Source organism: Citrobacter sp. RHBSTW-01044 (assembly GCF_013781945.1).
GTDB lineage: Bacteria > Pseudomonadota > Gammaproteobacteria > Enterobacterales > Enterobacteriaceae > Citrobacter > Citrobacter braakii.
In genome coordinates, this window is record NZ_CP056180.1 from 3,154,332 (window position 1) to 3,268,708 (window position 114,377).

Here is a 114,377-nt window from a genome sequence, read left to right on the forward strand (position 1 = left end):
TCCTGACCGTAGCCCATCTCTTTCATCAGCTTAGTCGGCGCATTGCGCAGGTGAACCGGCACGTCGTAATCCGGACGTTCGCGGGCATCAGACAACGCGGCTTTAAAGGCGGTGTAAACCGCATTACTCTTCGGCGCACAGGCCAGATAAACAATCGCCTGAGCAATCGCGCGTTCGCCTTCCGCGGGTCCCACGCGGGTAAAACAGTCCCATGCGGAAATCGCCACCTGCATGGCGCGGGGATCGGCATTGCCGACATCTTCTGAGGCAATCGCCAGACAGCGACGGGCAACATACAGCGGATCGCCACCAGCGGTAATAATTCGCGCATACCAATAAAGCGCCGCATCTGGGGCGCTTCCACGTACCGACTTGTGTAATGCGGAGATGAGATCGTAAAAACGATCGCCTTTATTATCGAAACGCGCACTACGTTCACCGGCAATTTCGGTGAGCAATTCTGGTTTCAATACGCGCTTGCCGGAATCATCAACTTCGGCCATATCGGCCATCATTTCCAGCGTATTCAGCGCCCGCCGCGCGTCACCATTAACCAGTTCGGCAATAGCCCGACGCGTTTCTGGCGGCAGAACAATATCCTGGCCGCCATAACCACGCGCTTTGTCTGACATCGCCTGGTCCAGCACCTGTTCAATGTCGTCGGAAGTTAACGATTTCAGTAGATAAACGCGCGCACGCGACAACAGCGCCGAGTTGAGCTCAAACGAGGGGTTTTCAGTGGTGGCGCCAATAAACGTAATGGTACCGTCTTCGATATGCGGTAAAAACGCATCCTGTTGGCTTTTATTAAAACGGTGAACTTCGTCCACGAACAGGATCGTGCGTCGACCCGCGTTACGGTTCTGACGCGCACGCTCAATCGCTTCACGAATTTCTTTCACGCCAGACGTAACTGCCGAAATTCGTTCGACATCGGCGTTGGCGTAACGGGCAATAACTTCGGCAAGCGTCGTTTTCCCGGTCCCCGGCGGTCCCCATAAAATCATGGAGTGCAGATGCCCGGCCTCAATGGCGCGCGGCAAGGGTTTGCCCGCAGCCAGCAGATGCTGCTGGCCGATATACTGCGCTAAATTTTCTGGCCGCATACGCGCGGCCAGCGGCTGAAAAGTATTATCAGAAAAGTCGAGCGACAGATTGCTCACTCACACGCCTCTACTTACGTTGATCGTCAACCGTTACACCTTGCGGCGGGGTAAAGGTGAATTTAGAGGGTTCAATCGCACCATTCTGCTGAGATTTCAGCTGATAACTGCTGCGCTGATCGTCTTGTTCAACGGCGCTGAACTGGTGGATCGTCCCGTCACGCCCAACATTGATAGTAAACTGTTTAAGGTTACCGCTGCTGGTTTTTGGCGTCAGCACGAAATCATCGCCATTTTGCTTAATATTGTACTGCTGCCAGTCGCTGGCCTGGTTACGCGCAATCAGCATGAACGGCGTGTTGCCCGTGGCGTCTTTCAGCCATGTCGCAGTCGCCTGCTCAACAAACGGGTTAAAGAACCACAGCGTTTTACCATCGGAAACCAGGATGCTCTCGTCAGGCTGCGTCATATGCCAGTTAAACAGATTGGGACGTTTAACCCATAAGTCACCCTGACCTTCCTGCACCGCCGCACCGCTACCGTCCGTGACCTTCTGAGTAAAGCTGGCATGGAAGCTACTGACTTTATCCAGGCGGCTTTTCAGGTCGCTGGCAGCATCTGCCCAGACGCTGCTCACCACAAAGCTCGACAATAATGCACAGGTGATTGCGATTCTTTTCATCGTTATTCCTCAAAATACGTCACTCCCAACGGGGAGATCCCTCTGCTATCCATTTCAGGCCAAAAATCAGCATGAGGAAAGTAGAAAATACTGAATTACTTAACTTTGCAATCATTCGAAGGGCGGCGGAGCCAGCACTTCACGATTACCATTATGCCCTTGCTCGCTGACAATTCCCTGCGCTTCCATCTGTTCGATGATACGCGCCGCTCGGTTGTAACCGATACGGAACTGACGCTGGACGCCGGAGATTGAGGCTTTGCGTTTCTGGGTGACAAAGTTTACCGCCTGATCGAACAGCGGATCCAACTCTTCGCCACCATCAAAGCCGCCACCGCCGCCTTCGCTTTCGCTGTCAGACGTTATGCCGTCAACGTATTGTGGACGACCACGCGCTTTCCAGTCCTGAACCACAGCGTGAACTTCTTCATCACGTACAAAGGCGCCGTGTACACGCACAGGGATCGTTGAGTTTGGTGCGGAATACAGCATGTCACCCATACCCAACAGCGATTCCGCTCCGCCCTGGTCAAGGATGGTACGCGAGTCAATTTTACTGGACACGGTAAAGGCGATACGCGTTGGGATGTTCGCTTTAATCAGACCAGTAATAACGTCAACCGACGGTCGCTGGGTCGCCAGCACCAGGTGAATCCCCGCCGCACGCGCTTTTTGCGCCAGACGAGCAATCAGTTCTTCCACCTTTTTACCCACGGTCATCATCAGGTCGGCGAATTCATCCACCAGTACAACGATATACGGCAGTTTTTCCAGCACCGGATGCTGAACATCCATACTGTCGCCCGGCTTCCAGTACGGGTCCGGAATCGGACGCCCCATACGGGCGGCTTCAGCAATTTTTTCGTTATAACCGGCAAGGTTACGCACGCCAAGCGCCGACATCAGCTTGTAGCGACGTTCCATTTCATTGACGCTCCAGCGCAGGGCGTTGGCGGCATCTTTCATGTCGGTCACAACTTCAGTCAGCAAATGCGGAATGCCTTCATAAACCGACAGTTCCAGCATTTTCGGGTCAATCATGATAAAGCGAACGTCTTCCGGCTGCGCCTTGTATAACATGCTGAGGATCATGGCGTTCACCCCAACCGACTTACCGGAACCGGTTGTCCCTGCCACCAGCAAGTGCGGCATTTTCGCCAGATCGGCAACCACGGGTTCGCCCGCAATATCTTTACCCAGTACCACGGTCAGTGGAGATGAGTTATCACGGAATTTGGCGTTATCCAACACTTCGCGCAGATAAACGGTTTGACGTTTTTTGTTGGGTAACTCCAGCCCGACATACGGTTTGCCCGGAATGACCTCGACCACGCGTACCGCTGCGGTCGACAATGAACGCGCCAGATCTCGCGACAGGTTGGAAATACGCGCCGCTTTAACCCCTGGAGCAAGATTAAGCTCAAAGCGAGTAATAACCGGACCAGGTGAGTAGTTCACTACATCAGCTTTAATGCGGAAGTCCGCCAGACGAGCCTCCACCAGACGAGCCATTTGCTCCAGAGCGAAAGTATCTATCGGCTCAACCTCACTCGGCGGCGGCGTGAGCAGATCCAACGATGGCAGCGGCGTACTTGGACGGTGCGCCGGACGACTGTCGCCATTACGCATCAGGAGCGGATGGATCAGACTATCCTGCGGCGGCGGTGTAACAGGCTGCGCCGGCTGCTGATAATGCTGCTGCGGTGCGACTGGCTGCGCTGGCTGCTGATAATGCTGCTGTGGTGCGACAGGCTGCGCCGGTTGCTGGTAATGCTGTTGTGGTGCGACAGGCTGCGCTGGCTGCTGGTAATGCTGCTGCGGTGCGACTGGCTGCGCTGGCTGCTGGTAATGCTGCTGCGGTGCGACAGGCTGCTGGTACTGCGGCGCAGGCTCCGGCATTACGCCTGGAGTAAATAGCGGCTCATGTGGACCATCATCCACCAGCGTTTTCATTGGCGAAAATTCAAAGTCATCAAGCGAGAACGGATTCGCTCCGGCAGGCTGTTCACCGGAATAGCGCTGCTGCTGGGAAGAGGCAAACTGGCGTGCCAGTTCTGCTTCTGCGGCTGAATCATCATCAGTCTGACTGGCATCATCCTGATACTCGTCGCCATAGCGGTGCTGCTGCGACTGGGCGAACTGACGCGCCAGCTCATCTTGCTGCATTGCGTCAATTTCTTCGTCACTGTACGCATCTGTATCAAGATGCTCTTCGCGCGCTTTCTCTTCAGCCATACGTTGTGACGGCAGTTTTATGCCATACGACGCCAGCTCCCGACGAGTAGGCACGCGCACACGATTCGGACGCGGTAACTGCGGACCAATCCCCTCTTTCACCTGTGGACGCGGCGCACCGCTACCCGCAAGACTAAAGACAGGTGCTGCGGCAGCCGCACCCGCCCCTAAAGCGGCGTTTTTCACCCCGGCGGCCAGCGGCGCAACGGCAGCAACTGACTCAACGGGCGGTATGGATGCTGCCGTCGGCATAGACGGCTTAACACGTTCAGGCTCCTGAGCAGGCTCTGGAATCGGCTGATACCAGGCAGCCAGTTGCTCGCGCTCACGTGCACGTTTCTCTTCAACTTCTTCAAAATAGTAGAGTGGGGGACGAGTCGGTTTAGCCTCTTCAACCACCGGCTCAGGTTCCACTACAGGCGGTTGTTCAACCGCAGGCTGCTGGAACGCGGCGTTTTGTTGAAAGGTTGATTCCGGCTGATAAACAGGTTCCGGCTGCCAGTTGTGCTCCGCGGTAAATTCCTGCGGCTGCGGACTTTCCTCCACAACCGGCTGCTGCCATGGTTCATACTGCTGCTGCACCGGTGGCTGTGCGTAGTGGGCTGGCTGAGGATACCCCTCAGGTGCTGGCGCAATCACCGCATCACCGGTTTGCGGACCAGGCACGGCTTGCCAGGCTACGGCTGGGGCCGGTTGTTCCATAACAGTATTGGTCACTGGCGATGTTTGCAGCAGCGGATCAACCGGTGCGCTCCAGGCCTGAGCTGCCGTTGTCGCTGCCGCTGCGGCGGCAACTGGCTCTGTCACCGAATGGCCATTCAGCAGTGGGTCAAGTTCGTCATATTCAGGCAGCGTCGCACGATTACCGGAGAACAGCACATCGTTAGGATCGGCAACAACGCCACGAGCGCTGTATTCAATTTCGTCTTCATCATCCATGCGTTTGCCGGAAAACAGCGCAGCATCAGTATGACGGCCAAGCGGGTTGGTAAATTTCTCCGCCAGACGCTTACGGCGCGCTAACGCACCGCGCAGAATACGCGCCCGACGCGATTCATGAGGTTTGCCATCAGCGGCGTCGAAAGACTCATCTTCATCTTCATATTCTTCGTCATCGACCCAGGTATCGTCGCGGCGGGTACGGTTGCTGGCAAACGTCAGGATATTGAGTAACCAGCCACCCAGTTTTTCCGCAATGCTCACCCATGACCAGCCGGTAAACAGCGTTAATCCCGCAGCCCAAATGCACAATAGCGTCAGCGTACCGCCGCTACTGTGCAGTAATGGTTGCAACGTGGTGCTGAGCAGGCTGCCGATCACGCCGCCAGAGGCGAAATACCAAATGTCATCGGCATTGATTGCGGCAAGCCCGCAGGAGGTAAGGATCAGCGCCAGAACGCCAATAATACGCAGCGAAACGGCAAAATAATCGACGTATTCGTCGCTGGCCTGGTGTCGCCATGCAAACCAGCAGCCGCCGACAATGATGACGGGAATGGTGTAGGCCATGACGCCAAAAATAAAGAACAGTGTGTCTGCCAGCCATGCTCCGGGTATTCCCCCCAGATTATGGATAGGTTCGTGCCACGCGGTTTGCGACCAACTGGGATCCGAAGGGTTAAAGCTGAGTAAGGCAGCCATCAACCAGACGGCAAAAAGGGCAATAAGGATCAGTAGCGCTTCCAGGAGTCGGCGCCCGCTGCTTAACTTCGTCAATGTGACGTCTTTGTCTTCAGTGTATTCCTGGCTCAAAAACGGCTCTCCAGGTTTCAGGCTTTTCCTGCCCGATGCTAAAACGGACAACAGCACCGGGTTGCCCCGGCACTGTTGCTGTATGGATTAACAGGAGTGTAATCAAACTGCGTCGATTTTGCACCTGTTCCGTGTTAGCGCGTCTTAATTACCAGACGATTGCTCTGTTTGACTTCTTCCATTACGACATAAGTACGTGTGTCATTCACGCCAGGCAGACGCAGCAGGGTTTCCCCCAACAGCTTACGGTACGCCGACATATCCGGTACGCGTGTTTTCAACAAATAGTCGAAATCACCGGAAACCAAATGACACTCTTGAATTTCTTCAAGTTTTTGTACTGCAGAGTTAAATTGCTCAAACACATCCGGGGCGCCACGATTCAGAGTAATCTCAACAAAAACCAGAAGTGATGCATCCAGATAATGCGGGTTTAACAGCGCTGTATAGCCCTGAATAAAACCCTGTCTTTCCAACCGACGCACACGCTCAAGGCAGGGCGTTGGTGAAAGTCCCACACGTTTAGAAAGCTCGACGTTAGAAATACGCCCATCCTTTTGCAGCTCATTAAGAATGTTACGATCGATACGGTCGAGATCTTTGCCAGGGCGCTTCTTACTATCTACCATTATTATTGTCTCTCTGTATTCCTTCCCTACTCCTGCCTGACTCTACCAACATCACTGTTCAGAGTCGCTACCCATCAAAATAAACCGCAACCCAGAGGGATTTTCGGTTTGTAATGCCTGGGCTTATGGTGAGAAGACCGTTGCCTGTCGGCGGCTATCGACATCACGAATGGCATCTGTCCACACCATGCGTAGATTTCGCTAACACGGTAAACATGGTATCTACATGCATGATTATGCAGCACATACATGACACATTTTTTTTCTTCCTTGACTGTTTTCGCAAAACAGCAGGTGATTGTCAAAGTAAAACATCGATTTTTAGTACAACATGCCAGTTATTCATTCGCAGTGATGGAAAATCGTCATTTTATCACCTTATAACTGACCGATTTTTAGTAGAAATCGTTATAGTATTACGACTTATTCCCCCGCTCATCGGTTTCTGCTATTACACATATTGTTAACAAAATCGCCATACTCTTTTTTTACGCCTGTAAATTCCCTACAATCCTGCTCATTGCCTGCCAACAACTATGGGGATCTCATGGGCGCAACCAAACACAGTAAACTTCTTATTCTGGGCTCAGGCCCTGCGGGATATACCGCTGCGGTCTACGCTGCACGCGCTAACCTGCAACCAGTACTGATTACCGGTATGGAAAAAGGTGGTCAACTGACCACAACAACAGAAGTGGAAAACTGGCCTGGCGATCCGCACGATCTCACTGGCCCGCTGCTGATGGAGCGTATGCACGAACATGCGACCAAATTTGATACAGAAATCATTTTTGATCACATCAGCAAAGTTGATCTGCAAAACCGCCCTTTCCGTCTGACCGGCGATAGCGGAGAGTACACCTGTGACGCACTGATCATCGCTACCGGCGCTTCAGCACGTTACCTGGGCCTGCCTTCAGAAGAAGCGTTCAAAGGCCGCGGCGTTTCCGCCTGCGCGACCTGCGACGGTTTCTTCTACCGTAATCAAAAAGTTGCGGTGATTGGCGGTGGCAACACTGCGGTTGAAGAAGCACTGTATCTGGCGAATATCGCATCTGAAGTGCATTTGATTCACCGTCGCGACAGTTTCCGCGCTGAGAAAATCCTCATCAAGCGTTTAATGGATAAAGTTGAAAACGGCAACATCGTGCTGCACACCCACCGCACGCTGGAGGAAGTAACCGGTGATCAAATGGGCGTAACCGGGCTGCGCCTGCGCGATACGCAAAACACTGACAATGTGGAGTCACTTGACGTTGCCGGATTGTTTGTCGCTATCGGTCACAGCCCGAATACCGCCATTTTCGACGGTCAGCTTGAACTTGAAAACGGCTACATCAAAGTTCAGTCCGGTATTCACGGTAATGCCACACAAACCAGCATTCCGGGGGTCTTCGCAGCCGGTGACGTGATGGATCATATTTATCGCCAGGCGATCACCTCTGCGGGCACAGGCTGTATGGCCGCGCTTGATGCAGAACGTTATCTCGACGGTCTGGCGGACGCTTGCAAATAAGTTTTACAAATCAGTAACAAAAGTAAAAAAGGCGACTATAAGTCGCCTTTATTTTTGCCTCGTTGTAACATTGCCCTGCCCAAATATTCCAATAACTCACCTGCTAAGCGTGCAATGAATAAAACCCGTCAAAAAGAGCTGACCCGCTGGTTAAAACAGCAAAGTGTAATTTCCCAACGATGGCTGAACATTTCACGCCTGTTGGGGTTCGTGAGTGGTCTGTTAATCGTCGCTCAGGCCTGGCTCATGGCCCGCATTCTGGACCATATGATCATGGCCAATATTCCCCGAGAGGCGCTGCTGCTTCCGTTCATCGTGCTGGTATTGATTTTCATCCTGCGGGCATGGGTCGTCTGGTTACGCGAACGGGTCGGGTTTCACGCAGGGCAACATATTCGTTTTGAAATTCGCCGCCAGGTGCTTGACCGTCTGCAACAGGCTGGTCCGGCCTGGATACAGGGCAAACCGGCCGGGAGCTGGGCCACGCTGATCCTGGAACAGATTGACGATATGCATGATTACTATGCACGTTATCTGCCGCAAATGGCGCTGGCCGTATGCGTCCCATTATTGATTGTGGCGGCGGTATTCCCGTCAAACTGGGTAGCCGCTCTTATTCTGCTCGGAACAGCCCCGCTGATCCCGTTATTTATGGCAATGGTCGGAATGGGCGCTGCCGATGCTAACCGCCGCAATTTTCAGGCTCTTGCCCGCCTCAGCGGTCATTTCCTCGATCGTCTGCGGGGTATGGAAACGCTAAGAATATTTGGTCGCGGTGAAGCCGAAACGGAAAGCATCCGCGCTGCGTCGCAAGATTTCCGCCAGCGCACCATGGAAGTCCTGCGCCTGGCCTTCCTGTCATCTGGTGTCCTTGAGTTCTTTACCTCTCTGTCTATTGCGCTGGTGGCGGTTTACTTCGGTTTTTCCTACCTCGGAGAACTCGATTTCGGCCACTACGGGACGGGCGTCACGCTGGCGGCAGGCTTCCTCGCGCTCATTCTGGCACCGGAGTTTTTCCAGCCCCTGCGCGATCTGGGCACGTTTTATCACGCCAAAGCGCAAGCCGTTGGTGCAGCTGATAGTCTGAAAACCTTCATGGAAACCCCGCTGGCTCATCCAGAGCGTGGCGACATTGAGCTGGCGACGAAAGACGCCGTTTCACTTGAGGCACACGATCTGATTATCACTTCGCCGGAAGGTAAAGTGCTGGCCGGCCCGCTCAACTTTACCCTGGCAGCCGGTCAACGCGCGGTGCTGGTTGGACGCAGCGGTTCCGGTAAAAGTTCGCTGCTTAATGTCCTGTCCGGTTTCCTCTCTTATCGGGGATCGCTGCGAATTAACGGCTTTGAACTTCGCGACCTGTCACCTGATTCCTGGCGTAAACAGCTGTCATGGGTCGGGCAAAATCCGCAGCTTCCTGCCGCCACGTTACGCGAAAACGTTCTGCTGGCTCGCCCCGATGCCAGCGAAGAACAGCTACAAGCCGCACTCGACAGCGCCTGGGTCAGCGAGTTTTTACCGCTGCTGCCGCAGGGCGTGGATACGCCAGTAGGCGATCAGGCGGCCCGACTTTCCGTCGGGCAAGCGCAGCGCGTTGCCGTTGCTCGCGCCTTACTCAATCCTTGTCAGTTACTGCTGCTGGACGAACCCGCCGCCAGCCTTGATGCGCACAGCGAACAACGCGTGATGCAGGCGTTGAACGCGGCATCTCGCCGCCAGACCACGCTGATGGTGACGCACCAGTTGGAAGATCTTGCCGACTGGGACGCTATCTGGGTGATGCAGGATGGACAGATCGTTGAACAAGGCACCTGGACCGAACTTAGCTCAGCCAACGGGGCTTTTGCGACATTACTGGCTCATCGTCAGGAGGACATCTAAATGCGCGCTTTGCTACCTTATCTGACGCTGTATAAACGTCACAAATGGATGTTAACGCTGGGGATCGTTCTGGCGATCGTCACGCTGCTGGCAAGTATTGGTTTGCTGACGCTTTCAGGGTGGTTCCTGTCGGCTTCTGCAATGGTTGGCGTCACCGGGATTTACAGCTTTAACTATATGCTCCCTGCCGCAGGCGTACGCGGCGCGGCGATCACCCGCACCGCGGGGCGTTATTTCGAACGACTGGTCAGCCATGACGCAACATTCCGTGTGCTGCAGCATTTGCGTATTTATACCTTCAGCAAACTGCTGCCGCTCTCCCCTGCGGGCCTGTCCCGTTATGGACAGGGTGAATTACTTAACCGCGTGGTGGCTGATGTCGACACGCTCGATCATCTGTACTTGCGCGTGATCTCCCCGCTGGTAGGGGCTTTTGTCGTCATCATGGTGGTCACGCTGGGGCTAAGCGTTCTCGATTTCACGCTGGCTATCACCCTCGGCGGTATTATGCTGCTGACCTTATTTATTCTGCCCCCACTCTTTTATCAGGCAGGCAAAAGCACCGGACAAAGTCTGACGCATCTGCGTGGGCAATATCGTCAGCAGTTAACCTCCTGGCTACAGGGCCAGGCTGAATTGACCATTTTTGGCGCCAGTGAACGCTACCGCGCTCAAATGGAAGCCACCGAGCTGCAATGGCACGAAGCCCAGAGACGCCAGTCTGAATTAACGGCGTTGTCGCAGGCGGTCATGCTGTTAGTCGGCGCGCTGGCAGTGATTATGATGCTATGGATGGCCTCAGGCGGCGTGGGCGGTAACACCCAGCCAGGCGCACTGATCGCGCTGTTTGTCTTCTGTGCACTAGCCGCGTTCGAAGCGTTAGCGCCTGTCACCGGCGCATTTCAGCATCTCGGCCAGGTTATTGCCTCTGCGCTGCGCATCACCGAACTGACCGAACAGCAGCCAGAAGTGACCTTCCCGGATGCGGGTTCCTCGGTTTCAGAGCAGGTAACCCTTACGCTACGCGATGTGTCATTCAGCTATCCAGGACAGGCGCAAAAGGCGCTCGATACACTTTCCCTGCAAGCCAACCCCGGTGAACACATTGCGATTCTCGGTCGCACCGGCTGTGGTAAGTCAACGTTATTGCAATTGCTAACCCGCGCATGGGATCCGCAGAGTGGCGAGATCCTGATTAACGAACAGCCGATTGCGACCCTTAGTGAAGCCACGCTGCGCCAGAGTATCAGCGTCGTGCCACAGCGCGTGCATCTGTTCAGCGCTACGCTTCGCGATAACCTGTTGCTGGCGGCACCGCACGCCGGCGATGACGCATTAGCCGCGATGTTGTGCCGCGTCGGTCTGGACAAACTGCTTGAGGATGATGGACTCAACGCCTGGCTGGGCGAAGGCGGTCGTCAGCTTTCTGGCGGCGAGCTCCGTCGTCTGGCTATCGCCCGCGCCTTATTGCACGATGCTCCGCTGATGCTGCTGGATGAACCCACCGAAGGGTTGGATGCTACAACGGAAAGTCAAATGCTTGAATTAATTAGCAATGTCATGCGCAACAAAACCGTATTAATGGTTACACATCGTCTGCGTGGGCTGTCACGTTTTGATCAAATAATAGTAATGGACAACGGACAAATTATTGAGCAAGGTAATCACGCAGATCTGTTAGCCAGGCAGGGGCGTTATTACCAGTTTAAGCAACGTCTGTAAGCTATTATTGAACGATCAAACTCGCGTAGTGGAGTTTCGCTGTCATGCGCCTGGTGCAACTGTCCCGCCATTCCATAGCCTTCCCGTCACCGGAAGGCGCTTTACGCGAGCCTAACGGTTTATTGGCGCTTGGCGGCGATCTCAGCCCTGCCCGCCTGCTGATGGCTTATCAGCGCGGTATTTTCCCATGGTTTTCACCTGGCGACCCCATCCTTTGGTGGTCGCCCGATCCGCGCGCCATTCTTTGGCCCGAGAAATTTCACCTCAGCCGCAGCATGAAACGCTTTCATAAAAATTCGCCTTATCGCGTGACGCTCAATTACGCGTTTGGTCAGGTGATTGAAGGCTGCGCGAATGACCGGGAAGAAGGCACCTGGATAACGCATGATGTAGTGGATGCTTACCATCGGCTGCACGAACTGGGGCATGCCCACTCAATTGAGGTGTGGCGACAAAATGAATTAGTGGGCGGTATGTATGGCGTGGCGCAAGGTACGCTGTTTTGTGGCGAATCGATGTTCAGCCGTCAGGAAAATGCGTCCAAAACCGCACTGCTTGTTTTTTGCGCTGAATTTATCCGTCAGGGCGGAAAATTAATCGACTGCCAGGTATTAAATAGCCACACAGCCTCGCTGGGCGCCGTCGAAACACCGCGTCGGGAGTACCTTGAGCACCTGAGCAGACTGCGCCAGCAGCGGCTACCGAGCCATTTCTGGATTCCCAGGACGTTATTTTCACCTCAGGAGTGAATGTTTTCGGCACATTTTTTGTCGGGGTGTTATAATTGTCGCGCAGAGTTGGTTTAGCCCATTACCCCGCCGCCGTTAAGGAACAGTTCGCGTCAGGCAACGCCTATCGTTTATCTCCTCGTTCCCTTACACGTTGCGCTTTAAGTGCGGCTTTGCCGTGTGTGGATAGAGTAATGCGCCAAACCCGATTTGCTGTGTTTTAAACGCACAAATCTTTACTTATTAAAAGAACTTCGGCATTATCTTGCCGGTTCAAATTACGGTAGTGATACCCCAGAGGATTAGATGGCCAAAGAAGACAATATTGAAATGCAGGGTACCGTTCTCGATACGTTACCTAATACCATGTTCCGCGTAGAGTTAGAAAACGGTCACGTGGTTACTGCACACATCTCCGGTAAAATGCGTAAAAACTATATCCGCATCCTGACGGGCGACAAAGTGACTGTTGAGCTGACCCCGTACGACCTGAGCAAAGGCCGCATTGTCTTCCGTAGTCGCTGATTGTTTTTAACGCCCGAATGGCGTCCAGATAATAAAAGGTCGGTTTAACCGGCCTTTTTTGTGGGCTAAAGCCTGGTATTTAATCCTCAATCATCCGCGCATATTCTTCCGTTAAGAAATCCACTAATGCGCGCACTGACGGTAATAATCCCCTGCGTGATGGAAAGACTGCGTGGATAATTTCTCGCTTAGGTTCCCAACCGTCGAGCAACGCCACCAACCCACCCGCAGCTAATTGATCTTTTACCATCAACTGTGGAAGTTGAACAACACCTACGCCGGCGACTGCGGCTTCGCGTAACGCCAGCATATCGGTGGTGATCATACGCGGCGTGAAATGCACCTCCGCCCGCGCGCCCTGCGGGCCGAATAACTCCCAACGATGCACATGTTTACCAGAGGCCAGACTCAAACCTGGCCAACGGGTCAGCTCTGCCGGAGAGTGTAGCGCCCCCATCTGCTCAATTAACTGCGGGCTGGCATACAAGCGATGTCCTCTGTCCGCCAGGACGCGCATCACCAGGTCGCTATCCTCAAATGGCCGAGGTCTGACGCGAATCGCCACATCCAGACCTTCTCCAACGACGTCAACACGACGGTTAGTGGCCTCCAGTTGTACTGATACGTCAGGATAACGTGCCATAAAACGGGCAAGCATTGGCCCGATATGCACATGCAGCAATGTGACAGGACAAGTCAGCTTCACAACGCCACGCGGTTCAACCTGTAACGCGGCAATGGCATCCTGCGCCGCCTGCGCCTCCACCAGCATCGCCTTACAGTGTTCGTAAAAGGTTTGCCCGACTTCAGTCACGTTAAATTGCCGGGTGGTTCGCTGAATCAGTCGTACCCCCAGCCTCTCTTCAAGTTGCGCTATCCGTCGGCTCAGTTTTGATTTTGGTTCATCAAGCGCCCGACCCGCCGCCGCGAATCCCCCTTCCTCTACAACATGCACAAACCATGCAAAATCATTGAGATCCGGCCTTGTCATTTCATTGTCCTATTTTTGAGACAGTGAGAGCTATTTTAGCGACTACTCAGCTCGCTGTCATGAATATAAGCTTATTCACATCAAAACAACGCCACTGAGGAGACACATATGAAACAAGTAACAGGCGTCTACACCGCACCTCGCCCACACTGGGTTGGCGATGGATTTCCGGTTCGCTCGATGTTCTCTTACCAGTCTCATGCTGAGCAATTAAGCCCGTTCCTGCTGCTTGATTACGCGGGTCCGCATACGTTCACGCCGGGTAACGAAAAACGCGGCGTAGGTGAACACCCTCACCGCGGTTTTGAGACGGTGACTATCGTTTACAGCGGCGAAGTTGAACACCGTGATTCAACAGGTCGCGGCGGCATTATCGGCCCTGGCGATGTGCAGTGGATGACCGCTGGTGCAGGAATATTACACGAAGAGTTCCACTCCCCGGAATTTACCCGTCAGGGCGGTGAACTGGAAATGGTGCAACTGTGGGTCAATCTGCCGGCAAAAGACAAAATGGCCGTACCGGGTTATCAGGGCATCAGCAGCGATGTTATTCCCACCGTCGCCTTGCCCGATGATGCAGGCAGCGTTCGCGTGATCGCGGGCAGCTATCAGGATACGAAAGGCCCGGCACACACCTTTTCACCGCTGAACGTCTGGGATATGCGCCTGCAACGTAATCACCAGCTGACGTTGTCCCAGTCTGAAGGGTGGAGCACCGCTCTGGTGGTATTAAAAGGGAATATCACCGTAAACGGCACCACGCCTGCCGGCGAAGCACAACTGGTAGTCCTAAGTCAGCAGGGGAAAACGCTACACATTGAAGCCACCAGCGACGCCTGCGTGCTGCTGCTGTCTGGCGAACCGTTGAACGAGCCGATTGTAGGTTACGGTCCGTTTGTGATGAATACGAAACAAGAAATCGCTGAAGCCGTCCGCGATTTTAACTCCGGCCGCTTTGGCCAAATCTGAATCGAAGGAGAAGAATATGTCCAGTCCTGCAAACTTTAATGGTTCACGTCCGGTCATCGATGTGAATGATTCCGTCATGCTGCTTATCGATCATCAGAGTGGGCTGTTCCAGACTGTCGGCGATATGCCCATGCCGGAACTGCGTGCGCGTGCCGCCGCGCTGGCTAAAATCGCAACCCTGGCGAAGATGCCGGTAATTACCACGGCATCGGTACCGCAGGGGCCTAACGGCCCGTTGATCCCAGAGATCCATGCCAATGCGCCACATGCCCAATACGTAGCACGTAAAGGCGAAATCAACGCCTGGGATAACGAAGACTTCGTGAAAGCGGTCAAAGCAACGGGTCGTAAGACGCTGATTATTGCCGGTACGATCACCAGCGTGTGCATGGCTTTCCCGGCCATCAGCGCGGTTGCGGAGGGCTACAAGGTCTTCGCAGTGATCGACGCTTCCGGTACTTACAGCAAAATGGCGCAGGAAATCACCCTGGCACGTGTTGTTCAGGCTGGTGTGATACCGATGGATACCGCCGCCGTCGCTTCTGAAATTCAGGGGACATGGAACCGTGAAGACGCCGCTGAATGGGCGGAAGTGTATACCAAAATCTTCCCGGCTTATCAGTTGCTGATTGAGAGCTATAGCAAGGCCCAGGAAGTCGTGACCAACGGCGAAAAACTGGACTCGCAGCGCTAATCATATTCTCCGCGCCTGTCCGGGCGGAGGAATATGTACATTGCGTAACCAAACGAGAGTTAACACGTAAATTCTGCTTGACCGTTTTAGCGCAACTCCCTATAGTAGCGCCCCGTTGCCCCCCAAGCGGTCAGGCAGCAATACAATATGGTGAGGTGTCCGAGTGGCTGAAGGAGCACGCCTGGAAAGTGTGTATACGGCAACGTATCGGGGGTTCGAATCCCCCCCTCACCGCCATATTCGAGAAAGAGCTCGTACGCAAGTACGGGCTTTTTTTTCGCATGTTGCATTTGCCTGATAAGCGTAGCGCCATCAGGCATGTCGGTTATTGTCGGCTGAGCAGAGTTAACACTTCGTAATGCGCGGTATGTGGGAACATATCAAAAAGTTGGACGCGTTCAATGCGATATCCAGGCAACTCGCGGATATCCTTTGCCATGGTTTGTGCATTACAGCTGGAGTAAACGATAAAACGCGGCGCCATGCGGGAAAGAAAATCGCACAGCGGCTTCCCAATCCCCCGACGAGGCGGATTCACCAGTACCAGGTCCGGCACTTCTCCCTGCGCGGTAGCAAACTGGGTTGAATCCAGCGCCTGAAAATGCAGATTCTGCAACCCAAGCTCCTGCGCCGACTGTTTCGCGCAGGTAATGGCCTCTGGCGCAATTTCAATACCCGTCAGTTTCATCTGCGGCGTGGCGCAGTGCAAACCAAAACCCCCGACGCCGCAAAACAGATCCCACATGTGATTAACCGGAAGCTGACGAACCCAGTCGCGCGCCGTGGCATATAAATGCCCAGCCACCACAGGGTTGGTCTGGAAGAAGCTCTGTGGGCGTATCCACAATGGCACATCGTTAAAGCGTTCAGCCAGCGCCTGTTGTTCCGTCAGGAAGATTTCGCTCTCCCCTTCCATAATCGCCATATGCACAGGTTGAATATTGGCGGTGATCACTTTTAACTGCGGAAGCTGCGCCTGTAACCATGGCAGCGCCGTACGCAGTTGTGCCAGTTTCGCATCGGAGCGCAGAACAAAACGCAGCATCATACCGCCATCAAACCGGCTTTCCGTTAACAGCAGATATTTCAGCTCCCCGCGTTTGCGCGCCACGTTATAGGGCGTCAACCCCGCACGGGCGATAAACGGTTTTAGTGCGGCAAACACCGGCGCAAAAGACTCAGGATAGAGCGGACACTCGCACAAATCCTCCGGCGTACCGTCACGATGCAGCATCCCCAGCAGCGGTTTTTCCACGCTGCCGCTGACCACCATTTTGGCTTTATTACGAAAAGCGCTCTCCGGGCCGCTGACCGGCGCGCACCATTCTCCGACCGGATAATCGGCCAGCAGATTCTGCAGATCGGCTGTTTTGGCGAAGAGTTGATCGGCGACAGGCTGCGTTATCCACTGACAAGAGCGGCAGCGTTCGGCCTCATAAAGTGCGCACTGCATACAAAAACCTACAAATTAACAGGGGGCGAAGATTATACACGTTATTGCAAGCGGAAGAACCGCCTGCTGGACGCAGGAACAAACAGCAGTAGCAACACCAGCATATCCGGCAATTTTTGCATCACCAGCGTATGCAGGATTTCACGTCTGGACTCTCCCGCAATACTGAACAGTTCCGGATATCCATAGCCCAATGAGGCCGCCCACAGATAGACGCTGGCGATAATCTGGGTCAGTAGATAGACCCAGCGTGCCCAGTTCCGACCTTTAACCAGCGAAAATGCGCAGTAAATTTCGATAAACAGCAGCACCAGGCTACCCAGAAACACCAGCGTCAAATTCCAGGTCTGGACGCTGCGATGAATAAACTCGCTGGTTCCGCGAAACCCGAGCGTATTAAAAATCATCAACAGATCGAGACAGCGGATCATGATAATAGCCAGCGCCGCCACCTGCACTAAAGTAGGGACGTTTAAACGGGCATGTGATGTGGATGATTTCTTAAAAAATCCCAACGCGTCGTCTTCCATGAAAACGGCGCAGCCACTGCAGCTGCGCCGTATAGACAGGTTGGCAGATTTTAGTTTTTTCAGCCGCGTCTTGCACGTTGGATATCGCGAATCCGTTGTTTTTCTGTTCGCGCCATCAGATACCACGCGATAAATCCGATAATTCCTACCACGCCAAGTATCAACGTCGCCAGCGCGTTGATCTCCGGATTGACCCCCATACGTACGCTGGAGAACACCAGCATGGGTAACGTTGTGGCGCCAGGACCAGAGACAAAACTGGCAATGACCAGGTCATCGAGCGACAGCGTAAAGGCCAGTAACCACCCTGAGATCACCGCCGGCATAATCATCGGCAGCGTGATGACGAAAAAAACCTTCAGCGGCGTGGCACCAAGATCCATCGCCGCTTCCTCAATGGAGTGATCCAGTTCGCGTAAACGCGAGGAAATCACTACCGCCACGTACGCTGTACAGAATGTGACGTGCGCCAGCCAGATGGTCAACATACCGCGATCCGCTGGCCAGCCGATGGCGTGCGCCAAAGCCACAAACAGCAGCAGCAGCGACAAACCGGTAATGACATCCGGCATCACCAGCGGTGCGGTGATCATAAAGGCGAAACCATTTGATCCACGAAAACGACCAAAGCGCACCATCACCACGGCGGCGATGGTACCGAGAATTGCCGCCATCGTCGCAGCGCAGGCGGCAATCGTTAAGCTCATGCCGACGGCGCTTATCATCGCGCTATCGTGGAAAAGCTCACCATACCAACGCGTTGACCACCCCGCCCAGACCGTCACCAGCTTGGAGCTGTTAAACGAGTAGATAACCAACATCAGCATCGGCGCGTACAGGAAGGTAAAACCCAGTACCAGGATAAAAATACGCCACGGCGAGCGAACGACCGGTAAGTTATTCATCCGTGTTCCCCCACGCTTTTTTGCTGATATTTATGAAACCACATGATCGGCACAATCAGTAACAGCAGCATAATAATGGCGACGGCAGAAGCCACCGGCCAGTCACGGTTATTGAAAAACTCCTGCCAAAGCACACGCCCAATCATGATGCTGTCCGGGCCGCCCAGCAGTTCCGGGATCACAAACTCCCCAACCGCCGGGATAAACACCAGCATTGACCCGGCAATAATCCCGCCCTTGGTCAACGGCACGATCACGCTAAAGAAGGTTTTCAACGGTCGGGCGCCTAAATCCAGTGCCGCTTCCACCAGCGAGTAATCAATACGCGTCAGCGCGGTATAAATCGGCAGCACCATAAAGGGCAAATAGGCGTAAACAATACCGATATAGACCGCCAGATTGGTGTGCAGAATCGTCAACGGTTGGTCGATAACGCCCAGCCACATCAGAACGTTGTTCAGGACACCGTTATTTTTCAGGATCCCCATCCAGGCGTATACGCGAATCAAAAATGACGTCCAGGACGGCAGGATCACCAGCAGCAACAGAATATTGCGTGTCGAGGGTTTGCTGTGCGCGACCGCCCATGCCAGCGGATATCCCAATAGCAGGCAACAGACAGTCGAAACCCCCGCTACCTGCAAAGATTGCAGGTACGCATCAAAATAGAGCGGATCGTCCGTCAGTTGCAGGAAATTGCCTAAATTGAGGGTGATGGATAACTGATCGTCAGCCCATGAAATGAGGTCAGTATACGGCGGAATAGCCCGCGCCATTTCAGCCAAACTGATTTTGAAGACGATCAGAAATGGCAGCAGAAACAGGAGCATCAGCCACACATACGGCAGCGCGATGACCAGCTTGCGCCCGTGCTTCATTTGCAGCCGCGACATAAACAGCGTGAAACGCCCCACGTTATCCACGCGCGCCGGAGGTTCAAGTGTACTCATCTTTGCTCCTTAAACCGTCAACACCACACAGCTGTCCGCATCCCAACATAAACGGACTTCGTCACCCCAGGTTGGTAATCCCTTGCGATAACGATGTTCATTTTGTAACTGAGCGCTCAGCATCTGGCCACTTTTCAAGCGTACGTGGTACACCGACAAATCACCCAGATAGGCAATGTGCACCACTTCGCCTACCGCGAAGTTATATCCCTCTGGCGGAGGGGCTTCGCAGAGCATGATTTTTTCCGGGCGCAGCGCAACATACACCGGGACGTTATCGACAACGGAAGCGTCTGCGTCCACTTTCAGCGGATGTACCAGTCCTGGAGACTCAATAACCAGACCATCTTCCTGACGTTCTTTCAGCAGCCCCTCAAAGACGTTAACCGAACCGATAAATTCTGCACTGTAACGCGTAGTCGGATGCTCGTAGATCTCTTCAGGCTCGCCGATCTGGACAAATTTTCCACGGTTCATGATCGCAATGCGGCCCGCCATCGTCATGGCTTCTTCCTGATCGTGCGTCACCATCACGCAGGTCACGCCGACACGTTCAAGGATATCCACCACTTCCAGTTGCATGCGGTCACGGAGCTTTTTATCCAGCGCCCCCATCGGCTCATCCAGCAGCAGCAGCTTCGGGCGTTTCGCCAGGCTACGCGCCAACGCCACGCGCTGACGCTGACCGCCAGAAAGCTGATGCGGCTTACGTTTGGCGAACTCCTGCATATGCACGAGTCCCAGCATCTCACTCACCCGGCTGGCGATTTCAGTCTTTGGCAGCTTGTCCTGCTTGAGGCCAAAGGCAATGTTCTGCTCTACCGTCATGTGCGGAAACAGTGCATAGGACTGAAACATCATATTAATCGGACGCAGATAAGGCGGGACATGCGCTAAATCGACGCCATCAAGCATAATTTGCCCGGTTGTTGGCTGTTCAAATCCCGCCAGCATCCGCAACAGGGTCGATTTACCGCAGCCGGACGCCCCGAGCAGAGCAAATATTTCGCCTTTATAGATAGTAAGATTGACGTCATCAACGGCGTGCTGACCGTCAAAGGACTTGGTCAGGTTGCGAATTTCAAGCAGCGGGGTCAGCGCCTTGCGGATTTTCGCTTGTGGGCGTGGGGTTGCATCATTCAATTAGGCGCTCTCCGGCATAAAACAAAGAAACGGTGCAAATAACGCACCACGGTGGTGCGTATTGCCGGGTTATGTGTGTCCGGGATCAACACTGCCCGGCAGGCGTAAATCCTGCCGGGTCATGTCCCGTACATCGGGTTATTTCCCGCTTTTTACCTTCGTCCAGGCGCGAGTACGTACACGGTCGATCTTCGGATCCTGTACTTTCAGCGTGAACAGCTTGGCGCGGACATCGGCAGGCGGATAAATGCCCGGGTTGTCGCGAACGTCCTGGCTGACCAGTGCTGTCGCTTCTTTGTTGGCATTGGCATAGAACACGTGGTCAGAAATATGCGCAATTACATCAGGGCGCAGCAGGTAGTTGAGGAACTGGTAGGCTTCGTCTTTGTTTTTCGCATCGGCTGGCATCGCGAACACATCAAAGAAGGCCATCGCACCTTCCTTAGGAATTGAGAAGGAAATATTGACGCCATTTTTCGCTTCTTTCGCCCGGTTTGCCGCCTGCCATACATCCCCGGCCCAACCAATCGCCACGCAGGTATCACCGTTTGCCAGGTCGTTAATGTACTGCGAGGAGTGGAAGTAGCGAATATTTGGGCGCAGTTTTAACAGCAGATCGGTTGCCGGTCCGGTGTAATCATCCGCTTTGGTACTGTTTGGATCTTTACCCAAATAATTCAGCACGGTGGCAAACACTTCTTCGGGCGCGTCGAGGAAAGAGACGCCGCAGCTTTTGAGTTTTTCCAGATTTTCTGGCTTGAGGATCAGATCCCAGCTATTAACCGGCGCATCCGGCCCCAGTACCGCTTTCACTTTATCCACGTTATAGCCAATACCGGTTGTTGCCCACATATACGGCATCGCAAACTTGTTGTCCGGATCGTGTTTACCCACCAGCTTCAGCAATTCAGGATCGAGGTTTTTCCAGCCAGGCAATTTGCTCTTATCCAGCGGCTGGAAGACGCCCGCGGTCAGTTGACGCTCAAGGAAACTGGCGGATGGAACGACAAGGTCAAAGCCGGTACTGCCAGCCATGAGCTTACCTTCCAGCACTTCATTGGAATCAAATACGTCATAGATAACTTTAATTCCGGTCTCTTTTTCAAAATTAGCCACCGTATCCGGGGCAATATAATCAGACCAGTTATAAATATGCAGCGTTTTTTGTTCAGCAGCGAGCGTGCCAGCAGAGATGGCCATCAGAGCACCCGCAACCAGGCCTGGTAACCATCGTTTATTTAAGGCGGTCATAATCTCTTTCCTTCTGAAAGTTCGTTAACAAACGAACAAAAATGTCACACTCTAATGATATGCAAGAAACGTGCATATTCTTTCAAGCGGCACCCATGAAAAGAGAGGCCTCTCCTCACGCCGCTATTGCGCGCTGTTATCCGCCCATGCATTCAATATGCATTGTGGCCACAGGTCAGGCCACAAGGGGCTGTTTGAATGATGACGTTGATCAGCTTCGCAAGAATAACTTTAGCCAGGATTTGTGGATATAGCCCAGATTAAAAAACGTCTTTTATCAATTTTTTATGCATGAATTGTCTATGACATACAGTGGAAGGCGCTGAATGGAGGTGAATAATTCTTTAATGAACGGTTAAGTACAGAATAAAAACAGGCAATACGCAACCGCTTTGGCAGCGGCTGCGCAATATATGTCCAGATTCAGGAAGAATTAATGGAGGAAATGAACTTCGGCGTTGCTGTTTTGCGCATCTTCTTCAGCGTTAAATAACAGCTGATGCGCACCGGCCTCGAGGATCACCATCGATATTTGCTCTTCACTCTGGCGAACAAAATATTCGAACTGCTCAAACGTCACGCCCGGGATAACGGATAAAGACTGGCAGACCACCAGCTTTGGCAGATTATCATCCTGCATATCCAGAAAGGCTTTCACCGTCAGTGAACTGGCGTTAATCGCAGACAGATCGGCGGCCAGCGGCAGTAGTGCAGAAGGTCTGACTTCTGCCATCGCGGAAAACAGAATGACGTTATCGACCAAATCAACTTTTGCATCAAAGATGCCGTCAAAATTCTGCATGTGCGGCAAATGCAGCGCCTGACAGGTATCGCATTCAAAAAAACTCATGCCCAGGTCGTCGAGCCATTGACGCAACGTATCCAGAGTGGGAACGACCAGTGATGTCATAATAATGTGCGACCTCTATTGATGAAAAAAATACCGGCACAGCTTACGCAAAAAGAGCGTGTCATACTACGATCGCAATCGATATTGTGCTTAGCCGCCGATTTTAAGGCAAAATTCAGGCGTAGCGTGACGCTCAATCCACTGGATCATCTTGCCGGCAATGTCTATTCCGGTAGTTTTCTCCACCCCTTCCAGGCCAGGAGAAGCGTTGACCTCCATGACCAGCGGCCCACGTTCAGCACGCAGAATATCAACGCCAGCAACGTCCAGACCCATTGTCTGAGCGGCTTTGAGCGCAATTTCCCTTTCGCGCGGCGTGATATTCGCAATAGTGGCAACCCCACCGCGATGGAGATTAGAACGAAAATCACCTTCTTTGGCCCGGCGCTCAATGGCGGCCACCACCTCGTCACCCACCACGAAACAGCGAATATCTCGCCCTTTCGCTTCTTTGATATATTCCTGAACCAGAATATGGGCATTCAACCCACGAAAGGCATCCACCACGCTTTCTGCGGCCTGGCGCGTTTCCGCCAGTACCACGCCGATCCCCTGCGTACCTTCAACCAGTTTCACCACCAGCGGCGCGCCGCCAACCATGTCAATCATGTCGCTGGTATCGTCCGGAGAGTGAGCAATCCCGGTGATGGGTAAATCGATTCCCTGACGCGCCAGCAGCTGCAGCGAACGCAGCTTATCGCGCGCACGCGTAATCGCTACCGACTCATTCAGCGGATAGCTACCCAGCATCTCAAACTGGCGCAACGCCGCGGTACCGTAAAAGGTAATCGCTGAACCAATCCTTGGGATCACTGCATCGAAATGAGGAAGCTGGCGGCCCTTGTAATGAATAGAGGACGCCGCCGGGCTGATGTTCATATAGCAAGAAAGGGGATCGATAATTTCAACCAGGTGACCACGCTGCATCGCCGCTTCACGCAGGCGCTTACAAGAATAGAGCGTTCCGTCCCGGGACAAAATGGCAATTTTCACCCTGCACCTCTCTGAATGACCTGGTAAAAGCTGGCGTATCATACACTGCGTTAAAATCTTTAGCGCGTAGCCCATCCCTGTTTATGCAAATATTCCAGGATAAAGGGACGACTTTCTTTAATGATGGTGCGGCGAATATGGTCGCTCCAGGTGTCACGACGCGTATTGCTCCCGCGGGTCAGATAGTACTGCGCGAGCTGCTCATCATATTGCGACAAAACGTCTTTGTTGAGTGGCTGATACTGATTTTCGTGCACCACAAGCGACGCTGGCAGTCGCGGCTTGATATCCGGGTTATCAGCAGGCCAGCCGAGGCATAGCCCAAACAACGGCAGAACATGTTGCGGAAGCTTCAGCAGTTCAGTGACCGGCTCAATGTTATTTCGCAGACCGCCAATAAACACGCCGCCAAGCCCCAAAGACTCTGCCGCCGTCAGCGCATTTTGCGCCATCATCGCGGTATCAACAACGCCCAGTAGCAGTTGTTCCGCCAGCCCGAGTTGCGCGTCAGGGCAAATCTGCAAATGGCGATTAAAGTCAGCGCAAAACACCCAGAACTCGGCGGCCTGCGCCACATGTTTTTGTCCGCCGGATAAAGTAGCCAGTGATTCACGCAGGGCGTTATCCGTTATGCGAACGATGGTTGTGCATTGTAAAAAACTGGAGCTTGAGGTCCCCTGAGCGGCGGCAATAATCGCCTCCCGCTGCGCATCCGAAATGGCATCATCGGTGAAATGGCGAATGGAACGGTGGCTACGAAGTAAATCAATGGTTGGCGTCATCTCTTTTTTCTCTGTCTGAAAGTGAAGAATCACCGGGGGTTCGTGACATCAGCTGCGGCGCAACCAGTTGAGCAATACGCCACGTTAATACCACCGCGGCGGGAAGCATCAGCAGCACACCCAGAAATATCATCACCACGCAGGCTAACGGACTGCCAAGCGGTGCGGGTAAAGTGAGGTAATCGTTAAGCGATAGCAGCGCCAGCGATAACAAAACCATCCCGATTATTTCCAGCATCAATACGCTTTTGGGTAATGCACCAATTGCGCGCATAAGCGGCCTCCCGGCGAAATGGCTTTCATTATAAAACGTTCCGGCTTGTCGTGTTTAACAGTTATAGCTTGAGGATATCAAAGCAACAGGCTGAACCTGCTTTTCATCTGTCACAAATCGCGGCATCATAACAAGTATTGCCATCCGGCCTGATAAGTTCGAGGAGAGAGAGATGTTTGCCGTTATTTTTGGTCGTCCAGGGTGCCCGTATTGCGTGCGCGCAAAAGAATTAGCAGAAAAATTAAGCAATGAGCATGACGATTTTAACTTCCGCTACATTGATATCCATGCCGAAGGTATTACGAAAGCCGATCTGGAAAAGACGGTAGGTAAGCCAGTTGAAACCGTTCCGCAGATTTTTGTTGATCAAAAACACATCGGCGGCTGCACGGATTTTGAAGCGTGGGCAAAAGAGAACATGAATCTGTTCGCCTGATCGCCGTTTCTACGCCCTCCGCTGGAGGGCGTCTTCAGTTCTTTTTCCGTCGATGATGCTGATTGAACAAGTTGCTGATAAACAAAAAACACAATGCGCCAAGCGCGCACCAAAACACCGCACTAAACAACCACGCCAGCTCTTGCCACAACGAACGCGTCGGCATAAAAACGAACCGCATCAGTAACAGACAGCACGGCGCCGCCAACATGGCACCAAGAAGGGGTTTGAGCACCTCCCGACGATGGGAGAAAAAGCTTGCTGCAGCACCAGGCAGGATAAAAAACAACAATCCGACCTCAGGATGCCCTGCCGCTCTGAATGCCCCTTTCACGTTCAGCGTTAATGAAAGACACACCACAATAAAGAGCACAAAGCAGCAGACCGCACCCGCCCAACTTTGCTTATGTTTCAATTGTTCCTCCTGACACATTCTCTATCGAACACTCTTTTCGCCCGCAGGCGTCCAGTCAGATAAAGTAACCAGGCATTCCATGCCAAAAACACACTCACACGATTCTTATAGCCGTTGATACGTAATGAGATTAAACTAACCGCATATATTGTTATGCTGCATTATTTGGGGCTGTGTACGAAGCTGTCGCCCCTTAATTTCTGGCAAAAACATTAGCGTAAATTGCCATTTCTTTCAATAGCTTACTAGTAAACAAGAAGTTAGTCTCCGTGAATATAAACGTCGCAGATTTGTTAAATGGGAATTACATCCTGTTATTATTTGTGGTCCTGGCACTGGGCCTGTGTCTGGGTAAATTACGTCTGGGTTCAGTCCAACTCGGTAATTCCATTGGCGTTTTAGTGGTGTCCCTATTATTAGGTCAACAGCACTTTAGTATTAACACCGATGCATTAAATCTCGGCTTTATGCTGTTTATTTTTTGTGTCGGCGTCGAAGCCGGTCCCAACTTTTTTTCGATTTTTTTTCGCGATGGGAAAAATTATCTAATGCTTGCTCTGGTGATGGTCGGCAGCGCCATGCTGATCGCCCTGGGGCTGGGTAAGCTATTTGGCTGGGACATCGGCCTGACGGCAGGTATGCTGGCCGGCTCGATGACCTCAACGCCGGTGCTGGTCGGCGCGGGTGACACCTTGCGCCATTCCGGAATGTCGGGGACATCGCTTTCAACCGCCCTCGATAACCTGAGCCTCGGTTATGCGCTCACCTATTTGATTGGTTTGGTCAGTCTGATTGTTGGCGCGCGCTACCTGCCGAAACTTCAGCATCAGGATCTGCAAACCAGCGCCCAACAAATCGCACGTGAACGAGGTCTGGACACTGATGCCAACCGTAAGGTTTATCTGCCGGTAATTCGTGCCTATCGCGTTGGCCCGGAACTGGTGGCATGGGCCGATGGCAAAAATCTGCGCGAGCTGGGTATCTATCGCCAGACCGGTTGTTACATTGAACGCATCCGTCGCAACGGCATCCTGGCCAACCCGGATGGCGACGCGGTACTGCAAATGGGTGATGAGATAGCCCTGGTAGGTTATCCGGATGCGCATGCCCGCCTCGATCCCAGCTTCCGTAATGGTAAAGAGGTGTTCGATCGCGATCTGCTCGATATGCGCATCGTCACTGAAGAGATTGTGGTGAAAAACCACAATGCCGTTGGCCGCCGTCTGGCCCAGTTGAAGCTGACCGATCACGGCTGTTTTCTCAACCGCGTGATCCGTAGCCAGATTGAAATGCCTATCGATGATAACGTCGTGCTTAATAAAGGCGACGTGCTGCAGGTCAGTGGGGATGCTCGCCGCGTCAAAACCATTGCCGATCGTATCGGCTTCATTTCCATTCACAGTCAGGTGACCGATCTGCTGGCTTTCTGCGCCTTCTTTATCATCGGTCTGATGATCGGGATGATCACCTTCCAGTTCAGTAATTTCAGCTTCGGCATCGGGAATGCGGCTGGACTGCTGTTCGCTGGGATCATGCTGGGCTTCCTGCGTGCCAACCATCCAACGTTTGGCTATATCCCACAGGGGGCGCTGAACATGGTCAAAGAGTTTGGCCTGATGGTATTTATGGCAGGCGTCGGTTTAAGCGCGGGCAGCGGCATTGGCAATGGCCTTGGCGCCGTGGGTGGTCAAATGCTGATTGCCGGCCTGGTTGTCAGCCTGGTGCCGGTTGTCATCTGTTTCTTATTCGGTGCTTACGTATTGCGCATGAACCGCGCCCTGCTTTTTGGCGCCATGATGGGCGCGCGTACCTGCGCTCCGGCAATGGAAATCATCAGCGATACGGCACGCAGCAACATCCCCGCATTAGGCTATGCCGGGACCTACGCAATTGCCAACGTACTGCTGACATTAGCGGGGACACTCATCGTCATTGTCTGGCCTGGGCTTGGTTAGCGCTGAAATTTACTCTTAAACGAAAATTTTTTGCAGGTAAGCAGAACTTTTCTTCAAGACGTCAGTCATAACTATTGCCACTGCTTTTCTTTGATGTCCCCAATTTGTGGAGCCCATCAACCCCGCCGTTTTGGTTCAAGGTTGATGGGTTTTTTGTTGCATGGAATTTAAAACCTTTAAAATCAGGTTGTTATGGCGATATCTTTGTGTGATTGGCGACAAAATGGCGACATCGAAAACAACAACCAGTGAGCTGCCTTCCCGACCTACGAACATTAAACTGACCTAATCAGCCGATATCCTTCAAGGCAATGGAGTTCAGTTCAGCCAGTTTTTCAGCTGCTAATATTTTTAGACGTTCAGAATGATGAAAGATGATGTCTCGGATACCTTCAGCATCTTCCCCCTCAAATTCTCTATAGTCGAATGTAGAGACAGACTTAGCGTCATTGATGAAAGCCTTTAGCTTTAATAACATTTCTTCACTAAAATACATTGAACATGAGTAAGTCACTGCTATAAGTTCGCGCATGGTGTCACGAAATATCACATCATCAGCGAAGTGTCCGACGTCTTCCTTGTATTCAATTACTCGATTCTTACTGTTTGCCAGCCCCCAAAAACCAATGTTTTCGACTGAACTTAGTGCTGTGGAGTAAGCCTTCAGTTTTGCATCCCAGAACTTCTCTTTCTGATACTTTTTATAACCCCAACGACTACCAAACCAGGCACCCGCAAATCCGACAACAGCAGGAAACATTTTTTCAATAATCCAAGGTAAATCCATAAAACCTCGCGATAGCTCTGTTATGCACACAATATACCCTGGCTCTGCTCGCTTAAAATTCATGATTTACTTACCAACTCAAATTTTCAGTTTCTCTTCTTGATGTAACAACTCCCCAGCCCGCATCAGCTCTGGCTTTCAACCACTTTCAGTATTTTCATGCAGTAACACAAACGATCCTCCCGACTGAAATAAAATTAATTTTCCCCTTATTTTTCTGTTGGTTATATTTTTTCTAGATCCTTCACTGATCCATGAAACTGAAAAACACTGAAATTCCTTTCATTCTTTTCAGTTCTGGTTTTCTGCGAAGCTGCCAGAACTGGCGCTGTCTGGCTGTCTGGTTTGTAGAAAAATAAAACTGAAAAATTTTATCGATCAATAAACCGCAGGCGGGTGCGGTGTAGTGCCGTTTTTGTCTGCGAAAGATTTATTTTGTCAGCGTATAGCGCCGTCAGCGTCACGTGATAGCACAGATCCTTTTGTGGTGTTACGCTGTCGCGGTCAGATAAAAGAAGCGCTTAGAATGCGTCTGGTGAGGTCTGGGAATGGGTACAAAAAAGCCCGCATTACGCGCGGGCTGATGGGATGATCAGGCGATTATTTTCTGGTACTTACTCCGGGTCTGTCCTGCCCTCTCTGCCGTCTGGGTAAATGCTCCGGCATTGGTTGGCGTACCAACGCTGGGGTGTGAATGGCTCGCACATTGCTGCGCCAGCTCTGCCAGTAAATCAATGGTGTCCAGCATCATGGTCAGCGTGTTGACGCTCTCACTGCCAATATGGACGGTTGGCCCCATAATCTGCTGACCGCCCGCCGCCACCGATTTACGCAATGCGGCAATCTTTTCAGTCAGGGTTCCCCCCACATCAACATCCACGGCTCCGGCCACCTTAGTGGACTGTTTCCCGGCTATGTCAGTTTCGTCATTCCCTTCAATGCTGACCAGCCTGTTGCCTTTCACGGCCTGGCTATAATCCCCTGCACTGACCTGCTGAATGGCTCCGGCCATCAGGGTGGCGGTACCCAGCACCATGGTTTTGTCAGTGGCTTTAACCGTCGTTTCACGGCTGACCAGATCACGCTGTTCTGTATCGGCTTTAACCATCCGCGCCATCGATGTTTCACTGATAGTCTGATCGGTCTTTCTCACCCAGTCGCCAGCCTGAGTGACACGCTGCGACACTTCCGCCCGCTGCTGTTGCAGCTGCTCGCCGGGTTTAACATCCGGCAAACTGGTACCATCCGGCAGCGTCTGCCTGATAAAAGGCTTATCCGGGCGACCTCCGGTAAACGCAACTTCAACCAGCGTCCCTTCTGGCGGGAACTGGAACATGCCGGAGTCATTACCGGCCATAGGTACCGGCAGCGGCACCGCAGAATAAACCGGCGTCTGGTTATCCGGGTTGCCGTCTGCATCAAGCAGTTGCACATCAACGGCATAGCGCGGCCGGAACGGATCGGCAAAATTACCATTTTTCACGGCCTCACTGGGTGCCACCACTCTGGCCAGCTTTGGCAGATGCAGCCCGGAGGCCAGTTCCGGGTAATGGCTTTCAATCTGACGCTGTGCTGGTGTTTTCTGTAATGGCTGACCTGTTGCGCGGTTTCTGGGTGTCCAGGTGACAGCCATTGTGTCATTGGTCAGATGAACTTTGGTCACGCGCTCCCCGTTCAGCTCGACACCCGGTCGCAGACTTTGGATCACCGGCAGCGTCATGGAGTTACCGCCCTCCGCACCCTGGCTGAACTCTGCCGGGATATCGACCGGACGACCGGCAAACATCGCTTTTTCCGCACCGCCCACATACAGGGAACCATCTGGCATCTGGTACCAGATATAATCCGGGATACTGAACGCCCTGCCCAGATTATTCAGCAGCTGATAACCCGTGCCGTTATGGGTGAAATGCGGGATCGGTTTATCGCTGTAATGGGCATCCGGCACACTGACAACAATTCCGCTGTTTTCCTCCAGCCAACTGGCTACCTTGCGCAAAGTGGGATGCTGAAATGAACATGGCCACATTCTTTCAAATACGCCAACCAGCTCGCGCACAAACAGACGCTGAAAGCCGTTTTCGGCGGGTTGTGAGCGTTCCACATAACCAGTAAACCAGCGCAAAAGCAGATCGGAATACCCCACATCCAGCCGCACCAGTTTCCCGGTGTAATCTGTCACTGTCTGTGCAGTGATAAATCCCCGGCCGCAGCTGTTCAGCTCCAGCACCAGACTGGCATCCGCCAGGTGAACTTCATCCGTTGAAAGGTACAGGCGTTTAACTGGTTTCATCATTAACCCAAAGCATCATTGACGGGTTTCAGCACCCGTTTTTCAAACCACGTCAGTTTTTCTTCATCTTCCCCGGCACTCTGGCCACCAGGTTGTCCCGCATTACCGGCAGTCTGTTTTTTGGCAGACGTCTTACCTGTTGCCCTGGCTTCCCGCTTTTCCTGCACGCTGATATGTTCTGCCAGCGTGAACGTGACCAGCCAGGCCATTTTCCCGTCCTGCTGCGGGGCATCAAGCATCCCGCTGAATGTCGCCTCACGAAAATTCACGGCTCTGGCCACTTCATGCGCCACGCGGTATTTCTGGCGATTGCCTCCGGCATCCGTGGCGCTGGCCAGCTCAAAAATACGCTTCAGGATCTCCGGGCTTTTAAAAGGAATTTCGCCACTGATACGCAGCTCTTTCCCTTTTGCCCCCTGTTCTGATTTAGTTGTGGCGCTTGTCTGGCCGGACTGGTCTTTATCCTGAAACTGCTGCGATACTGTCACGCGCATGTTTTTCAGCTGGATAGCCTCGCCATTAAGCGCCAATGTTGGGATCGAAGTCATGAATCATTCCCTTTATTCCATCCAGATTGTCACCGACCAGCATCACCGCCGCGGTATAGACGGCAGACGGTTGCGGGATATCCTTTACCAGTTCCAGCAGCGTGGTGGCCGTATCGCCGGTGCTGGTAAACACCCATGCCCTGGCACTTTTTCCCTGCAAATCATTCAGCCCGCTGGCCACATCACTGATCAGGCTGTCACGCAGCTGCGTGAACTCGCCCAGTTGTTGCTTTAATCCGTCCAGGCTGAACCCCGCGCTGGCCGCTTTTTGTGCCTGGCTGACAGCTGCCGCAGACAATGCCGCCCTGCTGGTTGGCACAGACAGCGGAATAGCCACCGGCAACCCCGCCCCGGCTTTAGCGGGGATCTGCATTTTTTCGATGGCCAGCGCCGCAGCGGATTGTGCCAGGCGCTTGACCTGCGTGAATGCCGGTGCCGGGAAAACATCCACCAGACCATTGAGGCGGGTCATAAAATTCTCATGCGTCTGGCCTGTCACCATCATGAACATCACATCAGCATTCCCACCCGTTCCGGCCAGCCTTTCAGCAAGATAGCGGACGGCATTCACCGGGCTGAGATATGTCCCGTTATCCGTCTGCTGCCCCAGGCCATTAATCCACGGATGCGCCGGAACAACGGAACAATTCAGCGCGGCCAGTGAGTCAGTAAACGCCAGACGCGCTTCACGCCACATCTTCCGGTACCTCTGGCCATGTAATGGCTGGCGCATCTTCCGGCTGAATACGGTTGAGCAAAACGCGGTACTTTTTCCAGGCAGTAAGGCTTTTTTGTTCGTCCTCAGTGGCCATATCTAAATCAACAGCATCCTGCAACATAGCGATGACGTCAGCGGCCTGTTTCATCAGACCAGATTTCGTGGTTTGCGCTTCACTGACAAGCGCCTTATGTTCAGCCTCTGCATCAGCAACCCATTTAGTACCATCCCATTTTTGCCAGGCTGAATCTGGTGCAATCGTTGTTGTCCCCGCAGGATATGCGCCGGGTTCAGTGATAAATCGTGTCTTGCCCGTGCCAATGTCATAAACCACCTCACCACGATGATCCTCAACGAGACGCCAGCGCTGTTTTTCACAATCAAAAACAGGGATAAAGCCTGCTTTTGAGGCAGGCGGTTTTATCGTCGTACAGTTTGCCGGTAGCCCTGTAAATGGCGGTATCATCGCATCCCCCTTACCAATAAACTCATGCGTATCTGCTCGCAGGTTATAGACGGTAATTGTTCTGTTTTCTCCGGTCATTTCAAAAGTCATCAGGCAAGCCTCACAATGTAGTTAAACGCAATATTTTTAACGGTATTCTCTGCATTCCCGGTGGCGTGAACGGTCGCTGTATGTCCGTGATACCCCATAACCACATAATGGTTATGCGCACCGATGCCCACCCAGTGATCATGAGGACCAATCCATGTCACATGAGCATGATTACCGCTTCCCTCAATACGATCTCCCGCCGCCCATGAGATATTTGACGAATGCATTCCCAACCCCTGACCCGGGGTATCGCGGTATGCAGACGTTGAGCAATAACGAAAGTTATGGACGTGCCATCCCCCCTCAGTGGAGGACTTATTTCCGTAGTCAAAACTGGTTGTTGGTTTTGAGCCATAATCAAAAGAGCTGGTATATTTCGTTCCCAGGTCTGTATCGGAAATACTGGCTGCGTGGGCGTGCGATTTTATGCCGTCCTGTTCATACGAGAGTGCCGCGCGACCGTCCGGCTTACCCTTAATCGTCTGACCTCGCATATCCGGGATAACGCCAGCAGGGTAAGCCAGTGCCAGAAGCGGGTACGCCGCTTTATCAAATGACTGCCCCTGCATTATCGCCCAGCCATCAGGTGGATTATCTGTTGGCCACGGTAACGGAACACCAACCGGAAGGACGTCACCTCTGCTCAATATTGCCAGTTCACCCAGACCAAGGTTTTTTCGGGATTCAGCTTTATTCTTTACATCGGCTAAATTCGCATCCTTTCGCAAGAAATCACTGCTGGCCTGTTGTTCGTTCAGACTCCCCTTTGGCCGCAAATCGGTGATGTTTCCATTTACATCAATGCTGGCCACTGCAAACACGTAATGCTGTTCGCCGTTCTGCACATAGTCAGCCAGGTTTTCCGCTACGGTAATTTTGCGCTGCACATTCCAGACACTGGTCAGTGTTCCCGTCCAGCACACATCCAGCCAGACCTTTACCGGCTTAGCCGTCACAGTAATATTCTGGTTTGCGGCCAGCGATGTACGCAGCCCCGCCACATAGCCGGTGCCTTTGGTGACAAAAAACTGATTGCCGGTTTTTCCGACCAGATAACCGTCCCCAAAGAATGCCGCCGCGCCGTAAATATCCACATTCTCCAGGCGCTGGCGTTCATCCATCCCGGCCATACGCGCCGTGAAATCAATCTGCCAGGTTTCTGCCGGTGTATTAATTCCGGTTTCAGCCTGTGCACCGTTGTACTCCATCAGAAACGAACGGGTCAGAACGTTACCCTGCTGCCCTTCAGCTGTTTTCAATTTTTGCTGTACAGGCGCATGAACTATCATCGCCAGCGTACCGCTGTCCTTGTTCCGCAGACCGATCCAGTTAAAGCTGAAATCGCCCACGTCAGCGCCCAGAACGGCGGAATACACCACACCATTTTCATTCACCACGCCAGTGCGGGTAACAGGTTGCCGGTGAACAATCTGCTCCACAGGCGGCAGTGCTTCATTCCGGTCAATGGGTGTATCAGGGTTCAGCCCCGGTACATTCGCGAACACAAATTCATCCAGCACCACCACCTCTCCAGTGGCACCCTGCTGCGCTTTCCAGTGTTCAAATGCCAGCGTGATAGCTGTCTGTGACATATAAAACTCCTTACAAACCCGCGCTGAATGTCGCGCTATGGGTTTCCATACCGCTTAACGTTGCCGGATAAACCACGTATTCCCCCTGATCCCATCCAGCCCGGATGGCCAGCTTTTCCGATGTGATCACCTCAAACTGATAACGGCGGCATGTTCGCCCGTACTGCCGGATTATCTGGATAAGCAGCTGCGTGTTGTCCGCTATCTGGCTGTCTGTCACACGCACCAGGATCACATCCCAGTCAATACCTGGCTGGCGCTCCCGCAGCTCCACATACCCAATGCCCAGCCGTTCAAAGATATTGATAAATCCCTCTACGGAACCGGCATCACGGGCATTCACAAAGGCAAATGCCACCCGTTTGCGGAACAGGCTCAATGGCTCACCATCAAAGCGGGTTATGTCCCGGTCATACGCCAGCAGGTTCAGTAATGCCGGTGTGCAGGTCAGTGGATCAAACTGGTTCAGTGGCCAGGTTATCCAGCCGTAAACGTCCGCCCAGAATCGCCGGGCTGTTTTCAGCAGCTTGTTCGGCTCTCCCCGATTCATCCAGGAAGGAAGCACCATCCCGGTCAGCTTTTTCATGAACTCATTCATTTTCAAGACTCACTACCAGTGATTTCAGGCGCGGCACATTCAGCTCACTGGTAATGTCACCCAGTGAAAAAGCCAGCGAATCCGCCAGTGAAAAGGTTTTGTGGATCTCCCGTCCCAGCTGAGAAAACGAGAACCGCGAATATGGCCACGTCTTTCTGACGTCAAAATCAGCGTTTTCACGGAAAGCACAGCGGATCAGGTTTTCAATCCCGGCCTTCAGGTCGTTTTGTTCGTCGTCTGTCAGGTTGGCCAGATTTCTGACGTATACGGTCACGGCCAGATCGTGCAGGGTTTCCGGCATGGCATAACACTGCATATCGTCGCCATGGCCGTGGTGTCCATGCGTGTTGATGTAATCATTCACCGCATTCACAAACGGTGCGGAAGCCACCCCGCTGTCCAGCAATAAATAGGCGTTTGCTGTACCCGGTCCCCTCGGCGCTTCATGCTCAAAGAAAATCCGGTCGATACTCAGCCCGGCAACACCGGCAATCATTGAACGGTAAACCGCATCCGTGTGGTAATTGCCCACCAGGTTGAACTGGTTGCGACAGCGTTCACGCAGTTCATCATCACTTTCTTCATCGGCACCCGGCACTGTCAGCCAGTTTTCCTCACTGGCCACATGGCTGATACCATCCACGGCCACCGGCAGAATGCGGTAATACCCTGGCGCAAGGTTATAGGCTCCCCCGGTTCCGGTGGCTTTCACCGGTAGCAAGGCGCTGGCCGTGCCGGAAGGGATCACCACATCGGCCGTGGTCGCCAGTTCGTACACCCTGCCGTTAATGCGTTCAGTCTGGATAACCGTCCCGGCCTTAACCGTCACAACGGCTCTGGCATCTTCCTTAACGAAGCGGATCACACCCTGCGCAGCGCTGGCGGGTTTCGCCGTCACGTTCACCGCCCAGGCCAGCAGACGCAACATGCTCCCGCTGGCCGTGGCCACAAACATATTGGCCAGCACCGTGGACACCAGAACCTCTCTCAGCCACATCACCGGCGCAGTCACAATGGCCGTAATTAACCGCCAGAACGGTGACATGCGGGATGTGTTAGTGATCATGCCTTCCTCAGCCGCAATCGCATTAAAGCGATCCCGTACTTCAGATTCCGTCACCGGCATCCCGCTGGCCTTCACGACTTCCTCAAAATCAACCTGCGGTTTTTCTGTCATAAATCCACCTGTGCAGAAATACCGCCAAAGTCATAGGTGCTGGCAGTTACCCATAAACGTTTCTGGCTTTCCTCACTGATTTCCACTGTTCCCGGAATAATCCGTTCATCATCTTCAATTAATAATTCCATACGGGTAAAAATATCCGCCCGCATTGTTGGGCTGCGTTCAGCAATCAGTTCCGTTGCCAGTCCGCTTTCAATAAGGGCGTGAATAATGTCCTGCCCGATACTTTTACGGTTATTACACAGTTCAGGTTCATATCCGGTATTCAGAACAAAATCACCCTTCAGGATCAGCAAATCTATATAAAGTGGCTCACTCACGCATTTAGCTCCTGCCATTCCATTAACTGACCAGGGGACATCGCTTCTTTGGTATGGAAATGAACCTCCCCTATTTTTTTGCTGTTATCAGTGACTGATTTAGAATTGCTACTGATTGTTTTATTTATCCCGCCCTTATCAATTCCTTTTAGCTCCCCGCCAGTTGATAACGTATTTCCAGTTAATGGGGATGAAGTTGTACTGGCCATTGATATATCCACACCGGGGATTTTATTCAGCTTCTCAACAATCCAGTTCCACGACTTCAGAAAACCGTTTTTAACGGACAGCAAGACATTATCAAACAACGAGACAATACCCGTGGCCAGACCGCTTAATGCCTGAGAAGGAGAAAACCCGGTCAGCATGGAAATAAAACTGTTCCATCCTTCACTGATAAACTGCCAGGCTGAAGCAAACACCCCGGCAAGCCATGCCACTACCCTGGCGCATGCCTGAAATGCAGCGGTATCCATGACCGCGTTCTTTACCGTTTCCCAGTGTTTAATCAGCAGCCAGCAACCGGCAGCAAGTAAGGCAACGGCACCAATCACAAGCAGGATCGGCCAGCTCATCAGATTGATACCTATCCCTGCCATCATTGCCGCCATACGAACTGCCAGCAACGTACCGCGCAGAAATTTCAGCGTGGCGTTCCAGGCAATAACGGCAATGTTCACCAGCCAGACAGCTGCGGTGTAAACTTTCGTGATGGCCGTCAACGCTGTCCAGATCCCGCGCAACCCCATCATGATGAATTTAGAGACACCCATCACGATATTAGCGACTGCCCCCACAGCAGCAAAGCTGAGTAAGGCCATCGCCGCATACCCGACAACACGCGCAATGTTGGGAAACAGCTGCATCCAGCGGGCAAAGGTCTGCCCCATATCGGCCAGGCGGTTCAGGACCGGATAGAGCACTGGAATCAGCGTCAGGCCAATGACGGTCTGGATAGCCTTCAGGATTGCGACAAAGCGATCCCACGGCTTCACCATTTTCTGGGCCATTTCCTGGGTACGCTTCAGGCCATCCGCACCGCCCAGCTCGGTGATATTGCGCTGAAGCAATGCCACATTACCGTACAGGTGTTTAACCACCGCCGAACTGTCTCCAAATGCCGCATCCAGTTCAGCCTGGGCCTTCAGATTCCCTTCCAGACTTTTGCCATACTTGCCCTGTAACTTGATCAGCATTTCAGGCATGGACAGCATTTTGCCGGTGGAATCCGTGAAGGACAGCCCCAGCTTTTTACCGCCCTCAATGGCTCCTGTCATAAATCCTTCATAAGCGCTGCTGGCTTCCGTGCCCAGTGTCCGCTGAAGCTGTCCCAGCACGGCCAGCTGTTCATCCAGCCCCACGCCGTAGTTGGTACCTACGCCACGCGCCCCTTCCATCAAATCCTTGATAGCGGCCATTTCCGTGCCAAAGGTTTTGCGCATGTACACCATTTTTCCGGCCAGCTGTTCAGCAAACTCAACTTTGCCCAGCCGGTTGGCATCGGCGGAAAAGTTACCGAACATCTGCCCCATAAACTCAGCGGTTTCCGCTGCGGTGGATTTGAGCGCAAACGCCAGGGTATTGGCGACTTTCGTCACTTTCGGCAACTCATTCCCTGTCAGCCCGGCAATGGAGGCGTTTATACTTTCCGTGGACTGGACGAACTCCACCGCACTGGCGCCGTAGGTTGTACTGAAGCGCAGCGCATCACGCTGAACGGCTTTAAGCGCTGAATCATCAATCCCTTTTGCGGCCGCATCATTCAGCGCGTCATACATTTCAATGGCAGGCATCAGCGCACCTTTAATGGCCATCCCTGTACCCGCCAGCCCCAGAACTCCGCCGCCAATTTGCATAAAGGCTTCTTTTGATTTTTCAGCAAAGCCCGTTACGTTGCCCTGCGCCTGTTTTAACGGGCGGGACAATTTATCAATCAGGCTTAATGTAAAATCTAACTGTTTCATTCAGTGCCTTTAAATGCTTTAGCCACACCATTAGCCACGGCTATTCCCGTATATTCCCAGTGACGATTATCCAGCCATATAGCGGCAGCAATATCGTCAACAGAATCCTGACCATGAGGTAAATAATGACGACGGAGAATTAAATACTGTTCGAGTCCATTTCGTTCAATATCATGGACTCGCTTTGTCAGTTTTTTACTTCAATCTCCAGTTCTGGCGCATAAATATCATTTACCTTACTGACCAGTTGCAACGCTGCCCCCGGACGTTTTAATACGTCAATCAGTGCTTCTTTCGTTTCAGGGGTAACAATACGCATCAGATAATTATTTGCAGGTGCAACTTTATTATCCATTGCCATTTCATTAATCAGTTTATTGTAAGCAGTCTGATTAGGTTCAAAAACAATATCTGCACCACAAACACTCAGTTTAATTTGCTCCATAAATAACACGCTCTCTTAAATTAATTTCATCGACTAACTGATTATGACGCGCCGCACACTGGCCATATATTTCAAGGTAAACAGTCAGCAGTTCCGCTGCATCTTTACCTGTCGCCCCGTTCAGGCGCGGCAGCTGCGTGGCGCATCGTGTTTTCAGGTTTTCCTGATAACGCACGTTCGGTACCGGCGACGGCGCTGTTGTACATGCTGACAAACTCATCAGACAGGCACCTGTTAGTAAAAACCGGCTTAAGCACTTCCGTGCGGATCTCTCGCGGTTGCGCATTTCTTAGCGCCTCCAGTTTATCTTCCAGCGCCCTGGCGGAATCACTGGCAATGCCCTGCATAACCTTTCGCGATTCATTACCAGCCACCTGCGCCGCCGTATTGATTGCCAGCTCCAGACTGTCGCGCCGCCAGTCAGCTGTCAGCCAGCCCCAGACAAACGCCAGCGCCACCACAACCAGCCACTGCGCGTGACTCATCAGCGCACCCCGTTATGTTCCAGGCTGAAATGATTACCATCCGGTCTGAATTTGAAGCGCCCGCCCCAGCTTCCGCCCAGTGATTCCCAGTATTCACCCAGTGGCAGATAGTCCTCTGTACGGGTCTGGTACTGGCCATTCACAAACAGATTAAAATCCACGGCCAGACGCTGGGTGTGCAGACTGTTAGAAATGCCGCTGCCCTTCTTCGCGTTCAGCGCCGCCTGTTCCGGGGTGCGGTACGCTTCACCAAACGTCAGCCGGTAGCCGCGTTCTTCCGCCCAGTGGATCAGATTGGCCACCATAACAGTAAACAGCTGCTGCTTTTCACTTAACGTCACTTGCTGCCCCCTTTACCTAAAAAATCGATCCCCTTTCGGCGCAGCCAGGCTTCAACGCCATTCAGACCGAGAATACCCAGCGCGGAACCAATCCCGGCCAGCGCCAGTGGATGAATATCCGGGACAAAGTACAGTGCCACCCCAGCCGCAACCGACAGGGCGCTACCGACAATGACGCGCCCCGCAACCAGCCGCAGAGTTATCGGCTCCCCACTGCTCAACATTTTGCCCAGCGCAATCAGCGCCCCCATCACCGCCAGGGCAATAAACCCTTTCTCATAGTCCTGCATCCCTGCCCCCTATCCGATCAGGTTTTCCGTGGCTTCCGCTTCCAGATACGGCACACCGTTGATGTTCACGAACTTGGGACTGGTCACAAAATATTTGATTTTGTGCGTCGCCACACCGCCGCCCTTGGGATCGATATCCAGCAGATTACTTAGCTGGAGTTTGTTGCCGAACGATTCCACTTTCATTTCTTCGCTGCCCGCTTTGGCATAGAAAAGGAAATCCAGTGGAGGAATACCGCGCCACGAACCTGCGGCGCGGGCTTTGGCTGTCAGTACGCCCAGCACTTTGGAACTGACTTCAATTTCTCCCTCTGCGGCCACATCGCCATCAACATGGCCATCCGGCACACCACGGGTCTGGGCGGCGGCGCTGTTATCCGTGATATCGAGCGTGATTTTCTCGATGTGGATCAGATCGCCGTCAAGATAGGTATCAAACGACATACCCGAAATACGTTTACTCATGCAGCGGCCTCCAGACTGGCATCCAGTAACAGACTGATGGTGATTTGCAGCGGGACTTCCCAGGTGCGTACCACCAGATAAATATCCACCGTCTTTTTGTTCTTCCAGACAATGGTCACATCACCATCCTGCGGCGGCTTCACTTCCCCCGGAAATGACACGCCATTGATACTGGCCGCTGTGGACATTTCACGCAGTGGACGTGCAAACAGCGTCTGGTGTGCAGCAATGCTGCCTGGTGTGCTGTTCAGTGAACGATCCGCAATTTTGCTGATAGCCAGCAGACGTACACGACGCGCCGCTTTATCGGCAACACGCAGGGTTTCAATCGACTGGTAATCGCCGCCTTCCACATCCAGCGTTCGCCCGTCAGCCCAGTAAAAACCGTCATAATCCGGGTACCACATCGGTACACTAAAGCGCTGCGCTTCCAGTGCCTGAAGCGTGGCCAGTTCCAGTACCGCCCCGGTACCATCAACCGGCATTTCATCACTGCCCAGATTCAGCAGCGCCCCGGTTTTCACACGAGCGGGACTGTCTGCGATAGTCACGGCACGACTGCACAGACGGCCAGCCAGCACACCAGGCTCATTTCCCCACAGACGCGGGACCAGCTGCACCGCCTTCTCTGCAATACCGTCCTGAATGGCAGACACACGGGTCAGGTAATCCGCCTGGGCTTCTTCTTCCTGCATTCCCTGTACAGCCAGGATGAACCACACCCAGCGCCCATATTTGGAAATCAGCGTGGATCTTAACGTCGCCGCCTGATTCACCTGGGCTTTTGCCGTCACATCACTGGACAGCACCACCCCTTCCACCGAACACACCACCTGCGCGGCCAGAACCGCTTTCACCCAGGCATCGGCCTCAGCATCTGCGGGCAGCACATGCATAAATGCCCACCAGTTCTGACCGGCGTTTGCCAGTGCCGCCAGAACATCGTTTTTCAGCGGGCTTTCCCCTTCTCCCAGCAGTGCATCAAAATCACTCTGGGCATTCACCGCCAGCGTTTTCCCCACATTTTTGGTACCCGTACCGATAAACAGCAGCGTGCGTTCCACTTCATTGGTTTCACCCAGCAGCTGGTTTACCTGGTTCACGGTCACGTTTGGCCAGGTCATGCTTTCCCCTTAATATCCTGCGCCTTAACATCCCAGCCAAAGCCAATGGCCTGAAGCTGACGCGCCAGCGCGTTATCAAATTCATCGTCACTCATGCCCAGAAAAACACGGGCAGGAAGATCAACTGTCCAGCTGGTTTTCACCGCTTTACCGCTGAGTTTTCGAATCAGTAGCCCCGCCCGGCTGTATGGCATCGTTTGGGTTAACTCGCCCAGCGTGGGCTTTTTCCAGCGTTTACCGGTGCGTACCCGGTACCCCAGCGCCCGCAGTTTTTTGGCCTGGGCTGGCGTGGCCATTTTTCCGGCCTCCACCTTCCGTGGCTGGCTGCGACGGCTGACACTGACGCGCATCCCGTTTTGTTGCGCATATCCGACTGTCCCGGCCGGTACCGGCGTTTCTCCGTTCCGGTAGCCACCACCCTGCAAATAAATCCGCACCGCCTGAATCTCTGGCATTTCACGGATATGCAGCAGTTTTGGCAGGTTCCGCAGCATCTTCCCTTTGCGCTTCGTTTTACGCCCTGGCCACTTCTGGCCATCCGGTGCTTCCTGATTGCGAACGTGCCGTTTTGCGGCAGCAATCACGCCATATTTGGCCAGCCTCCAGATAAGACGCTGGCGCTTTTTGGGTGGCAGCTCCATGCGGGCCAGTGATTTACGCAACTCTGCCAGCTGTTTTTTATTCAGCTCACCACCGGCAATCATTCGGTACCGCCTACCGGCGCACCGGTTTCATCCACGCCGTAAATATTGGCGGTGATCGCTATCCAGACTTCAGGGTTAACCAGCGACCAGCGTTTCCCCTGCCACGGGATCGCCCCGTGTTCGTCCTCCCTGATCACCAGTTCTTCCGCCATTGGTACCGTCAGCACAATGGTGGCGGTTTCCTCATCCTCCACTGACACATCCCAGTCAGGGTCAGCTTCAGTCAGGCCGACTTCATCCAGTAATTCCCTGTCAGCCTCATCCAGCCACGCGGCCAGCAGCGACATGAGCAACTGCGGCGGACACAGGCGATACGGGAAACGCTGCCAGCTGATTACCGCGTCATAGCGAATCACCGCCTGGCGGTACTGCCCCAGCCCGTAATCCTTCGCGGCAGGGATGAACCTCATTTCATCCAGCACACTGTCAAATGACTGCATGGCGCGCGGCGGCACGTTTTGCTGAAAAAATGCGGTCAGGCTCTCAAGCTGCGTCTGGCTCATACTTTTTTCACCGTTGCCCGTTTAAGCCCCTTCATGCGACGGATCACCACTGAAGCCTCAGCCAGTAACCCGGCGCGGGTTTCCATGCTCTCCTGCCCCGGATGGGTTTCGCGCCGCCCGACAGTGGCGAACTCCCCCAGTAAATCCGCTTTTGCCCTGGCAAATACCGCTTTCATGTACTGGGCGCACAGGCTGTTAAGCCCGCCCATTTTTACGCCCGGAACATCTGCCGCCAGCGTGTGGCCTTTTGCTTTCCAGCTGGCCTCCACGTTTTCCAGCTCGGCATTCACCTCAGCGACAGCGGCCAGCAGCGCCTGACTGATGGTGTCCGCGTCAATATCGGCTGGCAGTGACCGCTGCGCCTGAAAGTCCTTCAGATTCAGATCAGGCCAGAACCCGTTATTCGTCAGCGGTTCATCCTGATAATCCAGCGGTTTTCCGCTAAACATAATTCCCCCGAAAAAGGCGGACTGGCCGGTATCCACGGCACAGCGACACACTGAGTGTTCTGCCCTCCACCGCGTCCGCCTGGCTTGCGGTAGTCTTTACCCCTGCGTCAGTTTTCGGATACGGGCGGCAATCGTCTGCCGCGCCGTTCTGACGCCGATTTTTAGATAGTATTTTTCTGCAGTGGCCAGCAACCGATCAGCCTTCTCCAGCGTTTCGATATCATCCACACTCGCAGCCGTTGTCTGGCCATCTTCGCCGCGCAGCAGCTCCAGCCCGGCAAACTTGAACCACTTGGCCGTGACCTGTTCATGCAGCCGCCAGGTACTGGCGACACGATCAAAGGTGCGGGAGAAATACGGTTCAACACTTTCCCCGCGCCCCGATGTTTCCTGCGCCCAGGCCAGCATCGTATCGGCCACGAACGTGGGAAAATTACTGCGCAACCGATCCGGGGTGGCCTGCTGCTGGCTGATTGCAATGTCAGCCCAGTCCAGCGCCTTATCCAGATCGCCCACGTCAAACAACCAGATAACACACCAGGCAAATACCGGATTGGCGTACACCTGCCCGCTTTCCAGATAGGCTTCCACAGTCGGTGTCCAGCGCGGCAGCAACACATCCCGCTTAAACTCAACGCGATCCGCGATTGTCGGCAGGTTGCGGGCATGCTCCACATCCGTTTCCAGCGCCTTAATCAGCAGATGCATGCTTTCCGTGGTTTCCAGTGCCTGGCTGCGTTTCAGCTTTTGTTCCATCGCAATGCGCTGGCTGTGACGCTGCGCGGGAGAAAGTGCCATTTATCAGCCCTCTGCTGGTTCGGAAACCTTGCCGATGGTCACGGCGGATTCATCAATGGCCGCATACAACTCCGGCACTTCAACCGCATAGCCTTCATTACGCAGGTATTTGTTTTCGAACTGCTTACGGTCTTCAACAAATTCCGCCTTACGCATGCGGGTGTTGCGCTGGGTGTAGATATGCAAATTAGAAAGCGGCGTGACGACCATACGTTTACCCGGCATAAACGGCGGGATAACAGCAGGACGGCCAGCAATAGTGCTGCCCAGCATCTGCGCCGCAATTTTCTCAGTCGGGCGGTCTGCGGCCTGATACAGTCGGTATTGTTCAGCAGCAACCAGATCAGCACCGACCAGAACCACCAGGCGCGGGTCATTGCGGAACTGAGCAGGAATCTTGGCGTTAATCAGGTCTGAAGCCATTGCATCCAGTGACTTGTAATCCCCGGCCTCATCCAGCACGACCGGATCGGTCATAATCTGATTACCACCCAGCAGCGTTTTCATACGCTCATGCCAGCCGATGTTGACATCTTCGCCGTTCGGGTTATCCGTTGGATTCGTCGTTTTGGCACGGCTCTTACCGTTAAAACCAATACGCAGCATATCCAGCGCAAACGCCTGTGTGGTAAACGCCTGGACCAGGTTGTAAAACTCGTTTTCGTCCTTACCGGCATTGGCCCAGACCGAAAGCAGATCCCAGCGCAGTGCGGCGCAGCTGTCCGTTTCAACCAGTGAATAGTCATTGCCGTCCACGCCAACCTGACGAACAAAGCGGCCATTTTCACTGCGGCCGGTATGCAGCACGGAGGAACCGACAGAAATCACCTGGCCACTCAGCTGGTCAACATCCAGACAGGTGATCATGTTCAGGAACTCCACGGACTCCAGCAGCGCCAGACGCAGCGCGTTTTCCTGCGGGTCATTCAGGGAGAAATAACGACTGGTATCACGTGCACCAAACTGCTGCGCCATACCACTCGAATATTTATCCAGTAAATCCCGTGCACGATTATTAAGGTGCATAAAACTCCCTCGCGATTAAGCGATAATAAAAATTTTTTGTACTAATTAACGTCAGAACGTATTACAGGAAATTAAATTTACCCGCATTTTCTGAAATCTTACGCCCTGGTGTACGGGTGGATTTATTACCCAGATCGTTAAAACGTTTAACGATATCTTTTGCATTATCACGAATAGCCGCAAATTCTTCGGTATCGACCACTTCCGCAATGGTATCCACATCACCCTGAACATCATTGAGCTGATTTTCAATTTTGGCTACACGGCCTTCCAGTTCGTTTACCGCGTTGGCCAGCGCCTGTAACTTATCATCACCCTGCGCGGTATCATCAGGCGGCGTTTCATCTTCAAACTTCGGTTTAATACCAAACAATTTTTGCCAGTTCTTCATTCGTATGTCCTGTTTAATTTTTCCATCACGGGAAATCACACAACTGTAATATCCCTGCTTAGATAATTTTTTGCGCCGACTACTAAAGCGCAGCCGTGTGGTGCCAACACTGGCTGGAGTATCTGTTACCGCCAGCCCCTTGAGGTATGTACGCCCACTACCGCGCCAGTTCTCATCCGGTTCAATCGAGAAGAACAGGAGCTGATCTTCATGGTTGGCGAATATTAATCGCATATTCGGGCAAAGGCTGACGTAAAGCCGCGCCAGTCCGTCATCACCATCATGCCAGGTGGCTTCCAGCACCTCCCCAAAATTACCGCAATCATCCTCGTGTTCAGGCCAGATCAAAGCGACATAGTGGTTATAGTCGTAGGTTTCCCCCATATCGATAATCCACTGGCGTTTAATCTCTCTGCCGTCAACGGTATCCCCTTCGGTAGCAACACACAGCCAGTCAGTTTTTAAATGCGACATATCCCCCCTGATTTATTCACCGACGCTGCAAATCAATTATTGCCAAATAAAACCACCACCGCATCACGCTTTATTCTGAACAATTCGGTTATCACGGATTACCGAACAGATGCGAATTAACACCGCCGTTTTTTCATAACAGCCACGGCATAATTATCTGCATGGCTAAATACTCAGAAGAACTAAAAGGCGTTGTCCGCGCACTTTATTTGCGCCGCTATACGCCAAAAGAAATTGCATCAGAATTAAATCTGCCGAATGCGCGGATCGTTTACTACTGGGCTGAGAAATACAGCTGGGCGGATTTACTCAGCTTTGAAAGTACAGAGGAGGCAATTGAACGCCGCTACCAGCTGCTGGCCAGCCGCGATAATAAAACCGATCTCGACCTGAAAGAAATGGACATGCTGATTGCCCACGCCACAAAGCTGCGTGCTCAAAGCAATAAGCATAAAGAAAAGATGGCCAGCGGCCAGAGTAACGGTCAGGCAGCTGCACGGGACAGCAACAGCGATGAACCGCGCCCCAAACGCAAAAACAGGAAAAACGATATTTCTTCTCTGACCCAGGCGGATTTTGACACCTGGGCGGAAGAACATCTTTTTGAATACCAGAAACACCTGCGCCGGAATATTGGCCAGCAGGTCAGGAACATCCTTAAAAGCCGCCAGATCGGTGCCACCTGGTACTTTGCATTTGAAGCCTTTGAAAACGCGGTCATGACAGGCGATCCGCAAATCTTCCTGTCTGCCTCCAAAGTCCAGGCGGAATACTTCCGGTCTTACATCGTCAACATTGCAGAACAGTATTTTGGCATCACGCTGACCGGCAACCCGATCCGCCTCAGCAACGGCGCTGAACTGCGTTTTCTCTCAACCAACAAAAACACGGCGCAGTCCTACAGTGGCCACCTGTACTGTGACGAATACTTCTGGGTGCCTAACTTCGCCAGGCTTAACGAAGTGGCCAGCGCAATGGCCACCCATGACAAATGGCGCACCACCTACTTTTCAACGCCATCGGCCAAAACGCACCAGGCTTACCCGTTCTGGACGGGTGAGGAATGGAAACAGGGCAGCAAAAAACGCGCGGCCGCTCAGTTCCCGTCTTTTGATGAAATGCGCAACGGCGGACGGCTTTGCCCGGATGGTCAGTGGCGCTATGTCATCACGATGGAGGATGCCATTGCGGGCGGCTTCAACCTGGCCAACATCGAGAAGCTGCGCAACCGCTACAACACCGCCACCTTCAACATGCTCTATATGTGCGTGTTCGTGGACAGCAAGGATTCCGTATTCAGCTTTTCAGACCTGGAAGCTTGCGGCGTGGAGGTGGACACCTGGCAGGATCACAACCCGGGCGCTGCGCGGCCATTTGGTGACAGGCCAGTATGGGGAGGCTTTGACCCGGCACGTAGCGGCGATTTGTCGTGTTTTGTGATTATTGCCCCGCCGATGTATGCCGCAGAGAAATTCCGCGTTCTGAAGGTTATTAACTGGAAGGGCATGAACTTCCGCTATCAGGCCAGGCAGATCGAACTCCTGTTTAAAAAATACAACTTCACCTATCTGGGAGTGGACGTTACCGGTATTGGCCAGGGTGTTTTTGACAACATCCAGCATTTTGCCATGCGCGTGGCCGTCGCCATTCGTTACGACATGAACACGAAAAATCAGCTGGTACTGAAAGCGGCGGACGTGGTGGAAAGTCAGCGTATTGAATGGGACAAGAACCTGAAAGAGATCCCGGCCAGCTTTATGGCTGTACGCCGCACCACCACGCAAAGCGGTAACGCCATGACATTTGTCGCTGACCGCAGCCAGGACACTGGCCACGCGGAGGCGTTCTGGGCAATTACCCACGCCCTGCATAACGAACCACTCAACTACGAAAACAAACCGAAATCCCGCTGGGGTGTAAGGAAAGAGGCTGCATGAGTAAAAAAAACCGCTTCGTTAAGCGCAACCCGCGCGGCGATAAGTCCAAAAAAATGAGCATCATTACATTCGGCAAACCGGAACCCGTGCTGACTACCGGCACGGATTACCGCGACATCTGGTACGACAATGCCGCCGATCACTTTACCCAGCCGATTGACCGGCTGGCACTGGCACAGCTCATCAATCTGAACGGTCAGCATGGCGGCATCATCCACGCCCGGAAAAATATGATTGTGTCTGATTATCTGGGCGGTGGCCTGACTTACGACCAGCTGGAAGCCGCGGCGTTCGACTATACAACCTTCGGTGATATCGCAATTGGTAAAATCCGCAACGGATGGGGGGATGTGATTGCCCTGGAACCTTTACCCGGCCTGTATATTCGCCGCCGTAAAGTCAGAGACAACGCCACAGACCAGCCCGGCGATTATGTGGTATTGCAGGACGGTGAACCGCAGGTATGGCCGCAGGAAGATATCATCTTTATCAAGATGTACGACCCGCAGCAGCATATTTACGGGCTGCCCGACTATATCGGCGGCGTACACTCGGCCTTGCTTAACAGTGAAGCCGTCATTTTCCGCCGCCGCTATTACCACAACGGCGCCCATACTGGCGGCATTCTCTACACGCGCGATCCCAGTATGACGGATGAAATGGAAGAAGAAATTGAACAGCAGCTGCGTGACAGCAAAGGTATCGGTAACTTCTCGACCATTCTGGTGAACATTCCAGGCGGGGATGGGGATGCGATCAAGTTTATTGAAATGGGGGATATCTCTGCAAAAGATGAATTTGCCAACATCAAAAACATCAGTGCGCAGGACATTCTCAACGCACACCGCTTTCCCGCTGGGCTGGCCGGAATTGTCCCGCAGAACACCGCTGGCCTGGGGGATGTTGAAAAGGCGGAAAGGATTTACAAGAAAAGCGAGATAGCGCCTATTCAGCGCCGGTTTATGACTGCGGTGAACAACGATCCCGAAATACCGGAAAGGCTGCACCTTAACTTTGATTTAAGTTACACAGAATCAACGGATAAGGATGCGGCATGAGGCGAAAAAGGCTAAAATCCAGGCATCATTTAACAGCTGGAGCATGGAATATGCGAGTTCTGAAAATCGAATGCCCGGAATGCGGCTCAAAGGCTGTTATTCGTAAAACAAACCGGAAGCACCGGCAGATTGCGGATATTTACTGCGCCTGTTCAGATGTGGAGTGTGGCCATACGTTTGTGATGAATCTGACGTTCTCCCACACTCTCAGCCCCAGCGCGAAAACGGGTGATGCAATGGTGCAGAAAATATTGAATGCACTGTCACCCGATCAGCGTCAAATGGCATTAGACCTACTGAAAGCGACTCCCGCCGCCTGATAAGCCCCCTTCCCGGGGGTTTTTACTTTCATATTCATCAAGTTTACTTTCCAGATCTGAAGTCAGCTCGCTTAGCCAGGCAAGTGCAATGTCCTTTTCACAGCCAGTGCAATTACTTTTGGCGATCAACCTGGTAAACAACGCAATCCGCTGCAATGCGATAGTTTCCATAAACAAATCCTGCACAAGCATCCTCCTAAAAACAGAATAACTGTATATTCATACAGTATACATTTAAGCACAAAATGTGAAAGTGATTTTTGCTGCTATTCGTTGACAAACAGTGATGTATCACAGACTTACGAGGCTACAACCACCCCGGCCACAGCTCGTGCATTGGCTCGTTTCGTGTCTCCTGTAACCTGCCATTACGGTAAATCAACGCCGCCTGGCCAAATCTCAAACCACTGCCCCGCATGAGAATGGCTATTTCATCGTCAGAACCTTCAAAACCCCGGCTTCGCAATTCCAGTTTTAACCGTCTGCGGGTTCCACCCTCCGTACAGTTATTGACAGAACTCCAAGGGGCGGCGTTGCCGCCAGAAAAACCCGCCTCCGCTGGCGCTTCGGCCAACTTCGCGACCTTCTGCCACTTCACCAGGCGCGTACATACCGCTGAATCTGGAACCAATGGAGAATAGATACCCTGAACGCGCTGCACGTCCTCTGCATATTCATTGCCCTGCTCTGTAATTTCATAAGCCAGACGAACAACCAGATCACGGCGGGCAACCAGTGCGCCACCCTGTGCCTGGGTGTATGCAGCCCAGTCCCCAACATCCGCAGCAGCCAGAACCGCATCCATTCTGCGGTCAGTCAGTACCTGATCACGCAACCGGCGCAGCTCACGCCAGACAGTCACCGGCGCACCGCCAATCTGCTGAAACTGGCGAATGCGCCAGCGTGAAGCCCATGCAGAAACGGATTTGGCCATATCCCGCAGGTTCTCCCCTGTTTCGTCGTCCTGCTCGCCATCCAGCGCAAACCCATCAATGTTTTTAGATATGTATTTGGCGATATAACCCGTAGCCGAACCTTTAGCGGGATCGATGGCTTCAACATGGAAACGTGCCTTTAGCGCGGTTGGCGTTTGCAGTTCTTCGGAGTCGGTAATTCTGGCGTGATAGCAAAGAATATCGCGCACGGCATCCACGTCACCAGGACGCATAAAAAGCAGCATGTGCCAGTGCGGAGTCCCATCGTGATGAGGCTCCACCACACGGAAACCAAAAACATGGATACCTGCCCGGGAAATAGCGGCGCGGGCTTTCGCCCATACACCACATAAGTAGCGCTGGGTGTCCTGCGGGGTGCAGCCATCCCACTGTGAAACAAAGCCCCCCTTGCTGTGTACCGCATGGAATCGCGATGGCGCAGTGATAGTGTAAAACTCACCGGCCAGCCCTTCTTCATTGGCCATATCTTCAAATCCTCTCATTCTTACCATTAGCTCACAGCGACGGATCGCCGGATTAGCAACGCTGCGGTGCACCATGCTGTCCAGTGCAATACGCAGCCCTTCATCATTCAGCAGGTCAAACTTTTTAAAGAACTCAAGGTTCCGCTTTTTCTGGTCTATCCATTCGCCCAGGGTTTTACGGGACACATAAGCGCTGGCCGCTTTCTGTACCTGCCCCACGGCAATGGCCATATGCTCACGCTGCATATCCCGCGCCCGCTTAAGACGCAGATACCACCATTCTGGTGCCATCATGCGGAGGATCCCAGATTCAGCCTTACGCGTTTCCAGTTGCCCACCATTAGCTTCATGTTCAGCCCAGTACGGCGGCTGATTGTTCAGCATCAGGGAACACGTGCATAAATGGCGGTAAGACTCCAGCGTACGGCGGCGCAGCTCTGCGGCATCGTCAGTACTGCCCACAAACTGATCGGTAAAGTCATACAGTGACTGGGAGATCCAGCCAGATATCTGGCCAGACAGTTTTTTGAGTTCCGGGCGGTCAAGTGACGGCAGTCGCTCCAGCGACTTACCGAAAGGAAGATCAAGTGCATCAGCGGCCAGTTTGTAACGTGCAGCCACTTTGCGCAGACGTGGCAATACATTCCCGCCGATAGTTTTGCGCAGGAATGTATTGGCACGGCGACGCCCGTCACGGCCAGCCAGCAGCTTTTCGTAACGGTTGCCAAAATACCCGGCTAACCAGTCGGGTATTTCATGCAGGTACTGGGAACGCCATTCATAATCCTGTGGGTTTAAAGCCCACAAACGGCGTTCTGTGATCGTTGCATCTGAAGGAGTGCCAGGCGCAAAGGTTTCACGCCGCCAGGCATTGACGGCATGGTGTTGGCCAGGCTCCAGCATATCAACCACGGTTAACCCACTTGCGCCAGAAATCTATCAGGAAGGCCACAAGTACGGCCGCTACCAGCGGTAGCCAGAAAACCGCACTCAGAGTGATTAACCCTAAGTCCTCAGCATCGTGATCAAATTCATCCTGGCATTCGTCCCATAAGAGAAAAACGAAAGTGATACAGGCAAACAAGGCATAAATACCGGTGATTATTTCCGCCATCATGCCACCACCGCCTTAACGTCGATCGCCGGGTTTGCAGGTGACTTAAGAATCAGCTCTGCGGCAACTTTCTGGCTTGCAGCTGCTGCACCCACACTGCGTGGCGCATTTACCCGCACAGCGTCAAATCCTGCATACAGGTAATGCACCATTTCCAGATCGCTGTTTGACGCGACAACCCTAATCCCACGCTCAGCCAGGCGACGCAGCTTACGCGCCAGCCGTCCCTGATCCATGTGCGAAAAACCGCGCTCATGGTAAGCGGTGAAATTGTCGGTATCAGTCAGGTAAGGCGGATCACAATAAACAACGTCATGCCCGTCCCTTACCAAATCAAGCGTTTCTGAATAGTGGGCAGTAATGAACGTTGCACGTTTCGCTTTTTCAGCAAAAGCGCGGATTTCATCAGCAGGAAAGTAGGTTTTTTTGTACTTACCAAACGGAACATTGAACTGGCCACGGCGATTGTATCGGCACAGGCCATTGAAGCAGTGACGGTTCAGATAAAGAAAACGCGCCGCAGCTTCCACAGATTCAGAACCAAAGGATTTGCCGGACTGGTTAAAGGCATCACGTACCGCGTAATAGAAAATTGCTCGATTTTCTTCATCACCTACTGAACCGGCAGAAAATAAAGCCTCCAGCTCAATAAGCAACGCATCGGTGTGATAAGCCATCGTCTTATACAGGTTTACCAGATCAGGATTCACATCAGCGATCAGGTACTCGTCATAATCCGTATTCATCATGACAGCACAGGAACCGGCAAAAGGTTCTATCAGGCGCTTACCCTCCGGCAGATGGGGAAGCAACTGCGGCATAAGGCGGGCTTTGCTGCCCACCCACTTAAGCGGAGTTTTTACTGCCATGCTGCACCGCCTTTACTGCAAATCGCTGCGGCTTCTTCGCGGATTAACTCAATGATTTCCGTTGCGCTTAAACCTTCATTGGCTGCATGGGTGGCCAGCTTATCCAGACGGGTGGAACACAGATCAGCAGCAGCGGCTTTACCTTCCTGCGTGGCTTGGGTGAGCATAGCCAGCAGGTCAGTGCCTGATTTTGTTGCGGGTAAATCCTGACGTGTCATGTGCATTTTGGTTTCCTTAAGGCAAAAGAATCCCCGGCCACCTAAGCTGTGGCCAAAAAAAATCATGTTGTTAATTAGTGAAAAGCGGGTTGTACAGTGACGGCGGAATGGTTCGGTGCAGGAATAAGGTGCAGCTCGTACGTTGTCCGCCACCACTCCTGGATCAGTGCTTTAATTTCGCCAACACCCAACGCACCGGCCGTGTAGAAAATTGCGCGGATCCCAGCCAGCGCTTCAATCTGTGCTTCTTTGCTTTCGGCCTCGCGGTACACGCAGCACCAGAAAGCGGCATTGATTGCCAGCCAGTGACGCGGATTAGTCATGTGCTCAGTGTCATTAAAGAAGAACGGATGCAGCGCAATGCGACCGTTTTTGCTGGTGCTTTTCTCTGCAAACGCCACGGCATAATTATGTGGAACGCCCCACACGGCCAGCTCAGCCCCTAACGATTTACCTTCAACGGAAATAATGGCCATCAGAGATTCCCCTGTTGTTGTAACTTATGGACGATATGAGGCGCGATAATCATCTGCGGACCCCGATTGTTATTGATTGGATAAACCCGCTTTATTGGACGGTTCGCGGTACTTTTAGAAAAATCACTGTCACGCAATGACCCGAATCCATTCATCGTCAGACGCGCACGGGAAATGCCGCAGCGCAGCTGAATCATTGCCCGGTAATCCAGACGCTCAAACAGTTCCCGCCAGCAGCATTTGCTTAAGTGGGCTTTGAATACACTCAAGCCAGAATTAACAGCGGCGGCATGGAGAACTACCCCGCGCCATTCCGGTGTTAATTTGTCCCACCAGTCAGCAGCCTCACTGCTGGTATTGAAGTATTTGCGGCGAATCTTTTTAATCTGATCCAGTCCGCGCTGTTGCTGTTCCTGACTAATTGCCATAGCGCCCCCCTATCCCCCCAACCAGGCGACGGACTTTTGTAGGCAAGAAACGTAAAACCACCCCGCCTTTCATTCGAACAGACTCATGCGCATTGAATTTATACGTGTGGCCAGGATTCCAGCGCTGACCGTTCGGTAGTTCTATCCAGCCCGTTGAACCGCTTGGCCGTTGCATGGCTGGTGATTCTTTTTTGAGGTAAGTAACAAACGCTTTCATGGTGCTCCCTCACATCAAGCCGGTGGCGTTAGCCGTCACCAGATCCACCGCTGCGGCCAGAGCAGGCGCAGACTGGATACGGCTTTCAACGGTATACGCCAGCACGGATAAGCTACGGATTGCATCGCGAGCGCGATCCAGAATTTGTGTACGGCGGGCGGCGGTCATATGACCAGTTGATACGGCTTCCCCAGCAATTGCGCCCACACAGGCTGTGGCACTCAGTGCGCACAACTGCATGTTGCCTTCTGTGGCATTGTTCACTGGTACGGATGGAAGGCAGTTAATCTGCCCCAGCATTCCATCCAGTAAACGCGCATCTTCGGTGTAATCCGTAATAGCTAAAAGCTCGTCACAGGTTAAACGGTGTGGCTGTGCTGGATTCAATTTGTTGCGCAGGATCTGCGGCCTCATGCCAACAGCAGCGGCCACATCTTCCAGATTGTGCTCAATCGCAAATGCTCGGCAAGCCGCATCAAAGTGCGCATGTTTGGAGGTTTGATAATCAAACATAGTCATTGCCCTCAGTCGGTCTCAAAATCGAACTAATTGATGGACACGTTGCAATCTGAGAGCGCATCGACAGTCATAGCCGCAATGTTGATCATAACTTTTTCGCGCTTTTTATCTTTGCGTAAGCGGTGCCGTATCAAGCGACCATCCGCTAGCATGTCATTGATTGTGTCAATTGATAGCCCAGTAAGTTCGCTATATTTTTCAATTGATACGGAAGGAACAGTCAACGTGATTGAAATGTGAGGAGTCATGATGCAAGATTCCTTTTTAAGTAAGTAAACCGTGTCTAGCGGTGTTCAATAGTGAAGACTCCAAATGAGCTTCAGTAGCAATATTACGTCTCATTTGGAGTTTGTCAACATGTAAGGTTCCAAAGGAGCATTAATGGATTTTAACAATGGTGGCCGTGAGGCTATTCTTCGTATGCTTGAGGCCTACGGAGTAAGTACTCGTAAGGCTCTTTGTGAGCGGCTTGGGATTTCAACAAGCACGATGAGCACCAGATGGATGAGAGACGTGTTCCCTGCTGACTGGATAATAAAGTGCTCAATTGAGACCGGCGTCCCAGTTGAGTGGCTTTCATTTGGAACTGGGAGTCCTAAGCCACCTCAAAAATCTTTAGGTATCCAATCAGCAAATGAAAATGTTCTTGCTGATTTGTTTTCCGTACCTCGAAAAAAAATCAAAGATGGGAAATTATTAGATTCAAATTTTTACCTACTCGACAAAGCGTTGGTGCCAGATTCTTTGCGAAAACCTATCGTAATCATGGATTCAGATCAGCTCTATTTAGCTGATCAACATTTTCACGAAGTGACCGATGGTAAGTGGGTGGTAGAGATAGAAGGGAAAGTGAGTATTAGAGAACTTACGAGAATACCTGTAGGAAGAGTCAAGGTTGGAGCACCCAATCCATGCCATTCATTTGAATGCTTTATCAGTGAACTAAACCCAATTGCACGATGCCATTTTTACTTACTGGTCAATTTGAATTAAAACCGTTACTGACAAAGGAAATCGATATGTCACGAAGTTTTGCGGTCTGGGGGTGTAGGGATTATCATAGTAGTTCAGGCTCGACCTACAACTCTGAACATAAGAATTTCATTGAAGAGTTGCATATTAATTTTTGGAACATAAGCGCTCATAAATTTGGCTATTTAGATTTTGGCATCACATTCAAAAAGCCTGAAGATGAAACTATTGCTAAGCATGGGGCAATATGTATATTCCTACCATTCGAAAAAGAAAATAATTTTTTTTCTGATCTTAGTGAAAACCTTGAATCAAGCAGAGATCTCGTAACTGCAGTTTTCAATGAATACCTTATTGACACTAAAACAGTAGATGGTAGACATTTAAAATTAGTGCTCGCCAATAAAGGAGACTTAGTTGTTAATACTAAGTTATCATTTAGCGGCGGCGAGCTTGATCATAGAGTCAAGATAACAAAAATCCACAATGGCACCTTACTAGCCTTTAAACTCAAGGATTGTCTCTCTTCCGAAGATGCTTGCAATCACTATTTAAGATTCCGTGTCCAAATTAATAAAGAAGATATCGGTCTTTTAGTGAAAACATTTTACCCCAAAGATCTCTTCCTTAAGAGTAGTATTGAGCGGTCTGATATCATCGATTTTAGGGTTAATGAGCAAAGAAACCTGCCCTCCGAAATAGCCACAACTCTTGCTAGCGCCGCTTGTACCCCTTTGAAATGCCATATTTTTATAATCCGCGATATGGTTGATGACTGTTCCGCATCCGGTTCAAATTATAAAGGTTCAAGAATTTTAGAGTCTGAGACATGGACAAAATATTTTAGCAAAGGAGTATCTTTCGGGTCTCATGATCCAATGATATATCATTGGAAAATATCAAATGATATAAATTCGAGACTTAATGATTTTTCTGTCGTCGTAAAATTTAAAAACACGAAATCTAAACTAAGCAAAATATTTGCATACATTTTCTACGGCGCAGCAATAACATTTGTTATGAAATTTGTACCAACAGAAAGCTTAGATAAAAACCTATTTATTTACGGTTCACTATCGTTAATAGCATTATATATAATCGCACATTTCATTAAATTTAGAAAATGACTTTTCAATGAGACATGGAGATTAAAATGGAAAATTTAAAGCACATTAGTTTTAATGAAGTAAACTTTGACGATGCTTTTTTTGACTCATTGAAAGCTGACTATAAAGCTGGTTTTGTAGAATGGTTTCACAAAAAAGCAAAAGATCTAAGAGAAAAAGCATACGTGCTCTACAATGAGGATGATTCAATTGATGGATTCATGTATCTAAAAATTGAAGATGGCGAGGTTACTGATGTTAACCCTTCATTGGCTGATTTAAAACATCTCAAAATAGGGACCTTTAAGTTTAATACGAAAGGTACATTACGAGGTCAACGTTTTTTGAAAAAGATATTTGACCACGCATTAAGTGAAAAAGTGAACGATATATATGTAACAGTTTTTGATAAGCATGATTACCTGATTAAACTTTTTTTAAATTATGGGTTTATAAAATACGGAAAAAAAGAATCTGAAAATGGTATTGAAAATGTTTTAGTAAGAGAAATGAGCACCGATGATCTCACTGGAGACCTTCTTGCCGACTATCCCTTCATCAACAACAGACATAAAGAAAACAAATACTTACTATCTATTTATCCAGATTTTCATACTCGTCTATTCCCAGACTCAAAACTTATAACTGAATCTCCAGATATTATTACTGACGTGTCTCACGCTAACAGTATAAGAAAAATTTACATCTGCGCCATGCAAGATGTAGCAAATATAAAAATGCATGACATTCTCGTAATTTATCGAACTTCAGATAAAAAAGGTCCAGCTCATTATCGTTCTGTTGCTACATCTCTATGTGTCGTAGAAGATGTTAGAGATATTTTTTCATTCCCAACAGAGCAAGATTTTATTAAATATTGTGCTCGGTATAGTGTATTTACCGAAACAGAATTGAGAAGTTTTTATAAAACAAAGAAATACCCCTATATTATAAGTTTTACATATAATCTTGCTTTACCGAAAAGAATCACTCGTGCTAAACTAATAGAAGACGTTGGTTTAAATCCACAAGCATATTGGGGTGTATTAAAATTAACCGACAGAGAATTTGACAACATTATTAAACTTGGTGCTGTAGATGAAAGTATTATTGTCAATTAAACCTGAATTTGTTGAAAAGATTCTTGATGGAACAAAAAAGTTTGAGTTCAGAAAAGGAATCTTCAAAAATCCAGATGTTAAATCTGTGGTTATTTATTCAACAATGCCTGTAGGGATGATTGTTGCTGAGTTCGATATTGCTGATGTTATTGAAGATAAACCCAGCAATGTCTGGAAAAAAACCAGCCGTTATGCGGGTATCAGTAAACAATTTTTTGATTCTTACTTTCAAAGCAGGGATAAAGCCTTTGCGATTAAGATCGGTGATTTGAAAGTCTATGAACAACCACGTTTGCTAAGTTCATTAGGTGACAACATAACAGCACCGCAGTCATACCGATACCTATGATGTATAAGGTTCTTAACATCATACATTGACACTGTTTATACATACAGTAAAAATGCTCTCCAAAAGGAGGGCATTTTTTATGTCAGTACGAAAACTCACCACCGGAAAATGGATTTGTGAATGCTATCCCGCAGGTCGTAGCGGACGCCGCGTGCGTAGGCAGTTCGCTAGTAAAGGTGAAGCGTTAGCGTTTGAACGGCACATGATGGATGAGACTGAGGCGAAACCCTGGCTGGGCGAATCGGTAGACCGCCGGACGCTAAAAGATATCGTCGAACTCTGGTACAAGCTGCACGGAAAATCTCTGACCGCAGGCGAGCATGTTCACGACAAGCTGATCCTGATGGTCGATGCTCTCGGAAATCCCCTCGCCACTGATTTAACATCCAAAATGTTCGCGCACTATCGCGATAAACGCCTGACGGGTGAAATCTACTTTAGCGAAAAATGGAAGAAAGGAGCCAGCCCGGTAACTATCAATCTTGAGCAAAGCTATATGAGCGGAGTGTTTAGCGAGCTGGCACGACTTGGAGAATGGACTGCGCCAAACCCATTGGAGAACATGCGCAAATTCACCATCGCAGAAAAAGAGATGGCCTGGCTGACACATGAACAAATCACTGAGCTATTGTGCGACTGCAAACGCCAAAGCCCCCTACTCGCCCTAGTTGTCAAAATCTGTCTGAGTACCGGTGCCCGCTGGCGCGAAGCTGTAAACCTGACTCGTTCTCAGGTTACAAAATACCGGATCACATTTGTCAGGACTAAGGGCAAAAAGAACCGCAGCATTCCAATCAGCAAAGAGTTGTATGAGGAAATCATTGCCTTGGACGGTTTCAAGTTCTTTACTGACTGCTACTTCCAGTTTTTATCTGTGATGGAGAAAACTTCTATCGTGCTGCCGCGCGGTCAGCTTACCCACGTTCTGCGCCATACGTTTGCAGCACACTTTATGATGTCAGGCGGTAACATCCTTGCTCTTCAGAAAATCCTTGGTCACCACGACATAAAAATGACCATGCGCTATGCTCACTTGGCCCCTGATCACCTTGAAACAGCGCTGCGCTTTAACCCATTGGCTACCCTACCAAATGGCGACAAAGTGGCGGCAGCGGTTGGCATTGCCCCGTAATCGCCACTCCTTATCACTAACCTAACTTATTGATTATCTTGTAACTCATTGTTTTCACTAACCCGTTTACATAAATGGGTTTTTTGTTGCCTGAATTTTGCGATCGCTGACTCCCTCCCCCGAAACTCTCTCTCACATTTGCAGCATGCTGGTTATGACACATACTTTTAGTCAGAGCTAAATGGTAATAGGTGGTTGCTATGTTACTCGCAGGCAAAGTCGCGGTAATTTTCGGTGGCAGCGGCGCTATAGGCAGTGCAGTTGCGCATGCCATGGCGCGTGAAGGCGCCCATGTGTATCTGGGCGCGCGCAGTCAGGAAAAGCTGGATTGGGCGGCCAGTAGTATTCGAACCGCGGGCGGTGCCGTCGAAACCTTTGTCGCCGATGTCCTCGACGAATACGGCACCTCAAAACAAGTTACTCACCTTGCGCAGCAAACCGGTGGAATAGATGTGGCGGTTAACGCAACCGGCTTTATGCATGAACAGGGCAAACGCATCGAGGCGTTATCCCTTTCTGAGTTTATGAGCGGTATCACCCCTTTCCTCTCGGCGCAGTTCAATATCGCAAAAGCCGTAACGCCACACATGGGCGGCAATCGTGCGGGCGTCATTCTCACCGTTGTTGCGCCTGCGGCCCCGATGGCGATACCTGGACATCTGGGACACATCGTTGGCTGTGCGGGAACAGAGGCCTTTCTTAAAGCGCTCGCCAGCGAACTGGGGCCGGCGAATATTCGGGTCGTCGGCGTGCGCTCGCATGCGATTGTGGATGCCGTTCAGGCCGGTTCCTATACCGGGGAGATTTTTACCGCTAAAGCGCAGTCCATGGGTATTACCGTCGCACAATGGTTAGCTGGTGCGGCGCAAAGTACCATGCTTGGGCGTCTGCCTACGCTTGCACAAATCGCTGAGGTAATGACCTTTCTGGCTTCAGACCATGCCGGAGCAATCACCGCAACGGTGGTGAATATTACCGGCGGCGCTATACACAACTGACCGTTGCGGGCAACCCCGCAATACGCTCCACCATCAGCAAGATATCTTCTCGCCGCAGCGGCTTTTTGTCCGTGACAAAATGCAGCGTCATCCCTTCAATAAACGCATCCAGCGCCCGCGCCGTAACCGGAGCAAACCACTGCTCCAGCGTTTGTTGGCTGCGTAACATCCAGTTTTGCATCACCGTTTTTAGTGCCGGTTTACGGCTGGCGAAGGCATACAGCTGATACATGAGTTCCATGTTATCGGGTGTCGTGACCTGGGAGCTGTAAATCATATCGGTAATCGCATGGCAAGCCTGCGACGCATCCGCAACGTCGGCAAAAAAAGCCTGATACTGCAGCATCATCCTGTCAGTAAAACGGTCAAACGCCTCCATTAAAAGCTCATCAATTCCCGAAAAGTAATAGGTCATAGAACCCAAGGGCACCTGAGCAATTGTCGCAATCTTCCGATGTGTAACCGCATGAATACCGTGGGCTATTACCGCATCCAGAGTCGCCTGAACTATTTTTTCCCGCCGTTGCGGATCGTTCGCACGTCGCACTGCATTACCTCTTCTTGCATTTGTGTACAAATGTACACAACCTTGCTAAGGTTGTCTTCTTTCCTCTTTTCTTCGGCTCGAATTCATGACTGGCATCTCATCACGCAAAGCCTTAAGACGTCGCACCTGGGCACTGTTCACGTTCTTCTTTTTACCAGGATTATTAATGGCTTCCTGGGCAACGCGTACCCCTGCCATCAGAGATATCCTCTCCATCTCAACCGCCGAAATGGGCGCGGTGCTGTTTGGACTTTCAATTGGTTCGATGAGTGGCATTCTTTGTTCGGCCTGGCTGGTGAAACGATTTGGCACGCGTAAAGTGATCCGCACCACCATGTCTTGCGCAGTCCTCGGAATGGCAATCCTCAGCGTGGCGCTCTGGCTGCATTCCGCATGGCTTTTCGCATTTGGTCTGGGCGTGTTCGGCGCCAGCTTTGGCGCAGCAGAAGTTGCCATCAACGTCGAAGGTGCGGCTGTTGAGCGCGAAATGAATAAAACCGTACTGCCGATGATGCACGGTTTTTACAGCCTGGGAACGCTGGCGGGTGCCGGAGTCGGGATGATGCTTACCGCCTTCAGCGTACCGGCGACCGCGCATATCTTGCTGGCGGCGATGGTGGCTATCACCCCTATCTTCATCGCCATCAAAGCCATTCCTGACGGCACGGGTAAAAATGCCGCTGACGGGTCTCGCTCCGGCGAAAAAGGGCTGCCTTTTTATCGCGATATTCAGTTATTGCTGATTGGCGTCGTGGTGCTCGCAATGGCATTTGCTGAAGGTTCCGCCAACGACTGGCTTCCGCTGCTGATGGTGGACGGACATGGATTTAGCCCGACATCAGGCTCGCTGATTTATGCCGGATTTACGCTGGGCATGACCGTTGGACGATTTACCGGCGGCTGGTTCATCGACCGCTACAGCCGCGTCGCGGTAGTGCGCGCCAGTGCGCTTATGGGGGCTCTTGGGATTAGCCTGATTATTTTTGTCGACAGCACTTGGGTGGCGGGTGTTTCCGTTATTCTGTGGGGACTCGGCGCATCACTGGGCTTCCCACTGACCATTTCGGCTGCCAGCGACACCGGCCCCGATGCGCCAACCCGCGTCAGCGTTGTCGCCACTACCGGCTATCTGGCATTCCTGGTTGGACCACCGCTGCTGGGCTACCTGGGTGAACACTACGGCCTGCGTAGCGCTATGCTGGTGGTGCTGGCGCTGGTGCTTGTCGCCGCCATCGTCGCGAAAGCGGTGGCAAAACCGGATCTCAAAAACACCACTGTGATGGAGAACAGCTAATGCGTATCAAACTGATTGCAGTCGACATGGACGGCACATTTTTAAGCGACCAAAAAACCTATAATCGTGAGCGCTTTATGGCGCAATATCGCCAGATGAAAGAACAAGGGATCCGCTTTGTGGTCGCCAGCGGCAACCAGTATTACCAGCTCATCTCCTTTTTCCCTGAACTGGCCAGTGAAATCTCATTTGTCGCCGAAAACGGCGGATGGGTGGTCAGTGAAGGGGAAGATGTCTTTAACGGCGAGCTGGGAAAAGACGATTTCCAGGCGATTGTGGAACATCTGCTGACACGTACGGACATCGACATTATCGCCTGCGGTAAAAATAGCGCCTATACCCTGAAGCGGTACAGCGATGAGCATAAGACGGTTTCCGCCATGTATTATCATCGTCTTGAATTTGTGGATAATTTTGACAACCTCAACGACATTTTCTTCAAGTTCGGGCTAAATATTTCAGACGATCGTATCCCCCAGGTGCAGGCTGACCTCCATGAGGCGATTGGCGACATTATGGTGCCGGTACATACCGGCTACGGCAGCATCGATTTAATTATACCCGGTGTGCATAAGGCAAACGGGCTGCGTCTGCTGCAACAACGCTGGAATATTACCGACGATGAGGTTGTTGTGTTTGGCGATGGCGGCAATGATATTGAGATGCTGCGTCAGGCAGGATTTAGTTTTGCAATGGCGAACGCCCATGAGCCGGTTATCCAGGCGGCAAAATATCGCGCAGGGTCGAACAACGAAGAGGGCGTGCTGGATATTATCGACCGCGTGTTAAAGAATGAAGCACCGTTTACGCAATAACGCCTTAGCACAGACGGCAACAAAATGATGGCATGATCTATTCATAATCCGCCTCAAATTAACCCGCTGGATTATTACCTCCAGTGAATATTCAGACGAGCGGATTATGAAGAAAAGTGTACTGATAGCGACATTGTTACTGGGTTTTGCGGGGACAACATTTGCGCAAAGCGTTACCGTTGATGTACCAAGCGGTTATAAGGTGGTGGTAGTGCCCTCTTCCGTCAGCGTTCCGCAGGCGGTGAGCGTTACCACAGCGCCACAAACGGTGTATGTTGCTCCGGCGCCTGCCCCGGCGCCTGTCTATCGCGCACATCCTTATGCGCGACATGTTGCAAGCGTCGGTGAAGGAATGATCATCGAACACCAGATTGACGATCACCACTAAGTTTTTGCCTGGCCCGGGCAACCGGGCTTTAACCTTCCCGTGAATCCCCTACCCGTTTATCTTTCAGGAAGATAACCATCAGAATCACCCACAGTACGCCGCTTGCCAGATTGAACAGGCTGAACAAGCCGTTTCCTCCGAGCAGATAAGCGTGTTTACTCAGCTCAATACCGACGGTAAAAATCAGCATCTGCAACATACCCATGGCGGCAGAAACCGTGCCCTTACTCATTTCACTGGCAAACAGCGTCAGACGTACCAGTCCCGCATTCGCCACGCCAATACCAAATGCATAGATGCTTAAACCCGCCGTCATCCATAGATAAGCATGGGATGACACCACCGTGGCCGCAGCGGCAATCACCAGCCCGACGGCGATTGGCCAGCCGCCCATGATAATCAGCGAACGTACGGTTTTTCGCGAGGTCAGGCGCGCCAGTACCAGGTTACCGGCAATCAACGCGCCAAAAATCGGTACCTGCAACAGGCCATATTCGTAGCTGCTGAGATGTTCACCGCTGATGATAATAATCGGGGACTGCGCAATCCACGCCAGTAACGGCAGGCTGACAAAACCCAATGCCAGCGCGCCTGCAACGAAGCGCACGTTCCTCAGCACCAGCTTATAATCTTTGCCCAGCTCTTTAATCGACAGCTTTTCACCAAGCCGGGTTGCCGTCTCCGGCATCGCGCGTTGCAGACCAAAAAAAGAGATGGCGGCCAGGGCGGCAAACAGGATAAACATCCCTTCCCACGGCAGAACATGTACCCAGGCTGCACCGACCAACGGCCCCAGCAGGGGCGCAATCAACGCTACGTTTGCCATCAGCGCGGTAATTTTTATGCACACCGCTTCTTCAAAGGATTCCTGAATTGCGGCGTAACCCACCGCGCCAATAAAGCACAGGCTTATCCCTTGTAAAAAACGCAGGAAGGTAAATTGCTCAATATTCTGCGCAAGCAGGGTTGCAAGGCAGGTCACAATGAACCAGAGCACGCCGGTTAACATCACCGGGCGACGTCCAATTCGATCCGACAGCGGTCCTAATAACCACTGCAAAAACATGCCGCCAGCCAGATAGGCGGTCATGGATGTGGGCACCCAATCTAATCCGGCATTATATTGCTCCACCACCGCCAACATTCCGGGCTGGATCATATCGTTGCCGATATAAGTAGAGAATTCGTAAAGCACCAGACAGAGAGGGAAAAGTAATGCCTGACGCCCCAAACGGGCGCCTGAAGATAAACGGTTCTGCATGCAGTCTCTTAACTATAGAAAAATCGCGCAAAGTGTAATAAATGCGCCGTACTGGTGATAGTGAATTATGTGATTTGAAAGCAAATTGCGCACATTTTTACACTCATTTGCTCAGGAACATTTTGCGTTAAGGTTAATTTAAGTTGAGACCGCTATCATGTTCAATAAGTCTCATTAATTGTCTGAAAAATAGTCATTTAACAGACAAATAAGACAAGACCGCTTTTTATCCCGTGAAAGCAATTTTATGCTCTCCCCTCTTGGGCCTTTTTAACGATTACACTGAGTCTGGACGTTATGCTGGAAAATCTGAACAACTCACTTTTTTATCTCATCAATGCCACGCCGGACTCTGCGCAATGGATGATATCGCTTGCCATTTTTATTGCCAAAGACCTGATTAACATCGTACCGCTGTTAGCCGTTGTGCTTTGGCTTTGGGGGCCGCGGGCCCAGGTTACTCTCCAGCGCCAGTTAGTTATAAAAATGGCGATTGCGCTGATCGTCGGTCTGACGATTTCATGGCTGATGGGGCATCTGTTCCCTCACGATCGTCCGTTTGTTAACCACATCGGTTACAACTTCCTGCATCATGCGGCGGATGACTCTTTCCCGAGCGATCACGGTACGGTTATCTTTACCTTTGCACTGGCTTTCTTGTTCTGGCATCGCCTGTGGACGGGCGCTCTGCTGATGGTCGTTGCTGTGGCGATTGCCTGGTCGCGGGTCTACCTTGGCGTACACTGGCCGCTGGATATGCTGGGAGGATTACTCGTCGGGCTGATTGGCTGCCTGAGCGCCCAGATGATCTGGCAGCGGTTTGGCACGCCCCTGTACCTCGGCTTGCAAAATTGCTATCGCGCCTGCTTCGCTCTGCCCATCCGTAAAGGCTGGGTGCGTGACTAACCCACGGTAAAAAGAGTAGTATTAAGCGCGATACTGAGCACTTATTCTACTCTCCAGGGGAACTATGGAAACTCGACGCGACGAGCGTATTGGTCAATTACTGCAGGCGCTGAAACGCAGCGATAAATTACACCTCAAAGAAGCCGCGACGCTGCTGGGCGTATCTGAGATGACCATTCGTCGCGACCTGAATAATCACGATGCTCCCGTCGTCTTGCTCGGGGGCTATATTGTTCTGGAACCCCGCAGCGCCAATCACTATTTAATCAGCGATCAAAAATCCCGACTGGTTGATGAAAAGCGCCGTGCCGCCCAGATGGCGGCAAGCCTCGTGCAGGCACATCAGACTATCTTTTTCGACTGTGGTACCACCACGCCGTGGATCATTGAGGCTATCGACAATGAATTGCCTTTCACCGCAATCTGCTACTCGCTGAATACGTTTCTGGTGCTGCAGGAAAAACCGCAGTGCCGCGTCATTCTGTGTGGTGGCGAATTCCATGCCAGCAACGCAATTTTCAAACCGCTTGATTTCCAGGAAACGCTGAACAACCTGTGCCCGGATATCGCTTTTTATTCCGCAGCTGGCGTTCATATTGAGAAAGGCGCGACCTGTTTTAACCTGGAAGAGCTACCGGTGAAACACTGGGCGATGTCGATGGCGCAGCATCACGTGCTGGTGGTCGATCACAGCAAATTTGGTAAGGTGCGTCCTGCGCGGATGGGTGAAGTAAAACGCTTTAATACCATCGTCAGCGATAGCCGTCCTGACGAGGCGTTTGTTGAGTACGCGAAAGCGCAACGTATCAAACTGATGTATTAAGCGATACTGCCGGATGGCGATAGCGTCATCCGGCAAACGCTAAGCTTAAGAGAACCAGCCGCCAAACCACTGATGGAATTTCATCATCACAAAGTCCCACATGCGACTAAAGAATCCCCCCTCTTCCACGGCCTCCATCACCATCAGTGGACGCTGCTCGATGGATTTCCCGTTCAACTGGAAGTCGATAGTTCCCACAACCTGGCCTTTCTTCAGCGGCGCGGTTAACTGTGGTTCGGTCAGGGTAAAGCTGGCCTTCAGGTTTTTGAGCTGACCACGCGGGATAGTCACCGAGCCCGCTTCTCCGGCGCCCAAATTAACTTCACTCTTATCGCCAAACCAGACGCGCTGCGTCACGAAAGTGGCATCCGGTTTAATCGGCGTAACGGTTTCAAAGAAGCGGAAGCCCCAGGTCAGCAGCTTTTCTGACTCATTAAAACGAATGCGGTCGGTTTTCGCCCCCAACACCACGGAGATCAGGCGCATATCCCCTTGGGTCGCGGAAGCGACCAGGTTGTATCCCGCCCCGGCCGTGGTACCGGTTTTCATACCGTCCACGTTCAGGTTGGTGCTCCACAACAAACGGTTGCGGTTCGGCTGGCGGATTTTATTAAAGGTAAATTCTTTCTCTTTGTGGATAGCGTACTCTTCCGGTACATCGTGGATTAGCGCCTTCCCGAGCAGGGCCATATCACGTGCGGTACTGAACTGTCCTGCCGCATCCAGGCCATGCACGGTCTGGAAAGTGGTATTGGTCAGCCCCAGTTTTTTCGCGTAGCCGTTCATCAGACCAATGAAGGATTCCTGGCTGCCGGCAACGTAATCAGCCAGTGCGATACAGGCATCGTTACCAGACTGGATGATAACGCCTTTGTTCAGATCGGACACTGCAACCTGATCGCCGGGCTTGAGGAACATAACCGACGAACCGCGCAGGGCCGGATTACCGGTCGCCCAGGCGTCTTTGCCCACGGTAACCATGTCGTTGAGGTTAATTTTCCCGGCCTTCAGCGCCTGACCGACTACATAGCTGGTCATGATCTTGGTCAGACTGGCAGGATCCAGTTTCTCATCAGCATTACCTTCCGCCAGTACCTTACCGCTGGCGTAATCCATTAGGATCCACGCGCGCGCGTCGACGCTCGGTGGGGCCGTTGGTTGCTCCGCCGCTTGTACGCTCGGCGCCAAAAGGATTAAGAGTGCAGAACCTGCAGCAAAGCTGCGAAGTGAAGAGAAGTATTGCGTCATAAATGCCACCCGAGTATCCATTCCAAAAAACCACGTCATACCACACCGTGTTTACACAAAACCAGCCAGGCGACCCTGGCCAACCCATGCAGAAAAGGTCTGATGGATGACGTGTAAAATAAGTGCGGTGAGTAATAACGCACTAACGAGCTTAAAGAAACCGTAAGTTGGTAAAGTTTTTAAAGTTTATGCAATAACACCGCGCTGCGCTGCTCCCGGCACGATTTTTTTAGACTTTGTTGCGTAAATATTAGGTTTACCCCACCATGTGGGCTAGTCAGATGGCATCTGCAGCCATAAAGCTGCTCAATTAATTTGCGGGGTTACTATGATTACACTGTGGGGTCGCAATAACTCGACCAACGTAAAAAAAGTATTGTGGACGCTCGAGGAACTGGAACTGCCGTATAACCAAATTCTGGCGGGCGGACAGCATGGCGGTAACCGCGATGCCGACTATCTGGCACTCAACCCGAACGGACTGGTCCCGCTACTACGCGATGATGAAACGGACGTTGTTCTGTGGGAATCCAATACCATTGTCCGCTATCTGGCAGCTCAGTACGGACAAAAGCGTTTGTGGATTGACGCCCCGGCCGCGCGCGCCGTCGGTGAAAAATGGATGGACTGGGCAAACCAGACGCTAAGTCCTGCGCATCGGGTTATCTTGTTTGGCCTGGTCAGAACCCCTGCCGAGAAACGCGACATGGCGGCAATCGAGGCGGGTAGTCAGGTGTGCGATAACCTGTTTGCCATTCTGGATAACGCGCTGGCGGACCAGCCATGGTTCTCCGGGGCTGAATTTGGCACTGCCGATATCGCCGTTGCGCCGTTCATCTATAACCTGTTCAACGTTGGTCTGAGCTGGACCCCGCGCCCACATCTGGAGCACTGGTATCAGCAACTGACCGAACGTCCGGCGTTTCAAAAAGTCGTGATGATCCCGGTCAGCTAACTCAATCAGGGACTCACTTTCAGTAATTCCCCGTCGGACTCGTCGGTTAGTACGTATAAGTACCCGTCTGGTCCGACGCGCACATCACGGATCCGTTGTCCCCTTTCCTGCAACAGACGCCCCTCTTCGGTGACGGCATTCCCTTTGACGCTCAGCACGATCACTTCTTTATCTTTCAACGCGCCAATGAATAACTTCTGCCGCCACTGTGGGAAGGTATCGCTATTATAAAAAGCCATTCCGCTGACCGCCGGTGACTTTTCCCAGTAAAAGATGGGTTGCTCTGTACCAGCAACAATTGGGCCTTTTGCTTCGGGAATTTTAAGACCACTGTAGTTAACGCCCCAGGTCGCAAGCGGCCAGCCGTAGTTTTTCCCTTTCTCCGGGATATTGATTTCATCGCCCCCGCGTGGACCATGCTCATTGAGCCATAGCGTATCGCTCCAGGGATTCATCGCCATCCCCTGCGGGTTGCGGATACCATATGACCAAATCTCTGCCCGTGCTCCTGCCCTCTTCACAAACGGATTATCCGGCGGAATTTTTCCCTCATCGGTCAGTCGTACGACCTTGCCCTGCAGCTTATCCAGATCCTGGGCGGTAGAACGTTGATTATTTTCACCAAGACCAATAAACAGATAACCGTTGCCATCAAAAACCATACGTCCGCCAAAATGGTTTCCGCTGGAGAGCTTCGGCTGTTGGCGAAAAATGGTCTGGAACCCTTGCAGATGTTTGAGATCGTCGCTCAGTCGTCCGTAACCAACCGCTGTCCCGGCGTTACCTTCACTGTCAGCTTCAGCAAAGCTAAGCCACACCCGGCGAGATTGTTTAAAATCCGGTGCTAATGCCACATCAAGCAATCCCCCCTGACCATTCGCCCAGACTTTGGGTACGCCGGTTAGCGGGTCGGAAAGCCCCTTTCCAGACTGCCAAAGTCGAAGCTGGCCGCCTTTGAGCGTAATGAGCATACCGCGATTGTCGGGTAAAAACGCCAGCGACCACGGATGATCGAGTTTCGTTTGCAGCACTTCCACCTCTACCGCGGCGGGATAAGAGGAAAATAGCGCGAGTGGGACAGCACAGAGAAAGAGTCGACGCATAACACCTCCTTAATGGCTCTGCATAAAGCGTAGCCAGCAAGGGGAATTATCCCGCCACATTTACATAATCTTAACGAAAAGGGGGAGCGCCCTCCCCCTGATTCAGACGTGTTCCAGCGTTGGATAAGATTGCAAACACTGGATACTTAGCGTCAGCGTTGTCAGGCAGTTTTCCAGTTTCTCTGCGTTAACGGCGATAAAGGTTGGACAATCGTGATGTCCACTCATAAGACAAACAGCGGCGGCGGCTAACGCCCCTTCAGCACGATGAAGGGCATTCCACTCTTCCTGATCAAGATGCATACCGTGAAGCTGTGATTGCTCGTGCAATTCGCGATTCAGTACAAAAAAATTATCACGCAGACGATCGCTCTCGCTGACTGACATGTAGCCTTTCGCTTTTCTCAACAGCAGATAAGCGGCAAGTTCGACACGGGCGTTTATCAATTTGTTGAGAAGATCGGTTCTCAGTCTGTCAACAACCATACTTTGTTCCTCCTCTTTCCAACTATGGTGCAACTTAATAGTATGGTCATTTTTTGAACAAAGTCGTGTCCAGGATCAATCCATCACCGAAAATTAACACAATTTACAAATAATCTTTAATTCCACGCCGGGCGTGGCGACTGATGGTATGAGATTGCGATACAATTTTTATTCAGAACTCTGTAGAATCCGTGCCCTGAATATTCCAATAACTGAACAATTTTTACGCTATGAGCAATGTAACCCACCAGCCGAAAATCGGCTTTGTCTCCCTCGGCTGCCCGAAAAACCTCGTCGATTCTGAACGCATCCTGACCGAACTTCGTACCGAAGGCTATGATGTTGTGCCAAGCTACGACGACGCGGATATGGTTATCGTTAACACCTGTGGCTTTATCGACAGCGCGGTTCAGGAGTCGCTGGAAGCAATCGGCGAAGCGCTGAACGAAAACGGCAAGGTGATCGTCACCGGCTGTCTGGGCGCGAAAGTCGATCAGATCCGTGAAGTCCACCCGAAGGTGCTGGAAATCACCGGGCCGCATAGCTACGAACAGGTTCTGGAGCACGTTCACCACTATGTGCCCAAACCAAAGCACAACCCGTTCCTGAGCCTGGTTCCTGAACAGGGCGTCAAGCTTACTCCGCGTCATTATGCCTATCTGAAAATTTCTGAAGGCTGCAACCACCGCTGCACGTTCTGCATTATTCCGTCGATGCGTGGCGATCTGGTGAGCCGTCCGATTGGCGATGTCCTCAGCGAAGCCAAACGTCTGGTGGATGCGGGCGTAAAAGAGATACTGGTTATTTCTCAGGATACTTCCGCGTACGGCGTGGATGTGAAGCATCGCACCGGTTTCCATAACGGCGAGCCGGTCAAAACCAGCATGGTTGATCTGTGCGAGCAGTTATCAAAACTGGGGATCTGGACTCGTCTGCATTACGTCTATCCCTACCCGCACGTTGATGACGTGATCCCACTGATGGCGGAAGGGAAAATCCTGCCGTACCTGGACATCCCGCTGCAGCATGCCAGCCCGCGTATTCTTAAGCTGATGAAACGCCCAGGCTCCGTGGACAGACAACTTGCACGCATCAAACAGTGGCGTGAAATCTGCCCTGAACTGACGCTGCGCTCAACCTTCATTGTCGGTTTCCCGGGTGAAACGGAAGAAGACTTCCAGATGCTGCTCGACTTCCTGAAGGAAGCGCGTCTGGACCGCGTGGGCTGCTTTAAATACAGCCCGGTAGAAGGCGCTGGCGCCAATGACCTGCCGGACCAAATCCCGGAAGAGGTGAAAGAGGAACGCTGGAACCGCTTTATGCAATTGCAACAGCAAATCTCCGCTGAACGTTTGCAGGAGAAAGTGGGCCGCGAAATTCTGGTTATCGTTGATGAAGTTGACGAAGAAGGCGCGATTGGCCGCAGCATGGCTGACGCCCCGGAAATCGACGGCGCGGTATACCTGAATGGCGAAACCAAGGTGAAACCTGGCGATATCATCCGCGTGAAGGTCGAAAACGCTGATGAATACGATCTGTGGGGCACCCGCGTTTAAATAAGCGCAACCCAACTGTAGGCCGGATAAGCGTTACGCCTTATCCGGCCCTGTGATTTATCCTTTAATTTTCGGGTCCAGCGCGTCGCGCAGACCATCTCCGAGTAAGTTAAACGCCAGCACCGTCAGGAATATCGCCACCGCCGGGAAAATCGCCACGTGCGGCGCGATCACCATATCAGCGCGGGCTTCATTGAGCATTGCCCCCCACTCCGGGGTCGGCGGCTGCGCACCCAATCCCAGAAATGACAGGCTCGCAGCAGAGATAATCGACGTGCCAATTCGCATGGTAAAAAAGACCACGATCGATGAAACCGTACCCGGCAAGATATGGTTGAAGATGATGGTCGCATCGCTGGCGCCAATACTGCGCGCGGATTCAATAAAGGTCTGCTGCTTTAGCACCAGCGTATTTGCGCGCACCAGCCGCGCGAAGGCCGGAATGGAGAAAATGGCCACGGCAATAATCACGTTTGCAATGCCGCTGCCCAGCACGGCGACCACGGCTATCGCCAGCAAAATACCCGGAAAGGCGAACAGCACATCGCAGATACGCATAATCAGTCGATCCCACCAGCCTTCGAAGTATCCCGCCAGCAGACCCAGCACGGTGCCAATCGCTGCGCCAATAAATACGGCAAAGACCCCCGCCGCCAGCGAGATTTGCGCCCCCACCAGCACGCGGCTAAAAATATCCCGCCCCAGCGAGTCAACGCCGAACCAGTGCAGCATCGACGGTCCGTCATTCAGACGGTCATAATCGAAGTAATTCTCAGCATCAAATGGCGTTAACCAGCGAGCAAAAATCGCCACCATTATCAGCAGCAGGACAAATAACCCCGCTAACATCGCCATGCGCTGGCGACGGAAACGACGCCAGAATTCATGCCACGGCGTGCGTATCTGCTCAGGCTTAACAAGGGGCATCGCATTTAAAATCGCCTGTCGGCGCCAGTTAAAAAATCGCATCCTTACTTGTACCTGATAGCCGGATTAATGGCGGCATAGAGCACATCCACCACTAAGTTAATAAGAATAAACTCCAGAGAAAACAACAGCACCTCGGCCTGAATCACCGGGTAGTCGCGCATTTCGACTGAGTCCACCAACAGCCGCCCAAGCCCTGGCCAGTTAAACACCTTTTCAACCACAATCGAGCCGCCAAGCAAAAAGCCAAACTGTAGCCCCATCATGGTGACCACCGGGATCATCGCATTACGCAAACCATGTTTTAACACCACCCAGGTTTCACTCACCCCTTTGGCCCGCGCGGTACGCATATAGTCTTCACTGAGCACATCGACAAACGAAGCGCGGGTAAACCGGGCTAACACCGCAGCCACCGCCGCACCCAGGGTAATAGACGGGAGGATATAGTGCCGCCAGGTATCAGCGCCAACGGTGGGTAACCAGCCAAGCTCAACGGAGAATATCTGCATGAGCAGCATGCCAAGCGCAAACGCCGGGAAAGAGATCCCGGTGACGGCGAGCGTCATACTCAATCTGTCCGGCCAACGATTACGCCATACAGCAGCAATGATCCCTGCCGTCATGCCGAATAACACCGCCCACGCCATGCTGGCAATGGTCAGCCATAGCGATGGCATAAAACGACTGGCTATCTCTTCGGAGACCGGGCGACGAGAAACCATTGAGGTTCCAAAATCGCCTTGCAACACGTTAGTAATGTAATGCCAGAACTGAATATGCAGCGGCTGGTCCAGACCCAACTGCTGACGCACCAGTTCGATCACCTCAGCATCAGCCTCCGGTCCGGCAATCAGTCGGGCCGGATCGCCGGGTAGCAGGTGAACAAATAAAAATACCAGCACCGCTACAATCAACAGAGTTGGAATCAACCCCAGCAGGCGCTTGAAAACATAGTTAAGCATCACACTCCCTTCGCCGGCCCCTGCGTGGCGGGGCCGGATGAATAGCTTATTTTAAATCCGCATCATCAAAGCTAAATCCGGTATCCGGCATGATCCAGAACCCGGTCAATCTGGTGTTGTGCGCCGAAATCAGTTGTTCCACTACCAGTGGGATCCACGGCGACTCTTTCCAGATAATATCCTGCGCATCCTTGTACAGCTTCGCTTTCTGGGCCGGATCGTTGGTTTGCAACGCTGCTGCTAAATCACTGTCCACCTGCTTATTGCTGTAGAACGCCGTATTAAACAGCGTTGGCGGCCAGTTTTGAGATGCAAACAGCGGTGACAGCGCCCAGTCTGCTTCACCCGTAGAGGCAGACCAGCCGGTGTAGAACATGCGTACCCCGCTCTCTTTCTGCGCTTTACCTTCGACTTGCGCCGCGCGCTGACCGGCATCCATCGCCGTCACCTGAGCCTTAACGCCCACTTGCGCCAGTTGCTGCTGGGTAAATTGCAGCACTTTCTGCGCGGTACTATGGTTATGAGAAGACCATAGCGTGGTGGTAAAACCGTTCGGATAACCCGCTTCTTTCAGCAGTTCGCGCGCTTTTGCCGGGTCGTATGGCCATGGCGTATAGCTTTGCGCATAGGCGATCGACGGAGGGAGAACGCCGGTTGCTGGCGTCGCGTAACCGGCAAACGCCACTTTCACCAGCGCCTGACGGTTGATGGCATAATTCAGCGCTTCACGCACCTTCGGGTTATCGAACGGTTTTTGCGTGACGTTCATGCTGATGTAACGCTGCATAATAGACGGACTGGCCACCAGTTCCAGGTTTTTATTCTTCGCCAGTAGCGCCGCCTGCTCGTAAGGGATCGGGAAGGCAAACTGCGCTTCCCCGGTCTGCAGCATTGCCGCACGCGTGTTGTTGTCGGTCACCGGACGCCAGGTAATCGTATCCAGCTTTGGCAGCCCTTGCTGCCAGTAACCCGCGAACTTCTTAACCTTTACAAAATCCGTCTGATTCCAGGTCTCAAGCTGATACGGCCCGGTCCCCACGGGATGAAAACCGATCTCCTTGCCGTATTTCTCCAGCGCGGCGGGAGAGATCATCGCCGTAGCCGGGTGCGCCAGAATATTGATAAATGCAGAGAACGGCTGCTTCAGCGTTATCTTCACCGTCGACGGATCGACGACCTCGGTTTTATCTATATTCTTATACAGGTTGTAGCGTTTCAGATGGTTTTCCGGGTTGCTGGCCCGGTCGAGGTTAGCTTTAACCGCATCGGCGTTGAAGTCGGTGCCGTCCTGAAACTTCACACCCTGTCGCAGCTTAAGGGTATAAGTCAGGCCATCATCAGAAACCGTATAACTCTCCGCCAGCACATTTTTCAGCTTCATCTCTTTATCAAGGCCAAACAGCCCCTGGTAAAAGGACTTCGCTACCGCCTGCGACAACGTGTCGTTTGCGTCGTAGGGATCGAGGGTGGTGAAATTGGATCCTACCGCCACTACTACATCTTTGGCGGCCCAGCCAGGTGTGGCGGCCAGCGCAGAGGCCACTCCCACAGCAACCAGCCATTTTCGAGCAACAATTTTTGTCATGTTATTCTCCTTAAACCCTGCCTGCCTGTTATAAACGCGAAAGCGCATTTTCTGGTTGCCCACGCGCAACATAATGCCCCGGGCCAACTTGCTGGAGTGAAACGGGGGAAATCTCTTCACCGCGTTTGCGGATATTACTGGGGATATCATCCGACAGCAGCACGCGCTGGGGCCGGTGATGTGAGGGATCGGCGACCGGGACTGCCGCCATCAGTTTGCGGGTGTACGGATGCTGCGGATTTTCAAACACCGCGCGTCGGGTGCCGATCTCGACGATTTGCCCAAGGTACATCACCGCCACCCGATGACTGATCCGCTCCACCACCGCCATATCGTGGGAAATAAACAGGTACGCAATCCCCATTTCTCGTTGGAGGTCGAGCAACAGGTTGATAATTTGCCCGCGAATTGAGACATCCAGCGCCGAAACTGACTCATCGGCAATAATCACCTTGGGATTGAGCGCCAGCGCCCGGGCAATACAGATCCGCTGACGCTGCCCACCGGAAAACTCATGCGGATAGCGCCAGGCATGCTCAGGGAGCAATCCTACGCGTTCCAGCAGCCATGCAACCCGTTTTGCCGCCGCATCGCCTTGCAGTAGCCCATGCACCCGCAGCGGTTCTAAAATGGAATATCCCACGGTCTGACGCGGATCGAGCGAAGCATAGGGGTCCTGAAAGATAAATTGAATATCCCGACGCAGCGGCTGTAGCTTACTGGCGGCCAGGGTATCGATACGCTGTCCGTTGAAAACAATCTCCCCGCGTTGAGACTCGACCAGACGTAGCAGCGCCCGACCGGTGGTGGATTTCCCGCAGCCTGACTCCCCCACCAGCGAGAGCGTCTCTCCGGGCCACAGGTCAAAGCTGACGTTTTCCACCGCATGCACCTCGCGGGTCACCCGATTAAGAATGCCGCTGCGCAGCGGAAAACGCGTCACCAGATTACGTACCTGCAAAATAGGCTCGCCTTCAACCACGGTATCCTGTTCAGTCTGTGGTTCTACATGACTGGGATCGTGTAACGAAATGAGTGGAAACCGGCGCGGGTACGCTTGTCCGGTCATCGCCCCAAGCTGCGGCACGGCTGCCAGCAGCGCTTTGGTGTAAGGATGCTGGGGAGCGTGAAAAATCTGCTCAACGCTGCCGGTTTCTACCGCCTCGCCCTGATACATCACCAGCACGCGATCGGCAATATCCGCCACGACGCCCATATCGTGGGTAATAAAGATCACTCCCATCGACATATCCTGCTGCAACACTTTTATCAGTTGCAGGATCTGTGCCTGAATAGTGACATCCAGCGCGGTAGTCGGCTCATCGGCAATTAAAACCGCAGGGCGACACGATAGCGCCATAGCGATCATTACCCGCTGGCGCATGCCGCCAGAAAGCTGGTGCGGATAGCGCGATAAAATAGCCTTCGCCTCGGGGATACGCACCTGGTCGAGCATCCGTTTCGCTTCCACCATCGCCTCTTCGTGGCTGGCCCCCTGATGCAAACGAATTGACTCAGCAATCTGCTCACCTACGGTAAATACCGGATTAAGCGATGTCATGGGCTCCTGGAAGATCATGGCGATATCCGCGCCACGCACGTGACGCATCCGCGACGCGCTCTGTTCACCCAGCTCAATAACCTGTCGGTTACGGCGTCGAAGGAGCATTTCATCGCAGCTCACCTCGCCGCCTGACTGTTCAATCAAACGCATTAGCGACAAGGCTGTTACCGACTTTCCTGAACCGGATTCACCCACTATCGCCAGCGTTTCACCACGCTTCAGGCGAAATGACAGATTACGCACCGCACTGATGCGCTGTTGCTCCTGTTCAAAGGCAATGTTCAGGTTGCTGACTGCCAGCACGTCGCAGGCGTCAAGCTCATCACTGTGTGGCAACGGTATCTCCTTTTTCCCGATAAATACCGGTGGTTGGCGTATCGCCTGCATATCCCCAAGCACGGTACATGCCTTCGCTGTTAAACGGCAAGGCGACGTTGCCCTCGTGATCGACGGCAATTAAACCGCCGCTACCGCCGAGCGCCGGTAATTTTTCCATTACTACGCGTTCGCACGCCTCCGATAAACTCAGGCCGCCATAGTCCATCAACGCCGCAATGTCATAGGCCGCCAGCGCACGAATAAAGACTTCACCGGTTCCGGTGCAGGAAACGGCCACACTTGCGTTATTGGCATAACAGCCTGCGCCGACCAGCGGACTGTCACCTACCCGCCCCGGTAATTTGTTGGTCATTCCGCCGGTCGATGTTGCCGCCGCCAGATTGCCAAACATATCCAGCGCGACCGCACCCACAGTACCCATTTTGTTGTTTTCATCCAGCGGGGTCGCGCTATGATCCAGCACCGTTTCCCCCGCCGATTGCGCTGCCAGCAGTTGAGCGTAGCGTTCTGGCGTCGAGAAAATATCCGCCGAAACGCGCTCCATCCCCTGCGCAATGGCAAAGTTTTCAGCCCCTTCACCTATCATCATGACGTGGGGGCTGTGCTCCATCACCAGGCGAGCCGCGAGAATTGGATTGCGCAGATGGCTAACCCCGGCGACGGCTCCCGCGTTTAGCGTATTACCGTCCATCACACAGGCGTCCAGTTCATGGGTTTCATCACGGGTATACACCGCGCCAATTCCGGCATTAAACAACGGACACTCCTCCAACAAACGCACGGCTTCGGTGACCACATCCAGTGCGCTACGACCGTCTTCAAGCATCCGTTGGCCGGTTTCAACGATATCCGACAGCGCTTGTATATAACGCAATTCTTGCTCCTGGCTCAGTAACGCGCGGGTGATAGCCCCTGCGCCGCCGTGAATTGCAATGACTGCTTTACCCATTTTATTCGTCCATTAGGTGGCGGGTACCGGGGGGTTATAACTATCAGAATTTCGGTGACTTATTGATTCGATTTTTGAATATAGAAAGATGCAGACGTCATGTAAAGGTAAAGGCCTGCACCTCACACCCCGTCTCATCAGGTCATTCAGATGTGTTTAACGGAAAGGAGATCTCCCGACGTTGTTGCTAAATTATTCAAGCCGATCGGTAATCTGTTTTTTTGCATAAAACACAAAGCGTTCTACAGACGGCATATACGCTGCCCAGTTATGTTTGGTTAACCCCAGATATTCCGCACGCGCTGCTTGCAGCAAATCAGCATGCTCAGCGGGTAATTGCGGCAGAAGCCAGGATGCGGCCCCATCTTTAGCGACAATATTACCCGTAACCACGCTATACCAGATACGTGCCAGAGCAAGAATGATATTACGCTCGTCCCCCTCTAAATCAGCCGGTTTCTGCCACATCTCAAGGATATGCCGAAATGTTTGCAATACATCGCTAAACGGAATGACGTTAAATAACGTCTCAGCCGGCTCACCGAACAGCGGTACGCTGGCGCGCCGGGCCTGGGTCAGCAGAATAGAAAGATCAGCATCCACCATTGCCGGTTCAAACACGCCAGCACGAATATCATCACGCAACCATTCGCCAAACTGCATTTCTCTCGCCGGTGGGAATCGCCACGGCACGATCTGCGAGTGCAGAACAACGGTCACTTCCAGCGCACGATATGGCCCGGAGGTGCCGGGAGGCGCTGAAATGGTCAGCAAATCCTGCATCAGTTTTTTTCTTTGTCGGGCATTTATTGGTTCACGCAGGGTGACCAATAAATCAATGTCGCTTTGAGGTTTTAAGCCGCCTTCAACCGCAGAGCCATACAAATGAAGGGCAATGAGATTCCCCTCGAAAATCTGGCGGATGCACGCACTGGCGGCCTCCACCTGTCGTCGAATTGCGTCTGGAATAATATTAGCCATTTAGCCCCCAGGGAAAAAAGAGCGGAAATATTGAGTCTATACTGCATTCTTCTTGCTGCGCTATCCCTGACACAAAACCTTTACCAGATCTGATTCTAAGCCTGAGGTAGCATACTGCCCGCGTCCATTTTCTGACATAATGAGCAGATTCGATTTTGCCCCGCAGGAGTCTTCTCATGGAATTTACCGCCGGACTGATGCCGCTTGAAACGGCTCTCTCTCAGATGCTTTCGCGTATTACCCCGCTCACCGCCGTCGAAACGCTGCCGCTGGTTCAATGCTTTGGCCGCATTCTGGCCACCGACGTTGTCTCCCCCATTGATGTACCGGGATTCGATAACTCAGCAATGGATGGCTATGCGGTACGATTAGCCGATTTACAATCTGATCAGCCGCTTGCGGTGGCGGGTAAAGCCTTTGCCGGTCAGCCTTTCCATGGCGAGTGGCCTGCGGGAACCTGCATCCGTATTATGACCGGCGCCCCGGTGCCTGCTGGTTGTGAAGCGGTGGTGATGCAGGAGCAAACGGAACAAACTGAGGACGGGGTGCGTTTTACCGCCGAAGTCCGCCGCGGGCAAAATATTCGTCTGCGCGGTGAAGATATTGCAAACGGCGCGGTGGTGTTTCCCGCCGGGACTCGCCTGACAACCGCCGAGCTTCCCGTTCTGGCTTCGCTCGGTGTTGCCGATGCTCCCGTTGTACGCAAAGTCCGCGTGGCGCTGTTCTCCACCGGTGATGAACTGCAGTTACCAGGTCAGCCGCTGGGAGACGGGCAGATTTATGACACTAACCGTCTGACCGTTCACCTGATGCTGCAACAGTTGGGCTGCGAAGTGATCAACCTGGGGATTATTCGCGACGATCCCAACGCGCTACGTGCCGCGTTTGTTGAAGCCGACAGCCAGGCCGATGTCGTCATCAGCTCCGGCGGCGTTTCAGTAGGCGAAGCGGATTACACTAAAACTATTCTGGAAGAGCTGGGAGAAATTGCCTTCTGGAAGCTGGCTATCAAACCGGGCAAACCGTTCGCGTTTGGCAAACTGAGCAACAGCTGGTTTTGCGGTCTGCCGGGTAATCCAGTGTCTGCGGCCCTCACCTTTTATCAACTGGTACAACCGCTCCTGGCGAAACTCAGCGGCAACACCGCCTGTGGACTGCCGCCTCGCCAGCGCGTGCGCACCGCCTCACGCCTGAAGAAAACACCTGGCCGTCTGGATTTTCAGCGCGGCGTATTGCAGCGTACCGCTGAAGGCGAACTGGAAGTCACCACGACCGGGCACCAGGGCTCGCATATTTTTAGCTCTTTTAGCCAGGGTAACTGTTTTATCGTGCTGGAGCGCGATCGCGGTAACGTCGAAGCCGGCGAATGGGTTGAGGTCGAGCCGTTTAACGCACTGTTTGGAGGCCTGTAATGGCAGAACTCAGCGACCAGGAGATGATGCGCTATAACCGGCAAATCATTCTGCGCGGCTTCGATTTCGAAGGTCAGGAAGCGCTCAAGGAGGCGCGGGTACTGGTCGTTGGTGTGGGGGGACTGGGATGCGCAGCAACTCAGTACCTTGCAGGCGCTGGCGTCGGGCATTTAACCTTGCTCGACTTTGACACGGTCTCCGTGTCGAACCTCCAGCGCCAGACGCTGCACAGCGATGCGACCGTTGGACAGCCAAAAGTGCTATCCGCCCGCGACGCACTGGCGCGGATTAACCCTTATATCGCCATTACGCCGGTGAATGCGCTGCTGGACGAGAGCGAGATTCACACGCTTATTACCGAACACGATTTGGTGCTGGACTGTACGGATAATGTCAGCATCCGCAATCAGTTGAATGCCGGATGCTTCGCCGCCAGGATTCCGCTGGTTTCCGGTGCGGCAATTCGCATGGAAGGACAAATTACCGTATTTACCTACCAGGAAGGAGAGCCCTGCTACCGTTGCCTGAGCCGTCTGTTCGGTGAAAACGTCCTGACCTGCGTAGAGGCCGGAGTGATGGCCCCGCTGATCGGCGTGATCGGCTCGTTACAGGCGATGGAAGCCATTAAGCTGCTGGCTAACTACGGTAAACCGGCTTCAGGAAAAATCGTCATGTACGACGCCATGACCTGCCAGTTTCGCGAAATGAAGCTGATGCGCAATCCCACCTGTGAGGTCTGCGGGAGTTAGCAGAGAAATCGTCGGCACCACACTATTGCCAGAGAGCGATGCTAACGCCTCCAATCAGGCCTACAACAGCGCATTGTGTAGGCCGGATAAGGTGTCAGCCGCCATCCGGCAAAACAGACTTACAGAGAAGTGCGTCCAAATGCGCTCTGCCAGTCGTGCTCGAACTTCGCTACGGCAGCATCAACGGCCGGAGAGCTAATCATCTGCTGAGCGACATCCAGCGGCAGCGTGATGGACTCGCAACCTGCCAGCAGGCAATCCAGCGCCTGACGCGGCGTTTTAAAACTGGCGGCCAGTACTTTGGCGTGCGGGGCATGCATTTTCAGTAAGGTCTGCAGATCGGTCACCGTCTGAATGCCGTCCCCCCCCTGCGCATCCACACGGTTAACGTATGGCGCAACGTATTCGGCCCCCGCAAGCGCAGCTAATAGCCCTTGAGCAGCGCCGTATACCGCGGTACCCAACGTCGGGATCCCTTCTTCTTTCAGCAATTTAATGGCCGTCAGACCTTCTGCCGTGACCGGCACTTTGACCACGATATCCGCAATGATTGCCCGCAGCTTACGCGCATCGCTGACCATGCCTTCGGCGGTGGTCGCCATTACCTGAGCAAACAGGCGTCCTTGCCCTCCCATCGCTTCCTGCAGTTGCGGCAGTAACACGTCCAGCGTCTGCTTACCTGCCGCCACAATGCTTGGGTTAGTGGTCACCTCTGCCAGCGGAAAAACCCGCGCCAGAGCTTTTACCGCGTCAACGTCAGACGTATCTAAATAGAGTTCCATAACCTTTCCTCAAACGAATAATTAGCATGAATAAAAGGTAGCACGGCGAAACCTCACGGTTAGTTGATGTACGTCAATATAACTTTCATTCGAAAGTAATTTAATCTTTATACGAAAGACGAGAGGCCGCTTATGATTTTCAATATCCAGCGCTATTCCACACATGATGGTCCCGGTATCCGTACTGTGGTGTTCCTTAAGGGATGCTCCCTGGGCTGTCGGTGGTGCCAGAATCCGGAAAGCCGCGCCCGCACGCAGGATCTGCTCTATGACGCGCGTTTATGCCTCGACGGTTGCGATCTCTGTGCTCAGGCCGCACCGAAGGTGATTGAACGCGCGCTGAGCGGATTGCTGATTCATCGCGAAAAACTGACCGATGATGCGCTCACGGCGCTGACCCACTGCTGTCCAACCCAGGCGCTGACCGTCTGCGGAGAGGAAAAAAGCGTGGACGACATCATGGCGACCGTAGTGCGTGATAAACCGTTTTACGATCGCAGCGGCGGGGGTCTCACCCTGTCTGGCGGTGAACCCTTTATGCAGCCAGAACTGGCGGCAGCGCTGCTCAAAGCCAGCCACGATGCAGGTATTCATACAGCGGTTGAAACCTGTCTGCATGTCCCGTGGAAATATATTGAACCGTCATTACCTGACGTCGACCTGTTCCTGGCCGATTTAAAACATGTCGCCGACGCGCCGTTTAAACAGTGGACCGATGGCAGCGCCTCTCGCGTACTGGAAAATCTGAAAAAACTGGCCGCCGCCGGTAAAAAAATGGTTATCCGCGTCCCCCTGATTCAGGGGTTCAACGCTGACGAAGCCGCTATTCAGGCCATTACCGACTTTGCTGCCGACGAGCTTCACGTCGATGAGATCCATTTTTTGCCCTACCACACGCTGGGCATCAACAAATACCACTTACTCAGTCAACCCTACAACGCACCGGATAAACCGCTTGATGCGCCTGCACTGCTCGAATTTGCCCAGCAGTACGCCAGCCTTAAAGGTTTAACCGCGACCCTACGAGGATAATCGCCATGACCACTCTGAAACTGGACACACTCAGCGACCGTATCAAAGCGCATAAAACGGCCCTGATCCACATCGTGAAGCCGCCGGTTTGTACCGAGCGCGCCCAGCACTATACCGAGATGTATCAACAGCATCTGGATAAACCTATCCCGGTTCGCCGCGCGCTGGCGCTGGCCCATCATCTGGCGGAACGCACCATCTGGATCAAGCATGACGAACTGATCATTGGTAACCAGGCAAGCGAAGTGCGTGCCGCGCCAATCTTCCCGGAATACACCGTGTCGTGGATTGAAAAAGAGATCGATGACCTCGCCGACAGGCCGGGCGCGGGCTTTGCGGTAAGCGAAGAGAACAAACGCGTGTTGCACGAGGTGTGTCCATGGTGGCGTGGTCAGACCGTGCAGGATCGCTGCTACGGGATGTTTACTGACGAGCAGAAAGGGCTGCTGGAAACCGGCATTATCAAAGCCGAAGGTAACATGACCTCCGGTGACGCACACCTGGCGGTAAACTTCCCGCTGCTGCTGGAAAAAGGTCTCGACGGCCTGCGCCACAAAGTTGATGAACGTCGTTCCCGCATCAATCTGACATGTCTGGAAGACCTCCATGGCGATCAGTTTCTGAAAGCGATTGATATCGTGCTGGAGGCCGTCAGTCTGCACATTGAGCGCTTTGCCACGCTGGCACGTAAAATGGCGGCCACGGAAACTCGCGCCAGTCGTCGTGATGAACTGCTGACCATGGCGGACAACTGCGATGTTATCGCCCATGAGCCGCCAAAAACGTTCTGGCAGGCGCTACAGTTGTGCTATTTCATCCAGTTGATCCTGCAAATTGAATCAAATGGTCACTCGGTGTCGTTTGGTCGCATGGATCAGTACCTCTATCCGTTCTACCGTCTTGACGTAGAACTGAACCAGAGCCTCGATCGTGAGCACGCCATTGAGCTGCTGCACAGCTGCTGGCTGAAACTGTTGGAAGTGAACAAAATCCGCTCCGGCTCCCATTCGAAAGCCTCGGCGGGTAGCCCGCTGTATCAGAACGTGACCATTGGTGGCCAAAACCTGGTCAACGGTCAGGCAATGGATGCCGTCAATCCGCTCTCCTACGCCATTCTGGAATCCTGCGGTCGCCTGCGTTCTACTCAGCCAAACCTGAGCGTGCGTTATCATGCAGGGATGAGTAATGATTTCCTGGATGCCTGTGTACAGGTGATCCGCTGCGGCTTCGGGATGCCTGCCTTTAATAACGACGAAATCGTCATACCTGAATTCATTAAGCTTGGCATTGAACCGCAGGACGCCTATGACTATGCGGCCATTGGTTGCATCGAAACCGCCGTTGGCGGCAAATGGGGCTACCGCTGTACCGGTATGAGCTTTATTAACTTTGCCCGCGTGATGCTGGCAGCGCTGGAAGGTGGTCGCGATGCCACCAGCGGTAAAGTATTTCTGCCACAGGAAAAAGCACTCTCGGCTGGTAACTTCAACAATTTCGACGAAGTGATGGACGCCTGGGATGCGCAGATTCGCTACTACACGCGTAAATCTATCGAAATTGAGTATGTTGTCGACACCATGCTGGAAGAGAACGTACACGATATTCTGTGCTCTGCGCTGGTAGATGACTGTATTGAACGCGCGAAAAGCATTAAGCAAGGCGGTGCGAAATACGACTGGGTATCGGGTTTGCAGGTGGGTATTGCCAACCTCGGCAACAGCCTGGCTGCGGTGAAGAAACTGGTCTTTGAACAAGGCGCTATCGGTCAGCAACAGCTGGCCGCCGCGCTGGCCGACGATTTTGACGGTCTGACCCACGAACAATTACGCCAGCGGCTGATCAACGGCGCACCGAAATACGGCAACGATGACGATAGCGTTGATACGCTGCTGGCCCGCGCTTATCAGACCTATATCAATGAGTTGAAACAGTATCATAATCCGCGTTACGGACGTGGCCCGGTTGGCGGCAATTACTACGCGGGTACCTCATCGATCTCCGCAAACGTACCGTTTGGCGCGGCAACGATGGCCACACCGGATGGTCGTAAGGCGCACACTCCGCTGGCAGAAGGCGCAAGCCCGGCTTCCGGAACGGACCATCTCGGCCCAACAGCGGTAATTGGCTCGGTGGGTAAACTGCCGACCGGTTCAATCCTCGGCGGCGTGTTGTTAAACCAGAAGCTGAACCCGGCCACGCTGGAGAATGAATCCGATAAGCAGAAGCTGATGATCCTGCTGCGTACCTTCTTTGAAGAGCACAAAGGCTGGCATATTCAGTACAACATTGTCTCCCGTGAAACGCTGCTGGAAGCCAAAAAGCACCCGGATCAGTATCGTGACCTGGTGGTCCGTGTAGCAGGTTATTCGGCCTTCTTCACCGCGCTGTCTCCAGATGCTCAGGACGATATCATCGCACGTACTGAACATATGCTGTAATCCCCCTTACCCGGCGGCATTTCGCTTGCCGGGTATTCTTCTTTCGAATGAAATAAATTTGTGCTTTAGCTCACATTGTTATTAAAATGTTTCTGGTCGCAGTTATGAGCCAGGAGCAAGTATGACCATCAAAGTTATCGTCACTGATATGGACGGAACTTTTCTCGACGACGCCAAAAAATACGATCATGCACGTTTTATGGCGCAGTATCAGGAACTGAAAAAACGAGATATTGAATTTGTCGTGGCCAGCGGCAATCAGTATTACCAACTGATCTCCTTTTTCCCGGAACTCAAAGATGAGATCTCTTTTGTTGCCGAGAACGGGGCGTTAGTCTTTGAACATGGCAAACAGCTGTTTCACGGTGAGCTGACCCGCCACGAATCCCGCATTGTCATTGGCGAACTGCTCAAAGATACGCATCTCAACTTTGTGGCTTGCGGCCTGCAAAGCGCCTACGTTAGCGAAAATGCCCCCGAGTCCTTTGTCGCATTGATGTCAAAACACTACCATCGCCTGAAACCCGTGAAGGATTATCAGGACATTGATGATGTGCTGTTCAAGTTCTCGCTGAATTTACCGGATCAACAAATCCCATTAGTGATCGATCACCTTCATTCTGCCCTTGACGGTATAATGAAGCCCGTCACCAGCGGCTTTGGGTTTATCGACCTGATCATTCCAGGTTTGCATAAAGCCAACGGAATCAGCCGTCTGCTAAAGCGCTGGAACCTGTCCCCGCAAAATGTGGTCGCCATTGGCGATAGCGGCAACGACGCAGAAATGCTGAAAATGGCGCGCTACTCTTTCGCCATGGCCAATGCGGCAGAGAGTATCAAATCGATTGCCCGCTATCAGACCGACGACAATAACCATCAGGGCGCGCTGAACGTGATTCAGGCGGTGCTGGATAACACTTCCCCTTTTAATTGCTAATCCTGCCCAACCGGGGTATCCCCTTGCCCCGGTTTCCACGCTTTTTCATGTTTCTCACACCATCAAATTTTAAACTTGCGTTAACTAAATTTTAACTTATATTATCACCTGTAAGTTAAATCAGTTTCGAATGAAAGTTAATGCGAGGTGGATATGGCTTTTACTTTTACCAGCGACACGTTGCCCACCGATCACAAAGCGGCAATCCGGCAGATGAAAAAGCAATTGCGTGAACAGCTTGGAGATGTTCAGTTGATTTTCAATCAGTTGAGCGAGGCCATTGCCAATCGCGTGGCGGAAATCAACGCCCTCAAAGCGCAAGGCTCTCCGGTATGGCCTGTGTTGTCCTATGCGGATATCAAGGCGGGCCGCGTGAGTACTGAGCAGCGTGAAGAAATTAAGCGTCGCGGATGCGCGGTCATTAAAGGCCATTTCTCTCGCGAACAAGCCCTCGATTGGGATAGGTCAATGCTGGACTATCTGGACCGCAACCATTTTGACGAAGTTTACAAAGGACCGGGCGATAATTTCTTTGGTACCCTGAGCGCATCGCGGCCTGAAATCTACCCCATCTACTGGTCCCAGGCGCAGATGCAGGCCCGTCAGAGTGAAGAAATGGCAAATGCGCAGTCATTTCTCAACCGTCTTTGGACATTTGCAGGCGAAGGTAAGCAATGGTTTAACCCGGATGTCAGCGTTATCTACCCCGACCGCATACGCCGTCGTCCACCGGGAACGACGTCCAAAGGGCTGGGCGCGCATACGGATTCCGGTGCGCTGGAACGCTGGCTTCTGCCGGCATATCAGCAGGTCTTTGCTAATGTTTTCAATGGCAAGCTGGAAGACTACGATCCGTGGCAGGCCGCGCATCGCACTGAAGTAGAAGAGTACACGGTGGATAACACCACCAAATGTTCAGTATTCCGTACCTTCCAGGGCTGGACTGCTCTCTCTGATATGCTGCCAGGTCAGGGGTTGTTGCACGTGGTCCCTATCCCTGAAGCGATGGCCTGGGTACTGTTACGTCCATTGCTTGACGATGTGCCGGAAGATGAACTTTGCGGCGTTGCGCCCGGCAGAGTTCTGCCGATTTCTGCGCAATGGCATCCGCTGCTGATTGAAGCGTTAACCAGCATTCCGCAACTGGACGCCGGAGACTCCGTCTGGTGGCATTGCGATGTGATCCACTCCGTCGCGCCGGTAGAAAATCAGCAGGGTTGGGGCAACGTGATGTACATCCCTGCCGCACCGATGTGCGAAAAGAATCTGGCCTACGCCCATAAAGTGAAGGCCGCGCTGGAAAAAGGCGTATCGCCGGGTGATTTCCCACGCGAGGATTATGAAACTCACTGGGAAGGACGCTTCACGCTGGATGATTTGAATATCCATGGCAAGCGTGCGCTGGGGATTATTTAATCTGTAACTTACACAAGTTTCCCTAAGTATTTCGCGTTACAGGAAGGCGGCCAGCCTGTAAATCCCCGCAAGCTTACACAAGTAAGTGACCGGGGTGTACAGGTGCAGCCAACACACCTGTAACACGAAAGACGACGGGAAAATTATTCGACGCCCTTGCTACGCAGATAATCTTCGTAGTTACCGGTGAAGTCGATTACGCGTTCCGGCGTAATTTCAATCACGCGGGTTGCCAACGAACTGACGAACTCACGGTCGTGAGAAACGAAGATCAGCGTGCCCTGGTACATTTCCAGCGCCATGTTCAGCGATTCGATAGATTCCATATCCAGGTGGTTGGTCGGTTCATCCATTACCAGGATATTCGGTTTCTGCATCATCAGCTTACCGAACAGCATGCGTCCTTTTTCACCACCGGACAGCACTTTAGCAGGTTTCTTGATATCGTCCTGGCTGAACAGCAAGCGACCAAGGAAGCTACGTACTACCTGCTCATCGTCGCCTTCCTGTTTCCACTGACTCATCCACTCGAAGACCGTCAAATCGTTTTCGAATTCGTACTCATGATCCTGAGCGTAGTAACCAACCTGGGCGTTTTCAGACCATTTCACGGTACCGTTATCCGGCTGTAATTCGCCGACCAGCGTTTTCAGCATGGTTGATTTACCCACGCCGTTGGCACCAAGAATGGCAATTTTCTCGCCAACTTCCAGCAGCAGGTTAAAGTTTTTAAACAACGGACCTTCATCAAACCCTTTCGTCAGCGCTTCCACTTCCAGCGCGTTACGGAACAGTTTCTTATCCTGTTCGAAGCGGATGAACGGGTTCTGACGGCTGGACGCCTTCACTTCGTCAAGCTTGATTTTATCAATCTGACGCGCACGAGAAGTCGCCTGACGAGATTTAGATGCGTTGGCGCTAAAGCGGCTGACGAAGGATTGCAGATCGGCAATCTGCGCTTTTTTCTTGGCGTTATCAGCCAGCAGACGTTCACGCGCCTGGGTTGCCGCCGTCATATATTCGTCGTAGTTACCCGGATAAACACGCAGTTCGCCGTAGTCCAGATCAGCCATGTGCGTACAGACCATGTTCAGGAAGTGACGGTCGTGCGAAATGATGATCATGGTGCTGTCACGCTCGTTCAGCGTCTGCTCCAGCCAGCGGATGGTGTCGATATCCAGGTTGTTCGTTGGTTCGTCGAGCAGCAGAATGTCCGGGTTAGAGAACAGCGCCTGTGCCAGAAGCACACGCAGCTTCCAGCCGGGGGCGACTTCGCTCATCGGGCCATAATGCTGTTCTACCGGAATACCTACGCCCAGCAGCAGTTCACCCGCACGCGCTTCCGCAGAGTAGCCGTCCATTTCGCCATACTGAACTTCAAGGTCAGCAACTTTATAGCCGTCTTCTTCGCTCATTTCGGCCAGGGCGTAAATGCGATCGCGCTCCTGCTTTACTTCCCACAGTTCACCATGACCCATGATCACGGTGTCAAGCACGGTGAACTCTTCAAAGGCGAACTGATCCTGACGCAGCTTACCAATACGCTCGTTCGGATCGAGGGAAACGTTGCCCAGCGTCGGTTCGAGGTCGCCGCCGAGAATTTTCATAAAAGTGGATTTACCGCTACCGTTCGCGCCAATCAGGCCGTAACGGTTGCCGCCGCCAAATTTGACGGAAATATTTTCAAACAGCGGCTTACTGCCGAACTGCATGGTGACGTTGCTGGAAACTAACACTGGCGTATCCTGAAAGAGAAAGAAATATGTGACGAACCGCTTATTATGCCATAAGTCTGCAATAAGATCGCGCCTTGATGCTGAAGGGATAAAGTGAAAGCAAAAGGAAAAAAATGTGATTTAGTACACATCCGAATTCCTTGTTGCTCAGATTGCACATATAATGCGTGCCCAACACTACATAAATCTCAACCCACTAGCCTGCCTGGCACTGAATCTCGCATACATGAACATGAATATGAAATTAACAACGCTTTTCGCGGCGGCACTCGCAATAGTTGGTTTTTGTAACACCGCTTCTGCCGTCACGTACCCGCTGCCTACCGATGGCAGCCGTTTGATCGGCCAAAACCAGGTCATCACTATTCCTGAAGGCAACACCCAACCGCTGGAGTATTTTGCGGCGGAGTATCAGATGGGTCTGTCTAATATGCTGGAAGCCAACCCGGGCGTGGATACCTTCCTGCCGAAGGGCGGCACCGTCCTGAACATACCTCAGCAATTGATCCTGCCGGATACCGTGCATGAAGGTATTGTTATTAACAGCGCTGAAATGCGTCTGTACTACTACCCGAAAGGCACCAACACCGTTATTGTTCTGCCGATCGGTATTGGCCAGTTGGGCAAAGACACGCCAATCAACTGGACCACCAAAGTAGAACGTAAAAAAGCGGGCCCAACCTGGACGCCAACGGCAAAAATGCATGCGGAATACCGCGCTGCGGGCGAACCGCTGCCAGCTGTTGTTCCGGCAGGTCCGGATAACCCGATGGGCCTGTACGCGCTGTATATCGGTCGCCTGTACGCCATCCACGGCACCAATGCTAACTTCGGCGTCGGCTTACGCGTCAGCCACGGTTGCGTGCGTCTGCGTAACGACGACATCAAATTCCTGTTTGAAAATGTGCCGGTCGGCACCCGCGTACAGTTTATCGATGAGCCGGTAAAAGCCACGACTGAACCAGACGGCAGCCGTTACATCGAGGTACACAACCCACTGTCCACCACTGAAGCACAGTTCGAAGGCGGGGAAATCGTACCGATTACGCTGAACAAGAGCATTACCAGCATCACCGGTCAGTCTGACGTCGATCAGGCCGTCGTTGAGCAGGCGGTACAGAACCGTTCAGGTATGCCGGTTCGTCTGAACTAAGCATCAAAACTGTCCCTTCGCCTTATCGGGCCTACTTAACCTGTAGGCCCGATAAGCGCCAGCCCCATCGGGCACAATCCTCACATCACCTGCAATAAACCATACCCTACCAGCGCCGCCCATATCAGCATCGGCACCGAATACCAATGAAAACGCCACCAGATCCGTCGATCGTTTGCCATCCGTAAAGCAATAAGATTCGCCAGCGATCCCGGCAACAACCCAAAACCGCCCACATTGACCGCCCAGGCCAGCAGCAGCGTTGGCGGGACGTAGTTCAGCAGCAAAATCGTGCTGGGAACATTACTGATAAACTGCGACAGGCCAATGGCCGTCAACCAAAGCCCCGGTGCTGACAGCGTGCCAATCTGGTGGGTAATCTCCTGCAAGGCCGGGAGTTGCGTCAGCAAGTGCACATCAATGAACATCGCCATAAACACCAACAGCAGTGTCCAATCCACGCTGAGGATCACGCGGCGAGCCAGCACCATGAATCCTGCCGCAACGATCGCCAGGCCCCACAGCTCTTGTTTTAACTCCAGTGCCGCCAGGAAAATGATATACAGCCCCAGACAGCTCCACACCAGGCGCGGTTGCCAGTCAGGCGCGCGCGTACCGGTATGATAATGCAATGCTTTATGCGGGAAACTCAACCAGCACAGCACCACCAGCGTCAGCATCATGGTCCCCGCAAGCGGCGCCATCTGCCAGGTAAACGCGGTAAACGATAAGCCGGAGCGTCCCCACATCAGAATGTTTTGCGGATTACCTATTGGCGTGAGCAACGATCCGGCGTTTACCGCCAGCGCCTCAAAGATAATCAGGCGATTTACAGGAATGGCACACAATTTTTTCAGGGTGATCGTCAGCGGAACAACAATAAACAGCGCAACATCGTTGGTCAGAAACGTCGACAGCAGCGCCGCCGCCAGCACCATAAATATCGCCAATTGACGTTCGGTGTTAAAGCGCCGGGTCATCTTGCGCCCTAACACATCGAAGTAACCGCTTAGCTCCACGCCTTTGGTCAGTAACATCAGGCCGCTAAGCGTAATAATCGTGTGCCAGTCTATCGCCCCCGGCCACGACCGTGGCGTAAATGGCACGAACAGGCTCAGTACAACCCCGACGATGATTAACAGCTGAAAAAAGCGATCGCGCTGTAAGGCGCGTAGTAAAGGAAAACTCATTCAGAGCCAGCACCTTGCTGTTGCGTAAACCGGCTAAAAGCCTCCAGCGTTTCCTTACTGACGTGATGCTCCATTCCCTCCGCGTCGCGACGGGCAATTTCCGGGCTGATACCTAACATCAGCAGGAAATTCTCCACAATCTGGTGACGCTCCCGACTCTCCTGAGCCAGTCGTTCACCTTCTGCGGTTAAAAACACGCCCCGCCAGGGGATCATTTCAATCAACCCAACTGAAGCAAGACGCTTAAGCATTTTAGCAACCGTCGGCTGGGAAACCCCAAGCCGTGCGGCCATATCTACCTGGCGCGCTTCACCCACCTCAATAATGAGATCGGAAATCAGCTCTACGTAGTCATCAATCAGCTCACGGCGATGTGCCTCCCGGACCTGACGAAATCCTTCAACGTGTTCTTCGACATTCACCAATTGCGTCACTTTTTTTGTTGTTGGCATACCTGCGCGACGACTCATTCTGCTTCCTCGTTACTGTGACGCGTTAACGGCATCTGATTAGAGAACGCTCATTGTAAACCAGAGTTGCGTGGGCACAAAAAATTAACGTTTTAGCAATAGCTATATAATATAGCCTGTGCTATATCTGTATATAATAAAGACATCCCTCAAGGACTGATGGGATCGTGAAGTCAGGAGGTTTATATGAATGAATTTAAGAGGTGTATACGCGTGTTTAGCCACTCTCCCTTTAAAGTACGGTTAATGCTGATCTCTATGCTGTGCGACATGATTAACAGCAAACCAGAGCAGGATAAACCTGCAGATAAATAATGCGGCGTCGCGGCACGCCGCTTCATTTTCCTGCCGTAACTCGGATACGGTGATCGTTTTCGTGCCAATAACCCTTCTTTTTGTCAGTTTTGCCACGCCCCTCGCAAAACAATTTCTTAGTAGTAGTTGACCTTCTCTTGCACACACTCTATCTTTTCGCAGCCCTGCATATATTGCGGCTCGCGGATGCGGACCCTATCCCCCTTCTCGCTCTCTCAGGCAGGCAATGACCCTTAGCGCCAGGGTAAGCACATGGCGTTTTTGTAACAGTGGCATATGAATTTAACCCTCAAAGATTCAATCATTGCTCGTAGCCGGGCGATTAGTCCGTGGACTGGCCTCTATTTCTTACAGTCTCTGCTGATCAACCTTGCGCTGGGCTATCCGCTTAGCCTGCTCTATAGCGTTGCTTTCACCTGTATATTGATGCTGCTGTGGCGCAGCGCGCCGCGTGCGCAGAAAGTGCTGATTGGCATTTGCTCGCTGGTAGCGGCAATGTACTTCCCGTTTGGCCAGGCTTACGGTTCGCCGAACTTCAATACCTTGCTGGCGCTGCACTCAACCAATATGGAAGAGTCTACTGAAATCCTGACCATCTTCCCCTGGTACAGTTATCTGGTTGGGGTGTTTATTTTCGCCCTCGGTGTTATCGCCGTACGCCGTAAAAAAGAGGTGCCGCAGCGTAGCTGGAACAAGTTCGACAGCATTTGTTTGCTGTTCAGCGTTGTCGCGTTCTTTGTGACCCCGGTGCAAAACCTGGCCTGGGGCGGCGTGTTCAAGCTGAAAGACACCGGCTATCCGGTTTTCCGCTTTGCCAAGGACGTTATCGTTAATAACAACGAAGTGCTCGACGAACAAGAGCGTATGGCGAAGCTGGCGAGCGTGAAAGACAGCTGGACGGTAACCGCCGTGAAGCCGAAGTATCATACCTACGTGGTGGTCATCGGCGAAAGCGCCCGCCGCGATGCGTTAGGCGCTTTTGGCGGCCACTGGGATAACACCCCGTTTGCAAGTTCCGTTAACGGCTACATCTTCGCGGATTACATCGCGGCAAGCGGTTCGACACAAAAATCACTCGGCCTGACGCTGAATCGGGTGGTCGACAATAAACCCCAGTTCCAGGATAACTTTGTCACTCTGGCCAACCGCGCGGGATTCCAGACGTGGTGGTTCTCCAATCAGGGACAGATTGGTGAATACGATACGGCCATCGCCAGCATTGCGAAGCGAGCTGATGAAGTTCAGTTCCTCAAAAGCGGTGATTTCGAAGCGGATAAAAATACCCGTGACGAAGCGTTGTTGAAGATGACCGCCCAGGTGCTGGCAACCGAGCGCACTCAGCCACAGCTTATCGTGCTGCATTTAATGGGCTCGCATCCGCAGGCCTGCGACCGTACGCAGGGTAAATACGAGACTTTCGTCCAGTCGAAAGAGACATCTTGCTATCTGTACACCATGACGCAGACGGATGACCTGCTGCGCCAGCTTTACGATCAGTTACGTAACAGCGGTAACAGTTTCTCAATGGTCTATTTCTCCGATCATGGCCTCGCGTTTAAAGAGCGGGGGAAAGAGGTGCAGTACCTGGCGCATGACGATCAGTTCCAGCAGAATTTCCAGGTACCATTTATGGTGCTGTCGAGCGATGATAAAGCGCACCGGGTGATTAAAGCCCGTCGCTCCGCCAATGATTTCCTCAGCTTTTTCTCGCAGTGGACGGGGATAAGCGCGAAGGAAATCACCAACAGCTATCGCTTTATTTCAGAGAAAAAGGCTGGCCCGGTGTACATCACCAACTTCAAATTGCAGAAGGTGGACTACAACCATCTGGGTACCGACATCTTTGAGACCAAATCTCGTTAATCTCTGAGTTGCGCACAAAAAAAATCCGCCCCGAGAGGCGGATTTTTTTTATCACCGAAGTGATTAGAAGCGGTAACCCACGCCAGCGATCCAGGTGCCAACGTCAACGCTACGAATACGGCTCTGCTCGTAGGAGAAGTCCAGAGCAACGTTTTCGATCGGGTTGAACTGCAGACCAGCACCGTAAGAGAAACCGTAGTCACTGGTGGTGTGGTTATCAGCCGGGGATGCTGCGTTCTGGAATTTACCGTAGCCAACACCCACTACACCGTAGATGCTTGCCCAGTCGTTCAGACGGTAAGCCGGGCCAGCAGTGATGCCGTAGTACTGGGTTTTGTTGTAGTCGCCAGACGCATCGGTACGATCTTTTTCAGTGTAAGTGAAGGAACCGATAACACCCAGCGGGTTGCTGTCCTGCTCGTAGCGATACTTCAGGTTAAAACCGTTCATTTTGTTCGCTGCGCCCTGAGCATCGCTCTGAGCGTAACCACCGGTAACGGTAGAAGTCGCAGCTACAGCAGTACCTGCGGAGAAAGCCAGAACAGCGGCCAGTGCTGAAAGACATGCAATTTTTTTCATAACCACCTCAAATGTGCTTCAAGTAAATCCTAAGTTTTAAATATACCAAAAATTGATGGGAAACTCTTTGCGATTCGCGATGTCTAACGGGGTCTTTCATGTAACAGAACGTTTCAGAAACCCGCTATCTCTTTCAATTAACATCACTTTTCTAACCTAAAATGCCATTATTGCGCGCACAATATGGCACATTCATCCAGAATATTCCTAATCACACAGATTATTAATCCATCACTTTCATGCCATTGTACGGAACTGAGCAATTTTTTTTTCAACGAATACTCAACCAGCGGTGCGTATTTCCATTACACTCGCTGTTTTACTTTTCTATACATCACGTCATCCGTGTCGTAGCAAATTTGCAACGTCACGCAGATGAAGGCGTGTACTTATCATTTGACAGGAGAAAGGATGCCGGGGTCGTCACGTAAAGCGCCAGTCTGGTTGCCTATTTTGGTTTTGCTTATTGCTATGTCCTCCATTCAAAGCGGAGCATCTCTGGCAAAATCGCTATTCCCACTCGTCGGTGCGCCGGGCGTTACCGCATTGCGCCTTGCGCTGGGCACCCTCATCCTTATTGCCTTCTTTAAACCCTGGCGTTTGCGATTCGCCAAAGAACAACGCCTGCCGCTGCTGTTTTATGGTCTGTCTCTGGGCGGGATGAACTATCTCTTCTACCTGTCAATCCAGACCGTCCCGCTGGGAATTGCCGTAGCGCTGGAGTTCACCGGCCCGCTCGCGGTAGCGCTGTTTTCATCCCGACGTCCGGTGGATTTCATTTGGGTTGCACTGGCTGTACTCGGGCTTTGGTTCCTGCTGCCGTTAGGTCAGGACGTTTCTCACGTGGATTTAACCGGCGCTGCACTGGCGCTGGGCGCTGGCGCCTGCTGGGCAATCTATATTCTTACCGGGCAGCGTGCCGGCGCGGAACATGGTCCGGCGACCGTTGCGGTAGGGTCATTAATTGCGGCGCTGATTTTTGTACCCATCGGTGCGCTCCAGGCTGGGGATGCCTTGTGGCACTGGTCCATTCTACCGTTAGGCCTGGCCATTGCGGTCCTCTCCACTGCGCTTCCCTACTCGCTGGAGATGATTGCGTTGACGCGGCTGCCAACACGCACTTTTGGTACTCTGATGAGTATGGAACCCGCACTGGCTGCGGTTTCAGGAATGATCTTCCTCGGTGAAACGCTGACGCTTGTCCAGACGCTCGCTCTGGGCGCCATTATTGTCGCATCAATGGGTTCGACGCTCACTATTCGCAAAGAGCCACAAATTAAGCAAGTCGATGTGAATTAACCACTTAATATTCTGCATGGTTTGCATAATCATGCAGAATATCCAATTGTAAATCTGCGTGATAATTATTCTAATAAATATAATTTTCTCATCTGCATATTTCTTGAAATTTTTACATTAACATAAAAATAACACACCTCCATTAATAACCACTATATCCATATGATTTTATTAGTTATTTCATACCCACTCCTCTCTTCGCTATTAAAGTGATAGGTAACATCAGAAAAATAAATCCAAAATTCACGCTATACTTATTCCCGTTGAAGAGCTGGGACATAATTATCAAGAGGATATGAAAATATGAGTACCGCAAAACTGGTAAAAACAAAAGCATCTGCCCTCCTTTATACCCGCAACGATGTAACAGATAGCGAAAAGAAAGCGACCGTAGAGCTGCTGAATCAGCAAGTGATCCAGTTCATCGACCTGTCTTTGATCACCAAACAGGCTCACTGGAACATGCGCGGCGCGAACTTCATTGCTGTGCATGAAATGCTCGATGGCTTCCGTACTGCCCTGACCGACCACCTCGATACCATGGCTGAGCGCGCCGTACAGTTAGGCGGTGTGGCATTGGGTACCACCCAGGTTATTAACAGCAAAACGCCTCTGAAAAGCTATCCGCTGGATATCCATAGCGTACAGGACCACTTAAAAGAGCTGGCCGATCGTTATGCCGTCGTCGCTAACAGCGTCCGTAAAGCCATTAGCGAAGCAAAAGACGAAGATACAGCAGATATCTTCACCGCCGCTTCACGCGACCTCGACAAATTCCTGTGGTTTATCGAAGCCAACATTGAATAACAGCAGACATAAGAATTACCTATATAACCCTCGCCCTGGCGGGGGTTTTGCACATCTATGGTGCATGACATTGATCGTTCGTCACTCCAAAGTAAATTATTTGTAATAATCACTTCACACAATCGTTAACGAAAGATTGTTTTATCAACAATTTTTACGCTAAATAGTCATACCGTTTGCACTGTGTCAGGTACGCACCAAATGAGTGCCCCAAAACAGTGCAGATTACCCACTTTGCCCTACTTATTGTGCAGAGAAACGAGACACCCTCTTGTTAAAACAATGAGTTGCAAAACTGGCACGATTTTTTCATTAAGCCATATGTTCTCGCAGGGGATCGCCCCGTGGATATAAAAGGAAATCCTATGAAGTCTGTATTAAAAGTCTCACTGGCTGCACTTACCCTGGCTTTTGCGGTGTCCTCCCATGCCGCAGATAAGAAACTGGTTGTCGCAACCGACACCGCATTTGTACCGTTCGAATTCAAACAGGGTGACAAATACGTTGGTTTTGATGTGGATCTGTGGGCTGCCGTGGCCAAAGAACTGAAGCTGGATTATGAACTGAAACCAATGGATTTCAGCGGCATCATCCCGGCTCTGCAAACCAAGAATATCGACCTGGCGCTGGCGGGTATCACCATCACTGATGAGCGTAAAAAAGCGATCGACTTCTCTGACGGCTACTACAAAAGCGGTCTGTTAGTGATGGTCAAAGCGAATAATAACGACGTGAAAAGCGTGAAAGATCTGGATGGTAAAGTCGTCGCTGTGAAGAGCGGCACGGGTTCCGTTGATTACGCGAAAGCTAACATCAAAACCAAAGATCTGCGTCAGTTCCCGAATATCGATAACGCATATATGGAACTGGGCACCAACCGCGCAGACGCCGTGCTGCACGACACGCCAAACATTCTTTACTTCATCAAAACCGCTGGCAACGGTCAGTTCAAAGCTGTAGGCGAATCCCTGGAAGCCCAGCAGTACGGTATCGCCTTCCCGAAAGGCAGCGATGAACTGCGTGAGAAAGTGAACGGCGCGCTGAAAACGCTGAAAGAGAACGGCACATACAACGAAATCTACAAAAAATGGTTCGGTACCGAACCTAAATAACAAGAACGTTCTGTAACGCCCGGTAGCGCCAGCGCCGCCGGGCCTGCAATTTTGAGTCATCACGTTATGGCTCATTACTTTTCTCACCACGGTAACAGGAACGAAATATGCAGTTTGACTGGAGTGCCATCTGGCCCGCCATCCCGCTTTTGATTGAAGGCGCCAAAATGACCCTGTGGATCTCGGTCCTCGGTCTGGCAGGCGGTCTGATAATCGGGCTTGCAGCAGGGTTTGCGCGTACTTTCGGCGGTTGGATAGCCAACCACGTAGCGCTGGTGTTTATCGAAGTCATTCGCGGTACGCCAATCGTTGTGCAGGTGATGTTTATTTACTTTGCCCTCCCAATGGCATTTAACGATTTACGCATTGATCCCTTTAGCGCCGCCGTTGTCACCATCATGATCAACTCCGGCGCCTATATTGCGGAAATCACCCGCGGCGCGGTGCTCTCAATCCATAAAGGATTCAGCGAAGCCGGACTGGCGCTTGGGCTTTCACGTACAGAGACTATCCGCCACGTTATTTTACCTCTCGCGCTGCGTCGTATGCTGCCACCGCTGGGCAACCAGTGGATCATCAGCATTAAAGATACCTCGCTGTTTATTGTCATTGGCGTCGCTGAACTGACCCGTCAGGGCCAGGAAATCATTGCCGGTAACTTCCGCGCACTGGAAATCTGGAGCGCCGTTGCGGTGTTCTATCTGATCATTACGCTGGTGCTGAGCTTCATTCTGCGTCGTCTGGAAAGAAGGATGAAAATCCTGTGATTGAATTTAAAAACGTTTCTAAGCACTTTGGCCCAACCCAGGTGCTGCACAATATTGACCTGAACATTCAGCAGGGCGAAGTGGTGGTAATTATCGGGCCATCCGGGTCCGGTAAATCAACCCTGCTGCGCTGCATTAACAAACTGGAAGAGATAACCTCTGGCGATCTGATCGTCGACGGTCTGAAGGTAAACGATCCAAAGGTAGACGAGCGGTTAATCCGCCAGGAAGCCGGGATGGTGTTTCAGCAGTTCTACCTGTTCCCGCATCTGACGGCGCTGGAAAACGTCATGTTCGGACCGCAGCGCGTACGCGGAGCGAATAAAGAACAGGCCGAGAAACTGGCTAAAGAGCTGCTGGCGAAAGTAGGTCTGGCCGAGCGTGCGCATCACTACCCTTCTGAACTGTCTGGCGGTCAACAGCAGCGTGTGGCGATCGCCCGTGCGCTGGCGGTGAAGCCTAAAATGATGCTGTTTGATGAGCCAACCTCAGCGCTGGACCCGGAACTGCGCCACGAAGTTCTGAAAGTTATGCAGGATCTGGCGGAGGAAGGGATGACCATGGTGATTGTGACCCACGAAATCGGCTTTGCCGAAAAAGTGGCTTCACGCCTGATTTTCATTGATAAGGGACGTATTGCCGAAGACGGTAATCCGCAGGCCCTGATTGAAAATCCGCCCAGCCAACGTTTACAGGAATTCTTGCAGCACGTTTCCTGATAGCTCTCCCTCCCTTCGCCTGAAGGGAGGTTTTTCACCAGAATCCTCTCATTTCATTTCTCCCCCGCCCTGACATCTATACTTATCCTTTTGAATTTATTTTCTCATGGGAGGAGTCATGCGCTGGATCCTGTTCATCTTTGTTTGTCTGGTGAGTCTCCCGACTCAGGCGGTGACGATACCTGGCGTCACTACGCCAACGTCAACCAACGCGCAAACCGCGCCGGCGAAAGAGCCGGATGTTGAACAGAAGAAAGCGGCCTACGGCGCACTGGCTGATGTGCTGGAAAATGACGCCTCGCGCCAGGAACTGATCGGTCAGTTACGCAAAGTGGCGACAGCGCCCCCTGCCGAGCCGGTGCCAACCATTGTTCCGCCCACGTTAACGGAAGAAAAAACGGTGCTGGAAAACGTCACGGATGTCACCCGCCACTACGGTGAGGCGCTCTCCAGCCGCTTTGCTCAGCTTTACCGCAATATTACCGATGCACCACACAAAACCTTTAACCCGCAAACGTTCACCAATGCCCTGACCCATTTTTTAATGCTGGCGGCGTCAGTGTTCGGTTTTTTCTGGCTGCTTCGCCTGTGCGCGCTGCCGCTGTATCGCAAAATGGGGCAATGGGCACGACGGAAAAACCGCGAACGCAGCAACTGGCTCCAGCTTCCGGCGATGATCATCGGCGCATTCATTATCGATTTGCTTCTGCTGGCGCTGACTTTGTTTGTCGGGCAGATACTGAGTGACAGAATGAACGCCGGTAGCCGCACTATCGCCTTTCAGCAAAGTCTGTTTCTCAATGCCTTTGCGTTGATTGAGTTCTTCAAAGCCATTCTACGCCTGATATTTTGCCCAACGGTGGCCGAACTGCGCCCGTTTAACATTCAGGATGCCGGTGCGCGCTACTGGAATCGCCGTTTAAGTTCATTGAGCAGCCTGATTGGATACGGACTTATCGTTGCCGTTCCCATTATCTCGAATCAGGTCAACGTGCAGGTCGGCGCGATGGCCAACGTCATCATCATGCTGTGTATCACCCTATGGGCGCTGTACCTGATTTTCAGAAACAAGAAAGAGATAACGCAGCATTTGCTGAATCTGGCGGAAAGATCGTTAGCGTTTTTCAGCCTGTTTATCCGCGCCTTTGCGCTGGTATGGCATTGGCTGGCCAGCGCCTACTTCATTGTGCTGTTTTTCTTCTCGCTGTTTGATCCGGGCAACAGCCTGAAATTCATGATGGGCGCTACGCTGCGCAGTCTGGTGATCATTGGGATCGCCGCTTTTGTTTCCGGTATGCTTTCCCGCTGGATAGCCAAGACCATTACCCTTTCGCCACACACCCAGCGCAGCTATCCGGAATTACAAAAACGGTTGAATGGCTGGCTGTCGACGGCGTTAAGCGTGGCCAGGATCCTGACGGTGTGCGTCGCGGTAATGCTGCTACTGAATGCCTGGGGATTGTTCGACTTCTGGAACTGGCTGCATTACGGCGCAGGAGAAAAAACGGTGGATATCCTGATCCGTATCGCGCTGATTTTATTCTTCTCCGCCATCGGCTGGACGATCCTTGCCAGCCTGATTGAAAATCGTCTGGCTTCCGATATTCACGGCCGCCCGCTCCCCAGCGCCCGTACCCGCACCCTGCTGACGCTGTTTCGCAACGCGCTGGCGGTGATCATCAGCACGATCACCATCATGATTGTGCTATCCGAAATTGGCGTCAATATCGCGCCCTTACTGGCCGGGGCCGGGGCGCTGGGGCTGGCTATCTCTTTCGGCTCGCAAACGCTGGTAAAAGATATTATTACCGGGATCTTTATTCAGTTCGAAAATGGCATGAACACCGGCGACCTGGTGACCATCGGTCCACTCACCGGTACGGTTGAACGGATGTCCATCCGCTCTGTGGGCGTCCGTCAGGACACCGGGGCGTACCATATCATTCCCTGGTCATCGATAACGACCTTCGCCAACTTTGTGCGCGGGATTGGATCGGTCGTCGCCAATTACGACGTAGACCGCCATGAGGATGCAGATAAAGCGAATCAGGCGTTGAAAGACGCTGTGGCTGCAGTGATGGAACAGGACGATATTCGCGGGCTGATTATTGGCGAGCCATCGTTTGCCGGGATTGTGGGGTTAACCAATACGGCCTTCACGCTACGGGTCTCATTTACCACATTACCGCTGAAACAGTGGACGGTACGTTTCGCGCTCGACAGCCAGGTGAAGAAATACTTCGATCTGGCCAACGTACGCGCGCCGGTACAGACCTATCAGGTTTTGCCTGCACCGGTGAATGGCCCTGCGTCGGCAACAAGCGAACCGCTGCCGCCAACCGAGCCAACGCTTTAGCGTTTACGCGCCATAAAACGGCGACGCTGATCGTTATCCATAAAGGTCCAGGCAATAAAGCGACTCTGCTTTTGCCCCTGGGCCATCTCTTTCTTAACCACTTTCACCGCGCCCGCATCCGTTAACGCGTGGTACAGCGGAGGCAAATTCTCACCGCGCGAAACCAGCGTGGTGAACCACATCACCTGACGGCCAAAGGCCTGGCTTTCGGCGATCATTTTTTTGATGAACGCCACTTCACCGCCTTCACACCACAGCTCCTGCTGCTGCCCGCCAAAGTTCAGCGCATCATCTTTATCCTGCCCCAGATTACGACGTTTGCGCTCGCTTCCGGCGCGGGCTGAAGCCGCAGAATCATGGAATGGCGGGTTACACAATGTGGCTTCATATTGCTCATTCTTGTGAATGATACCGTTGAAGATTGCCGTAGCATCTTTCTGGCGACGCAGACGAATAGCACGGGTTAACCCCGGATTGGCGTTTACGATCGCCTGAGCGCTGTTAAACGCTTCGCTACTGGTCTCACTACCGGTGAATCGCCAGCCATATTCATGCACGCCGATCAACGGATAAATACAGTTTGCCCCAACTCCCACGTCCAGCACGCTCGCATTTGCCGGAATGGTTCCGCTGGTTTCACCTAACAGGTCGGCCAGATGGTGAATGTAGTCAGCGCGACCAGGAACCGGCGGGCACAGAAAACCGTCTGGAATATCCCAGTTTTTCACCGCATAAAAATGCGCCAGCAGTGCTTTATTGAGCGCCTTCACTGCCTGCGGATTCGCGAAATCAACACTCTGCTCGCCGCCAGGCGTGAGGGTGAGAAATTGCGTCAACTCGGGTGTAACCTGGCATAAAGTCGCAAGATCATAACGGCCATTGTGGCGGTTGCGTGGGTGTAATCCCGGTTTCTGGGGGGGCATAGCATTCTCCTTTTAACAGCGGCGTAAGATACCCGCATAACGCCACGCGGTAAACACACAGCAAGGAAATTTGCTTTTTTTATACCTATTTGATGGCTTGTGGATTGTTCAAAAAACAGACAGCTCATCACCAGTTTTTTGCGGTAAATGTCATCCGCTGACGGCCTAAACTTATCAGGCACGACCTGTTGTTTCTCAGAGGATATCACCATGAAGAAATGCCTCACATTCCTTGCCGCTACCGTACTGACCGGCATGACATTTGCGTCCTTTGCTGCACAGCCCTACACCAGCCCTCAAACCGGCCAGCTACAAGCTTCCGGCACTGTTTTCGCTACCGGAGCCTCTAACCTGAGCGATCTCGAAGACAAGCTGGCAGAGAAAGCGAAAGAGCAAGGCGCAAAAGGCTTTGTCGTCAATTCTGCGGGCGGTAAAAACCAGATGTACGGCAGCGCAACTATCTATAAGTAGTCCCTCACCTTAGCCCAACTGCATTCACTCCGAATGCAGTTTGCTACCTACTGTTCACGTCGTTCACCGCTCAAATTGTAATCATCGTGTAGCAATTTTGAGTCCAATGTAAATAAATGTATTTATTTTTGAATTAATGAATGCTAAAACGTCGCACTGATTAGTAATGCTTATCAAAATCATTATCAATTACACGTTCACTCCCGCGAGGCCTGCAGGGTATAACATCCACAGAGATGTCCCTTCGCGCGAGTGAAACCGTCTACTCAAAAAATAATAAGTCACTCACTAACATGGATAAAAATCGCAATTTGCCTGCCAGTAGTTTTCATTCACTGACTTTTTTTGCCGGTCTGTGTATTGGCCTGTCTCCGGTAGCTCAGGCTGTCGCCGCGGGCGATCAAGATAAAAAACAAGAAGATACGCTGGTTGTTGAAGCGGCCAAACCTTCTCTATACGCCCCAACGCAGTCTGCCGACCCTAAGTTCTCCCGCCCGGTAGCGGATACAACCCGCACCATGACAGTGATTTCTGAGCAGGTGATTAAGGATCAAGGTGCAACCAATCTGACCGATGCGCTGAAAAACGTACCGGGCGTTGGCGCGTTTTTCGCCGGTGAGAACGGTAACTCCACTACCGGTGACGCGGTGTACATGCGTGGTGCGGATACCTCGAACAGTATTTATATCGACGGTATCCGAGATATTGGCAGCGTTACGCGCGACACTTTCAATACCGAACAGGTTGAAGTGATCAAAGGCCCCTCCGGCACCGACTATGGCCGTAGCGCGCCAACGGGCTCCATCAATATGATCAGCAAACAGCCGCGCACTGACTCAGGGATCGATGCCTCGGCCAGCGTCGGTAGCGCCTGGTTCCGCCGTGGTACGCTGGACATTAACCAGGTCATCGGCGAGACCACCGCTGCACGGTTAAACCTGATGGGTGAAAAAACGCATGATGCCGGTCGCGATAACGTTAAGAATGAACGTTATGGTGTGGCCCCCTCCCTCGCCTTTGGCTTAGGCACTGAGAACCGACTGTATCTGAACTATCTGCATGTCACCCAGCACAACACCCCGGATGGTGGTGTCCCCACCATCGGTCTGCCGGGATATTCCGCGCCTTCCGCGGGGACTGCTGCACTGAATCAGTCAGGAAAAGTGGATACGCATAACTTCTACGGTACCAACTCGGATTACGACGATTCAACGACCGATACCGCAACGATGCGTTTTGAACATGACCTGAACGACAGCACCACTATTCGCAACACCACCCGCTGGTCACGCATTAAGCAGGATTATCTGATGACGGCGGTGATGGGCGGCGCGACTAACATCACTCAACCCTCCAGCAGCGTCGACACCTGGACCTGGTCACGCCTGGCAAATACCAAAGATGTCAGCAATAAGATCCTGACCAACCAGACCAACCTGACCTCAAAATTTTACACGGGAGCCATCGGTCACGACATCAGCACCGGCGTGGAGCTAACGCGTGAAACGCAAACCAACTATGGTGTAAACCCGATCACCCCGCCGCCGGTAAATATCTATCACCCCAACAGCAATGTGAATATCGACGGATTGTCTCGTAACGGCGCTAATGCTAACGGGCAAACCGATACCTTCGGTGTATACGCCTTTGATACGCTACAGATTACCCGTGAGTTTGAACTAAACGGTGGTATTCGCCTCGACAATTACCGCACGGAATATGACAGCGCCACCGCTTGCGGCGCTTCTGGTCGCGGCGCGGTCGCGTGTCCGACAGGCGTGGCGAAAGGTTCTCCGGTCACCACCGTGGATACTGCCAAATCAGGCAATCTGGTGAACTGGAAAGCGGGCGCGCTGTATCACCTGACCGATAACGGTAACGTTTACATTAACTACGCTGTTTCTCAGCAACCGCCAGGCGGCAGCAACTTTGCCCTCGCTCAGGGCGGAAGCGGTAACAGTGCGAACCGTACCGATTTCAAACCACAGAAAGCAAAAACCAGCGAGATCGGCACCAAATGGGAGGTGCTGGATAAGCGCCTGCTGTTAACTGCCGCGATTTTCCGTACGAATATTGAGAACGAAGTTGAGCAGAACGACGACGGCACATATTCCCAGTACGGGGAGAAGCGCGTTGAAGGTTACGAACTCTCGGTAGCAGGGAACATCACTCCCGCATGGCAGGTTATTGGGGGTTACACCCAGCAGCGCGCGGCGATCCACAGCGGCAAAAACGTTGCTCAGGATGGTTCTTCATCCCTGCCGTACACGCCAGAACATGCGTTCACGCTGTGGAACCAGTATCAGGCTACCGATGATATCTCTGTTGGCGCGGGCGCTCGCTACGTGGGCAGTATGCATCGCGGTTCCGACGGGGCCGTGGGTACGCCATCCTACACCGAAGGTTACTGGGTCGCCGACGCGAAACTGGGTTATCGCGTGAATCGCAATCTCGATTTCCAGTTGAACGTCTATAACCTGTTCGACACCGATTATGTATCCTCCATTAACAAGAGCGGATACCGTTACCATCCCGGTGAGCCAAGAACCTTCCTGCTCACGGCAAATATGCATTTCTGATCTTTTACGTGGGGCGTAAGCCCCACTTTCAGGAGAAACAATGATGATGTATCACATTCCCGGTATTCTGTCGGCGCAGGATGTCACCTGGTTTCGCGAACAACTGGACGCTGCCGACTGGGTTGATGGACGCGCAACCACCGGCGCTCAGGGTGCGCAGGTTAAAAACAACCAGCAGGTGGATACGCAAAGTGAGCGTTACGGCGTTTTACAACAGGCGGTACAAAACGCGGTGAACAACAGCGCGTTATTCTTCGCCGCTGCATTACCGAAAACGCTCTCCACACCGCTGTTCAATCGCTACCAGCACAACGAGACCTACGGTTTTCACGTTGACGGCGCGGTGCGTAGTCATCCGCAAAACGGCTGGATGCGCACAGATCTTTCCGCCACCTTATTCCTGAGTAATCCTGACGATTATGAGGGAGGAGAGCTGCTGGTCAATGACACCTACGGCCAGCATGCGGTAAAACTTCCGGCAGGCGATCTGGTACTTTACCCTTCCAGCAGCCTGCACTGCGTTACGCCGGTGACCCGTGGGGTTCGGGTGGCATCCTTTATGTGGATCCAGTCGATGATCCGGGACGATAAAAATCGCGCCATGCTTTTTGAACTGGATAAAAACATCCAGTCCCTGAAGACACGTCATGGGGAGAGTAGCGAGATCCTGTCGCTTCTCAATCTCTACCATAACCTGCTGCGCGAATGGTCTGAAATCTGATACCGCTGACGCGTGGTCGTTTTTCAGCCATCACATTCGCTATACTTATTCTGTAGACATCAGCAGGAGGTAGGTATGGCATCCGGATGGGCAAATGACGACGCTGTTAACGAACAGATCAACAATACTATTGAAGATGCTGTTGCCCGCGCCCGCGGTGAGTTACCGACGGGGGAAAGTCTGTATGAATGCGAAGAATGTGGTAATCCAATCCCTCAGGCCAGACGGGAGGCCGTGCCCGGCGTACGCTTGTGCATCACATGCCAGCAGGATAAAGATTCACATAGCGCAGCATTTTCAGGATATAATCGCAGAGGTTCGAAAGACAGCCAGCTACGTTGACTTATCTTTACCGAAAGTTTCAGCGCATACGATTTCCTTTACGAGCACGCTTTTTTGCACTCTGTGTAGCAAAATGTGCCGTTGTCGGTTTCTCTGTAAAGCGCAATGACAAGAACTGTAAATCCCTCTTTCGAATTTATTAATATTCAATAAGTTATTTGTCATTCAATTTTTTTGATTGATGTCGTCAATTCTATTCGATTTTATCTCGCATAAAAAAACGTGATACTTCTCACATCGACGAAACAACGTCTTCTTAAAGAACACTGACTAACAGAACAAACCTGCGAGAAATTAATCATGAAAAATATCAAATTTGCTGTTGCCGCCATCGCTCTGTCTACCCTGTCATTTGGCGTTTTTGCTGCCGAGCCAGTTTCCTCTACTCAGGCGCAAAACATGAACAAAATTGGTGTGGTATCTGCTGACGGCGCTACCACGCTGGACGGCCTGGAAGCAAAACTGGCTGAAAAAGCGACTGCTGCTGGTGCAACGGGTTACAGCATCACTTCCGCTATCGGCAAAGACAAAATGAGCGGCACCGCGGTTATCTATAAATAACCGAAAGATTACCTGTACGACCCAATGCTCCAACCCTCATTGACCCTGTTTGTTACCCTTTGTTTGCCCGTCCGCCACTGGACGGGCTTTTTTTTGCTTAGTGTTCCAGTCGTTGACGGAATTCCTGCAACACGGCGTCTGGCATCCCTATTTGCAACGCCGCCTCGCAAATCGCCTGCCAGCTTCCGGCATCCAGCGGAATACCTTGCTCCAGCCGTTCTTCACGAGTATTCACCTCCCACTCCCCTGGCAACAGGATCGGGGCATCTTCAGCATGGGGGGACGCTTTCACCCACTTAGCAAAGGCCGTGACCTGGTTGTCGCAGTCCGGCGCGCCAAACAGTTCCGGATTCATAATGATGGTCGTCATACAGTTAATGATGGCGTCCGCGCTGGTCTGCAGGCTCTCTTCATGTGTGGTTTTACCACCAGAAAGCGCTCCCCCCATAATTTCGCACATTGCCGCCAGCGCATAACCTTTGTGTTGGGCGAAGGTCAGCAACGACCCCAGCGGAGAGACCTGCATTACGGCAGGATCGGTTGTGGGTACCCCATTAGCATCAATCAGGCATCCCGGAGCCACCGGCTCACCCTTGTGCCATGCCACGCGGGTTTTGCCAAACGCGATGGCGCTGGTTGCATAGTCCAGCAACAACGGGAACGTATTTTTACGTGGGAACACCACACAGAAGGGGTTGGTGCCAAATCGACTATCGCGGCCATGAAACGGTGCGACCATCGGGATCCCTACCACATTCACAAAGTGCACCGAAACAAAACCCGCCGCCGCACATTGCTCCGCCCAGTAGCCAATGCGTCCAATATGGTGCGAATTATGTAATGCCACGGCAGCGATACCGTACTGGCGCGCTTTTTCGATCCCAAGCGTAATTGCCTCGTGGGCCGCCACCTGACCAAATGCGCAGTCGCCGTCAAGCGTAATCACCGCTCCCGCATCGTTGACCACTTTGGCATGGCGGTTGATCTGCAGGTGTCCCTGCGAAAATGAGCGAATATAGCTTGGGATCATGCCGATACCGTGGGAGTCGTGGCCGGCGAGGTTAGAGGCTATCAGATGGTCGGCCACCAGCCGCGCCTCCAGCTCATTGCTTCCCATCTGGTGAAAAACGGCCTGGATAAAGGCGTGCAGCGTTGGCACATGGAAGCGATGTCCACTGTTCATTGTTATCTCCTGTTGTGTCGCGTGTTGATTGTGTTTCTTATTATTCAACAAACTATGCTGCGCCACAGCGCTCAGGAGATCAATAAACGTGCAGAAATTTCACGTTGCCGGAAAGCGTGAACCGACGGGCCTGGCAAAGGACCGTCGGGAGAAAGAAAAATCAGAAGCTTTGCTCGACGCGGCCAAGTCCTTCAGCCAGCGTCGCGGATTCACCGGTTGCTACCAGGCAGCAGGCCATCTGGATTTTCAGCGATGCCGGAACCGGCTCACTGCCCGCCAGACAACGCTCAATCCAGCGCGCGGTAGTTTCCGGGTCTTTAGCCACCGGCAGCGGGACCGGCTCATCGGGCATCTCGCTCTGCCGGTCCTGTAGCACTCGCACGCCGGACGAATCTATCAGGCTTATCTGCGGGCAGCGCTGCGGGTTGGCGTACACTTCACCCTCGGTACCGTGCATCAACAGGGCACGCCCACCGATATCGCCGAAAAATTTCGCCACGCGCGATACGTATTCCGGGTGAGAAACGCTGGAAAGACGCAGCGCGGCATCTTCGGCAAACGGCGTGGCTAATTTAGCCAGCGTATGCGCACTGTTACGCACGCCCATTCGCCAGCGCATCGCCAGCTGTTTTTCCAGCGGAGGACACAGCGCACTCACCGGGATAAACACCGGCTCATGACCATCCAGCTTTGCCTGTGCCTGCCCGGCATGCAGCGTCGGCGCAATCCCCATCAGTTCAAAAATGGTTTCAGTCAGCACGCGGGTTGGATCCTCGCTGACACCGTGCACCACCACCGGGAAGCCCAGTTTATGCAGTAAAATCGCCAGCAGCGGAGTCAAATTTGCCTGCTTGCGCGCGCCATTGTAGCTGGGAATGACAATCGGCATGGGTTTGGCCACTGGCGGACTCAGGCGAATGGTGTGGTTCTGCATCGCTTCGTAAAAGCCCAGCATCTCCGCTTCGCCTTCGCCTTTAATACGCAGCGCAATCAGTACACCGCCCATCTCAAGATCGGGCACCTCGCCGTTCATCATATGGGTATACAGTCCGCGAGCAGTATCCTTATCCAGGTCACGCGCGTGATTTTTTCCTCGCCCAATCTCTTTGATGATTTTGCGGTAATCCATCGATAACTCCTTGCCTGTTGCTCGCATCGTTAACGCCGACGGCGACGCGTGGGTTTCGCTTTTTCTTTTGGTTTTACTATAACGTCTGGCACAGCAGGTTGCTCTATCGGAAATATGGGTAATGCGTTCAGTAAACGCTTGCCATAGCTTTTGGTCAATAAACGCTTGTCATAAATAACCACTTCTCCCCAGCAGCCGTGGCTACGAATGAGTCGCCCAACCTGCTGGATCAAATTGAATGACGCCGCAGGCAAGCTCTGCACCTCAAAGGGGTAGCGGTTCAGGCTTTTCAGCCACTCGCCCTCGGTGATCACCACCGGGCTGTCGATAGGCGGAAAAGCAATTTTGTGAATATGCACCTGGGTCAGCAAGTCGCCTTTCAAATCCAGACCTTCGGCAAAAGATTGCAGCCCTATCAGTACGCTACGCTCGCCGTTGGTCACCCGCTTGCGGTGCAGCTCCACCAGTCGATAGCGCGGCTGGTCGCCCTGTACCAGCAACAGCAGGCGCAGATCGGTAACGTGCTCAAGAAAACGCTGCATTGCCCGACCGCTGGCAAAGAGTACCAGCATGCCCTGATGCTTTTTACTTTCCAGCTGTTCGCGGAAATAGGCGGCCATTTCCGCGATATGCTGCTCTTCGTTATCAATTGACGGTTCGTAGCGCATCTGCGGAATGACGATTTTGCCTTGCTCAACGTGATTAAACGGTGAATCCAGCGCGATAAACCGGTCCCCTGCTTTTTCTTTCAGCCCGCTCATCTCCTGCAAACGCGAGAAGCTGTTGAGCGAACGCAGCGTGGCGGAGGTCACGATAATATGCGGTACGCTGCGCCACAGCAGTCGTTCAAGCTGATCGCTCACACGGATCCCCACACAGTGGAACCAGACGTGGATCTGCCCGTCACGCACTTCGCGCGTCGCCCATTTACTCACCGGCGCGCCTGACGACTGCGCGAGCGAAGCCAACCGCCACAGTTTGCTTTGCGCCTCAAACATGCCCAACGCCCGATTCATCTGCAAAATAACCCGATGCAGACGCACAATATCGTGGGTGCCGGTTTTTTCGCTGAGATCGTTGAGGAACAGTTCCGCCAGACCGCGCAGCATTTCTGTTAGCTTCGCCAGACGCTGACAAATCTCCATCACTTCCGCAGGCAGTTCGCCCATCGCGAAGCGGTGTTCCGCCTCCTGGGTCGCAGGCATGTACAAATTAAGAATGTTATTGAGCGATGAAATCAGCTCATACAGTTCCTCACAGTGACCGTTCAGACGCTCGGCATTCGCCAGCGGCGGCGTGGTTTTTGGACGAAACTGTTCCAGGCAGGTGGCCACTAATTTGCAAAACAGATCCAACTGCAGTCGATACCAAGGGGCGCTGATTTCTGCGCTCATCTCCAGCGCATCGCGCGCGACGTCCGGCAAATGGTGACCTTCATCAAGGACCAGCAGCAGGTTCTTCGGCTCAGGCAAAACAGCTTCGCTTTCCATGGCCGCCATCACCAGCGCGTGGTTAGCCACCACCACTTCGGCTTCCTGAATCTCACGGCGGGCGACAAAAAAGGGGCATTCACGATAGTAGTGACAGTTACGATTCAAACAGCTGGCTTTATCAGTGCTCAGGCGCTGCCAGAGTCCGTCGTCGATAGCGATATCCGTGTGATCGCGCAGCCCGTCCCACTTGTAGCTGTCGAGATCGCCTTTTAGCCTGGCGCAGCGCTTTTGTTCTTCCTGGTTGTTGGGCGTCAGGTCATCGTCGAGAAAGGCCAACAGATCCTGCTGATTGGGTTCGCTACTGGCCAGCGCCGCTAAATTACGCGGGCAGACATAACGCCCGCGACCAAACGCGGCGGTAAAACGCAGATCGGGGATAATTTTGCGCAGCAGCGGTAAATCTTTGCTGTAGATCTGATCCTGTAAAGCAACGTTGGCGGTACTGACCACCAGCGTTTTTTGTTCTTCACGCGCTATGGCAATACCGGGAATCAGGTACGACAGCGTTTTCCCCACCCCGGTCGGCGCTTCAATTGCCAGATGCCGCCCTTCTTCCCCAGTGAGCGTTTTCGCGACGTCAGCAATCATCTGCCGCTGCGGCGCACGGGGAATAAAGTCGGGGATCTGTTCCTGAAGCGCCTTATACCAGGCGGCAATTTGCGCTTTTAGCGCAGCCGTTAGTGCCATGAGAAAACCTGAAATACTGTATAAACAGCCACTATTGTGGCACTTTCTGATACGTGTCGCAAAAAGAAAAGCCCGACCTTTCGGCCGGGCTCGCAATTACTGCGCTGTAGACGGTTTGCGCGGACGGCGCGGTGGACGAGGCTTATCGCCCGCCGGTTTGCCTTCGCCGCTACGCGGTTTCGCTTTTGGCGCACCGCCATCCTGACGACGCGGCTGCTGACCACGCCCAGCTCCACCCTGACCGCGACCACCGCCGCCACGCTGCTGGCGACCATTCTGGATCGGCTCGGCTTTGATGGACGGGTCTGGCTCGTAGCCTGGCATCGCAATTCGCGGGATCTCTTTTTTCAGCAGCTTCTCGATGTCACGCAGCAGCTTGTGTTCATCGACGCACACCAGAGACAACGCTTCGCCGGTAGCGGCCGCACGACCGGTACGACCAATACGGTGCACGTAATCTTCCGGGACATTTGGCAGCTCGTAGTTCACCACGTGCGGCAGCTCTTCAATATCCAGACCGCGCGCGGCAATATCGGTCGCCACCAGCACACGAATATCACCGGATTTAAAATCAGCCAGCGCACGCGTACGCGCCCCCTGAGATTTATTACCGTGGATCGCCGCGCTGCGAATGCCGTCTTTATTCAGCTGTTCCGCCAGATGGTTCGCACCATGTTTGGTTCGGGTAAACACCAGCACCTGCTGCCAGTTGCCCTGACCGATCATCTGCGACAACAGTTCACGTTTACGCTTTTTATCAACAAAATGAACGTGCTGAGTCACCTGCTCTGACGCGGTATTACGGCGCGCCACTTCGATTTCCAGCGGATTGTGCAGCAGCTTTTCGGCCAGCGACTTAATATCATCAGAGAACGTTGCTGAGAACAGCAGGTTCTGGCGTTTCGCCGGCAGTTTCGCCAGAACGCGACGGATATCATGAATAAAGCCCATATCCAGCATGCGGTCAGCTTCATCCAGTACCAGAATCTCAACCTGATCCAGTTTCACCGCATTCTGGTGTTCCAGATCGAGCAAACGACCAGGCGTGGCGATCAGCACATCCACACCGCCGCGCAGCTTCATCATCTGCGGGTTAATGCTCACGCCGCCGAAGACCACCAGCGAGCGAATATTCAGATACTTACTGTAATCACGTACGTTTTCGCCAATCTGGGCCGCCAGTTCGCGGGTTGGCGTGAGGATCAGCGCACGCACCGGACGACGGCTTTTGCCATGCGGCTGATGGGTAATCAGGTGCTGCAACAGCGGCAGGGTAAAACCTGCCGTTTTCCCCGTACCGGTCTGGGCGCTGGCCATCAGATCGCGGCCCTCCAGCACGGCAGGGATCGCCTGCTGCTGAATAGGGGTAGGTTCACGGTAACCCTGCTCGGCAACGGCACGTAAAATATCAGGGTTTAAACCAAGGGAATCAAAAGACATAACAACTCCGAACCACCCTGACCGTTACCGGTGTCGTTTTCAGGGAGATACATATAATAAAGATGACAAAAACCACAATGTCATGAAGGGGCGGAGTGTAGCAGTTTTTGTGATGTGCCGCATAAATTATCCCTGCGCTGAAAAATAACGGTCCGGACTGGACAAGGTTACACATCAGTCATAATCTTAATCAATCGATTGATTAAGATCTGAGTCGTGCTATGAATACACCCACCATGACAACCAAAGGTGAACAGGCGAAAAATCAGCTCATTGCCGCCGCGCTGGCGCAGTTTGGCGAGTATGGTCTGCACGCCACTACTCGCGATATCGCCGCGCAGGCCGGGCAAAATATTGCTGCCATCACCTACTATTTTGGCTCAAAAGAGGATTTATATCTCGCCTGCGCCCAGTGGATTGCGGATTTTATCGGCTCACAGTTTCGCCCGCACGCTGAAGAAGCCGAGCGTCTGTTTGCTCAGCCGGAACCGGATCGTGGCGCGATGCGCGAACTGATCCTCCGCGCCTGCAAAAATATGATCATGCTGTTAACCCAGGACGATACCGTTAACCTGAGCAAATTTATTTCGCGCGAACAGCTTTCCCCCACCGCGGCTTATCAACTGGTGCACGACCAGGTTATCAATCCGCTACATACTCACCTGACGCGCCTGATTGCTGCCTATACCGGCGGCGATGCCAACGATACCCAAATGATCCTGCACACCCACGCCCTACTCGGCGAGGTACTGGCCTTTCGTCTGGGGAAAGAAACCATTCTGTTGCGTACGGGCTGGTCACAATTTGATGAGGATAAAACCGCGCTGATTGACCAAACGATCACCTGTCACATCGATCTTATTCTGCAAGGTTTAACGCAAAGGAGTCTGGAGTCATGAAAAAACCTGTCGTTCTCGGGCTGGTCATCGCGGCCCTCGTTGCCGTGATTGCCGGTGGAACGTGGTGGTATCAAAGTCGGCAAGATAACGGTCTGACGCTGTACGGCAATGTCGATATCCGTAGCGTCAACCTGAGTTTTCGCGTCGGCGGCAGGCTGGCCTCGCTGGCGGTTGACGAAGGCGATGCCATTACCGCCGGTCAGGTGCTGGGCGAACTGGACCGTGCACCGTATGAAAACGCATTAATGCAGGCAAAAGCGAATGTTGCCGCCGCGCAGGCGCAATACGATCTGATGCTGGCAGGGTATCGTGAAGAAGAGATCGCGCAAACCGCAGCGGCAGTCAAACAGGCGCAGGCAGCCTATGATTACGCGCAAAACTTTTACAATCGGC

General features: G+C 52.5%; 117 protein-coding genes, 1 tRNA gene and 1 pseudogene (2 of these 119 cut by a window edge). 49 read left to right on the top strand and 70 right to left on the bottom strand.

Features of this window, described 5'->3' with window-relative positions; translation table 11 throughout:
• The 4 genes from rarA to lrp all read right to left on the bottom strand — a co-directional run.
• Positions 1-1,163 carry the 5' portion of a replication-associated recombination protein RarA gene (gene rarA / locus HV352_RS15365; RefSeq protein ID WP_016152429.1) on the bottom strand. It extends 181 nt beyond the left edge of the window, so the window shows 1,163 of its 1,344 coding nt (coding positions 1-1,163); its start codon is at positions 1,161-1,163; the stop codon falls past the left edge of the window.
• A gap of 10 nt (positions 1,164-1,173) precedes the next feature.
• A complete protein-coding gene (gene lolA, locus HV352_RS15370) occupies positions 1,174-1,785 on the bottom strand; it encodes an outer membrane lipoprotein chaperone LolA (RefSeq protein ID WP_003831898.1) in 612 nt (203 codons plus the stop codon).
• 111 nt (positions 1,786-1,896) lie between these two features.
• Positions 1,897-5,772 carry a DNA translocase FtsK gene (ftsK, locus tag HV352_RS15375; RefSeq protein WP_181634848.1) on the bottom strand — a complete coding sequence of 1,292 codons (3,876 nt, stop codon included), beginning with the start codon at positions 5,770-5,772 and terminating at the stop codon, positions 1,897-1,899.
• A gap of 134 nt (positions 5,773-5,906) precedes the next feature.
• On the bottom strand, positions 5,907-6,401 hold the full coding sequence (lrp, locus tag HV352_RS15380; RefSeq protein ID WP_002439523.1) for a leucine-responsive transcriptional regulator Lrp: 495 nt from the start codon (positions 6,399-6,401) through the stop codon (positions 5,907-5,909).
• 547 nt (positions 6,402-6,948) lie between these two features.
• Between lrp and trxB the strand changes: the two genes are divergently transcribed.
• From trxB to infA, 6 genes and pseudogenes are all read left to right on the top strand, one after another.
• Positions 6,949-7,917, top strand: coding sequence for a thioredoxin-disulfide reductase (gene trxB, locus HV352_RS15385; RefSeq protein WP_016152427.1), 969 nt, complete (start codon positions 6,949-6,951; stop codon positions 7,915-7,917).
• Positions 7,918-8,031: 114 nt separating this feature from the next.
• The gene (gene cydD / locus HV352_RS15390; protein ID WP_137381060.1) at positions 8,032-9,798 is read left to right on the top strand and encodes a cysteine/glutathione ABC transporter permease/ATP-binding protein CydD; all 1,767 of its coding nucleotides are present in this window, start codon (positions 8,032-8,034) and stop codon (positions 9,796-9,798) included.
• Entirely contained in the window at positions 9,799-11,520 is a 1,722-nt protein-coding gene (gene cydC / locus HV352_RS15395) for a cysteine/glutathione ABC transporter ATP-binding protein/permease CydC (protein ID WP_181634849.1), read from the top strand.
• A gap of 44 nt (positions 11,521-11,564) precedes the next feature.
• The gene (gene aat / locus HV352_RS15400) at positions 11,565-12,269 is read left to right on the top strand and encodes a leucyl/phenylalanyl-tRNA--protein transferase (RefSeq protein ID WP_016152424.1); all 705 of its coding nucleotides are present in this window, start codon (positions 11,565-11,567) and stop codon (positions 12,267-12,269) included.
• A pseudogene (locus tag HV352_RS15405) lies at positions 12,270-12,627 on the top strand (hypothetical protein).
• The gene (gene infA, locus HV352_RS15410; protein WP_002211347.1) at positions 12,555-12,773 is read left to right on the top strand and encodes a translation initiation factor IF-1; all 219 of its coding nucleotides are present in this window, start codon (positions 12,555-12,557) and stop codon (positions 12,771-12,773) included. Before HV352_RS15405 ends, infA begins: the two are co-directional and overlap by 73 nt.
• 79 nt (positions 12,774-12,852) lie before the next feature.
• Here the strand turns inward: infA and HV352_RS15415 are convergent, their stop codons facing one another.
• Positions 12,853-13,764: a LysR family transcriptional regulator gene (locus HV352_RS15415; RefSeq protein WP_181634850.1), complete on the bottom strand. Its 912-nt coding sequence runs from the start codon at positions 13,762-13,764 to the stop codon at positions 12,853-12,855.
• A gap of 108 nt (positions 13,765-13,872) precedes the next feature.
• Here HV352_RS15415 and HV352_RS15420 point away from each other — a divergent pair, with 108 nt between their 5' ends.
• The 3 genes from HV352_RS15420 (at position 13,873) to HV352_RS15430 (ending at position 15,664) form a co-directional block, all read left to right on the top strand.
• Positions 13,873-14,733, top strand: coding sequence for a pirin family protein (locus HV352_RS15420; RefSeq protein WP_137352032.1), 861 nt, complete (start codon positions 13,873-13,875; stop codon positions 14,731-14,733).
• Positions 14,734-14,749: 16 nt separating this feature from the next.
• A complete protein-coding gene (locus tag HV352_RS15425; RefSeq protein ID WP_016156101.1) occupies positions 14,750-15,427 on the top strand; it encodes an isochorismatase family protein in 678 nt (225 codons plus the stop codon).
• Between the two features lie 149 nt (positions 15,428-15,576).
• Positions 15,577-15,664 (top strand) — tRNA-Ser (locus tag HV352_RS15430).
• Positions 15,665-15,752: 88 nt separating this feature from the next.
• Here HV352_RS15430 and rlmC read toward each other — a convergent pair.
• The 10 genes from rlmC to HV352_RS15480 all read right to left on the bottom strand — a co-directional run bounded on the left by rlmC (position 15,753) and on the right by HV352_RS15480 (position 24,618).
• Positions 15,753-16,880 (bottom strand): 23S rRNA (uracil(747)-C(5))-methyltransferase RlmC, encoded by a 1,128-nt coding sequence (gene rlmC / locus HV352_RS15435; protein WP_019076382.1) that lies wholly within the window; start codon positions 16,878-16,880, stop codon positions 15,753-15,755.
• 41 nt (positions 16,881-16,921) lie between these two features.
• Complete coding sequence (locus HV352_RS15440) at positions 16,922-17,410, bottom strand: YbjO family protein (protein WP_016152418.1); 489 nt, start codon at positions 17,408-17,410, stop codon at positions 16,922-16,924.
• A gap of 59 nt (positions 17,411-17,469) precedes the next feature.
• Entirely contained in the window at positions 17,470-18,315 is an 846-nt protein-coding gene (potI, locus tag HV352_RS15445) for a putrescine ABC transporter permease PotI (RefSeq protein WP_016152417.1), read from the bottom strand.
• A complete protein-coding gene (potH, locus tag HV352_RS15450; RefSeq protein WP_019076381.1) occupies positions 18,312-19,265 on the bottom strand; it encodes a putrescine ABC transporter permease PotH in 954 nt (317 codons plus the stop codon). Before potH ends, potI begins: the two co-directional genes overlap by 4 nt.
• 9 nt (positions 19,266-19,274) lie before the next feature.
• Positions 19,275-20,408 carry a putrescine ABC transporter ATP-binding subunit PotG gene (gene potG, locus HV352_RS15455; protein WP_049040678.1) on the bottom strand — a complete coding sequence of 378 codons (1,134 nt, stop codon included), beginning with the start codon at positions 20,406-20,408 and terminating at the stop codon, positions 19,275-19,277.
• A 138-nt stretch (positions 20,409-20,546) separates the two neighbouring features.
• Positions 20,547-21,659 carry a spermidine/putrescine ABC transporter substrate-binding protein PotF gene (potF, locus tag HV352_RS15460; protein WP_016152414.1) on the bottom strand — a complete coding sequence of 371 codons (1,113 nt, stop codon included), beginning with the start codon at positions 21,657-21,659 and terminating at the stop codon, positions 20,547-20,549.
• Positions 21,660-22,092: 433 nt separating this feature from the next.
• Positions 22,093-22,569, bottom strand: a complete 477-nt coding sequence (locus HV352_RS15465; protein WP_016152413.1) for a YbjN domain-containing protein — start codon at positions 22,567-22,569, stop codon at positions 22,093-22,095.
• Positions 22,570-22,659: 90 nt separating this feature from the next.
• Positions 22,660-23,562, bottom strand: a complete 903-nt coding sequence (gene rimK, locus HV352_RS15470; protein ID WP_016152412.1) for a 30S ribosomal protein S6--L-glutamate ligase — start codon at positions 23,560-23,562, stop codon at positions 22,660-22,662.
• Between the two features lie 59 nt (positions 23,563-23,621).
• Positions 23,622-24,344 carry a nitroreductase NfsA gene (nfsA, locus tag HV352_RS15475; RefSeq protein WP_016156098.1) on the bottom strand — a complete coding sequence of 241 codons (723 nt, stop codon included), beginning with the start codon at positions 24,342-24,344 and terminating at the stop codon, positions 23,622-23,624.
• On the bottom strand, positions 24,328-24,618 hold the full coding sequence (locus HV352_RS15480) for a YbjC family protein (protein WP_075847021.1): 291 nt from the start codon (positions 24,616-24,618) through the stop codon (positions 24,328-24,330). The genes nfsA and HV352_RS15480 overlap by 17 nt, the downstream gene beginning before the upstream one ends.
• 172 nt (positions 24,619-24,790) lie before the next feature.
• Here HV352_RS15480 and HV352_RS15485 point away from each other — a divergent pair, with 172 nt between their 5' ends.
• Positions 24,791-25,054 carry a GrxA family glutaredoxin gene (locus HV352_RS15485; RefSeq protein ID WP_016152408.1) on the top strand — a complete coding sequence of 88 codons (264 nt, stop codon included), beginning with the start codon at positions 24,791-24,793 and terminating at the stop codon, positions 25,052-25,054.
• Positions 25,055-25,088: 34 nt separating this feature from the next.
• Here the strand turns inward: HV352_RS15485 and HV352_RS15490 are convergent, their stop codons facing one another.
• On the bottom strand, positions 25,089-25,469 hold the full coding sequence (locus HV352_RS15490; RefSeq protein ID WP_016152407.1) for an inner membrane protein YbjM: 381 nt from the start codon (positions 25,467-25,469) through the stop codon (positions 25,089-25,091).
• Between the two features lie 269 nt (positions 25,470-25,738).
• Here HV352_RS15490 and HV352_RS15495 point away from each other — a divergent pair, with 269 nt between their 5' ends.
• Positions 25,739-27,424 carry an aspartate:alanine antiporter gene (locus HV352_RS15495; protein ID WP_016152406.1) on the top strand — a complete coding sequence of 562 codons (1,686 nt, stop codon included), beginning with the start codon at positions 25,739-25,741 and terminating at the stop codon, positions 27,422-27,424.
• A 289-nt stretch (positions 27,425-27,713) separates the two neighbouring features.
• Here HV352_RS15495 and HV352_RS15500 read toward each other — a convergent pair whose 3' ends face one another.
• The 23 genes from HV352_RS15500 to HV352_RS15605 all read right to left on the bottom strand — a co-directional run bounded on the left by HV352_RS15500 (position 27,714) and on the right by HV352_RS15605 (position 45,478).
• Entirely contained in the window at positions 27,714-28,211 is a 498-nt protein-coding gene (locus HV352_RS15500; RefSeq protein ID WP_143370746.1) for a hypothetical protein, read from the bottom strand.
• A gap of 592 nt (positions 28,212-28,803) precedes the next feature.
• On the bottom strand, positions 28,804-30,507 hold the full coding sequence (locus HV352_RS15505) for a hypothetical protein (RefSeq protein WP_181634851.1): 1,704 nt from the start codon (positions 30,505-30,507) through the stop codon (positions 28,804-28,806).
• Positions 30,507-31,052 carry a hypothetical protein gene (locus HV352_RS15510; RefSeq protein WP_137397120.1) on the bottom strand — a complete coding sequence of 182 codons (546 nt, stop codon included), beginning with the start codon at positions 31,050-31,052 and terminating at the stop codon, positions 30,507-30,509. Before HV352_RS15510 ends, HV352_RS15505 begins: the two co-directional genes overlap by 1 nt.
• Complete coding sequence (locus HV352_RS15515) at positions 31,024-31,749, bottom strand: hypothetical protein (protein ID WP_181634852.1); 726 nt, start codon at positions 31,747-31,749, stop codon at positions 31,024-31,026. Before HV352_RS15515 ends, HV352_RS15510 begins: the two co-directional genes overlap by 29 nt.
• A complete protein-coding gene (locus HV352_RS15520; protein WP_181634853.1) occupies positions 31,739-32,326 on the bottom strand; it encodes a tail fiber assembly protein in 588 nt (195 codons plus the stop codon). The genes HV352_RS15515 and HV352_RS15520 overlap by 11 nt, the downstream gene beginning before the upstream one ends.
• Positions 32,326-33,918 carry a phage tail protein gene (locus HV352_RS15525; RefSeq protein WP_181634854.1) on the bottom strand — a complete coding sequence of 531 codons (1,593 nt, stop codon included), beginning with the start codon at positions 33,916-33,918 and terminating at the stop codon, positions 32,326-32,328. The genes HV352_RS15520 and HV352_RS15525 overlap by 1 nt, the downstream gene beginning before the upstream one ends.
• Positions 33,919-33,928: 10 nt before the next feature.
• A complete protein-coding gene (locus HV352_RS15530; RefSeq protein WP_137397116.1) occupies positions 33,929-34,516 on the bottom strand; it encodes a phage tail protein in 588 nt (195 codons plus the stop codon).
• Positions 34,509-35,693 (bottom strand): baseplate J/gp47 family protein, encoded by a 1,185-nt coding sequence (locus HV352_RS15535; protein WP_181634855.1) that lies wholly within the window; start codon positions 35,691-35,693, stop codon positions 34,509-34,511. Before HV352_RS15535 ends, HV352_RS15530 begins: the two co-directional genes overlap by 8 nt.
• Positions 35,690-36,019, bottom strand: coding sequence for a DUF2590 family protein (locus tag HV352_RS15540; RefSeq protein ID WP_181634856.1), 330 nt, complete (start codon positions 36,017-36,019; stop codon positions 35,690-35,692). Before HV352_RS15540 ends, HV352_RS15535 begins: the two co-directional genes overlap by 4 nt.
• On the bottom strand, positions 36,016-37,983 hold the full coding sequence (locus tag HV352_RS15545; RefSeq protein ID WP_181634857.1) for a phage tail tape measure protein: 1,968 nt from the start codon (positions 37,981-37,983) through the stop codon (positions 36,016-36,018). Before HV352_RS15545 ends, HV352_RS15540 begins: the two co-directional genes overlap by 4 nt.
• A 187-nt stretch (positions 37,984-38,170) precedes the next feature.
• Entirely contained in the window at positions 38,171-38,428 is a 258-nt protein-coding gene (locus tag HV352_RS15550) for a putative phage tail assembly chaperone (protein ID WP_021293731.1), read from the bottom strand.
• Positions 38,415-38,603: a hypothetical protein gene (locus tag HV352_RS23735; RefSeq protein WP_230121678.1), complete on the bottom strand. Its 189-nt coding sequence runs from the start codon at positions 38,601-38,603 to the stop codon at positions 38,415-38,417. Before HV352_RS23735 ends, HV352_RS15550 begins: the two co-directional genes overlap by 14 nt.
• Positions 38,533-38,913, bottom strand: a complete 381-nt coding sequence (locus HV352_RS15555) for a hypothetical protein (RefSeq protein ID WP_181634858.1) — start codon at positions 38,911-38,913, stop codon at positions 38,533-38,535. Before HV352_RS15555 ends, HV352_RS23735 begins: the two co-directional genes overlap by 71 nt.
• On the bottom strand, positions 38,913-39,254 hold the full coding sequence (locus HV352_RS15560) for a M15 family metallopeptidase (RefSeq protein ID WP_181634859.1): 342 nt from the start codon (positions 39,252-39,254) through the stop codon (positions 38,913-38,915). The genes HV352_RS15555 and HV352_RS15560 overlap by 1 nt, the downstream gene beginning before the upstream one ends.
• Positions 39,251-39,544 (bottom strand): phage holin family protein, encoded by a 294-nt coding sequence (locus HV352_RS15565; protein ID WP_048225932.1) that lies wholly within the window; start codon positions 39,542-39,544, stop codon positions 39,251-39,253. The genes HV352_RS15560 and HV352_RS15565 overlap by 4 nt, the downstream gene beginning before the upstream one ends.
• Positions 39,545-39,553: 9 nt before the next feature.
• The gene (locus tag HV352_RS15570; RefSeq protein ID WP_000044253.1) at positions 39,554-40,009 is read right to left on the bottom strand and encodes a phage protein; all 456 of its coding nucleotides are present in this window, start codon (positions 40,007-40,009) and stop codon (positions 39,554-39,556) included.
• Positions 40,006-41,133, bottom strand: coding sequence for a DUF2586 domain-containing protein (locus tag HV352_RS15575; protein ID WP_181634860.1), 1,128 nt, complete (start codon positions 41,131-41,133; stop codon positions 40,006-40,008). Before HV352_RS15575 ends, HV352_RS15570 begins: the two co-directional genes overlap by 4 nt.
• Positions 41,130-41,837 carry a hypothetical protein gene (locus HV352_RS15580; protein ID WP_181634861.1) on the bottom strand — a complete coding sequence of 236 codons (708 nt, stop codon included), beginning with the start codon at positions 41,835-41,837 and terminating at the stop codon, positions 41,130-41,132. The genes HV352_RS15575 and HV352_RS15580 overlap by 4 nt, the downstream gene beginning before the upstream one ends.
• On the bottom strand, positions 41,834-42,340 hold the full coding sequence (locus HV352_RS15585; RefSeq protein WP_181634862.1) for a phage tail protein: 507 nt from the start codon (positions 42,338-42,340) through the stop codon (positions 41,834-41,836). The genes HV352_RS15580 and HV352_RS15585 overlap by 4 nt, the downstream gene beginning before the upstream one ends.
• On the bottom strand, positions 42,337-42,789 hold the full coding sequence (locus tag HV352_RS15590; protein ID WP_024143839.1) for a head completion/stabilization protein: 453 nt from the start codon (positions 42,787-42,789) through the stop codon (positions 42,337-42,339). Before HV352_RS15590 ends, HV352_RS15585 begins: the two co-directional genes overlap by 4 nt.
• A gap of 96 nt (positions 42,790-42,885) precedes the next feature.
• Complete coding sequence (gene gpM, locus HV352_RS15595; protein WP_181634863.1) at positions 42,886-43,587, bottom strand: phage terminase small subunit; 702 nt, start codon at positions 43,585-43,587, stop codon at positions 42,886-42,888.
• Between the two features lie 3 nt (positions 43,588-43,590).
• A complete protein-coding gene (locus HV352_RS15600; RefSeq protein ID WP_003838043.1) occupies positions 43,591-44,613 on the bottom strand; it encodes a phage major capsid protein, P2 family in 1,023 nt (340 codons plus the stop codon).
• Positions 44,614-44,674: 61 nt separating this feature from the next.
• Entirely contained in the window at positions 44,675-45,478 is an 804-nt protein-coding gene (locus HV352_RS15605; protein ID WP_181634864.1) for a GPO family capsid scaffolding protein, read from the bottom strand.
• 161 nt (positions 45,479-45,639) lie between these two features.
• Between HV352_RS15605 and HV352_RS15610 the strand changes: the two genes are divergently transcribed.
• From HV352_RS15610 to HV352_RS15620, 3 genes are read left to right on the top strand one after another with little or no spacing between them, the layout of a single operon-like run.
• Complete coding sequence (locus tag HV352_RS15610; RefSeq protein WP_181634865.1) at positions 45,640-47,415, top strand: terminase family protein; 1,776 nt, start codon at positions 45,640-45,642, stop codon at positions 47,413-47,415.
• Positions 47,412-48,473: a phage portal protein gene (locus HV352_RS15615; RefSeq protein ID WP_000038862.1), complete on the top strand. Its 1,062-nt coding sequence runs from the start codon at positions 47,412-47,414 to the stop codon at positions 48,471-48,473. The genes HV352_RS15610 and HV352_RS15615 overlap by 4 nt, the downstream gene beginning before the upstream one ends.
• Positions 48,470-48,793: an ogr/Delta-like zinc finger family protein gene (locus tag HV352_RS15620; RefSeq protein ID WP_012602735.1), complete on the top strand. Its 324-nt coding sequence runs from the start codon at positions 48,470-48,472 to the stop codon at positions 48,791-48,793. Before HV352_RS15615 ends, HV352_RS15620 begins: the two co-directional genes overlap by 4 nt.
• On the opposite strand, the gene HV352_RS15625 is transcribed toward HV352_RS15620, so the two are convergent.
• From HV352_RS15625 to HV352_RS23740, 10 genes are all read right to left on the bottom strand, one after another.
• Positions 48,767-48,964, bottom strand: coding sequence for a hypothetical protein (locus tag HV352_RS15625; protein WP_001742468.1), 198 nt, complete (start codon positions 48,962-48,964; stop codon positions 48,767-48,769). The genes HV352_RS15620 and HV352_RS15625 overlap by 27 nt on opposite strands.
• A gap of 136 nt (positions 48,965-49,100) precedes the next feature.
• Positions 49,101-51,116: a replication endonuclease gene (locus HV352_RS15630; protein WP_181635481.1), complete on the bottom strand. Its 2,016-nt coding sequence runs from the start codon at positions 51,114-51,116 to the stop codon at positions 49,101-49,103.
• Between the two features lies 1 nt (position 51,117).
• Positions 51,118-51,330 carry a hypothetical protein gene (locus HV352_RS15635; RefSeq protein WP_048998144.1) on the bottom strand — a complete coding sequence of 71 codons (213 nt, stop codon included), beginning with the start codon at positions 51,328-51,330 and terminating at the stop codon, positions 51,118-51,120.
• Positions 51,327-52,196 carry a Dam family site-specific DNA-(adenine-N6)-methyltransferase gene (locus HV352_RS15640; protein WP_181634866.1) on the bottom strand — a complete coding sequence of 290 codons (870 nt, stop codon included), beginning with the start codon at positions 52,194-52,196 and terminating at the stop codon, positions 51,327-51,329. Before HV352_RS15640 ends, HV352_RS15635 begins: the two co-directional genes overlap by 4 nt.
• Complete coding sequence (locus tag HV352_RS15645; protein ID WP_048225950.1) at positions 52,187-52,420, bottom strand: DUF2732 family protein; 234 nt, start codon at positions 52,418-52,420, stop codon at positions 52,187-52,189. The genes HV352_RS15640 and HV352_RS15645 overlap by 10 nt, the downstream gene beginning before the upstream one ends.
• Before the next feature lie 68 nt (positions 52,421-52,488).
• Positions 52,489-52,890, bottom strand: a complete 402-nt coding sequence (locus tag HV352_RS15650) for a hypothetical protein (protein ID WP_003838010.1) — start codon at positions 52,888-52,890, stop codon at positions 52,489-52,491.
• Positions 52,890-53,318 carry a hypothetical protein gene (locus tag HV352_RS15655; RefSeq protein WP_048225952.1) on the bottom strand — a complete coding sequence of 143 codons (429 nt, stop codon included), beginning with the start codon at positions 53,316-53,318 and terminating at the stop codon, positions 52,890-52,892. The genes HV352_RS15650 and HV352_RS15655 overlap by 1 nt, the downstream gene beginning before the upstream one ends.
• Positions 53,308-53,535, bottom strand: a complete 228-nt coding sequence (locus HV352_RS15660) for a phage filamentation protein Fil family protein (RefSeq protein ID WP_181634867.1) — start codon at positions 53,533-53,535, stop codon at positions 53,308-53,310. Before HV352_RS15660 ends, HV352_RS15655 begins: the two co-directional genes overlap by 11 nt.
• A 9-nt stretch (positions 53,536-53,544) precedes the next feature.
• Positions 53,545-54,048, bottom strand: a complete 504-nt coding sequence (locus HV352_RS15665) for a phage regulatory CII family protein (protein ID WP_181634868.1) — start codon at positions 54,046-54,048, stop codon at positions 53,545-53,547.
• Between the two features lie 32 nt (positions 54,049-54,080).
• Positions 54,081-54,302: a hypothetical protein gene (locus HV352_RS23740; protein WP_032411932.1), complete on the bottom strand. Its 222-nt coding sequence runs from the start codon at positions 54,300-54,302 to the stop codon at positions 54,081-54,083.
• A gap of 133 nt (positions 54,303-54,435) precedes the next feature.
• Between HV352_RS23740 and HV352_RS15670 the strand changes: the two genes are divergently transcribed.
• The 6 genes from HV352_RS15670 to HV352_RS15695 all read left to right on the top strand — a co-directional run bounded on the left by HV352_RS15670 (position 54,436) and on the right by HV352_RS15695 (position 59,732).
• The gene (locus HV352_RS15670) at positions 54,436-55,047 is read left to right on the top strand and encodes a phage repressor protein CI (protein WP_048225955.1); all 612 of its coding nucleotides are present in this window, start codon (positions 54,436-54,438) and stop codon (positions 55,045-55,047) included.
• Positions 55,048-55,073: 26 nt separating this feature from the next.
• Entirely contained in the window at positions 55,074-56,153 is a 1,080-nt protein-coding gene (locus HV352_RS15675) for a hypothetical protein (RefSeq protein WP_048225957.1), read from the top strand.
• Between the two features lie 26 nt (positions 56,154-56,179).
• Positions 56,180-57,253, top strand: a complete 1,074-nt coding sequence (locus tag HV352_RS15680; RefSeq protein WP_048225959.1) for a hypothetical protein — start codon at positions 56,180-56,182, stop codon at positions 57,251-57,253.
• Positions 57,231-57,602, top strand: coding sequence for an ASCH domain-containing protein (locus HV352_RS15685; protein ID WP_032428730.1), 372 nt, complete (start codon positions 57,231-57,233; stop codon positions 57,600-57,602). Before HV352_RS15680 ends, HV352_RS15685 begins: the two co-directional genes overlap by 23 nt.
• A gap of 79 nt (positions 57,603-57,681) precedes the next feature.
• Positions 57,682-58,734 (top strand): tyrosine-type recombinase/integrase, encoded by a 1,053-nt coding sequence (locus HV352_RS15690; protein WP_048225960.1) that lies wholly within the window; start codon positions 57,682-57,684, stop codon positions 58,732-58,734.
• 200 nt (positions 58,735-58,934) lie between these two features.
• Positions 58,935-59,732, top strand: coding sequence for an SDR family oxidoreductase (locus HV352_RS15695; protein WP_181634869.1), 798 nt, complete (start codon positions 58,935-58,937; stop codon positions 59,730-59,732).
• On the opposite strand, the gene HV352_RS15700 is transcribed toward HV352_RS15695, so the two are convergent.
• Positions 59,719-60,279 (bottom strand): TetR/AcrR family transcriptional regulator, encoded by a 561-nt coding sequence (locus HV352_RS15700; RefSeq protein ID WP_181634870.1) that lies wholly within the window; start codon positions 60,277-60,279, stop codon positions 59,719-59,721. The two genes, HV352_RS15695 and HV352_RS15700, sit on opposite strands and share 14 nt — an antisense overlap.
• A gap of 85 nt (positions 60,280-60,364) precedes the next feature.
• Between HV352_RS15700 and HV352_RS15705 the strand changes: the two genes are divergently transcribed.
• The 3 genes from HV352_RS15705 (at position 60,365) to HV352_RS15715 (ending at position 62,776) form a co-directional block, all read left to right on the top strand.
• Complete coding sequence (locus tag HV352_RS15705) at positions 60,365-61,573, top strand: MFS transporter (RefSeq protein ID WP_032946991.1); 1,209 nt, start codon at positions 60,365-60,367, stop codon at positions 61,571-61,573.
• Positions 61,573-62,388, top strand: coding sequence for a Cof-type HAD-IIB family hydrolase (locus HV352_RS15710; RefSeq protein ID WP_049270791.1), 816 nt, complete (start codon positions 61,573-61,575; stop codon positions 62,386-62,388). The genes HV352_RS15705 and HV352_RS15710 overlap by 1 nt, the downstream gene beginning before the upstream one ends.
• Before the next feature lie 106 nt (positions 62,389-62,494).
• A complete protein-coding gene (locus tag HV352_RS15715; protein WP_019076373.1) occupies positions 62,495-62,776 on the top strand; it encodes a hypothetical protein in 282 nt (93 codons plus the stop codon).
• A 28-nt stretch (positions 62,777-62,804) separates the two neighbouring features.
• Here the strand turns inward: HV352_RS15715 and HV352_RS15720 are convergent, their stop codons facing one another.
• Positions 62,805-64,037: an MFS transporter gene (locus HV352_RS15720; RefSeq protein ID WP_047501216.1), complete on the bottom strand. Its 1,233-nt coding sequence runs from the start codon at positions 64,035-64,037 to the stop codon at positions 62,805-62,807.
• 297 nt (positions 64,038-64,334) lie between these two features.
• On the opposite strand from HV352_RS15720, the gene ybjG reads away from it, so the two are divergent.
• Together ybjG and deoR are read left to right on the top strand one after the other, a co-directional pair.
• Positions 64,335-64,943, top strand: coding sequence for an undecaprenyl-diphosphate phosphatase (gene ybjG, locus HV352_RS15725; RefSeq protein WP_016152399.1), 609 nt, complete (start codon positions 64,335-64,337; stop codon positions 64,941-64,943).
• 64 nt (positions 64,944-65,007) lie between these two features.
• Positions 65,008-65,766, top strand: coding sequence for a DNA-binding transcriptional repressor DeoR (gene deoR / locus HV352_RS15730; protein ID WP_019076372.1), 759 nt, complete (start codon positions 65,008-65,010; stop codon positions 65,764-65,766).
• Between the two features lie 45 nt (positions 65,767-65,811).
• Here the strand turns inward: deoR and dacC are convergent, their stop codons facing one another.
• Positions 65,812-67,014, bottom strand: coding sequence for a serine-type D-Ala-D-Ala carboxypeptidase (gene dacC / locus HV352_RS15735; protein ID WP_016156089.1), 1,203 nt, complete (start codon positions 67,012-67,014; stop codon positions 65,812-65,814).
• Positions 67,015-67,342: 328 nt separating this feature from the next.
• Between dacC and HV352_RS15740 the strand changes: the two genes are divergently transcribed.
• Positions 67,343-67,969 (top strand): glutathione S-transferase family protein, encoded by a 627-nt coding sequence (locus HV352_RS15740; protein WP_016152396.1) that lies wholly within the window; start codon positions 67,343-67,345, stop codon positions 67,967-67,969.
• Positions 67,970-67,974: 5 nt separating this feature from the next.
• On the opposite strand, the gene HV352_RS15745 is transcribed toward HV352_RS15740, so the two are convergent.
• Both HV352_RS15745 and bssR read right to left on the bottom strand, forming a co-directional pair.
• Positions 67,975-69,072, bottom strand: a complete 1,098-nt coding sequence (locus HV352_RS15745) for a PQQ-dependent sugar dehydrogenase (protein WP_172860548.1) — start codon at positions 69,070-69,072, stop codon at positions 67,975-67,977.
• Between the two features lie 102 nt (positions 69,073-69,174).
• A complete protein-coding gene (bssR, locus tag HV352_RS15750) occupies positions 69,175-69,558 on the bottom strand; it encodes a biofilm formation regulator BssR (RefSeq protein WP_016152394.1) in 384 nt (127 codons plus the stop codon).
• 230 nt (positions 69,559-69,788) lie between these two features.
• Between bssR and rimO the strand changes: the two genes are divergently transcribed.
• Entirely contained in the window at positions 69,789-71,114 is a 1,326-nt protein-coding gene (gene rimO, locus HV352_RS15755) for a 30S ribosomal protein S12 methylthiotransferase RimO (RefSeq protein ID WP_016152393.1), read from the top strand.
• Between the two features lie 57 nt (positions 71,115-71,171).
• Here the strand turns inward: rimO and gsiD are convergent, their stop codons facing one another.
• The 6 genes from gsiD to HV352_RS15785 all read right to left on the bottom strand — a co-directional run bounded on the left by gsiD (position 71,172) and on the right by HV352_RS15785 (position 78,424).
• On the bottom strand, positions 71,172-72,083 hold the full coding sequence (gsiD, locus tag HV352_RS15760) for a glutathione ABC transporter permease GsiD (protein WP_047501226.1): 912 nt from the start codon (positions 72,081-72,083) through the stop codon (positions 71,172-71,174).
• A gap of 2 nt (positions 72,084-72,085) precedes the next feature.
• Complete coding sequence (gsiC, locus tag HV352_RS15765) at positions 72,086-73,006, bottom strand: glutathione ABC transporter permease GsiC (RefSeq protein ID WP_016152391.1); 921 nt, start codon at positions 73,004-73,006, stop codon at positions 72,086-72,088.
• A gap of 46 nt (positions 73,007-73,052) precedes the next feature.
• Complete coding sequence (gene gsiB, locus HV352_RS15770) at positions 73,053-74,591, bottom strand: glutathione ABC transporter substrate-binding protein GsiB (protein ID WP_046274653.1); 1,539 nt, start codon at positions 74,589-74,591, stop codon at positions 73,053-73,055.
• 28 nt (positions 74,592-74,619) lie between these two features.
• Entirely contained in the window at positions 74,620-76,491 is a 1,872-nt protein-coding gene (gene gsiA / locus HV352_RS15775) for a glutathione ABC transporter ATP-binding protein GsiA (protein WP_131348161.1), read from the bottom strand.
• Positions 76,478-77,443 (bottom strand): beta-aspartyl-peptidase, encoded by a 966-nt coding sequence (gene iaaA / locus HV352_RS15780; protein ID WP_016156081.1) that lies wholly within the window; start codon positions 77,441-77,443, stop codon positions 76,478-76,480. The genes gsiA and iaaA overlap by 14 nt, the downstream gene beginning before the upstream one ends.
• Positions 77,444-77,635: 192 nt before the next feature.
• Positions 77,636-78,424, bottom strand: coding sequence for an aminoglycoside adenylyltransferase family protein (locus HV352_RS15785; protein ID WP_181634871.1), 789 nt, complete (start codon positions 78,422-78,424; stop codon positions 77,636-77,638).
• 176 nt (positions 78,425-78,600) lie between these two features.
• Between HV352_RS15785 and moeA the strand changes: the two genes are divergently transcribed.
• Positions 78,601-79,836 (top strand): molybdopterin molybdotransferase MoeA, encoded by a 1,236-nt coding sequence (gene moeA / locus HV352_RS15790; RefSeq protein ID WP_080859043.1) that lies wholly within the window; start codon positions 78,601-78,603, stop codon positions 79,834-79,836.
• Complete coding sequence (moeB, locus tag HV352_RS15795) at positions 79,836-80,585, top strand: molybdopterin-synthase adenylyltransferase MoeB (protein ID WP_075846998.1); 750 nt, start codon at positions 79,836-79,838, stop codon at positions 80,583-80,585. The genes moeA and moeB overlap by 1 nt, the downstream gene beginning before the upstream one ends.
• A gap of 119 nt (positions 80,586-80,704) precedes the next feature.
• Here the strand turns inward: moeB and fsa are convergent, their stop codons facing one another.
• Positions 80,705-81,367, bottom strand: a complete 663-nt coding sequence (gene fsa, locus HV352_RS15800; protein ID WP_181634872.1) for a fructose-6-phosphate aldolase — start codon at positions 81,365-81,367, stop codon at positions 80,705-80,707.
• A gap of 132 nt (positions 81,368-81,499) precedes the next feature.
• On the opposite strand from fsa, the gene HV352_RS15805 reads away from it, so the two are divergent.
• The 4 genes from HV352_RS15805 to HV352_RS15820 all read left to right on the top strand — a co-directional run bounded on the left by HV352_RS15805 (position 81,500) and on the right by HV352_RS15820 (position 87,190).
• Complete coding sequence (locus HV352_RS15805; RefSeq protein WP_016152383.1) at positions 81,500-82,399, top strand: glycyl-radical enzyme activating protein; 900 nt, start codon at positions 81,500-81,502, stop codon at positions 82,397-82,399.
• A 5-nt stretch (positions 82,400-82,404) separates the two neighbouring features.
• Positions 82,405-84,837 (top strand): glycyl radical protein, encoded by a 2,433-nt coding sequence (locus HV352_RS15810; protein WP_019076359.1) that lies wholly within the window; start codon positions 82,405-82,407, stop codon positions 84,835-84,837.
• Positions 84,838-84,958: 121 nt separating this feature from the next.
• The gene (locus HV352_RS15815) at positions 84,959-85,774 is read left to right on the top strand and encodes a Cof-type HAD-IIB family hydrolase (protein WP_016156075.1); all 816 of its coding nucleotides are present in this window, start codon (positions 84,959-84,961) and stop codon (positions 85,772-85,774) included.
• Positions 85,775-85,927: 153 nt separating this feature from the next.
• On the top strand, positions 85,928-87,190 hold the full coding sequence (locus HV352_RS15820) for a DUF1479 domain-containing protein (protein ID WP_181634873.1): 1,263 nt from the start codon (positions 85,928-85,930) through the stop codon (positions 87,188-87,190).
• A gap of 143 nt (positions 87,191-87,333) precedes the next feature.
• Here the strand turns inward: HV352_RS15820 and HV352_RS15825 are convergent, their stop codons facing one another.
• Complete coding sequence (locus tag HV352_RS15825) at positions 87,334-88,926, bottom strand: ABC-F family ATPase (RefSeq protein WP_016156073.1); 1,593 nt, start codon at positions 88,924-88,926, stop codon at positions 87,334-87,336.
• A gap of 232 nt (positions 88,927-89,158) precedes the next feature.
• On the opposite strand from HV352_RS15825, the gene ldtB reads away from it, so the two are divergent.
• Positions 89,159-90,079: a L,D-transpeptidase gene (gene ldtB / locus HV352_RS15830; protein ID WP_003035268.1), complete on the top strand. Its 921-nt coding sequence runs from the start codon at positions 89,159-89,161 to the stop codon at positions 90,077-90,079.
• An 80-nt stretch (positions 90,080-90,159) separates the two neighbouring features.
• Here the strand turns inward: ldtB and HV352_RS15835 are convergent, their stop codons facing one another.
• Together HV352_RS15835 and mntR are read right to left on the bottom strand one after the other, a co-directional pair.
• A complete protein-coding gene (locus HV352_RS15835; RefSeq protein ID WP_016156072.1) occupies positions 90,160-91,269 on the bottom strand; it encodes an anion transporter in 1,110 nt (369 codons plus the stop codon).
• Entirely contained in the window at positions 91,266-91,739 is a 474-nt protein-coding gene (mntR, locus tag HV352_RS15840) for a manganese-binding transcriptional regulator MntR (protein ID WP_016156071.1), read from the bottom strand. Before mntR ends, HV352_RS15835 begins: the two co-directional genes overlap by 4 nt.
• Before the next feature lie 186 nt (positions 91,740-91,925).
• On the opposite strand from mntR, the gene mntS reads away from it, so the two are divergent.
• Positions 91,926-92,054, top strand: a complete 129-nt coding sequence (gene mntS, locus HV352_RS15845; RefSeq protein WP_016152374.1) for a manganase accumulation protein MntS — start codon at positions 91,926-91,928, stop codon at positions 92,052-92,054.
• Between the two features lie 276 nt (positions 92,055-92,330).
• Complete coding sequence (locus HV352_RS15850; RefSeq protein WP_016152373.1) at positions 92,331-93,917, top strand: phosphoethanolamine transferase; 1,587 nt, start codon at positions 92,331-92,333, stop codon at positions 93,915-93,917.
• 63 nt (positions 93,918-93,980) lie between these two features.
• Here HV352_RS15850 and ompX read toward each other — a convergent pair whose 3' ends face one another.
• Positions 93,981-94,496: an outer membrane protein OmpX gene (gene ompX / locus HV352_RS15855; RefSeq protein ID WP_016152372.1), complete on the bottom strand. Its 516-nt coding sequence runs from the start codon at positions 94,494-94,496 to the stop codon at positions 93,981-93,983.
• Between the two features lie 411 nt (positions 94,497-94,907).
• Between ompX and rhtA the strand changes: the two genes are divergently transcribed.
• The 6 genes from rhtA to ybiO all read left to right on the top strand — a co-directional run bounded on the left by rhtA (position 94,908) and on the right by ybiO (position 101,556).
• Complete coding sequence (gene rhtA, locus HV352_RS15860; protein WP_016156069.1) at positions 94,908-95,795, top strand: threonine/homoserine exporter RhtA; 888 nt, start codon at positions 94,908-94,910, stop codon at positions 95,793-95,795.
• A gap of 303 nt (positions 95,796-96,098) precedes the next feature.
• Positions 96,099-96,602 (top strand): DNA starvation/stationary phase protection protein Dps, encoded by a 504-nt coding sequence (gene dps / locus HV352_RS15865; protein WP_006685362.1) that lies wholly within the window; start codon positions 96,099-96,101, stop codon positions 96,600-96,602.
• Positions 96,603-96,967: 365 nt separating this feature from the next.
• The gene (gene glnH, locus HV352_RS15870; RefSeq protein WP_016152370.1) at positions 96,968-97,714 is read left to right on the top strand and encodes a glutamine ABC transporter substrate-binding protein GlnH; all 747 of its coding nucleotides are present in this window, start codon (positions 96,968-96,970) and stop codon (positions 97,712-97,714) included.
• A gap of 107 nt (positions 97,715-97,821) precedes the next feature.
• A complete protein-coding gene (glnP, locus tag HV352_RS15875) occupies positions 97,822-98,481 on the top strand; it encodes a glutamine ABC transporter permease GlnP (RefSeq protein ID WP_003035248.1) in 660 nt (219 codons plus the stop codon).
• The gene (glnQ, locus tag HV352_RS15880; RefSeq protein ID WP_003035246.1) at positions 98,478-99,200 is read left to right on the top strand and encodes a glutamine ABC transporter ATP-binding protein GlnQ; all 723 of its coding nucleotides are present in this window, start codon (positions 98,478-98,480) and stop codon (positions 99,198-99,200) included. Before glnP ends, glnQ begins: the two co-directional genes overlap by 4 nt.
• Before the next feature lie 118 nt (positions 99,201-99,318).
• Complete coding sequence (gene ybiO / locus HV352_RS15885; RefSeq protein WP_181634874.1) at positions 99,319-101,556, top strand: mechanosensitive channel protein; 2,238 nt, start codon at positions 99,319-99,321, stop codon at positions 101,554-101,556.
• Here the strand turns inward: ybiO and rlmF are convergent.
• A complete protein-coding gene (gene rlmF / locus HV352_RS15890; protein WP_047359435.1) occupies positions 101,553-102,479 on the bottom strand; it encodes a 23S rRNA (adenine(1618)-N(6))-methyltransferase RlmF in 927 nt (308 codons plus the stop codon). The genes ybiO and rlmF overlap by 4 nt on opposite strands.
• Before the next feature lie 210 nt (positions 102,480-102,689).
• Here rlmF and mcbA point away from each other — a divergent pair, with 210 nt between their 5' ends.
• The 5 genes from mcbA to ybiJ all read left to right on the top strand — a co-directional run bounded on the left by mcbA (position 102,690) and on the right by ybiJ (position 107,153).
• Positions 102,690-102,950: a DUF1471 family periplasmic protein McbA gene (gene mcbA, locus HV352_RS15895; RefSeq protein WP_016152367.1), complete on the top strand. Its 261-nt coding sequence runs from the start codon at positions 102,690-102,692 to the stop codon at positions 102,948-102,950.
• Between the two features lie 293 nt (positions 102,951-103,243).
• Positions 103,244-105,529: a catecholate siderophore receptor Fiu gene (locus HV352_RS15900; RefSeq protein ID WP_181634875.1), complete on the top strand. Its 2,286-nt coding sequence runs from the start codon at positions 103,244-103,246 to the stop codon at positions 105,527-105,529.
• Between the two features lie 43 nt (positions 105,530-105,572).
• Positions 105,573-106,250, top strand: a complete 678-nt coding sequence (gene ybiX / locus HV352_RS15905; protein WP_181635482.1) for a PKHD-type hydroxylase YbiX — start codon at positions 105,573-105,575, stop codon at positions 106,248-106,250.
• Between the two features lie 75 nt (positions 106,251-106,325).
• A complete protein-coding gene (locus tag HV352_RS15910; RefSeq protein WP_003035233.1) occupies positions 106,326-106,592 on the top strand; it encodes a DksA/TraR family C4-type zinc finger protein in 267 nt (88 codons plus the stop codon).
• A gap of 300 nt (positions 106,593-106,892) precedes the next feature.
• Positions 106,893-107,153 (top strand): DUF1471 family protein YbiJ, encoded by a 261-nt coding sequence (gene ybiJ, locus HV352_RS15915; RefSeq protein WP_016152363.1) that lies wholly within the window; start codon positions 106,893-106,895, stop codon positions 107,151-107,153.
• A 97-nt stretch (positions 107,154-107,250) separates the two neighbouring features.
• On the opposite strand, the gene HV352_RS15920 is transcribed toward ybiJ, so the two are convergent.
• The 4 genes from HV352_RS15920 to rhlE form a co-directional block, all read right to left on the bottom strand.
• Positions 107,251-108,336 carry a malate/lactate/ureidoglycolate dehydrogenase gene (locus tag HV352_RS15920; RefSeq protein ID WP_019076349.1) on the bottom strand — a complete coding sequence of 362 codons (1,086 nt, stop codon included), beginning with the start codon at positions 108,334-108,336 and terminating at the stop codon, positions 107,251-107,253.
• Between the two features lie 160 nt (positions 108,337-108,496).
• Positions 108,497-109,465, bottom strand: coding sequence for a DNA-binding protein YbiB (gene ybiB / locus HV352_RS15925; protein ID WP_181632737.1), 969 nt, complete (start codon positions 109,463-109,465; stop codon positions 108,497-108,499).
• Between the two features lie 29 nt (positions 109,466-109,494).
• Positions 109,495-111,645 (bottom strand): ATP-dependent DNA helicase DinG, encoded by a 2,151-nt coding sequence (gene dinG / locus HV352_RS15930; RefSeq protein WP_046274637.1) that lies wholly within the window; start codon positions 111,643-111,645, stop codon positions 109,495-109,497.
• A 96-nt stretch (positions 111,646-111,741) separates the two neighbouring features.
• The gene (gene rhlE, locus HV352_RS15935; protein ID WP_047415258.1) at positions 111,742-113,085 is read right to left on the bottom strand and encodes an ATP-dependent RNA helicase RhlE; all 1,344 of its coding nucleotides are present in this window, start codon (positions 113,083-113,085) and stop codon (positions 111,742-111,744) included.
• A 221-nt stretch (positions 113,086-113,306) separates the two neighbouring features.
• Here rhlE and cecR point away from each other — a divergent pair, with 221 nt between their 5' ends.
• Together cecR and hlyD are read left to right on the top strand one after the other, a co-directional pair.
• Positions 113,307-113,984: a transcriptional regulator CecR gene (cecR, locus tag HV352_RS15940; protein ID WP_016152358.1), complete on the top strand. Its 678-nt coding sequence runs from the start codon at positions 113,307-113,309 to the stop codon at positions 113,982-113,984.
• A protein-coding gene (gene hlyD / locus HV352_RS15945) for a secretion protein HlyD (protein WP_016156061.1) crosses the window boundary here: on the top strand, positions 113,981-114,377 show its 5' end (the start). The gene runs 599 nt beyond the window's last position; only the first 397 of its 996 coding nucleotides appear in the window; it begins with the start codon at positions 113,981-113,983; its stop codon lies off the right edge, out of view. The genes cecR and hlyD overlap by 4 nt, the downstream gene beginning before the upstream one ends.

What these genes read in the sequence shown, in the direction of transcription:
- HV352_RS15805 (WP_016152383.1), top strand. Translation starts at nt 81,500, where the DNA reads ATGATTTTCAATATCCAGCGCTATTCCACACATGATGGTCCCGGTATC.
- HV352_RS15745 (WP_172860548.1), bottom strand. Translation starts at nt 69,072, where the DNA reads ATGCGTCGACTCTTTCTCTGTGCTGTCCCACTCGCGCTATTTTCCTCT.
- ybiB (WP_181632737.1), bottom strand. Translation starts at nt 109,465, where the DNA reads ATGGATTACCGCAAAATCATCAAAGAGATTGGGCGAGGAAAAAATCAC.
- HV352_RS15850 (WP_016152373.1), top strand. Translation starts at nt 92,331, where the DNA reads ATGAATTTAACCCTCAAAGATTCAATCATTGCTCGTAGCCGGGCGATT.
- HV352_RS15720 (WP_047501216.1), bottom strand. Translation starts at nt 64,037, where the DNA reads ATGCAGAACCGTTTATCTTCAGGCGCCCGTTTGGGGCGTCAGGCATTA.
- lrp (WP_002439523.1), bottom strand. Translation starts at nt 6,401, where the DNA reads ATGGTAGATAGTAAGAAGCGCCCTGGCAAAGATCTCGACCGTATCGAT.
- rhlE (WP_047415258.1), bottom strand. Translation starts at nt 113,085, where the DNA reads ATGTCTTTTGATTCCCTTGGTTTAAACCCTGATATTTTACGTGCCGTT.
- HV352_RS15465 (WP_016152413.1), bottom strand. Translation starts at nt 22,569, where the DNA reads ATGACATCACTGGTCGTTCCCACTCTGGATACGTTGCGTCAATGGCTC.
- HV352_RS15485 (WP_016152408.1), top strand. Translation starts at nt 24,791, where the DNA reads ATGTTTGCCGTTATTTTTGGTCGTCCAGGGTGCCCGTATTGCGTGCGC.
- HV352_RS15530 (WP_137397116.1), bottom strand. Translation starts at nt 34,516, where the DNA reads ATGAATGAGTTCATGAAAAAGCTGACCGGGATGGTGCTTCCTTCCTGG.
- aat (WP_016152424.1), top strand. Translation starts at nt 11,565, where the DNA reads ATGCGCCTGGTGCAACTGTCCCGCCATTCCATAGCCTTCCCGTCACCG.
- HV352_RS15415 (WP_181634850.1), bottom strand. Translation starts at nt 13,764, where the DNA reads ATGACAAGGCCGGATCTCAATGATTTTGCATGGTTTGTGCATGTTGTA.
- HV352_RS15655 (WP_048225952.1), bottom strand. Translation starts at nt 53,318, where the DNA reads ATGGCAATTAGTCAGGAACAGCAACAGCGCGGACTGGATCAGATTAAA.
- HV352_RS15645 (WP_048225950.1), bottom strand. Translation starts at nt 52,420, where the DNA reads ATGCACATGACACGTCAGGATTTACCCGCAACAAAATCAGGCACTGAC.
- HV352_RS15660 (WP_181634867.1), bottom strand. Translation starts at nt 53,535, where the DNA reads ATGAAAGCGTTTGTTACTTACCTCAAAAAAGAATCACCAGCCATGCAA.
- iaaA (WP_016156081.1), bottom strand. Translation starts at nt 77,443, where the DNA reads ATGGGTAAAGCAGTCATTGCAATTCACGGCGGCGCAGGGGCTATCACC.
- HV352_RS15705 (WP_032946991.1), top strand. Translation starts at nt 60,365, where the DNA reads ATGACTGGCATCTCATCACGCAAAGCCTTAAGACGTCGCACCTGGGCA.
- moeA (WP_080859043.1), top strand. Translation starts at nt 78,601, where the DNA reads ATGGAATTTACCGCCGGACTGATGCCGCTTGAAACGGCTCTCTCTCAG.
- potH (WP_019076381.1), bottom strand. Translation starts at nt 19,265, where the DNA reads ATGAGTACACTTGAACCTCCGGCGCGCGTGGATAACGTGGGGCGTTTC.
- lolA (WP_003831898.1), bottom strand. Translation starts at nt 1,785, where the DNA reads ATGAAAAGAATCGCAATCACCTGTGCATTATTGTCGAGCTTTGTGGTG.
- cydC (WP_181634849.1), top strand. Translation starts at nt 9,799, where the DNA reads ATGCGCGCTTTGCTACCTTATCTGACGCTGTATAAACGTCACAAATGG.
- dps (WP_006685362.1), top strand. Translation starts at nt 96,099, where the DNA reads ATGAGTACCGCAAAACTGGTAAAAACAAAAGCATCTGCCCTCCTTTAT.
- HV352_RS15550 (WP_021293731.1), bottom strand. Translation starts at nt 38,428, where the DNA reads ATGGAGCAAATTAAACTGAGTGTTTGTGGTGCAGATATTGTTTTTGAA.
- HV352_RS15570 (WP_000044253.1), bottom strand. Translation starts at nt 40,009, where the DNA reads ATGAGTAAACGTATTTCGGGTATGTCGTTTGATACCTATCTTGACGGC.
- HV352_RS15675 (WP_048225957.1), top strand. Translation starts at nt 55,074, where the DNA reads ATGTCACGAAGTTTTGCGGTCTGGGGGTGTAGGGATTATCATAGTAGT.
- HV352_RS15580 (WP_181634861.1), bottom strand. Translation starts at nt 41,837, where the DNA reads ATGATTGCCGGTGGTGAGCTGAATAAAAAACAGCTGGCAGAGTTGCGT.
- potF (WP_016152414.1), bottom strand. Translation starts at nt 21,659, where the DNA reads ATGACCGCCTTAAATAAACGATGGTTACCAGGCCTGGTTGCGGGTGCT.
- HV352_RS23740 (WP_032411932.1), bottom strand. Translation starts at nt 54,302, where the DNA reads ATGACTCCTCACATTTCAATCACGTTGACTGTTCCTTCCGTATCAATT.
- potI (WP_016152417.1), bottom strand. Translation starts at nt 18,315, where the DNA reads ATGAATAACTTACCGGTCGTTCGCTCGCCGTGGCGTATTTTTATCCTG.
- HV352_RS15505 (WP_181634851.1), bottom strand. Translation starts at nt 30,507, where the DNA reads ATGATGAAACCAGTTAAACGCCTGTACCTTTCAACGGATGAAGTTCAC.
- HV352_RS15545 (WP_181634857.1), bottom strand. Translation starts at nt 37,983, where the DNA reads ATGAAACAGTTAGATTTTACATTAAGCCTGATTGATAAATTGTCCCGC.
- HV352_RS15630 (WP_181635481.1), bottom strand. Translation starts at nt 51,116, where the DNA reads ATGCTGGAGCCTGGCCAACACCATGCCGTCAATGCCTGGCGGCGTGAA.
- ybjG (WP_016152399.1), top strand. Translation starts at nt 64,335, where the DNA reads ATGCTGGAAAATCTGAACAACTCACTTTTTTATCTCATCAATGCCACG.
- cecR (WP_016152358.1), top strand. Translation starts at nt 113,307, where the DNA reads ATGAATACACCCACCATGACAACCAAAGGTGAACAGGCGAAAAATCAG.
- HV352_RS15635 (WP_048998144.1), bottom strand. Translation starts at nt 51,330, where the DNA reads ATGATGGCGGAAATAATCACCGGTATTTATGCCTTGTTTGCCTGTATC.
- HV352_RS15650 (WP_003838010.1), bottom strand. Translation starts at nt 52,890, where the DNA reads ATGGCCATTATTTCCGTTGAAGGTAAATCGTTAGGGGCTGAGCTGGCC.
- rimO (WP_016152393.1), top strand. Translation starts at nt 69,789, where the DNA reads ATGAGCAATGTAACCCACCAGCCGAAAATCGGCTTTGTCTCCCTCGGC.
- HV352_RS15680 (WP_048225959.1), top strand. Translation starts at nt 56,180, where the DNA reads ATGGAAAATTTAAAGCACATTAGTTTTAATGAAGTAAACTTTGACGAT.
- HV352_RS15590 (WP_024143839.1), bottom strand. Translation starts at nt 42,789, where the DNA reads ATGTTTAGCGGAAAACCGCTGGATTATCAGGATGAACCGCTGACGAAT.
- HV352_RS15740 (WP_016152396.1), top strand. Translation starts at nt 67,343, where the DNA reads ATGATTACACTGTGGGGTCGCAATAACTCGACCAACGTAAAAAAAGTA.
- ybiX (WP_181635482.1), top strand. Translation starts at nt 105,573, where the DNA reads ATGATGTATCACATTCCCGGTATTCTGTCGGCGCAGGATGTCACCTGG.
- HV352_RS15670 (WP_048225955.1), top strand. Translation starts at nt 54,436, where the DNA reads ATGGATTTTAACAATGGTGGCCGTGAGGCTATTCTTCGTATGCTTGAG.
- ybiJ (WP_016152363.1), top strand. Translation starts at nt 106,893, where the DNA reads ATGAAAAATATCAAATTTGCTGTTGCCGCCATCGCTCTGTCTACCCTG.
- HV352_RS15440 (WP_016152418.1), bottom strand. Translation starts at nt 17,410, where the DNA reads ATGGAAGACGACGCGTTGGGATTTTTTAAGAAATCATCCACATCACAT.
- mntS (WP_016152374.1), top strand. Translation starts at nt 91,926, where the DNA reads ATGAATGAATTTAAGAGGTGTATACGCGTGTTTAGCCACTCTCCCTTT.
- HV352_RS15620 (WP_012602735.1), top strand. Translation starts at nt 48,470, where the DNA reads ATGAGGCGAAAAAGGCTAAAATCCAGGCATCATTTAACAGCTGGAGCA.
- HV352_RS15920 (WP_019076349.1), bottom strand. Translation starts at nt 108,336, where the DNA reads ATGAACAGTGGACATCGCTTCCATGTGCCAACGCTGCACGCCTTTATC.
- HV352_RS15525 (WP_181634854.1), bottom strand. Translation starts at nt 33,918, where the DNA reads ATGTCACAGACAGCTATCACGCTGGCATTTGAACACTGGAAAGCGCAG.
- HV352_RS15480 (WP_075847021.1), bottom strand. Translation starts at nt 24,618, where the DNA reads ATGCGCGCAATTGGTGCATTACCCAAAAGCGTATTGATGCTGGAAATA.
- trxB (WP_016152427.1), top strand. Translation starts at nt 6,949, where the DNA reads ATGGGCGCAACCAAACACAGTAAACTTCTTATTCTGGGCTCAGGCCCT.
- HV352_RS15910 (WP_003035233.1), top strand. Translation starts at nt 106,326, where the DNA reads ATGGCATCCGGATGGGCAAATGACGACGCTGTTAACGAACAGATCAAC.
- nfsA (WP_016156098.1), bottom strand. Translation starts at nt 24,344, where the DNA reads ATGACGCCAACCATTGATTTACTTCGTAGCCACCGTTCCATTCGCCAT.
- dacC (WP_016156089.1), bottom strand. Translation starts at nt 67,014, where the DNA reads ATGACGCAATACTTCTCTTCACTTCGCAGCTTTGCTGCAGGTTCTGCA.
- HV352_RS15835 (WP_016156072.1), bottom strand. Translation starts at nt 91,269, where the DNA reads ATGAGTTTTCCTTTACTACGCGCCTTACAGCGCGATCGCTTTTTTCAG.
- rlmC (WP_019076382.1), bottom strand. Translation starts at nt 16,880, where the DNA reads ATGCAGTGCGCACTTTATGAGGCCGAACGCTGCCGCTCTTGTCAGTGG.
- HV352_RS15820 (WP_181634873.1), top strand. Translation starts at nt 85,928, where the DNA reads ATGGCTTTTACTTTTACCAGCGACACGTTGCCCACCGATCACAAAGCG.
- HV352_RS15425 (WP_016156101.1), top strand. Translation starts at nt 14,750, where the DNA reads ATGTCCAGTCCTGCAAACTTTAATGGTTCACGTCCGGTCATCGATGTG.
- deoR (WP_019076372.1), top strand. Translation starts at nt 65,008, where the DNA reads ATGGAAACTCGACGCGACGAGCGTATTGGTCAATTACTGCAGGCGCTG.
- HV352_RS15690 (WP_048225960.1), top strand. Translation starts at nt 57,682, where the DNA reads ATGTCAGTACGAAAACTCACCACCGGAAAATGGATTTGTGAATGCTAT.
- HV352_RS15605 (WP_181634864.1), bottom strand. Translation starts at nt 45,478, where the DNA reads ATGTCGCATTTAAAAACTGACTGGCTGTGTGTTGCTACCGAAGGGGAT.
- HV352_RS15785 (WP_181634871.1), bottom strand. Translation starts at nt 78,424, where the DNA reads ATGGCTAATATTATTCCAGACGCAATTCGACGACAGGTGGAGGCCGCC.
- rlmF (WP_047359435.1), bottom strand. Translation starts at nt 102,479, where the DNA reads ATGCCCCCCCAGAAACCGGGATTACACCCACGCAACCGCCACAATGGC.
- HV352_RS15715 (WP_019076373.1), top strand. Translation starts at nt 62,495, where the DNA reads ATGAAGAAAAGTGTACTGATAGCGACATTGTTACTGGGTTTTGCGGGG.
- glnH (WP_016152370.1), top strand. Translation starts at nt 96,968, where the DNA reads ATGAAGTCTGTATTAAAAGTCTCACTGGCTGCACTTACCCTGGCTTTT.
- HV352_RS15565 (WP_048225932.1), bottom strand. Translation starts at nt 39,544, where the DNA reads ATGCAGGACTATGAGAAAGGGTTTATTGCCCTGGCGGTGATGGGGGCG.
- HV352_RS15615 (WP_000038862.1), top strand. Translation starts at nt 47,412, where the DNA reads ATGAGTAAAAAAAACCGCTTCGTTAAGCGCAACCCGCGCGGCGATAAG.
- HV352_RS15575 (WP_181634860.1), bottom strand. Translation starts at nt 41,133, where the DNA reads ATGACCTGGCCAAACGTGACCGTGAACCAGGTAAACCAGCTGCTGGGT.
- gsiB (WP_046274653.1), bottom strand. Translation starts at nt 74,591, where the DNA reads ATGACAAAAATTGTTGCTCGAAAATGGCTGGTTGCTGTGGGAGTGGCC.
- HV352_RS15520 (WP_181634853.1), bottom strand. Translation starts at nt 32,326, where the DNA reads ATGACTTTTGAAATGACCGGAGAAAACAGAACAATTACCGTCTATAAC.
- HV352_RS15710 (WP_049270791.1), top strand. Translation starts at nt 61,573, where the DNA reads ATGCGTATCAAACTGATTGCAGTCGACATGGACGGCACATTTTTAAGC.
- HV352_RS15810 (WP_019076359.1), top strand. Translation starts at nt 82,405, where the DNA reads ATGACCACTCTGAAACTGGACACACTCAGCGACCGTATCAAAGCGCAT.
- cydD (WP_137381060.1), top strand. Translation starts at nt 8,032, where the DNA reads ATGAATAAAACCCGTCAAAAAGAGCTGACCCGCTGGTTAAAACAGCAA.
- HV352_RS15665 (WP_181634868.1), bottom strand. Translation starts at nt 54,048, where the DNA reads ATGTTTGATTATCAAACCTCCAAACATGCGCACTTTGATGCGGCTTGC.
- ompX (WP_016152372.1), bottom strand. Translation starts at nt 94,496, where the DNA reads ATGAAAAAAATTGCATGTCTTTCAGCACTGGCCGCTGTTCTGGCTTTC.
- HV352_RS15625 (WP_001742468.1), bottom strand. Translation starts at nt 48,964, where the DNA reads ATGGAAACTATCGCATTGCAGCGGATTGCGTTGTTTACCAGGTTGATC.
- gpM (WP_181634863.1), bottom strand. Translation starts at nt 43,587, where the DNA reads ATGGCACTTTCTCCCGCGCAGCGTCACAGCCAGCGCATTGCGATGGAA.
- glnP (WP_003035248.1), top strand. Translation starts at nt 97,822, where the DNA reads ATGCAGTTTGACTGGAGTGCCATCTGGCCCGCCATCCCGCTTTTGATT.
- infA (WP_002211347.1), top strand. Translation starts at nt 12,555, where the DNA reads ATGGCCAAAGAAGACAATATTGAAATGCAGGGTACCGTTCTCGATACG.
- gsiD (WP_047501226.1), bottom strand. Translation starts at nt 72,083, where the DNA reads ATGCGATTTTTTAACTGGCGCCGACAGGCGATTTTAAATGCGATGCCC.
- moeB (WP_075846998.1), top strand. Translation starts at nt 79,836, where the DNA reads ATGGCAGAACTCAGCGACCAGGAGATGATGCGCTATAACCGGCAAATC.
- HV352_RS15510 (WP_137397120.1), bottom strand. Translation starts at nt 31,052, where the DNA reads ATGACTTCGATCCCAACATTGGCGCTTAATGGCGAGGCTATCCAGCTG.
- HV352_RS15420 (WP_137352032.1), top strand. Translation starts at nt 13,873, where the DNA reads ATGAAACAAGTAACAGGCGTCTACACCGCACCTCGCCCACACTGGGTT.
- bssR (WP_016152394.1), bottom strand. Translation starts at nt 69,558, where the DNA reads ATGGTTGTTGACAGACTGAGAACCGATCTTCTCAACAAATTGATAAAC.
- HV352_RS15640 (WP_181634866.1), bottom strand. Translation starts at nt 52,196, where the DNA reads ATGGCAGTAAAAACTCCGCTTAAGTGGGTGGGCAGCAAAGCCCGCCTT.
- ybiO (WP_181634874.1), top strand. Translation starts at nt 99,319, where the DNA reads ATGCGCTGGATCCTGTTCATCTTTGTTTGTCTGGTGAGTCTCCCGACT.
- HV352_RS15815 (WP_016156075.1), top strand. Translation starts at nt 84,959, where the DNA reads ATGACCATCAAAGTTATCGTCACTGATATGGACGGAACTTTTCTCGAC.
- dinG (WP_046274637.1), bottom strand. Translation starts at nt 111,645, where the DNA reads ATGGCACTAACGGCTGCGCTAAAAGCGCAAATTGCCGCCTGGTATAAG.
- rhtA (WP_016156069.1), top strand. Translation starts at nt 94,908, where the DNA reads ATGCCGGGGTCGTCACGTAAAGCGCCAGTCTGGTTGCCTATTTTGGTT.
- HV352_RS15695 (WP_181634869.1), top strand. Translation starts at nt 58,935, where the DNA reads ATGTTACTCGCAGGCAAAGTCGCGGTAATTTTCGGTGGCAGCGGCGCT.
- HV352_RS15600 (WP_003838043.1), bottom strand. Translation starts at nt 44,613, where the DNA reads ATGCACCTTAATAATCGTGCACGGGATTTACTGGATAAATATTCGAGT.
- HV352_RS15585 (WP_181634862.1), bottom strand. Translation starts at nt 42,340, where the DNA reads ATGAGCCAGACGCAGCTTGAGAGCCTGACCGCATTTTTTCAGCAAAAC.
- fsa (WP_181634872.1), bottom strand. Translation starts at nt 81,367, where the DNA reads ATGGAACTCTATTTAGATACGTCTGACGTTGACGCGGTAAAAGCTCTG.
- HV352_RS15900 (WP_181634875.1), top strand. Translation starts at nt 103,244, where the DNA reads ATGGATAAAAATCGCAATTTGCCTGCCAGTAGTTTTCATTCACTGACT.
- gsiC (WP_016152391.1), bottom strand. Translation starts at nt 73,006, where the DNA reads ATGCTTAACTATGTTTTCAAGCGCCTGCTGGGGTTGATTCCAACTCTG.
- mntR (WP_016156071.1), bottom strand. Translation starts at nt 91,739, where the DNA reads ATGAGTCGTCGCGCAGGTATGCCAACAACAAAAAAAGTGACGCAATTG.
- HV352_RS15535 (WP_181634855.1), bottom strand. Translation starts at nt 35,693, where the DNA reads ATGACAGAAAAACCGCAGGTTGATTTTGAGGAAGTCGTGAAGGCCAGC.
- mcbA (WP_016152367.1), top strand. Translation starts at nt 102,690, where the DNA reads ATGAAGAAATGCCTCACATTCCTTGCCGCTACCGTACTGACCGGCATG.
- HV352_RS15555 (WP_181634858.1), bottom strand. Translation starts at nt 38,913, where the DNA reads ATGAGTCACGCGCAGTGGCTGGTTGTGGTGGCGCTGGCGTTTGTCTGG.
- ldtB (WP_003035268.1), top strand. Translation starts at nt 89,159, where the DNA reads ATGAATATGAAATTAACAACGCTTTTCGCGGCGGCACTCGCAATAGTT.
- HV352_RS15500 (WP_143370746.1), bottom strand. Translation starts at nt 28,211, where the DNA reads ATGGATTTACCTTGGATTATTGAAAAAATGTTTCCTGCTGTTGTCGGA.
- HV352_RS15685 (WP_032428730.1), top strand. Translation starts at nt 57,231, where the DNA reads ATGAAAGTATTATTGTCAATTAAACCTGAATTTGTTGAAAAGATTCTT.
- HV352_RS15610 (WP_181634865.1), top strand. Translation starts at nt 45,640, where the DNA reads ATGGCTAAATACTCAGAAGAACTAAAAGGCGTTGTCCGCGCACTTTAT.
- HV352_RS15515 (WP_181634852.1), bottom strand. Translation starts at nt 31,749, where the DNA reads ATGTGGCGTGAAGCGCGTCTGGCGTTTACTGACTCACTGGCCGCGCTG.